At 69.1% G+C, this 112,024-nt stretch carries 105 protein-coding genes and 3 tRNA genes (2 of these 108 only partly in view); 48 read left to right on the top strand and 60 right to left on the bottom strand.

Annotated elements, in window-relative coordinates:
- A protein-coding gene (locus tag ACR3ZA_RS09230) for an ABC transporter permease subunit (protein ID WP_473661678.1) crosses the window boundary here: on the bottom strand, positions 1 to 1,362 show its 5' portion. It extends 255 nt beyond the left edge of the window; only the first 1,362 of its 1,617 coding nucleotides appear in the window; its start codon is at positions 1,360 to 1,362; its stop codon lies off the left edge, out of view.
- Positions 1,363 to 1,430: 68 nt separating this feature from the next.
- Positions 1,431 to 2,672: an extracellular solute-binding protein gene (locus tag ACR3ZA_RS09225; protein ID WP_473661677.1), complete on the bottom strand. Its 1,242-nt coding sequence runs from the start codon at positions 2,670 to 2,672 to the stop codon at positions 1,431 to 1,433.
- Between the two features lie 240 nt (positions 2,673 to 2,912).
- On the opposite strand from ACR3ZA_RS09225, the gene ACR3ZA_RS09220 reads away from it, so the two are divergent.
- The 6 genes from ACR3ZA_RS09220 (at position 2,913) to ACR3ZA_RS09195 (ending at position 8,974) form a co-directional block, all read left to right on the top strand.
- The gene (locus ACR3ZA_RS09220; protein ID WP_473661676.1) at positions 2,913 to 4,610 is read left to right on the top strand and encodes an alpha-amylase family glycosyl hydrolase; all 1,698 of its coding nucleotides are present in this window, start codon (positions 2,913 to 2,915) and stop codon (positions 4,608 to 4,610) included.
- A 65-nt stretch (positions 4,611 to 4,675) separates the two neighbouring features.
- Positions 4,676 to 5,686 (top strand): substrate-binding domain-containing protein, encoded by a 1,011-nt coding sequence (locus ACR3ZA_RS09215; RefSeq protein WP_473661675.1) that lies wholly within the window; start codon positions 4,676 to 4,678, stop codon positions 5,684 to 5,686.
- A 42-nt stretch (positions 5,687 to 5,728) separates the two neighbouring features.
- Positions 5,729 to 6,667, top strand: coding sequence for a metal ABC transporter solute-binding protein, Zn/Mn family (locus ACR3ZA_RS09210; protein WP_473661674.1), 939 nt, complete (start codon positions 5,729 to 5,731; stop codon positions 6,665 to 6,667).
- Positions 6,664 to 7,419: an ATP-binding cassette domain-containing protein gene (locus tag ACR3ZA_RS09205; protein ID WP_473661673.1), complete on the top strand. Its 756-nt coding sequence runs from the start codon at positions 6,664 to 6,666 to the stop codon at positions 7,417 to 7,419. Before ACR3ZA_RS09210 ends, ACR3ZA_RS09205 begins: the two co-directional genes overlap by 4 nt.
- On the top strand, positions 7,416 to 8,312 hold the full coding sequence (locus ACR3ZA_RS09200) for a metal ABC transporter permease (RefSeq protein WP_473661672.1): 897 nt from the start codon (positions 7,416 to 7,418) through the stop codon (positions 8,310 to 8,312). The genes ACR3ZA_RS09205 and ACR3ZA_RS09200 overlap by 4 nt, the downstream gene beginning before the upstream one ends.
- A complete protein-coding gene (locus ACR3ZA_RS09195; RefSeq protein ID WP_473661671.1) occupies positions 8,309 to 8,974 on the top strand; it encodes an iron dependent repressor, metal binding and dimerization domain protein in 666 nt (221 codons plus the stop codon). The genes ACR3ZA_RS09200 and ACR3ZA_RS09195 overlap by 4 nt, the downstream gene beginning before the upstream one ends.
- Position 8,975: 1 nt before the next feature.
- Here the strand turns inward: ACR3ZA_RS09195 and ACR3ZA_RS09190 are convergent, their stop codons facing one another.
- The 8 genes from ACR3ZA_RS09190 to ACR3ZA_RS09155 form a co-directional block, all read right to left on the bottom strand.
- Complete coding sequence (locus tag ACR3ZA_RS09190; protein ID WP_473661670.1) at positions 8,976 to 9,296, bottom strand: antibiotic biosynthesis monooxygenase; 321 nt, start codon at positions 9,294 to 9,296, stop codon at positions 8,976 to 8,978.
- 1 nt (position 9,297) lies between these two features.
- Positions 9,298 to 10,737, bottom strand: coding sequence for an arabinose isomerase (locus ACR3ZA_RS09185; RefSeq protein ID WP_473661669.1), 1,440 nt, complete (start codon positions 10,735 to 10,737; stop codon positions 9,298 to 9,300).
- Between the two features lie 110 nt (positions 10,738 to 10,847).
- Entirely contained in the window at positions 10,848 to 11,867 is a 1,020-nt protein-coding gene (locus ACR3ZA_RS09180; protein ID WP_473661668.1) for a substrate-binding domain-containing protein, read from the bottom strand.
- A 24-nt stretch (positions 11,868 to 11,891) separates the two neighbouring features.
- The gene (locus ACR3ZA_RS09175; RefSeq protein WP_473662302.1) at positions 11,892 to 12,248 is read right to left on the bottom strand and encodes an L-rhamnose mutarotase; all 357 of its coding nucleotides are present in this window, start codon (positions 12,246 to 12,248) and stop codon (positions 11,892 to 11,894) included.
- 60 nt (positions 12,249 to 12,308) lie between these two features.
- Complete coding sequence (locus ACR3ZA_RS09170; RefSeq protein ID WP_473661667.1) at positions 12,309 to 13,355, bottom strand: substrate-binding domain-containing protein; 1,047 nt, start codon at positions 13,353 to 13,355, stop codon at positions 12,309 to 12,311.
- A 47-nt stretch (positions 13,356 to 13,402) separates the two neighbouring features.
- Positions 13,403 to 14,449, bottom strand: a complete 1,047-nt coding sequence (locus ACR3ZA_RS09165) for an ABC transporter permease subunit (RefSeq protein ID WP_473661666.1) — start codon at positions 14,447 to 14,449, stop codon at positions 13,403 to 13,405.
- On the bottom strand, positions 14,446 to 15,477 hold the full coding sequence (locus tag ACR3ZA_RS09160) for an ABC transporter permease subunit (protein WP_473661665.1): 1,032 nt from the start codon (positions 15,475 to 15,477) through the stop codon (positions 14,446 to 14,448). The genes ACR3ZA_RS09165 and ACR3ZA_RS09160 overlap by 4 nt, the downstream gene beginning before the upstream one ends.
- Entirely contained in the window at positions 15,474 to 16,964 is a 1,491-nt protein-coding gene (locus ACR3ZA_RS09155) for a sugar ABC transporter ATP-binding protein (protein WP_486179532.1), read from the bottom strand. The genes ACR3ZA_RS09160 and ACR3ZA_RS09155 overlap by 4 nt, the downstream gene beginning before the upstream one ends.
- A gap of 294 nt (positions 16,965 to 17,258) precedes the next feature.
- Between ACR3ZA_RS09155 and ACR3ZA_RS09150 the strand changes: the two genes are divergently transcribed.
- Positions 17,259 to 18,296 carry a substrate-binding domain-containing protein gene (locus tag ACR3ZA_RS09150; protein ID WP_473661663.1) on the top strand — a complete coding sequence of 346 codons (1,038 nt, stop codon included), beginning with the start codon at positions 17,259 to 17,261 and terminating at the stop codon, positions 18,294 to 18,296.
- Between the two features lie 257 nt (positions 18,297 to 18,553).
- Positions 18,554 to 19,537: a substrate-binding domain-containing protein gene (locus ACR3ZA_RS09145; protein WP_473661662.1), complete on the top strand. Its 984-nt coding sequence runs from the start codon at positions 18,554 to 18,556 to the stop codon at positions 19,535 to 19,537.
- Here the strand turns inward: ACR3ZA_RS09145 and ACR3ZA_RS09140 are convergent.
- From ACR3ZA_RS09140 to ACR3ZA_RS09120, 5 genes are all read right to left on the bottom strand, one after another.
- Positions 19,528 to 21,906: an alpha-L-rhamnosidase-related protein gene (locus ACR3ZA_RS09140; RefSeq protein ID WP_473661661.1), complete on the bottom strand. Its 2,379-nt coding sequence runs from the start codon at positions 21,904 to 21,906 to the stop codon at positions 19,528 to 19,530. The genes ACR3ZA_RS09145 and ACR3ZA_RS09140 overlap by 10 nt on opposite strands.
- Before the next feature lie 10 nt (positions 21,907 to 21,916).
- Positions 21,917 to 23,410 (bottom strand): sulfatase-like hydrolase/transferase, encoded by a 1,494-nt coding sequence (locus tag ACR3ZA_RS09135; RefSeq protein WP_473661660.1) that lies wholly within the window; start codon positions 23,408 to 23,410, stop codon positions 21,917 to 21,919.
- A gap of 88 nt (positions 23,411 to 23,498) precedes the next feature.
- Complete coding sequence (locus ACR3ZA_RS09130) at positions 23,499 to 24,323, bottom strand: ABC transporter permease subunit (RefSeq protein ID WP_473661659.1); 825 nt, start codon at positions 24,321 to 24,323, stop codon at positions 23,499 to 23,501.
- Positions 24,320 to 25,264, bottom strand: coding sequence for an ABC transporter permease subunit (locus ACR3ZA_RS09125; protein ID WP_473661658.1), 945 nt, complete (start codon positions 25,262 to 25,264; stop codon positions 24,320 to 24,322). Before ACR3ZA_RS09125 ends, ACR3ZA_RS09130 begins: the two co-directional genes overlap by 4 nt.
- Before the next feature lie 4 nt (positions 25,265 to 25,268).
- Positions 25,269 to 26,450 (bottom strand): extracellular solute-binding protein, encoded by a 1,182-nt coding sequence (locus tag ACR3ZA_RS09120; RefSeq protein WP_473661657.1) that lies wholly within the window; start codon positions 26,448 to 26,450, stop codon positions 25,269 to 25,271.
- 244 nt (positions 26,451 to 26,694) lie between these two features.
- Here ACR3ZA_RS09120 and ACR3ZA_RS09115 point away from each other — a divergent pair, with 244 nt between their 5' ends.
- Both ACR3ZA_RS09115 and ACR3ZA_RS09110 read left to right on the top strand, forming a co-directional pair.
- A complete protein-coding gene (locus ACR3ZA_RS09115) occupies positions 26,695 to 27,690 on the top strand; it encodes a Gfo/Idh/MocA family oxidoreductase (protein ID WP_486179531.1) in 996 nt (331 codons plus the stop codon).
- A gap of 43 nt (positions 27,691 to 27,733) precedes the next feature.
- On the top strand, positions 27,734 to 29,239 hold the full coding sequence (locus ACR3ZA_RS09110) for a sulfatase family protein (RefSeq protein WP_486179530.1): 1,506 nt from the start codon (positions 27,734 to 27,736) through the stop codon (positions 29,237 to 29,239).
- Here ACR3ZA_RS09110 and ACR3ZA_RS09105 read toward each other — a convergent pair.
- Positions 29,228 to 29,581 carry a DUF2834 domain-containing protein gene (locus ACR3ZA_RS09105; RefSeq protein WP_473661655.1) on the bottom strand — a complete coding sequence of 118 codons (354 nt, stop codon included), beginning with the start codon at positions 29,579 to 29,581 and terminating at the stop codon, positions 29,228 to 29,230. The genes ACR3ZA_RS09110 and ACR3ZA_RS09105 overlap by 12 nt on opposite strands.
- Positions 29,582 to 29,632: 51 nt before the next feature.
- Between ACR3ZA_RS09105 and ACR3ZA_RS09100 the strand changes: the two genes are divergently transcribed.
- On the top strand, positions 29,633 to 30,265 hold the full coding sequence (locus tag ACR3ZA_RS09100; RefSeq protein WP_473661654.1) for a MerR family transcriptional regulator: 633 nt from the start codon (positions 29,633 to 29,635) through the stop codon (positions 30,263 to 30,265).
- Positions 30,262 to 31,236 carry a hypothetical protein gene (locus ACR3ZA_RS09095; protein WP_473661653.1) on the top strand — a complete coding sequence of 325 codons (975 nt, stop codon included), beginning with the start codon at positions 30,262 to 30,264 and terminating at the stop codon, positions 31,234 to 31,236. Before ACR3ZA_RS09100 ends, ACR3ZA_RS09095 begins: the two co-directional genes overlap by 4 nt.
- Here ACR3ZA_RS09095 and ACR3ZA_RS09090 read toward each other — a convergent pair.
- Positions 31,212 to 32,291, bottom strand: a complete 1,080-nt coding sequence (locus ACR3ZA_RS09090) for a DNA glycosylase AlkZ-like family protein (protein ID WP_473661652.1) — start codon at positions 32,289 to 32,291, stop codon at positions 31,212 to 31,214. The genes ACR3ZA_RS09095 and ACR3ZA_RS09090 overlap by 25 nt on opposite strands.
- Before the next feature lie 135 nt (positions 32,292 to 32,426).
- Here ACR3ZA_RS09090 and ACR3ZA_RS09085 point away from each other — a divergent pair, with 135 nt between their 5' ends.
- From ACR3ZA_RS09085 to ACR3ZA_RS09075, 3 genes are all read left to right on the top strand, one after another.
- Positions 32,427 to 33,737 carry an MFS transporter gene (locus ACR3ZA_RS09085; protein ID WP_473661651.1) on the top strand — a complete coding sequence of 437 codons (1,311 nt, stop codon included), beginning with the start codon at positions 32,427 to 32,429 and terminating at the stop codon, positions 33,735 to 33,737.
- Between the two features lie 203 nt (positions 33,738 to 33,940).
- Positions 33,941 to 34,387 (top strand): MarR family transcriptional regulator, encoded by a 447-nt coding sequence (locus ACR3ZA_RS09080; RefSeq protein WP_473661650.1) that lies wholly within the window; start codon positions 33,941 to 33,943, stop codon positions 34,385 to 34,387.
- Entirely contained in the window at positions 34,384 to 35,757 is a 1,374-nt protein-coding gene (locus ACR3ZA_RS09075; protein WP_473661649.1) for an FAD-binding domain-containing protein, read from the top strand. Before ACR3ZA_RS09080 ends, ACR3ZA_RS09075 begins: the two co-directional genes overlap by 4 nt.
- On the opposite strand, the gene ACR3ZA_RS09070 is transcribed toward ACR3ZA_RS09075, so the two are convergent.
- From ACR3ZA_RS09070 to ACR3ZA_RS09050, 5 genes are read right to left on the bottom strand one after another with little or no spacing between them, the layout of a single operon-like run.
- Positions 35,754 to 36,641, bottom strand: coding sequence for a PfkB family carbohydrate kinase (locus ACR3ZA_RS09070; RefSeq protein ID WP_473661648.1), 888 nt, complete (start codon positions 36,639 to 36,641; stop codon positions 35,754 to 35,756). The genes ACR3ZA_RS09075 and ACR3ZA_RS09070 overlap by 4 nt on opposite strands.
- Entirely contained in the window at positions 36,638 to 37,555 is a 918-nt protein-coding gene (locus ACR3ZA_RS09065; protein WP_473661647.1) for a pseudouridine-5'-phosphate glycosidase, read from the bottom strand. The genes ACR3ZA_RS09070 and ACR3ZA_RS09065 overlap by 4 nt, the downstream gene beginning before the upstream one ends.
- 46 nt (positions 37,556 to 37,601) lie before the next feature.
- Positions 37,602 to 39,278 carry an FAD-linked oxidase C-terminal domain-containing protein gene (locus tag ACR3ZA_RS09060; protein ID WP_473661646.1) on the bottom strand — a complete coding sequence of 559 codons (1,677 nt, stop codon included), beginning with the start codon at positions 39,276 to 39,278 and terminating at the stop codon, positions 37,602 to 37,604.
- Complete coding sequence (locus ACR3ZA_RS09055) at positions 39,275 to 39,982, bottom strand: 1-acyl-sn-glycerol-3-phosphate acyltransferase (protein ID WP_473661645.1); 708 nt, start codon at positions 39,980 to 39,982, stop codon at positions 39,275 to 39,277. Before ACR3ZA_RS09055 ends, ACR3ZA_RS09060 begins: the two co-directional genes overlap by 4 nt.
- A 38-nt stretch (positions 39,983 to 40,020) precedes the next feature.
- Entirely contained in the window at positions 40,021 to 40,800 is a 780-nt protein-coding gene (locus ACR3ZA_RS09050; RefSeq protein WP_473661644.1) for an SDR family NAD(P)-dependent oxidoreductase, read from the bottom strand.
- A gap of 77 nt (positions 40,801 to 40,877) precedes the next feature.
- On the opposite strand from ACR3ZA_RS09050, the gene ACR3ZA_RS09045 reads away from it, so the two are divergent.
- Genes ACR3ZA_RS09045 through ACR3ZA_RS09035 form a run of 3 tightly spaced genes read left to right on the top strand, consistent with a single transcriptional unit; the run spans position 40,878 to position 44,828 of the window.
- Positions 40,878 to 41,717, top strand: coding sequence for a hypothetical protein (locus tag ACR3ZA_RS09045; RefSeq protein ID WP_473661643.1), 840 nt, complete (start codon positions 40,878 to 40,880; stop codon positions 41,715 to 41,717).
- Positions 41,714 to 43,999, top strand: a complete 2,286-nt coding sequence (locus tag ACR3ZA_RS09040) for an SDR family oxidoreductase (protein ID WP_473661642.1) — start codon at positions 41,714 to 41,716, stop codon at positions 43,997 to 43,999. The genes ACR3ZA_RS09045 and ACR3ZA_RS09040 overlap by 4 nt, the downstream gene beginning before the upstream one ends.
- A gap of 1 nt (position 44,000) precedes the next feature.
- Positions 44,001 to 44,828 (top strand): ferritin-like domain-containing protein, encoded by an 828-nt coding sequence (locus ACR3ZA_RS09035; RefSeq protein ID WP_473661641.1) that lies wholly within the window; start codon positions 44,001 to 44,003, stop codon positions 44,826 to 44,828.
- Between the two features lie 19 nt (positions 44,829 to 44,847).
- On the opposite strand, the gene ACR3ZA_RS09030 is transcribed toward ACR3ZA_RS09035, so the two are convergent.
- Positions 44,848 to 45,792 carry an alcohol dehydrogenase catalytic domain-containing protein gene (locus ACR3ZA_RS09030; RefSeq protein ID WP_473661640.1) on the bottom strand — a complete coding sequence of 315 codons (945 nt, stop codon included), beginning with the start codon at positions 45,790 to 45,792 and terminating at the stop codon, positions 44,848 to 44,850.
- Between the two features lie 68 nt (positions 45,793 to 45,860).
- Complete coding sequence (locus tag ACR3ZA_RS09025; protein WP_473661639.1) at positions 45,861 to 46,589, bottom strand: peptidoglycan DD-metalloendopeptidase family protein; 729 nt, start codon at positions 46,587 to 46,589, stop codon at positions 45,861 to 45,863.
- A gap of 190 nt (positions 46,590 to 46,779) precedes the next feature.
- On the opposite strand from ACR3ZA_RS09025, the gene aroE reads away from it, so the two are divergent.
- On the top strand, positions 46,780 to 47,631 hold the full coding sequence (aroE, locus tag ACR3ZA_RS09020; protein ID WP_473661638.1) for a shikimate dehydrogenase: 852 nt from the start codon (positions 46,780 to 46,782) through the stop codon (positions 47,629 to 47,631).
- Here the strand turns inward: aroE and ACR3ZA_RS09015 are convergent.
- Complete coding sequence (locus tag ACR3ZA_RS09015; protein WP_473661637.1) at positions 47,628 to 48,284, bottom strand: hypothetical protein; 657 nt, start codon at positions 48,282 to 48,284, stop codon at positions 47,628 to 47,630. The genes aroE and ACR3ZA_RS09015 overlap by 4 nt on opposite strands.
- The gene (locus ACR3ZA_RS09010) at positions 48,281 to 48,877 is read right to left on the bottom strand and encodes a hypothetical protein (RefSeq protein ID WP_473661636.1); all 597 of its coding nucleotides are present in this window, start codon (positions 48,875 to 48,877) and stop codon (positions 48,281 to 48,283) included. The genes ACR3ZA_RS09015 and ACR3ZA_RS09010 overlap by 4 nt, the downstream gene beginning before the upstream one ends.
- A 225-nt stretch (positions 48,878 to 49,102) precedes the next feature.
- Between ACR3ZA_RS09010 and ACR3ZA_RS09005 the strand changes: the two genes are divergently transcribed.
- Positions 49,103 to 49,729 (top strand): hypothetical protein, encoded by a 627-nt coding sequence (locus tag ACR3ZA_RS09005; RefSeq protein ID WP_473661635.1) that lies wholly within the window; start codon positions 49,103 to 49,105, stop codon positions 49,727 to 49,729.
- A gap of 167 nt (positions 49,730 to 49,896) precedes the next feature.
- A complete protein-coding gene (locus ACR3ZA_RS09000; protein WP_486179529.1) occupies positions 49,897 to 52,665 on the top strand; it encodes a helix-turn-helix transcriptional regulator in 2,769 nt (922 codons plus the stop codon).
- Between the two features lie 28 nt (positions 52,666 to 52,693).
- Here ACR3ZA_RS09000 and ACR3ZA_RS08995 read toward each other — a convergent pair whose 3' ends face one another.
- From ACR3ZA_RS08995 to ACR3ZA_RS08965, 7 genes are all read right to left on the bottom strand, one after another.
- Entirely contained in the window at positions 52,694 to 53,455 is a 762-nt protein-coding gene (locus tag ACR3ZA_RS08995; protein WP_473661633.1) for a class II aldolase/adducin family protein, read from the bottom strand.
- A gap of 20 nt (positions 53,456 to 53,475) precedes the next feature.
- Positions 53,476 to 54,945, bottom strand: a complete 1,470-nt coding sequence (locus ACR3ZA_RS08990) for an FGGY-family carbohydrate kinase (protein WP_473661632.1) — start codon at positions 54,943 to 54,945, stop codon at positions 53,476 to 53,478.
- 54 nt (positions 54,946 to 54,999) lie between these two features.
- Positions 55,000 to 55,563, bottom strand: coding sequence for an RpiB/LacA/LacB family sugar-phosphate isomerase (locus ACR3ZA_RS08985; protein ID WP_473661631.1), 564 nt, complete (start codon positions 55,561 to 55,563; stop codon positions 55,000 to 55,002).
- Positions 55,560 to 56,603 (bottom strand): ABC transporter permease subunit, encoded by a 1,044-nt coding sequence (locus ACR3ZA_RS08980; RefSeq protein WP_473661630.1) that lies wholly within the window; start codon positions 56,601 to 56,603, stop codon positions 55,560 to 55,562. Before ACR3ZA_RS08980 ends, ACR3ZA_RS08985 begins: the two co-directional genes overlap by 4 nt.
- Before the next feature lie 11 nt (positions 56,604 to 56,614).
- Entirely contained in the window at positions 56,615 to 57,625 is a 1,011-nt protein-coding gene (locus tag ACR3ZA_RS08975) for an ABC transporter permease subunit (RefSeq protein WP_473661629.1), read from the bottom strand.
- Complete coding sequence (locus ACR3ZA_RS08970; protein WP_473661628.1) at positions 57,622 to 59,136, bottom strand: ATP-binding cassette domain-containing protein; 1,515 nt, start codon at positions 59,134 to 59,136, stop codon at positions 57,622 to 57,624. Before ACR3ZA_RS08970 ends, ACR3ZA_RS08975 begins: the two co-directional genes overlap by 4 nt.
- A gap of 95 nt (positions 59,137 to 59,231) precedes the next feature.
- On the bottom strand, positions 59,232 to 60,182 hold the full coding sequence (locus ACR3ZA_RS08965) for a substrate-binding domain-containing protein (RefSeq protein WP_473661627.1): 951 nt from the start codon (positions 60,180 to 60,182) through the stop codon (positions 59,232 to 59,234).
- Between the two features lie 463 nt (positions 60,183 to 60,645).
- Here ACR3ZA_RS08965 and ACR3ZA_RS08960 point away from each other — a divergent pair, with 463 nt between their 5' ends.
- Positions 60,646 to 61,830, top strand: coding sequence for a substrate-binding domain-containing protein (locus tag ACR3ZA_RS08960; RefSeq protein WP_473661626.1), 1,185 nt, complete (start codon positions 60,646 to 60,648; stop codon positions 61,828 to 61,830).
- A 70-nt stretch (positions 61,831 to 61,900) separates the two neighbouring features.
- Here ACR3ZA_RS08960 and ACR3ZA_RS08955 read toward each other — a convergent pair.
- Positions 61,901 to 61,973: transfer RNA gene (locus ACR3ZA_RS08955), tRNA-Arg, on the bottom strand.
- A gap of 93 nt (positions 61,974 to 62,066) precedes the next feature.
- On the opposite strand from ACR3ZA_RS08955, the gene ACR3ZA_RS08950 reads away from it, so the two are divergent.
- The 7 genes from ACR3ZA_RS08950 (at position 62,067) to ACR3ZA_RS08920 (ending at position 68,445) form a co-directional block, all read left to right on the top strand.
- Entirely contained in the window at positions 62,067 to 62,462 is a 396-nt protein-coding gene (locus tag ACR3ZA_RS08950) for an ACT domain-containing protein (protein ID WP_473661625.1), read from the top strand.
- A 640-nt stretch (positions 62,463 to 63,102) separates the two neighbouring features.
- On the top strand, positions 63,103 to 64,221 hold the full coding sequence (locus ACR3ZA_RS08945; RefSeq protein ID WP_473661624.1) for a glycerate kinase: 1,119 nt from the start codon (positions 63,103 to 63,105) through the stop codon (positions 64,219 to 64,221).
- Between the two features lie 331 nt (positions 64,222 to 64,552).
- Positions 64,553 to 65,254, top strand: coding sequence for a hypothetical protein (locus ACR3ZA_RS08940; protein ID WP_473661623.1), 702 nt, complete (start codon positions 64,553 to 64,555; stop codon positions 65,252 to 65,254).
- A gap of 113 nt (positions 65,255 to 65,367) precedes the next feature.
- Complete coding sequence (locus ACR3ZA_RS08935; protein ID WP_473661622.1) at positions 65,368 to 65,982, top strand: copper resistance protein CopC; 615 nt, start codon at positions 65,368 to 65,370, stop codon at positions 65,980 to 65,982.
- Positions 65,983 to 66,020: 38 nt separating this feature from the next.
- Complete coding sequence (locus ACR3ZA_RS08930; protein ID WP_473661621.1) at positions 66,021 to 66,548, top strand: copper chaperone PCu(A)C domain-containing protein; 528 nt, start codon at positions 66,021 to 66,023, stop codon at positions 66,546 to 66,548.
- Complete coding sequence (locus tag ACR3ZA_RS08925; RefSeq protein ID WP_473661620.1) at positions 66,548 to 67,777, top strand: Dyp-type peroxidase; 1,230 nt, start codon at positions 66,548 to 66,550, stop codon at positions 67,775 to 67,777. The genes ACR3ZA_RS08930 and ACR3ZA_RS08925 overlap by 1 nt, the downstream gene beginning before the upstream one ends.
- Before the next feature lie 68 nt (positions 67,778 to 67,845).
- Positions 67,846 to 68,445 carry a DUF2202 domain-containing protein gene (locus tag ACR3ZA_RS08920; protein ID WP_473661619.1) on the top strand — a complete coding sequence of 200 codons (600 nt, stop codon included), beginning with the start codon at positions 67,846 to 67,848 and terminating at the stop codon, positions 68,443 to 68,445.
- Here ACR3ZA_RS08920 and ACR3ZA_RS08915 read toward each other — a convergent pair.
- Positions 68,425 to 69,102: a TetR/AcrR family transcriptional regulator C-terminal domain-containing protein gene (locus tag ACR3ZA_RS08915; RefSeq protein WP_473661618.1), complete on the bottom strand. Its 678-nt coding sequence runs from the start codon at positions 69,100 to 69,102 to the stop codon at positions 68,425 to 68,427. The two genes, ACR3ZA_RS08920 and ACR3ZA_RS08915, sit on opposite strands and share 21 nt — an antisense overlap.
- Positions 69,103 to 69,231: 129 nt before the next feature.
- Between ACR3ZA_RS08915 and ACR3ZA_RS08910 the strand changes: the two genes are divergently transcribed.
- Together ACR3ZA_RS08910 and ACR3ZA_RS08905 are read left to right on the top strand one after the other, a co-directional pair.
- Complete coding sequence (locus ACR3ZA_RS08910) at positions 69,232 to 69,954, top strand: DUF4386 family protein (protein ID WP_473661617.1); 723 nt, start codon at positions 69,232 to 69,234, stop codon at positions 69,952 to 69,954.
- Between the two features lie 128 nt (positions 69,955 to 70,082).
- Positions 70,083 to 71,507, top strand: a complete 1,425-nt coding sequence (locus tag ACR3ZA_RS08905) for a serine hydrolase (protein ID WP_473661616.1) — start codon at positions 70,083 to 70,085, stop codon at positions 71,505 to 71,507.
- Here ACR3ZA_RS08905 and ACR3ZA_RS08900 read toward each other — a convergent pair whose 3' ends face one another.
- From ACR3ZA_RS08900 to serS, 6 genes are all read right to left on the bottom strand, one after another.
- Positions 71,508 to 72,320, bottom strand: a complete 813-nt coding sequence (locus tag ACR3ZA_RS08900; protein WP_473661615.1) for a shikimate 5-dehydrogenase — start codon at positions 72,318 to 72,320, stop codon at positions 71,508 to 71,510.
- A gap of 76 nt (positions 72,321 to 72,396) precedes the next feature.
- Positions 72,397 to 72,485 (bottom strand) — tRNA-Ser (locus ACR3ZA_RS08895).
- Between the two features lie 53 nt (positions 72,486 to 72,538).
- Complete coding sequence (locus ACR3ZA_RS08890) at positions 72,539 to 73,792, bottom strand: LCP family glycopolymer transferase (RefSeq protein ID WP_473661614.1); 1,254 nt, start codon at positions 73,790 to 73,792, stop codon at positions 72,539 to 72,541.
- A gap of 56 nt (positions 73,793 to 73,848) precedes the next feature.
- Positions 73,849 to 73,933 (bottom strand) — tRNA-Ser (locus tag ACR3ZA_RS08885).
- Between the two features lie 37 nt (positions 73,934 to 73,970).
- On the bottom strand, positions 73,971 to 74,780 hold the full coding sequence (locus ACR3ZA_RS08880; RefSeq protein ID WP_473661613.1) for an HAD-IIB family hydrolase: 810 nt from the start codon (positions 74,778 to 74,780) through the stop codon (positions 73,971 to 73,973).
- Positions 74,777 to 76,042, bottom strand: coding sequence for a serine--tRNA ligase (gene serS / locus ACR3ZA_RS08875; RefSeq protein ID WP_473661612.1), 1,266 nt, complete (start codon positions 76,040 to 76,042; stop codon positions 74,777 to 74,779). The genes ACR3ZA_RS08880 and serS overlap by 4 nt, the downstream gene beginning before the upstream one ends.
- A gap of 50 nt (positions 76,043 to 76,092) precedes the next feature.
- Here serS and ACR3ZA_RS08870 point away from each other — a divergent pair, with 50 nt between their 5' ends.
- On the top strand, positions 76,093 to 77,076 hold the full coding sequence (locus ACR3ZA_RS08870) for a diacylglycerol kinase family protein (RefSeq protein ID WP_473661611.1): 984 nt from the start codon (positions 76,093 to 76,095) through the stop codon (positions 77,074 to 77,076).
- Positions 77,077 to 77,102: 26 nt separating this feature from the next.
- Here the strand turns inward: ACR3ZA_RS08870 and ACR3ZA_RS08865 are convergent, their stop codons facing one another.
- Genes ACR3ZA_RS08865 through pheA form a run of 3 tightly spaced genes read right to left on the bottom strand, consistent with a single transcriptional unit; the run spans position 77,103 to position 78,894 of the window.
- Positions 77,103 to 77,426, bottom strand: a complete 324-nt coding sequence (locus ACR3ZA_RS08865) for a hypothetical protein (protein ID WP_473661610.1) — start codon at positions 77,424 to 77,426, stop codon at positions 77,103 to 77,105.
- Positions 77,419 to 77,943, bottom strand: a complete 525-nt coding sequence (locus ACR3ZA_RS08860; protein WP_473661609.1) for a hypothetical protein — start codon at positions 77,941 to 77,943, stop codon at positions 77,419 to 77,421. The genes ACR3ZA_RS08865 and ACR3ZA_RS08860 overlap by 8 nt, the downstream gene beginning before the upstream one ends.
- A 21-nt stretch (positions 77,944 to 77,964) precedes the next feature.
- The gene (pheA, locus tag ACR3ZA_RS08855; RefSeq protein WP_473661608.1) at positions 77,965 to 78,894 is read right to left on the bottom strand and encodes a prephenate dehydratase; all 930 of its coding nucleotides are present in this window, start codon (positions 78,892 to 78,894) and stop codon (positions 77,965 to 77,967) included.
- Positions 78,895 to 78,935: 41 nt separating this feature from the next.
- Between pheA and ACR3ZA_RS08850 the strand changes: the two genes are divergently transcribed.
- Entirely contained in the window at positions 78,936 to 79,256 is a 321-nt protein-coding gene (locus ACR3ZA_RS08850; protein ID WP_473661607.1) for a nuclear transport factor 2 family protein, read from the top strand.
- Here the strand turns inward: ACR3ZA_RS08850 and ACR3ZA_RS08845 are convergent.
- Positions 79,231 to 80,133: an SDR family NAD(P)-dependent oxidoreductase gene (locus tag ACR3ZA_RS08845; RefSeq protein ID WP_473661606.1), complete on the bottom strand. Its 903-nt coding sequence runs from the start codon at positions 80,131 to 80,133 to the stop codon at positions 79,231 to 79,233. The genes ACR3ZA_RS08850 and ACR3ZA_RS08845 overlap by 26 nt on opposite strands.
- 57 nt (positions 80,134 to 80,190) lie before the next feature.
- On the opposite strand from ACR3ZA_RS08845, the gene ACR3ZA_RS08840 reads away from it, so the two are divergent.
- Complete coding sequence (locus tag ACR3ZA_RS08840) at positions 80,191 to 80,652, top strand: MarR family transcriptional regulator (protein WP_473661605.1); 462 nt, start codon at positions 80,191 to 80,193, stop codon at positions 80,650 to 80,652.
- Between the two features lie 40 nt (positions 80,653 to 80,692).
- Complete coding sequence (gene pgm / locus ACR3ZA_RS08835; protein ID WP_473661604.1) at positions 80,693 to 82,315, top strand: phosphoglucomutase (alpha-D-glucose-1,6-bisphosphate-dependent); 1,623 nt, start codon at positions 80,693 to 80,695, stop codon at positions 82,313 to 82,315.
- A 5-nt stretch (positions 82,316 to 82,320) separates the two neighbouring features.
- Here the strand turns inward: pgm and ACR3ZA_RS08830 are convergent, their stop codons facing one another.
- Positions 82,321 to 83,145, bottom strand: a complete 825-nt coding sequence (locus tag ACR3ZA_RS08830) for a D-alanyl-D-alanine carboxypeptidase family protein (RefSeq protein WP_473661603.1) — start codon at positions 83,143 to 83,145, stop codon at positions 82,321 to 82,323.
- 209 nt (positions 83,146 to 83,354) lie between these two features.
- Between ACR3ZA_RS08830 and ACR3ZA_RS08825 the strand changes: the two genes are divergently transcribed.
- The 6 genes from ACR3ZA_RS08825 (at position 83,355) to ACR3ZA_RS08800 (ending at position 89,428) form a co-directional block, all read left to right on the top strand.
- A complete protein-coding gene (locus ACR3ZA_RS08825) occupies positions 83,355 to 84,608 on the top strand; it encodes an extracellular solute-binding protein (RefSeq protein ID WP_473661602.1) in 1,254 nt (417 codons plus the stop codon).
- An 86-nt stretch (positions 84,609 to 84,694) separates the two neighbouring features.
- Complete coding sequence (locus ACR3ZA_RS08820) at positions 84,695 to 85,696, top strand: ABC transporter permease subunit (RefSeq protein ID WP_473661601.1); 1,002 nt, start codon at positions 84,695 to 84,697, stop codon at positions 85,694 to 85,696.
- The gene (locus ACR3ZA_RS08815; protein ID WP_473661600.1) at positions 85,693 to 86,580 is read left to right on the top strand and encodes an ABC transporter permease subunit; all 888 of its coding nucleotides are present in this window, start codon (positions 85,693 to 85,695) and stop codon (positions 86,578 to 86,580) included. The genes ACR3ZA_RS08820 and ACR3ZA_RS08815 overlap by 4 nt, the downstream gene beginning before the upstream one ends.
- A gap of 43 nt (positions 86,581 to 86,623) precedes the next feature.
- Entirely contained in the window at positions 86,624 to 88,042 is a 1,419-nt protein-coding gene (locus ACR3ZA_RS08810; RefSeq protein ID WP_473661599.1) for a GH1 family beta-glucosidase, read from the top strand.
- A 25-nt stretch (positions 88,043 to 88,067) separates the two neighbouring features.
- Positions 88,068 to 89,093: a substrate-binding domain-containing protein gene (locus tag ACR3ZA_RS08805; protein ID WP_473661598.1), complete on the top strand. Its 1,026-nt coding sequence runs from the start codon at positions 88,068 to 88,070 to the stop codon at positions 89,091 to 89,093.
- 50 nt (positions 89,094 to 89,143) lie between these two features.
- Positions 89,144 to 89,428, top strand: coding sequence for an N-acetyltransferase (locus ACR3ZA_RS08800; RefSeq protein WP_473661597.1), 285 nt, complete (start codon positions 89,144 to 89,146; stop codon positions 89,426 to 89,428).
- Here ACR3ZA_RS08800 and ACR3ZA_RS08795 read toward each other — a convergent pair.
- From ACR3ZA_RS08795 to ACR3ZA_RS08780, 4 genes are read right to left on the bottom strand one after another with little or no spacing between them, the layout of a single operon-like run.
- On the bottom strand, positions 89,425 to 90,228 hold the full coding sequence (locus ACR3ZA_RS08795; protein ID WP_473661596.1) for a heme ABC transporter ATP-binding protein: 804 nt from the start codon (positions 90,226 to 90,228) through the stop codon (positions 89,425 to 89,427). The genes ACR3ZA_RS08800 and ACR3ZA_RS08795 overlap by 4 nt on opposite strands.
- Entirely contained in the window at positions 90,225 to 91,268 is a 1,044-nt protein-coding gene (locus tag ACR3ZA_RS08790; RefSeq protein WP_473661595.1) for an iron chelate uptake ABC transporter family permease subunit, read from the bottom strand. Before ACR3ZA_RS08790 ends, ACR3ZA_RS08795 begins: the two co-directional genes overlap by 4 nt.
- Positions 91,265 to 92,314 carry a lipoate-protein ligase LplAB gene (gene lplAB, locus ACR3ZA_RS08785; protein ID WP_473661594.1) on the bottom strand — a complete coding sequence of 350 codons (1,050 nt, stop codon included), beginning with the start codon at positions 92,312 to 92,314 and terminating at the stop codon, positions 91,265 to 91,267. Before lplAB ends, ACR3ZA_RS08790 begins: the two co-directional genes overlap by 4 nt.
- 35 nt (positions 92,315 to 92,349) lie before the next feature.
- Positions 92,350 to 93,216 (bottom strand): alpha/beta fold hydrolase, encoded by an 867-nt coding sequence (locus tag ACR3ZA_RS08780; protein ID WP_473661593.1) that lies wholly within the window; start codon positions 93,214 to 93,216, stop codon positions 92,350 to 92,352.
- A 75-nt stretch (positions 93,217 to 93,291) separates the two neighbouring features.
- Here ACR3ZA_RS08780 and ACR3ZA_RS08775 point away from each other — a divergent pair, with 75 nt between their 5' ends.
- Genes ACR3ZA_RS08775 through ACR3ZA_RS08765 form a run of 3 tightly spaced genes read left to right on the top strand, consistent with a single transcriptional unit; the run spans position 93,292 to position 96,258 of the window.
- Positions 93,292 to 93,726 carry a MarR family transcriptional regulator gene (locus ACR3ZA_RS08775; protein ID WP_473662301.1) on the top strand — a complete coding sequence of 145 codons (435 nt, stop codon included), beginning with the start codon at positions 93,292 to 93,294 and terminating at the stop codon, positions 93,724 to 93,726.
- Positions 93,723 to 95,042: an MFS transporter gene (locus ACR3ZA_RS08770; protein WP_473661592.1), complete on the top strand. Its 1,320-nt coding sequence runs from the start codon at positions 93,723 to 93,725 to the stop codon at positions 95,040 to 95,042. Before ACR3ZA_RS08775 ends, ACR3ZA_RS08770 begins: the two co-directional genes overlap by 4 nt.
- 34 nt (positions 95,043 to 95,076) lie before the next feature.
- The gene (locus tag ACR3ZA_RS08765) at positions 95,077 to 96,258 is read left to right on the top strand and encodes a GDSL-type esterase/lipase family protein (protein WP_473661591.1); all 1,182 of its coding nucleotides are present in this window, start codon (positions 95,077 to 95,079) and stop codon (positions 96,256 to 96,258) included.
- Here ACR3ZA_RS08765 and ACR3ZA_RS08760 read toward each other — a convergent pair.
- The 3 genes from ACR3ZA_RS08760 to ACR3ZA_RS08750 are packed head-to-tail and all read right to left on the bottom strand — an operon-like array spanning position 96,242 to position 99,728.
- Positions 96,242 to 97,087 (bottom strand): transglutaminase domain-containing protein, encoded by an 846-nt coding sequence (locus ACR3ZA_RS08760; protein ID WP_473661590.1) that lies wholly within the window; start codon positions 97,085 to 97,087, stop codon positions 96,242 to 96,244. The genes ACR3ZA_RS08765 and ACR3ZA_RS08760 overlap by 17 nt on opposite strands.
- Positions 97,084 to 98,013: an alpha-E domain-containing protein gene (locus ACR3ZA_RS08755; protein WP_473661589.1), complete on the bottom strand. Its 930-nt coding sequence runs from the start codon at positions 98,011 to 98,013 to the stop codon at positions 97,084 to 97,086. Before ACR3ZA_RS08755 ends, ACR3ZA_RS08760 begins: the two co-directional genes overlap by 4 nt.
- A complete protein-coding gene (locus tag ACR3ZA_RS08750; protein ID WP_473661588.1) occupies positions 98,007 to 99,728 on the bottom strand; it encodes a circularly permuted type 2 ATP-grasp protein in 1,722 nt (573 codons plus the stop codon). Before ACR3ZA_RS08750 ends, ACR3ZA_RS08755 begins: the two co-directional genes overlap by 7 nt.
- A gap of 165 nt (positions 99,729 to 99,893) precedes the next feature.
- Between ACR3ZA_RS08750 and ACR3ZA_RS08745 the strand changes: the two genes are divergently transcribed.
- Positions 99,894 to 100,364, top strand: coding sequence for a VOC family protein (locus tag ACR3ZA_RS08745; protein ID WP_473661587.1), 471 nt, complete (start codon positions 99,894 to 99,896; stop codon positions 100,362 to 100,364).
- Here ACR3ZA_RS08745 and ACR3ZA_RS08740 read toward each other — a convergent pair.
- Both ACR3ZA_RS08740 and ACR3ZA_RS08735 read right to left on the bottom strand, forming a co-directional pair.
- Entirely contained in the window at positions 100,361 to 101,401 is a 1,041-nt protein-coding gene (locus ACR3ZA_RS08740) for a substrate-binding domain-containing protein (RefSeq protein WP_473661586.1), read from the bottom strand. The genes ACR3ZA_RS08745 and ACR3ZA_RS08740 overlap by 4 nt on opposite strands.
- Positions 101,388 to 102,407 (bottom strand): substrate-binding domain-containing protein, encoded by a 1,020-nt coding sequence (locus ACR3ZA_RS08735; RefSeq protein WP_473661585.1) that lies wholly within the window; start codon positions 102,405 to 102,407, stop codon positions 101,388 to 101,390. The genes ACR3ZA_RS08740 and ACR3ZA_RS08735 overlap by 14 nt, the downstream gene beginning before the upstream one ends.
- 434 nt (positions 102,408 to 102,841) lie before the next feature.
- On the opposite strand from ACR3ZA_RS08735, the gene ACR3ZA_RS08730 reads away from it, so the two are divergent.
- The 3 genes from ACR3ZA_RS08730 (at position 102,842) to ACR3ZA_RS08720 (ending at position 106,024) form a co-directional block, all read left to right on the top strand.
- The gene (locus ACR3ZA_RS08730) at positions 102,842 to 104,137 is read left to right on the top strand and encodes an extracellular solute-binding protein (RefSeq protein ID WP_473661584.1); all 1,296 of its coding nucleotides are present in this window, start codon (positions 102,842 to 102,844) and stop codon (positions 104,135 to 104,137) included.
- A gap of 85 nt (positions 104,138 to 104,222) precedes the next feature.
- Positions 104,223 to 105,104: an ABC transporter permease subunit gene (locus tag ACR3ZA_RS08725; protein ID WP_473661583.1), complete on the top strand. Its 882-nt coding sequence runs from the start codon at positions 104,223 to 104,225 to the stop codon at positions 105,102 to 105,104.
- Between the two features lie 11 nt (positions 105,105 to 105,115).
- Positions 105,116 to 106,024: an ABC transporter permease subunit gene (locus tag ACR3ZA_RS08720; RefSeq protein ID WP_473661582.1), complete on the top strand. Its 909-nt coding sequence runs from the start codon at positions 105,116 to 105,118 to the stop codon at positions 106,022 to 106,024.
- 69 nt (positions 106,025 to 106,093) lie between these two features.
- Here the strand turns inward: ACR3ZA_RS08720 and ACR3ZA_RS08715 are convergent, their stop codons facing one another.
- From ACR3ZA_RS08715 to ACR3ZA_RS08695, 5 genes are all read right to left on the bottom strand, one after another.
- Positions 106,094 to 109,066: a glycoside hydrolase family 2 TIM barrel-domain containing protein gene (locus ACR3ZA_RS08715; protein WP_473661581.1), complete on the bottom strand. Its 2,973-nt coding sequence runs from the start codon at positions 109,064 to 109,066 to the stop codon at positions 106,094 to 106,096.
- Between the two features lie 28 nt (positions 109,067 to 109,094).
- The gene (locus tag ACR3ZA_RS08710) at positions 109,095 to 110,042 is read right to left on the bottom strand and encodes an aldo/keto reductase (protein WP_473661580.1); all 948 of its coding nucleotides are present in this window, start codon (positions 110,040 to 110,042) and stop codon (positions 109,095 to 109,097) included.
- Positions 110,043 to 110,112: 70 nt separating this feature from the next.
- Entirely contained in the window at positions 110,113 to 111,030 is a 918-nt protein-coding gene (locus ACR3ZA_RS08705; RefSeq protein WP_473661579.1) for an ABC transporter permease subunit, read from the bottom strand.
- 3 nt (positions 111,031 to 111,033) lie between these two features.
- Complete coding sequence (locus ACR3ZA_RS08700; protein ID WP_473661578.1) at positions 111,034 to 111,915, bottom strand: ABC transporter permease subunit; 882 nt, start codon at positions 111,913 to 111,915, stop codon at positions 111,034 to 111,036.
- Positions 111,916 to 112,009: 94 nt separating this feature from the next.
- Positions 112,010 to 112,024: the final stretch of an extracellular solute-binding protein gene (locus tag ACR3ZA_RS08695; RefSeq protein WP_473661577.1), read on the bottom strand. 1,302 nt of this gene lie beyond the right edge of the window; only the last 15 of its 1,317 coding nucleotides appear in the window; the start codon falls outside the window, past its right edge — the gene reads right to left on this strand; the stop codon is at positions 112,010 to 112,012.

The raw sequence follows: 112,024 nt of genomic DNA, 5'->3' as shown, positions 1-112,024 counted from the left end.
CGAGATCAGCAGCGGCGCCACCGAGACCAGCAGCAGCGGGAACTTGATCAGGCGGAACACGGCCCACGGACGCGCCCCGTCGACGCGAGCGGCCTCGGTGAGCTCTTCGGGGATCGACTGCAGGGCGCCCGTGCAGATCAGGAACATGTAGGGGAATCCGAGCCAGAGGTTCACGATCAGCACGCTCGCCTTGGCGAGCCAGGGGTCGGTGAGCCACGGGATGGCGGCCCCGCCGAAGACGACCTGGTTGACGAAGCCGAAGTCCTGATTGAGCAGACCCAGCCAGACCAGCCCGGAGAGGAACGAGGGGAAGGCGTAGGGAAGGATCAGGACGATGCGGTAGAACTTCCGGCCCCGCATCCGCGCCTCGTTGAAGACGATCGCGAGGAACAGTCCGAGCGCGAACGTCATGCCGACGGACAGCAGGGCGAACGCGAACGTCCAGGCGATGACACCGAGCAGCGGACCGCGAATGGACTCCTCGGTGAACGCGCGGGCGAAGTTGTCGAACCCGACGTCGATCTTCCAGCCCGGAGAGAGCTCTTTGCCCGCCTCGTTGGCGAACGCACCGTCGCCGCGATCCAGGTAGGTCTCGCCGGTGCGGGTGTCGATGATCGCGTCGGCGGCCTCGTCGTATTCGAGGGCGGAGGTGTAGAGGTACGCGGAGCTGCCGTCGGGCGTCCGCAGCGCCCCGTCGTTCGGATCGTCGGTGAGCGGCACCGAGAGGTCGGCGATCACCGACTGGTTCTGGATGAGCGATCCGAAGTCGAGGGTGGTGTAGCCGTCGAGCTCGATCGCCTTCCCCGTGCTGTCCAGGCGCGCGCCGGGGGCCTCCTCGAGCGGGCGGTCCTCGCCGCCGACGAACACCTCGCCGTCGGGAGTGGTGACGAGGAAGCTGAAGGTGCCGAACTGCTCGAGCACCGTCAGCCGGTAGGTGGGCGAGTCGGGGACGCGGGTGCGGGCGTTCGCGATGATCGACTCGATCGCGTCCTCTTTGGTGCTGTTGTGCCCGTCGCCGTAGTTGGTGAAGGCGATGTAGCCGCTGTAGACGACGACGAAGATCTGGAAGACGGCGAGGAACAGCAGCCCGGGGGCGAGGTACTTGGCGGGCAGCATGCCCGGCTTCAGGTAGATGACGTTGATGGCGAGCGTGACCGCGAAGGCGATCCCGAAGACCACCCACTCCTCTTTGAGCAGCAGCGTGAAGAGGGCGAACACCGCCAGCGAGTCGACGATCGCGAGCAGCGAGATCTTGATCAGAGTGCTGCGGACGCTGGGCGTTCCGTGGTGATGGATTCCCCGAGCCGGGGCGGCGGGCTGGGGTGCGAGCGGCGGGGTGGTGCCGGGAGTCGACGTCGTCATGGTTCTCCGAGGTGAGGCGGGAGGGGATGAGCGGCCCGGGGATGCACTCCCCGGGCCGCTCGAGAGGATCAGCCCTCGATCTTGGACTGGATGCTGGCGACCATCGCCTGCCACAGCTCGACCGGGTCGCCCTGGCCGTTGATGATCGCGACCTCGGTCGCTCCCCAGTCGGCCCAGACGGCGTCCATCGCGGGAACGTTCGGCATCGGCACGCCGTTGACGCCGACCGCGCCGAAGGCGGCGACATCCGCGTCACCCTGCGCGGCCTCGAAGGCGCTGATCAGCGCCGGGGCACGGCCGCCGACCTCGTAGAGCGCCGTCTGCACGGCCTCGGTGCCGACGTAGTTCACGAGGAACTCGTTGGCGGCCAGGGCGTTCTCGCTCTTCGAGCTGATGTAGAAGCCCTGCACGCCGACGAACGGCGTCGCCGTCTCGCCGCCCGCCGACGGGATCGCGTCGATCGAGTAGGCGATGCCGGCCTCGGCCGCGGCCGGGACGTTCCACGGACCGGTCAGGTAGAACGGCGACTTGCCCGCGTTGAACTCCTCCTTGGCGATGTCGCCGGAGATGTTCGTGTTCAGGATGCCCATCGAACCCCACTCGGCGAGCTTCTGCGCGAAGGCCTCACCACCGGCGCCTCCCAGCGCCAGCTTCGTCGGGTCGTAGGTGCCATCGGCGGTGATCTCGAAGACGGTCGCCCCGAAGGAGGCCTGCAGCGGGTACAGGTGGTACGGGTCGGCCGCGTTGGGGTCGAGTCCGACGAGGAACGGGTACTCCGCGTCACCCGCATCGACGGCCGCCTCGCCCATGGCGATCAGCTCGTCGAAGGTGGTCGGCGCCGTGGGGGCGAGGTCGGTGTTGCGCACGAGGGCGATGTTCTCGACCGAGTAGGGCAGACCGTAGTTCTGGCCCTCGTAGCTCATGGCGTTGATCGCGACCTGCTGGAACTCGCTCGCCTTGTCGCCGAGCTCGAGCGGCGCCACGACGCCGTTCTGCACGAGCTTGCCGAGCCAGTCGTGCGCGCCGACGATGATGTCGGGGCCTTCGCCGGTGGGCACCTGAGTGGTGAAGTCGTCGCGGATGTCACCGAAGTCCTTCTGAACCAGCGTGACCTCGACGCCGCGCTCCTCCTGGAACTGAGCGGCGCCGTCCTCGAGGACGGCGGCACGGTCCGCGTCGACCCACACGGTCAGCGTTCCGGAGTACTGCGGCGTCTCGGGTCCCGTGCTGCATCCGGCGAGCGCCAGAGCACTCGCGGCGGCGACGGCGACGCTGGCAAGAAGCGCGCGGGGAGTGGATTGCACCCTCATTGGTGTGACCTTTCCTGCTGCGGAGCGGCCCCCGTCGCGCGCCGGGTCGGGTGCTGTGCACTCGGTGCCGCGCGGAAGAGGCCGTTCTCTTGGTTGGGGCTCGCAGGTCTGCAAGCGTTTCCATTCTTAGCTGAAGATCTCGCGGATGCCAAGTACCTGCGCCTATTTTCTTGGGTTCGCGTGACTCACCGGGGTGTAAGCGCTTGCACAAACGGCCTCGCGCCACCTACTCTCAACCGCATGCTCACCGATCCATCGCGCAGCGCCGCGCCGAATTCTCTGGCCGGGTCCCCCACCGCCGAGCCCACCGAGTGGTGGCGCTCGGCCGTGATCTACCAGATCTACCCGCGTTCCTTCGCCGACGCGAACGGCGACGGGATCGGCGACCTGCGCGGCATCACCGACCGCCTGCCGGCCCTCGCAGATCTCGGCGTCGATGCGGTCTGGCTCTCGCCGTTCTTCGCCTCCCCGCAGCGCGATGCGGGCTATGACGTCGCCGACTACTGCGACGTCGATCCGATCTTCGGCACGCTGGCCGACGCCGACGCGCTCATCGCCCGCGCGCACGAGCTCGGCATCCGCGTCATCGTCGACATGGTGCCCAACCACACCTCGAGCGAGCACCGCTGGTTCCAGGCGGCACTCGCCGCCGCGCCGGGAAGTCCCGAGCGCGAGCGCTACCTGTTCCGCGAGGGCCGCGGGGTCGCCGGGGAGCTCCCCCCGAACAACTGGGAGTCCGTCTTCGGCGGGCCGGCGTGGACGCGCGTCGCCGACGGCTCCTGGTACCTGCACATCTTCGACGACTCGCAGCCCGACCTGAACTGGTCGAACCCCGAGGTGCGCGCCGACTTCCTCGACATCCTGCGCTTCTGGCTCGATCGCGGCGTCGACGGATTCCGGGTCGACGTCGCACACGGCATGATCAAGGCCGACGGCCTTCCCGACTACACCCCGCCGGAGGGGGCCGGCAGCATGGGCGGCGCCGGCGGCATCGACGCCGAGCCCGCTCCGCTGCCGCCGTACTGGGGGCAGGAGGGCGTGCACGAGATCTGGCGCGAGTGGCGTCGGGTGCTCGACTCGTATCCCGGCGAGCGGATCCTGGCCGCGGAGGCCTGGGTCGACCCGCTCAGCCGGATGGCGCAGTGGGTGCGCCCCGACGAGATGCACCAGGCCTTCAACTTCGCGTACCTCGAGACCGCGTGGGAGGCGGCGTCGCTCGCGCGGGTCATCGACGCCTCGCTCGAGGCGTTCGGCGCGGTCGGGGCTCCGAGCACCTGGGTGCTGAGCAATCACGACGTCGTGCGCCACGCGAGTCGACTCGCCATCGCGGGCGAGAACCCGCAGGGCCACGGCCTCGGGCCGCGATCGCCGCATCAGCCCGACCCCGTGCTCGGCCTGCGCCGCGCGCGGGCCGCGAGCCTGCTGATGCTCGCACTGCCCGGCAGCGCCTACCTCTACCAGGGCGAGGAGCTCGGCCTGCCGGAAGCGATCGACCTGCCCGACGAGGCACGGCAGGACCCGACCTGGTTCCGCACCGACGGCGAGCGCTACGGGCGCGACGGCTGCCGCGTGCCCCTGCCGTGGGATGCCGAGGCCCCGGCGTTCGGCTTCAACGACACGGGTGCGAGCTGGCTGCCGCAGCCGGGGTCGTGGCGGGGTCTCGCGCGCGAGGAACAGGCCGGAGTCGAGGGCAGCACGCTCGAGCTCTACCGCTCGGCCCTGGCCGCGCGCCGACGGCTCGATCTCGGTCGCCAGGCCCTGCAGTGGCTCGACGGATTCGGCGAGGACGTGCTCGCCTTCCGCGTCGGCGACGTCACCGTCGTTGCCAACCTCGGCGATACGGAGGTGCCGCTGCCGCCCGGGCAGGTGCTCGTCGCGAGCGCCGAGCTCCCCGCGGGCAGCGTGCCGACCGACGCCACCGTGTGGCTCCAGCAGTGACGAGACGCAGGCGACCGCGTCAGTAGGATCGGGACACACGAGGGCCAGCACCGGGAGGAGCGCGCATGCCCGGCATCGATGAAGTCGCCCGTCTCGCGGGCGTCTCTGCCGCGACCGTGTCGCGCGCCCTCAGCGGGCGCGGTTCGGTGTCCCCCGCGACCCGCGAACGCGTGGAGGCGGCGGCGACCGAACTGGGCTACGTCGTCTCGTCGAACGCCTCGAGTCTCGCCAGCGGCCGCACGCGCAATGTGGGCATCGTCATCCCGTTCCTCAACCGGTGGTTCTACACCGCCGTGCTGGAGGGAGCGCAGTCGGCGCTGCTCTCGCACGGCTACGACCTCACGCTCTACAACCTGCGCGGCGACGCCGAGCGCCGCAGCGTGTTCGAGCACTTCCTGCTGCGCAAGCGGGTCGATGCGGTCATCGCCGTGAGTCTCGAGCTGACCTCGGAGGAGGTCACGCGGCTGCTGAACCTCAAGAAGCCGCTCGTCGGCGTCGGCGGTCCCCTGCCCGGGATTCGCACGCTCAGCATCGATGACGTCGCGATCTCGCGGCTCGCGACCGAGCACCTGGTCTCTCTCGGCCATCGCGCGATCGCGCACATCGGGGGTGACGCGGAGTTCGAGATGGACTTCCATGTGCCGACCAATCGCCGCGTCGGCTACGAGCAGGCGCTCACGGCGGCGGGGATTCCGCTCGACCCGGCACGCTACGCCCCGAGTGATTTCAGCCTCGAGGGCGGGTATCACGCCGCGAAGCAGCTGCTCGGCGATCCGCGGACGCGGCCCACCGCGATCTTCGCCGCCTCGGACGAGATGGCGTTCGGAACGATCCTCGCGGCCCGCGACCTCGGCATGCGAGTGCCCGACGACCTCTCGGTCGTCGGCGTCGACAATCACGCCTACGCCGAGTTCTTCGGGCTCACGACGATCGCGCAGTTCCCTGAACTGCAGGGTCGCAGCGCCGTGGAGGTGCTCATGGATGAGCTGCAGCCCCACACCCGGACGATCGACACCCTCAACACGCCTCTGCCGTTCGAGCTCATGGTGCGGTCGACGACCGCTCGGCTCGCCTAGACCGAGCAGGCGATTTCGCACGACCTCATCTAGAGTTTCGGTATGCCGAAACTCTGGCGTCAGGGGCGACGCCGCACGACGTCCGTCGTTGCCGCGACCGGGCTCTCCCTCGCGCTCGGCCTGAGCGGCTGTGCCGCCGACAGCTCGACGCCTGACCCCGCGGACGACCGCCCGGTCGTGCTCACCACCTTCACCGTGCTCGCCGATCTGGCGCAGAACGTCGCGGGCGAGCATCTCCGCGTCGAGTCGATCACCAAGGTCGGCTCCGAGATCCACGGCTACGAGCCGACGCCGGGCGACCTGCGCACCGCCTCGACCGCCGACCTCATCCTCGACAACGGCCTGGGGCTCGAGGCCTGGTTCGCTCAGTTCATCGACCAGCTCGAGGTGCCGCACGTCGTGCTCGGCGACACCGTCACCCCCATCCCGATCGGCGACACCGGCGCCCCCAACCCGCACGCCTGGATGTCGACCACCGAGGCGGAAGGCTACGTCGCGACGATTGCGACCGCGTTCGCCGAGCTCGCCCCGAGCCACGCCGACGACTTCGCGCGCAACGCCGAGAGCTACACCGCCGAACTTCGCGCCCTGCACGACGAGCTGCTCGCGGCACTCGACGGACTGCCCGAGAACCACCGCGCGCTCGTCAGCTGCGAGGGCGCGTTCAGCTATCTGGCTCGGGATGCGGGCCTGACCGAGCAGTACCTCTGGCCGGTCAACGCCGAGCAGGAGGCGACGCCGCAGCAGATCGCGGCCGTCATCGACTTCGTCCGCGATAACGACGTGCCTGCGGTGTTCTGCGAGTCGACCGTCTCGGACCGCGCCATGCAGCAGGTGGTCGAGGCGACCGGTGCGACGTTCGGCGGCACACTCTACGTCGACTCGCTCTCGGAAGCGGACGGGCCGGTGCCCACCTACCTGGAGCTGCTGCGCCACGACGTCGACCTCATCATCGCCGGGCTGAGCGGAGCGGAGGCATGAGCCAGCCCGCCCTCGCCCCGGCGCTCGAGCTCCGCGATATCGCGGTGCACTACGGCGACCTGCTCGCGCTCGACGTCGCTGAGCTGCGCGTCGAACCCGGGCGCGTGTGCGGTCTGATCGGCATGAACGGCGCCGGCAAATCGACGCTGTTCAAGGTGGCGCTGGGAGCGGTGCGCGCCGACCGCGGCACCGTTCGGCTCGGCGGGCTTCCGCCCGAGCAGGCGCGCCGGCGCGGACTGGTCGCGTCGGTGCCGCAGTCCGACGACATCGACCCGCGTTTTCCCGTCACGGTCGGCGATGTCGTGATGATGGGCCGGTACGGGCGCCTCGGGCTCACCCGGCGTCCGCGCCAGGTCGACCGCGACGCGGTCGCGAGCGCCCTCGCCCGTGTCGAGCTCGGCGACCTCGCCGACCGCCCGATCGGCAGCCTCTCCGGCGGGCAGCGCAAGCGCACCTTCGTCGCCCGAGCGATCGCACAGGATGCCCAGATCCTGCTGCTCGACGAGCCGTTCGCCGGCGTCGACCGCCGCAGCGAGACCCTCATCGTGCGTCTGCTGCGCGAACTGGCCGACGACGGCCGCTCGGTCATCGTGTCAACGCACGATCTGCACGCGCTCCCCGCACTCGCCGACGAGGCGATCCTGCTGCTCGGCCGCGTGCTGCTGCACGCGCCGACGGACGAGGTGCTGCGGCCGGAGAACCTGGCGCGCGCATTCGGACTCGGCACCGAGCGCGAGGGCGGCGTCGCGTGAGCCCCCTCGACTGGATCCTCGAACCGCTCGGCTACGACTTCATGGTGCGGGCGCTCGTCACCACCTCGATCGCCGCGCTCGTCTGCGCCCTGCTGAGCTGCTGGCTGGTGCTGATCGGCTGGTCGCTCATGGGCGATGCCGTCTCGCACGCCGTGCTGCCCGGGGTCGTGCTCGCCTACGTCGTCGGCGCGCCGTTCGCTCTCGGCGCGGTCGTGTTCGGCGTGCTCGCGGTGGGGCTGATCGGCGTCGTGCGCGACCGCAGCCGCATCAAGGAGGACGCCGCCATCGGCATCGTCTTCACGACCCTGTTCGCGCTCGGTCTCGCGCTCATCTCGGTGACCCCGAGCCAGACCGATCTCGCGCACATCGTGTTCGGCAACGTGCTGGGGGTGAGCCAGAGCGAGCTCGCGCAGATCGCCGGTCTCGCCGCGATCGTGCTGATCGTCGTGCTGCTGAAGCGCCGCGACCTCACCCTGTTCGCCTTCGACCCCACTCATGCCTTCGCGATCGGGCTCTCTCCGCGCCTGCTCGGGGCGCTGCTGCTCGGCATGCTCGCCCTCACCGCCGTGGTCGCCCTGCAGGTCGTCGGCGTCGTGCTCGTGGTGGCGCTGCTGATCATCCCCGGGGCGACGGCGACGCTTCTGACCGACCGCTTCGGGCGGATGCTGCTGATCGCGCCCGCCCTGGCCGTCACGGCGAGCGTCGTCGGCATCTACCTGAGCTACTGGTGGGACGCCTCCCCCGGCGCGCTCGTCGTTCTCACCCAGGGGGCGCTGTTCACGATCGTGTTCCTGGCCAGCCCGCGCCACGGGGTCTTCGCGGCCCGCCTGGCGGCGGCACGTCGCGCACGACGCACCTCACGCCGCACGACCGACGCCTCGGAGGCACGATGACGGAGAACTCGACCCAGACCGAGAACTACCTCAAAGCGATCTGGAACGCGGCGGAGTGGAGCGCCGAACCGGTCACGGTGAGTGTGCTCGCCGCCCGGCTCGGGCTCGCCGCCTCCTCGGTCTCGGAGTCCGTCCGCAAGCTCACGGCGCGCGGCCTGGTCGCCCACGCCCCCTACGGTGCGATCACACTGAGCGCCGAGGGAGAGCGGATCGCCGTCGCGATGGTGCGCAAGCACCGCGTGATCGAGACCTTCCTGGTGGAGCAGCTGGGCTACGCCTGGGACGAGGTGCACGACGAGGCGGAGGTTCTCGAGCACGCCGTCTCGGATCGCTTCGTCGACGCCGTGGCGGCGCAGCTCGGCGACCCGGAGCGCGACCCGCACGGCGACCCGATTCCGCGACGCGACGGCACCCTGCCGGGCTTCGCCGGCATCCCGCTGCTCGCCGCCGAGGACGGCGCCGCGGTGCGCATCGCCCGGGTCTCGGATGCCGACCCGGAGCTGCTGCGCTATCTGGAGAACGCAGGCATCGTCCTCGATGCGCACCTGCGGGTCGCACGTCGCGAACCCGCCGCGGGCACGATCACCGTGCACCTGGGCGAGCTCGAGCTGTCGCTCGGGGAGCGTGCGGCCGAGGCGATCCTCGTGGTCGCGGCTCCCTAGGTCACTCGGGGATGGTGCCCTGAGCGGAAGTTCCGAGCGGAACGTTGTCGAGAAACCAGACGTCGTAGGGCTTTTCGAGCACGTCAGCGTTGAGTTCGTTGAGTCGCGCAAGCGGTTCGCCCGCGGCGTGAGCATCCAGGTCGGCGCGGGTCGTCCAGCGCTCCACCATGACCACCGTGTCCCCACCTTGTTCGAGATGCGCGGCATACAGTTCGCAGCCCGGCTCGGCGTGGACCCGCGGCGTGACCTCGCGGAAGTTCTCGATCAGTCGCCCGCCAAGCCCCGGCTTCGCCTTCAGCACGGCGACAACAACCAGACTCATGTCACACCTCCCGGTAGTCGACGCCGAGCAAGTTCGCCGCCGCACGGTAGTCTGCGCCGCGGTGCCCCACCGACAGCGACCAGTGGTGACCGACGCCGGTGGCGCTCCAGTCGTCGACCCACTCCCCCGGGTCTCGGCCGAAATCGACGCGACTGGTCGTGTTGCCGATCTCGAGCAAGGGGCCGGGAACGACAGTGCCCTCGGACACGATGAACGACAGGCTTCCGTCGCGATCCTGCCCCAGGCCCAGCAGCGTGACGGGGCCGTGCTGGACGTCGAACTCGACACTCACGCCCCATCCGCGCTTGCCGTGGTAGACGCCGAGGCCACGCAGCAGCGGGTCCCGGCTGGACACGGCGAGGTGGGCGGGGCCGTCATGTCCCATCTCAACGACTCCGTCGTCGAAGTTGAGCGCCTGGATCTCGCAGAACGACCCACCCGCACCGGCGACCTGGGTGATCAGCTGCGCCACCGAGGTCCGCAGCTCGTACTCACCGGACGCCGGGATCCCGCGCGCGGTCAGAAGGGATGCGCCGAGAATCATTCCGGCACCGAGGCGCTCGTGCTGCTCTCCGTCGAGGCCGCGGTGGTAATAGGCGAGTGAATCGAGATCGAAGTCCTCCACCAGGCGGTCGAGTCCGACCGAGACCTTGGCACCCCAGGCGAAGTCCTCGTCGACGACCGAGTCGTCCAGCGTGAAGATCTTCTTGGCGAGTTCCATCCTGTCGCTGACCTCGCGGTCGGAGACCTTGTCGACGCGAACCCGGAGGTCATCGAACTCGAGTACCTCGACATGGCTGCCGAAGGTCGCCGGAAGCAGCGTCAGATCGGTCGAGACGTCCAACATTCCGGGGTACAGGTGCCCCATCAGCCCGTGGCGCGCGTGGCGCAGCCGTCCGCGAATGTCGGCGGCTCGCACCCAACTGCTGATCCGGTCCCACGCCGAATCCTGACGAAGCCACCCCGAGACCGAGCGGAACGGAATCCCCGCTCGACGGAACACGTTGCCGATCTCGGGGATCGAGCACTGCCCGCAGTAGGCGAGCCACTCGCCGGTGCCGAACGTCGCGTGGTTCATCTTCGTCTCGGGCTGCAGATCGATCACCAGAACAGGTGTCTGCGCGCGTTGGGCGATCGGGAGCACCATCGAGCTCGTGAGGTACGTCGTGATGAACATGACGATGAGGTCGCAGTCCGCCTGGCGAAGCTTCTCGGCGGCGACGGCGGCCTCCTGCGCGTCGGAGACGAAGCCGACGTCGGTGACCTCACCGTCCATTTTTTCGAAGCGATCGACGACGTACGCCGTCGACTCTTCGAGTTGCGGTTTGAGCTGCGGGAACTGCGGCCAGTAGGCGCCGAGGCCACCTGCCACGAGGCCGATGCGCGTCTTTCGGCGTCGGGGAGGGGTGAGCAGTTCAGTGACATTGACGAGATCGGACATCGTTGTTCCTCGGTCGTGGGGGCAAGGCGACAGCAGCGCCTGGCAATTGAATCGATTAAATGAATGGTACCAACGCGATCGTGAGATCACCAGCCGCGCGCGGTGACGCCTCAGAATCCGGTGGAACCGCGGGGAATGAGGCTCGGCGCAAACACCGTTGACTGGTGCCGGTGGCCTTCCCCTTCGGCTAACTCGGCGAACAGCATGTCAACGGCGCGTGCACCCATTTCCTGCTTGGGCTGCCCCACTGTCGTGAGCTCGATCGCCTCGGCGGTGGACAGCGCAAGATCGCCGTAGCCGACCACCTGGACGTCATCAGGAACACGAAGCCCCTCGGCTCGAACACCGCGAATGACGCCGACGGCGAGCTGGTCGTTGGTGCAGAACACCTGCGTCGGCAGGCCGTCGCGCACGATGCGCCGTCCGGCGTCGATGCCGGCATCGACCGTCATCTCGGCCACATCGACTTCGACCAGTTCCGCTCCGTCGCACCCCTGCGACGTCAAGGCGGCGAGAGCGCCGGCTCGTCGATCCGCGCACTGCGGGATCTCGGTCGACCCGTTCACGATCGTGATGCCCCGCGTGCCGCGTCGGGACTCGAGGAGATGCTCGACCGCCAGCGCACCGCCACGCACATCGTCGACGGCGACCGAACAGCTGTCGTGTTCGTCGACATGTCGGTCGACGACGATGAGCCGCGTTCCGAGTGCCCGCAACCGCTCCAGCCGCGTGGCGTCAGCAGCCACGGGAACAACGATCGCCCCCGCCGCTCGGTGCTCCGCCAGCATGTCGACGTGCCGCCGCTCGCGCTCGGGGTCGTCGTGGCTGACGCACAGTGCGACGGCGTAACGGTCGCGGTCGGCGGCCTCGACGACCGCATCCACAATCGCCGCATAAAAGGGGTTCACGATGTCCGGAATCACCAGACCCAAGAGTCGGCTCGAACCCTGCCGAAGCGCCGCCGCCGCACGATTCGGCGCGAAATCCAGCTCGGCCATCGCGGCACGAACCCGATTGGTCGTGTTCTCCGACACGAGCTGCGGCCGGTTGATGACGTTCGACACCGTTGCGGCCGACACGCCCGCACGCCGCGCCACGGCAGCAAGGCCGAGTTCGCGCGGAGGGCTCATCCTCTCAGTCAAGCATGAGCCTGCTCAGAGCGCGGCCCACTGGTCCTCAAGGTTGAACACCTCGATGAGTCGCACGAAGCCGGTGTCCGGAGCAGCACCATCCAGCTCAAGGAAGAACTCGGCCATCTCAGCCTGCCAGCGCGCGTTGATCTCCGTTTCCGCCATCCCGCGCAGTGCAGCGTCGAGGTCTGGCGTCTCGAAATAGCCGATGAGCAGCCCGTCGGGGCGAACGAACAGGGAGTAGTTGTGCCAGCCGGTATCCATGAGCGCCTGAAGCATCTCAGGCCAGACCGCGGCATGCCGCTCCCGGTACTCGTCGAGTCGTGCCGGGTCGAGCTGGAGCTGAAAGCAGACACGTTGGTACGGGGTTGTCGTCACGATGCGCTCCGGGTTGCGGGAAGGAGGGCCGGCCACACGGCCGACCCCCCTGCCCAGTGGTGACTAGAACGAGATGTAGTCGTACTCGTCGATGTTCTCAGGCGTGAACTTGAGCAGGTCGCCGACGATGATGAGACCGTTCGGACCCACCGTGTACGTTCCGAGCTTGCCCGCGTCGAAGGTGTCACCCTCGGCGCCGGTGATCGTTCCGTCCAGCAGCGCCTTGCCCGCGTAGGCGGAGAGGTACCCCACGTCCGACGGGTCCCACAGCGCGAACGCCTGAACGGTGCCGTCCTCCAGGTACTCCTTCATCTGACCCGGAAGGCCAAGACCCACGAGCGCAACCTGACCCTTGTACTCCGAGGTCGAGAGGTAGCGCGCGGTCGCAGCGATGCCGACCGTCGTGGGCGAGATGATGCCCTTCAGGTTCGGGTACGACTGCAGCAGACCCTGGGCCTCCTGGAACGACTTGGTGTCATCGTCGTCGCCGTAGACGGTCGCGACGAGATCCCACTCGTAGTCCGGGTTCTCGGCAATCTGCTGCTCCATGGCCGCAATCCAGGAGTTCTGGTTCGGGGCCGCAGCAGTGGCCGACAGGATTGCGATCTCGCCGGTTCCGCCGATCTGGTCGTACAGCTGCTCGAGCTGGCCTGCCGCGACGCCCTCAACCGAGGTCTGGTTGATGAACAGGTCGCGGCACTCGACGGCCGAGTCGGAGTCGAAGGTGATGATCTTCGCCCCGCCCGCGCGCGCGTCTTCCAACACGGGGCATACGGCATCGGGGTCGTTGGGCGACACCGCGATGATCTCGGTGCCGTTCTGGACCTCGGTCTGGATGAACGGGATCTGGCTGTCGGCGCCCGCATCGAGCGGAGCCGCTTCGTTGTACGTGAAGCCGAGTTCCTCGGCCGCTTCCTTCGCTCCGGAGAGCTCCAGCGTGATGTACGGATTGTTGAGGTTCTTCGGGATGAAGGTGATCGAAGCGCCTTCGCTCGATCCCTCGCCGCCCGATTCCTCCGCCGTCGCGCAGCCCGTGACGGCGAGCGCAACCGCGGTTGCCGCGGCAGCTACCGCGACGAGACGTCGACGGTGATTGCGAATCAACTCCATTGTCATTCCTTTCGTGGGGGTGTGCCGGGTGCTCGGCACCGGTGTCCTCAGGCGTCGGTCGCCTGAGGAAGACGTCGTTGAATGCGGCGCACCTGCCGCCACTGCCGGTAGGTCGCAAACAGGCTCGGGCCGACCACCGAAAGGATCAACAGCGAGCCGGTGATGATCACCAGCGTCACGTCGGGGATGCGCTGCAGGCGCAGCGCGTAGTTGATCGTCGCGATCAGCAGCACGCCCGTGATCGCGCCGACGATCGTGCCGCGGCCGCCGAAGATCGAAATGCCGCCGAGCAGAACCGCTGCGATGACGGTCAGCTCCAGTCCCGACGCGCTATCGCTTCGGGCGCTGTAGTAGAGCGACCAATAGACCCCGACGAACGCACACACGAGTCCGCTCGCGACGTACAGCCAGAACTTCGACCAGCCAACCCGAATTCCGACGAAGGTCGCGGCCTCTTTGCTATAGCCGAGGGCGTACAGGCCGCGGCCGAACGGCGTGAAGTGCAGCACGGCAGCGAAGATGACCGCGATCACCAGCACGAGAAGAACCACGACCGGGATGCCGGTCTCGCCGAGTCTCGCGTTGATGAAGCCCGTGAACTCGGCGGGATGCTGCGTGCTCGACACCGAGTTGTCGCCGATCACGACGAGTGCAAGCCCTCGATACAGCGCCAGCGTTCCGATGGTGACGGCGAGCGACGGAAGCCCGACGAACGCGATGAGTGCGCCGTTGACCGCGCCCGCGAGCACACCGACGAGCACGGCAACCAGAACTGCGGGTACGTAGTCCCAACCCGCGAGGCTGAGAGCTCCGATCGTTCCGGTCGTGAGGCCGACAACGCTTGCAACGGAGAGATCGATCTCGCCCGTGATGATGATCAGTGTCATCGGCAGCGCAATCAGCAGCGCTGGCACGGCGTTCAGCAGCAGATAGCCGACCGTGACAGGTGACGCGAATCGCGGCAGAAGCACGCTCGCGAGCACGATCACGAGCACGAGCACGGCGACGAGCGCCCCATCCCGATTCAGAACGGTGCGGCCGAAGGCCGACTGTCGGACGTCGCGGCGCCCCCGAGGGGCGATCGTGGTGCTCATTCTGTGTCCTCGCTGATTCGAAGCTTGCGGGTCGCACGAAGGCTGGCGATTCGGTCAATCACGATCGCGGAGATGATGAGCGCGCCGACAACGGCCTGCTGCCAGAACTTGTCGACCCGGACGGCGGTGAGCGAGCTCGTGATCGTCGTGAGCAGCAGGGCGCCGATCGCGGCCCCGACAACGGTTCCCGACCCGCCGAAGATCGCCACGCCGCCGACGACCGCAGCCGCCACGACATCGAGTTCCAGTCCGGTGCCGGTCGTCGCGCCGACTGAACTGAAGCGCGAGGCGTAGAGCACCCCCGCCAGCCCCGCCAACAGCCCGTTCACGAGGAACGCCGTGAACACCCTGCGCCCGACCGGGATTCCGAACACACGCGCCGCGTCAGGGTCGGACCCGATCGCGTACAGGTCGCGCCCGGATCGCGTTCCGGCGAGCACGACCGCCAGAATGACGATGACCGCGATCGCAAGCAGCGTGATGATCGGGATACCGAGGAACGTATCCACGGAGAGGTTGCCGAAGGCGACCGGTCGGTCCCCGGAGAAATACTCCTTGCCCCCGGCCCACGCGTTGTTCACGCCCCGGTAGATATAGAGCGTTCCGAGCGTGATGACGAGCGCGGGAACTCGAACACTCGTGACGAGAAGGCCGTTGATCGCGCCGAGCGCAGCACCCATGAGCATCCCCGCAATGAACACCACCGGAATCGGGATGCCCGGGACGGTGGCGAACAGGGTCCCCGTGAAGAAGCCCGAGATGCCGAGGATCGAGCCCACCGAGAGGTCGACGTTTCGAGTGATCAGCACGAGCGCCTGGCCCGCCGCAAGGATCATCACGATCGTGGCGTTGAGCATCAGGTCCTTGACGCTCTGCGGCGTCAGGAATCGCGGGTTCGCCAAGAAGGTCACGAGAACGAGCGCGATGAGCGCAACGCTGACCGGCAGTTCGCGGAACTTGAAGATCGCGCCGATCGCGCGCATCGGGGCCGATTTCTTCGGCGCGTGGTTCAGGCTCGGGACGGTCATGCGCTGGCTCCCTCAGCGGTCGTGGCGGCGTGCATGACGCGCTCGGGGGTGGCTTCGGCGCGAGTCAATTCGCCCGTGACATGACCCTCGCGCATCACGATGACGCGGTCGCTCATCCCGAGGATCTCGGGCAGCTCGGAGGAGATCATCAAGATTGCGATCCCTCGCCCGGCGAGTTCCGTGATCAGGCGGTGCACCTCGGCTTTGGTGCCCACGTCAATGCCACGAGTGGGCTCATCGACGATGAGCAATCGCGGCTCGGTCGCGAGCCACTTGGCCAGCACGACCTTCTGCTGGTTCCCACCCGAAAGGGTCGATACCTCAATGTCGGGAGAGCCTGCCTTCACCTGAAGACGATCGGTCCATTCGCCGGCGATTCGCCGCTCGGTACGCGGGTTGATGAGGCCGAAACGGGCGAGCTGATTCCGCAACGTCAGCGCCGCGTTGCGCGAGACGGAGAGATCCATGACAAGACCTTGTTTGCGCCGATCCTCGGGCACGAAACCGATGCCGGCTGCGATCGCCGCCCGCGGGTCGCGGCGCGGCAGTTCGCGGCCTTCCACCGTCACGGTGCCGCTCTCGTAGGGATCAATGCCGAAGATGGCGCGCGCCACCTCAGTGCGTCCCGCTCCGACAAGACCCGCAAGTCCGACGATCTCCCCTGCCCGCACGGTCAGGTTCACGTTCTTGAACACGCCCGCCCGGCTCAGGCCGGACACCTCGAGCACCGGTTCGCCGATCTCGGCGTCAACTTTGGGAAAGAGCGCGGCGATGTCGCGCCCCACCATTTCGCGCACGATCTCGTCCACATTGGTGTCCTCGACGCGGTGCGTCTGGATGTAGCGGCCGTCGCGCATGACGGTGATCCGGTCGCACAGGTCGAACACTTCGTCGAATCGGTGCGAGATGAACATGATTCCGGCACCGCGGTCGCGCAACGATCGCGCAACCGCGAACAGCCGTTCCACCTCAACCCCGGAGAGGGCAGCGGTGGGCTCATCCATCACGAGCACGGAGGCGTCCAACGAAATCGCCTTGGCGATCTCAATGATCTGCTGGTCGGCGATCGACAGGCCCTCGGCGAGTCGATCGGGGTCGATCGGCACCCCGAGCTGGGAGAACAGCTCACGTGCCTGCTGACGCATCGACGACCGACTGATCAGGCCGAAACGGCCGCGCGGCTGCCGCCCGACGAAGATGTTCTCGGCAACGGTGAGGTCGGGAAAGAGCGTCGGCTCCTGGTAGATCACGGAGATCCCTGCGGCCTTGCTCTCGGCCACGTTGCGAAAGTTCACCGGCGCACCGGAGACGCGGAAGTCGCCCGCGTCAGGGTGGTAGAGACCGGCGAGGATCTTGACCAGCGTCGACTTGCCCGCTCCATTCTCGCCGACGAGCGCGTGGATCTCGCCGCGCTGCAGCTCGATGGTTCCATTCGCCAGCGCAACCACGGGGCCGAATGTCTTGCTCGCGCCGCGGAGGGCGAGCACCGGCGCGTCCGGGGAGGGCGTTGTCACAGCCGAACCTCATCTCGTCGTTGAGTCCGCCGAGTGGCGAATGAACTGAATCCTACATGAATCGATTCATGTGTGGAGGTGAACGTAACAGCCACTTCGCCTCTCGTCAACTCTGACGGCGCGCGCAGACGCGCCGAAAGCGGGGAAAAGCCTCGGAAATTCAGGGGTTCGTGCACCCGGAGATCGAGCCAGAGCGCGACCTGGGCGCAGATTCGTGGTTGAATCCATTCACGATCGAACCCGCCGATCACGCGCCAAGGAGGACGCATGACTGCCGTGAGCATCCGAGACGTGGCGCAGCGCGCCGGCGTCTCGGTGGGCACGGTGTCGAACGTCTTGAACCGTCCGGCCGAGGTCTCGGCCGAGTCCGTGGGCCGCGTCCAACGCGCGATCGACGAACTCGGCTACGTTCGGAACGACGCCGCCCGTCGCTTGCGCGCGGGCATCAGCTCCACGGTGGGGTTCGTCGTGCTCAACGGGCAGAACCCCTTCTTCAACGAAGTCGTTCGCGGCGCCGAAGACGAGGCGATGCAACGGGGCATCGCAATCCTCTTGGGCAACAGCGAGGAAGATCTCGTTCGGGAGAGCCTCTATCTCGACTTGTTCGAGGAGCAGCGTGTGCGCGGGGTCCTTGTCTCTCCGCATAGTGACATCAATCCGCGCCTGGAGCGACTGCGATCTCGCCGGATACCGACGGTGCTCGTCGACCGCTTCAGCGGCGACGGACGCTTCAGCTCGGTCTCGGTCGACAACGTCGCCGGGGGCCGCATCGCGACAGAGCACCTGATCGACAGCGGGCGCGAGCGGATCGCCTTCGTCGGCGGGCCTTTCGACATCCGGCAGGTCGCCGACCGTCTCGCCGGAGCGCGGGTGGCGGTCGAGGCGAGCAATCAACCCGTCGAACTCGAGGTCGTTGTCACCGCGAGCCTGACGGTCGACGAGGGAGTGCGCGCCGGCCAGCGGGTCCTCGAGCGTCCACGCTGGCAGCGGCCCGACGCCATCTTCGCCGCGAACGACCTCGTCGCTCTCGGCTTGCTCCAATCTCTCACGGTCGACGGGCGACTTCTGGTGCCCGGCGACATCGCACTCATCGGCTTCGATGACATCGCATTCGCACGCGCGGCCGCTGTCCCGCTCTCGTCGATGCGCCAGCCGAGTCGCATGATTGGGCAGACCGCGCTTCGAGTGCTGATCGAAGAGGCCGAGGATCCGACGTCGATTCCGCGCCAGACGGTGTTCCAACCCGAACTCGTCGTGCGCGCCTCCACGCAGAGCGCCACCGCGGCGACGGCGGCGCGTCGCTAGGCATCACATCACCTCGCGCCCGGCGGTCCCCTCGCGCAATCCACGGGTGTGAATCGGTTCACGTCGGGTGGCCCAGCATCACTCCTGCCGGCCTCGGATGCAGGCAACGGCGGCGCGGAACTCCGGGTCAGAATATTGATACGGTTCATGAGCGGACCTGGCGCCAAGCACCGCCGTGTCACGTCCGCGCTTTTCCCAAGGAGGCCAGCGTGGGTGCAGCTCGCGTTCACATTCGCCACGTTGCGCAACACGCGGGCGTGTCAATCGGAACCGTCTCGAACGTGCTGAACGGGCGCGAGAGCGTCTCGCCCGCACTCGTCAAAAAGGTGCAAGACGCGATGGCCGCGCTCGGCTACTTTCCGAACGAGAACGCCCGCGAGCTGGCCAGCGGCGCAAGCCGCACGGTCGCGCTCCTAGTTCTCAGCAGCTACAACGCGTTCTTCAACACCTTCGCCGACGCCGCCGAAGAAGAAGCCGACAGCCGCGGATTCTCACTCGTCCTCGCGGGCAGCGCTCAACGACCCGAGCGCGAGAACAAGTACATCGACGTGTTCGAGTCGCAACGCGTGCGCGGGCTCCTCCTCGCCCCCGTCGACGGCGTCACCGATCGCATTCGTGCGCTCCATCATCGCGGGACTCCCGTGGTGCTGCTGGGCGTGCCGAGCGCCGGATCCGAATTCTGCGGCGTCTACTCCGACTCCGAGATGGGCGGCTACCTCGCCGTGCGCCACCTGATCGCCCAGGGACGGCGCAACATCCTCGTCGTCGGCGGACCGCTGCACCAGGTCCGCGGCCGAGTCGACGGCGCCGCCCGGGCGGCGGCAGAGGCGAGTGATGCGCGGATGAACTACCTCTCGACGTCGAACCTCACCCTGGACGAAGGCAGGCTTCTCGCCCTGCGCATCCTCTCGATGGCACCCGAGGATCGCCCCGACGGGATCTTCGCCGCGAACGACTTCGTCGCCATCGGCATGATCCACCACCTGACCCAGGAGCGATCGATCCAGATTCCGCGCGACATCTCGATCGTCGGTCACGACGACATCTCCTTCGCGGCGTCGGCACTCATCCCGCTGACCACGATCCGACAGCCAATCGAGCAGATGGCCGCCGCCGCAGTCGACCTCTGCCTGGCCGAAGCCGAAGCCGGAATCGACCACGAGCACGAGGTCCGTGCGTTCTCGCCAGAACTGGTGATTCGGCACACGTCCCTGCCAGTCCCGGTCGGAAGCTACACGTAGTTCGCCCCACCCGCGACGCGGTCAAGGGTGAACTCGTGCGTGCCCGCCGACAGTCGTGACATCTCGCCACGGGCGCGGATCCGGACCTCGTCCGACAGCGTCACCGCGTATCGGAGTTCATCCTCGCCATCACGCTCCCACGCCACCTCCGCACCGCCGCCGCCAGGGAGGTGGACCAGTCCTGAGAGTCGGTCGAGGCCGAGATCGTTGACTCGCAGGTCGAGCACCGATCCGTCGTCGTCGAGCTCGGAGTGCAGGCCCAAGCCGTACCGCGACATCTGCCATGTCGGCGCGCCGCCCCAGTAGTGGCACTGGCTCCAGCGCTCATCGAAGACCTCCCACCAGGTGGTGGCGCCACGGTCGAGCATCCAGCCCCAGCCGGAGCGCCAGAGCTCGGCGACTTCGCCGCCATAGCCTGAGTCGAGCAGCACCGGGAACGAGTAGTTGGTGAAGTACGGCGTGACCGCGCCAGGGCGCACCTGGCTGGGATCACGAAGGCGCGGCGCCTCGCGGTTGAACGGAAACGCACCGCTCACATGCTGGAACAGGAAGTCCGCCGCCACCGACGGGTCGACGACCCCGCTGTGGGCACCCAGCGTCCATGAGTGGTAGCGGTTGGCGGGATCCGACATCCAGGTCCGAAGCAGCGCCGCCAGGCGCTCTTCCTGCGACGCATAGTCGGCGGCGACCTCCGGTTTGCCGATCAGCACCATCCAGCGACGCCAGCTGCGCACGGCCTGATGAACGTGCGCCAATGCGGCGAGATTCGGCTGACTCCGCGGGACTCCGTAGCCCCAGTCGACGAACGGCCACGGCAGCGTGTGTGCGCCGTCGGCGGCGACGCTGCGCACGAGCGCGTCCACGTTGGCCCGCGCCGACTCCTCGAGTTCGTGCAGCAGGCCGACATCGCCTTCGGCGCGCGCCACGTTGATGCATGCCGTCACCCATTGGGCGGCATACGTGCCGAGGTAGAGCACTTCACCCGGGCCGCACCCGGCGACCAAGCCATCTGCGCGAGCTCCCGCGGCCGAGTGCAGCAGGGCGCGGCGCACCAGGCGCACGTCTCCCCATCCGGTGGTGAGCAGGTGGAGCGCGCTCGAGACGACATCGCCGACCCACTCGCCGCGTTCGCGCACGGAGTCGATCAGGCTGTCCTCGGCGGTCGCCCGCAGCGTGTCCAGTCCGGTCATCCAGATCTGGTTCAGTCGAGCGTCATCCGATTCGAACCGGCCGGTGGGCGGGCCGAGCCGATCCCTCTCGATGAACTCCGCGCCCACGAGACGGGCGTTCTCGTCTCCGCGCACGCGGACCTCGAGGTAGCGCCCGCCGAGCGATTGGAGCGGCTCGATCGTCGAAGTGCCCTCGCCCACGGTGAAGTGCTGCAACATGCGGGTCGGGCCCGCGGAGAGCGCGACGACGGGCGACGGGCGACCCGCCGGCGTCAAGCGTTCGGCGAAGGCAACCGTCACCTCGGCGCGGCCGGCGGTCGCGAGCTCGAGCTTGACCGCGCCGATGCGGACGCGGCCGAGGTCGTAGCGGTACCAGCGTCCGTCGAGGTCGTCTTCCACGGGCGGGTCGTCATCGGCGAGCAGGAACTGCGTGCCGATGTCGTCGAACTCGTAGCCGACGTAGGTATCGCGATACCTGCCCTCGCCGGTCGGGCTGAGCACATGCGTCGTCCAGGGAATCAGCGCGATATCGGCAGGCGTGATCGGCCCAAGAGTCTGGGACAGATCCACAGCGGCGACGTCCGCCCACCCGGAGCGGTCCCCGTCCGTCCACCACTCCGTCGCGAACGGCTCGCCCTGCCACTCGACCCATCCCAGCAGCGGGCTCACGCGGAGGCCGGTTGCCGTGTACTCGTCGAGTTCACGACCCCTCCACTCGAGCGAGAGCAGCTCGCCCGCGGAGTCGCGCAGTTCGCACCAGACGAACGCGGGGACGGCCGCGGACATCCGGGTCGTCAGGCCCTCCGCGATGGCGTGAATGGAGAGGCGGTGGCGCCCCGCCTCCAGGAACACCGATTGGTGGTGGTACTCGGGGAGCGAGGGCGAGTAGCGGAGCGGGCCGTGCACGACCGTGTCGCCGTCGACTCGCAACCGAAAAACGCCCGCGGCCTGCACCAAGAGCTGGTACTCACCCGAGTTCTCGACCACCAGTTCCGTCACGAATCCCGCGTGCTGATCCTTCTCGCGCGCGTCAGCCAGCCAAAAGGCCCCCTCGAATCCGGGTCGAGTCGTGCGGCGGATCTGCCCCGCGGGGCGACCGTCGAGGCCGGAAACCCCGTGCGGTTCGATCTGAACGTCATCGACGAGGTCGTCGTCGTTGTTCGACAAGGCCACAACGGGCGCTCCTGCGTCGGTGCTCATGGAACTCATTTCAGTTTGCCCGGCGGACTGCCGGGTCGTCGAAGACGGGCGACGGAGCGGGCTGGCCGTGGCGGGGCCAGCGCGCAAAGGACTGAGCGATGTGGCCGACGAGCTCCGCCGACAGCTGCGCGCGCTCGGCCAGATACCCGGGGTCGTCGAAGAGGTTGTTCCACTCCGACGGGTCGGCGACCAGGTCGTAGAACTCGCCCTGGACTGCCGATTCGGCGGGATCGATGTAGAGGATGAGCTTCCGCGTCGCCGTTCGCCACATCCAGGCCGGGGCGGGTTCGTGCATCTCGGCGAACGACCCTCGTCGCGTGGCCTCCTCGAGCAGCGACTGTCCGGCGACGGCCTCGGGCACGTCTGCCCCAGCGGCCTGGCCCAGCGTCGGGTAGATGTCCACCAGCTCCGCCGGGCGATCGTCGCGGGTGCCCCGCTTGGCCGGGTCAATCGCCGAGCCCGAGACGACGAGCGGCACGCGAATGCTGCTGTCATAGAGGCAGTACTTCGAGAACTGGTAGTTGCGTTCCCCGAGGAGCTCCCCGTGGTCGCTCGCAAACACGATGATCGCGTTGTCGAGACGACCCCGACTCCGGAGCTTCGCGAGCGCCTTGCCGAATTGAGCATCCAGCCAGGTGCAGTTCGCCCAGTAGCGCAGCGTCGCCCATCGCCGCTCCTGCGGTTCGAGCTGCGTCCACGCCGCGCGCCAGCGCTCACTGCGCGCACCGAGAAATTCGGAGTGGGCGTCGCGCACCCGGATGTGATCGTCGCGTTCCGGACCCCACGGCGGCAGGACCAGATCTGGGATCTCGTCGATGTCGTACATCGCCTCGTACTCTGCCGCCGGGTTGTGCCCGGCGTGGGGCTTGACGAAGCTCAGGTAGAAGAACAGCGGATCCTCGGTGTCGAGCTCGGGGCCATCAAGCCACTCGAGTGCCCGCTCGGAGATCCACCCGTCAGGATGATTCCGCTCCGGAATTGACGAGGTCGCGCCGAGATAGCCGGCCGGCTCCTCTTCCCCGGCGCCGTAGCCCGCGGTCATGGCGAGGTACGCCGCGCGGCCCTCGGGGTCCTCGTCGTCCTGCCATCGCACGGCTCCAACCTCGTCGCCGAGGTCGCGCGTTCCCACCATCCGCACGTCGAAGCCGCGCGTCGACGGCGTGCTCGGCGTGTACCCCCAGTGCGTCTTGCCGAAGCCCGCGGTGAAGTAGCCCGCGGCGTTCAGCATCTGGGGCAGGAGCGCGAACGGCAGACGGTCGTCCCCCGGCGTCGCCGACTCATTCGATCGCACGCCGTTCTGCGAGGGATAGAGACCCGACATCAGCGAGTGCCGACTCGGAACGCACATCGGCGCCTGCGCCGTGGCATTCCCGAACAGGATGCCGTCGGCGATCAGGCGGTCGATCGTCGGCGTCTTCACGTGCGGGTTGTGCGCGCCCAGCGCGTCCCAGCGCTGCTGATCGGTCATCAGGAAGATGACGTTGGGGCGGCTGTGGGAAGACACGGTGGTCCTTTCGTTGGAACTGAGAGCGGCGCCGCCACCGCCTGCCCCGCCGTGACGGGCGGGGCAGGCGAGCAGCGCGGATGTCGACTTACTCGAGACCGCTGCCGACGATGCCTCGCGTGAACCAGCGCTGGAACGCGATGAACACGATGAGCACAGGGACCATGGCGATCGCTGCGGCCGCGAATCCGACCGACGGTGAGATGTTGCTGAACTCGCCCTGCGCCAGCGGCGCGAGCGCAAGCGTCAGCACCCGGGTGTCGGGGCCGGGGGCCGCGACGAGCGGCCAGATGTACATGTTCCACGCGGTGAGGAAGGTGACCACCGTGTACGCCGCGATCACCGGTCGCGCCAAGGGCAGCGCGATCGAGAAGAACACCCGAAACCAACTCGCTCCATCGAGCCGCGCAGCCTCGATCAGCCCCGCCGGGAACGTCGAGAAGAACTGCCGGAAGAGCAGCACCCCGAGCGATGCGTGCCCGACGACCGGCAAGATGAGACCGGCGAACGTTCCGACGATCCCCAGCTGCAGGGTGACGATGAACGTCGGGATCAGCGTCAGGTTGGCCGGCATGAAGATCGGGATGACGAACATCGCGAGCAGCGCGGTCGCTCCGCGAACCGGGATCTTCGCCAGCGCGAATGCCGCCGGGAGGCAGATGGCCAGCTGAAGCACGACGACCGACACCACGAAGATGAAGGTGTTGATGACCGTGCGCGGCGTCAGGTAGTGCCACGCGTCGCTGAAGTTCTCCCAGACGGGGTTGGAGGTGATCAGCTTCGGCGGATACTGCGAGATCTCCTGGAAAGACATCAGCGATCCCGACAGCAGGTAGAGCAGGGGGAACGCCGTGAGGAGTCCGAACACCACGATCGTCGTGTAACGACCGGCGCTGAAGGTTGCGGGCTTCATCGGGACCACCTCGATCCGAGCACACGACCGACGACCACGATGCCGACGACGAGTACGAGTTGAAGAATCGACAGGGCACCTGCGTAGCCCACGTCTTGGAAGTTGAAGGCACGTTCGTACGAATACAGACTGAGGCTGCGCGTCGCCCCGAGCGGTCCGCCGCCAGTCATGATCAGCGCAACATCGAGCGAGTTGGCAACGAAGTTGATGATCTGAAGAACGGCGACGACAAAGGTCGTGGGCATCACGTTCGGCCAAGTCATCGACCAGAGCACACGCCAGGGGCCGGCGCCATCCAGTGCGGCAGCGGCGTAGATGTCCTCGGGGACCCGCTGCAGACCCGCCAGGTACAGAATCACGACAATCGGCAACGCGAGCCAGATCATCATGACCACGAGCGCCGGCAGCGCGAGCGCCTCGCTGTTGAGGAAGTCCGGCGCCGTCAATCCGAAGACCCGGAACAGCGCCCCGATGGGACCCTGACGCGCGTCGTAGATGAACGACCACAGCACCGCCGAGACGGCGACCGAAAGCACGACCGGCACGAAGTACAGCACGCGCAGAGCGGGGATGCCCGGCATGTTCGAGTTGATGAGGACGGCGATCATGAAGCCGAGGAGCACCGTCGGGATGACCCCGAGCACGACGTATTGGAGGGTGACGAGGAGCGACTCCCACGCCTTCGCGTCGGCGAGCAGGGTGGCGTAGTTGTCGACGCCCACCCAGGTGGGGGTGTTGAAGAAGTTCCACTCCACGAAGCTCAATCCGATGCCCACGAGGGCGGGGACGAGCACGAAGGTGGCGAAGATGACGACCGCGGGAGCGAGCATGACCCACGCGGAGAACGTGTTGACGAAGCGCACCCGGGCGAACGTTGACCCCTGACGGGCCGCCGCACGCGGCGACCCGTCAGAGTGCTTGTCAAAGCGAAGCGAAGACATGCAGTTACTTCAGCAGCTCATTCAGGGAGTCCTGAGCGGCGGTGAACGCCGATTCGATGGACTCTCCGCGAAGCACGACCTTCTGAATCGCTTCCTGCAGCGCCGGAAGCACCTGAGGCGCGACGTCAGCCGGGTAGGGCTCCTGCAGGACGGCGGCCTCGATCGAGGTCTGGACCGCAGCGACGAAGTTCACCGGCACTGCGGGAACATCGTCCTGCCACGATCCGTTCTCGATGCCGTCGGCCGTCGCGGGGATCACGCCGTCGTTCTTGGCGACCTCGAAGCCGCCCTCCGTCGAGTAGAACCAGGCGAGGAACTCCCACGCCGCTTCCTTGTTGTCCGACTTCTCGCTGATCGACAGCGAGTAGGCGCCCCCGCCGGTCGTTCGTGCTCCGTCAACGAACGGCATCGGCAGAACGTCCCAGTCATCGTCCATCTGCTCGCGCAGCGCGGCAATGCGAGCGGTCGACACGACATCCATCGCGGCCTGTCCACTCGGGAAGAGGTTCTTCCCCGGGTCGTTCGACAGTGACGCGTACGGCACGCCGAAGCCGTCCTCGTACGGCTTCATCAGCGCCTCCCAGGCCGCCAGGCCCTCGGCGTTGGCGAAGGTGAACTCGTTCGCGCTGGCGTCGTACATCTTGCTGCCGTAAGCGCGGAGCACCGGGTCCCACTGGAAGGCAAAGCTGGCAATGCCCAGCGGCGTCACGATGCCGTACACGTCGCCGCCGGACGCGGTGTAGACCTGCTCGGCGATGTCGTACATCTCGTCGTACGTCCAATCGGCGTCCGGCATGGCGATTCCGTACTCGTCGAGGATCGAGGTGTTGATCACGGCGACCCCGCTATCGGCGCTCACGGGAATACCAGTGATGCGGTCGCCCCCATCGACGGCGAAGAGGTTCAAGAAGTTCGACGAGAAGTTCGAGCCGTCGAGTCCGCTTCGGGCTTCGTCCAGCCACGGCTTGAGATCGAAGAGCAGCCCGTTGGCGTCAAGGCTCTGGTTGAGCCCACCCGTGTTGAACACGATGTCGGGAACCGAGTTGCTGAGGTTTTCGGTCGCGAGCTGCTGGATGTAGTCCGCGGCGGCTTCAGGAACGGCCTGCACGGTGACATCGAACTCGGGGTGCTCGTTCTCGAAGACCGCGGCGTACTTTTCGAACTGCGGGACGAGCGATGCGTTCATGCCGATGCGGATCTCTCCGCCTGCTTCCGTGCCGCCGGCTTCGGAGGTTGCACTGCAGGAGACGAGTCCTGCGGCGAGCACTCCGGCTGTGACGACTGCCGCAAGGCGGCGAGGCGCTGTGAATTGTGTGACCACTTTGTCAACTTTCTGTGTTCGCGGATGAACCGTTTCACGGGACACTAGCAAAGGATCGGACGTGCCGCTACCGGCGGCCCCGGAGTGGTCCCGGAAGAAAGGAAACCTCATGCGACTCGGCATTGTCGGAACCGGACGGCTCGCCCTGACTTACTACCTCCCGTGGTTGTCACGCGTTGACGACCTCGAACTGGGATACCTGTCGCGCTCGCCCGACAAGAGTGAAGCCGCGCGAGCGCGATTCGGGGGAACAGCGCTCGCCTCCTGGGAGGAGCTCGGCGCTTTCCGACCGGACGTCGTTGTCAATCTCACCAACGACTCCCAGCACGCCGAGGTGCTCGACCATCTCATCGAGTTGAGGATCCCGCGCGTGCTCTCCGAAAAGCCGCTCGTCGCCGCGCGCGGCCAGCATTGGATCGATGACGCGGACTTCAACCGGGCGCTGGCGCTGGCTCGCACGGCGCGCGCCGCCGGCGTGGAGATCGCGATCGGATTCAACTTCCGCCAGTTCGAGTCCGTGCGCTCGACCCTCGGCGCGCTCTCACCGTCGGCGCCCACCGCTCCGCGAACCGTCGTCGTGAACACTCATTTCGCCTGCCTTTCCCACACGATCGACCTTGTTGGCATGGTCTGCGGCCCCATCGCGCGACTCAGCGCGGTCGCCGAGGGTGGACCCGCGGCGGCCGCCTTGTCCGCCACCCCTCCCTCCCGGGCGGTCTCGTTCTCTACGGAGTCCGGGATCGCCGGAACGCTGCTCTGCTCCGCCGACCGAACCTGGAACGATGAGCTCTTCTCGATCACCTTCCTTTCCGCGGCCGGGCGAGTGGAATGGCGAGATCTCGACGTCAGCACCGAGGTCTTCGATGCCTCGACCGGACGCCTGACCCAGACCCGACTGCCCTCCTCCGCCTCTCGCGAGACCGCCTTCGCGCAGTCGTTTGCGAGCAACCTGGCGGCCTATCTGAATGCCGTCCGCGCAGGTCAACCGGCAGACGTCGGGATCGACGCGGGCCTGCGTGAACTGCAGGTCCAAGCAGCGATCTCTCGGGCAATGGCGACCGGTCGATCGATCGATGTGCAGACCGAGTTTCCGCTCAGCTACTGACTCCGCGTTGCGGCAAGTCCCCTCCGCTGGCAAGATCAATCTCATGAACCGGTTCATCGATGAACGAAACCAGGCCACACGCGACCCCGATGCGGCGGCAACCTCTCCGAACCTGGTGTTCATCTTCTCGGACCAGCAGTCGCACGACATGCTCGGCGCGTATGGGCTGAGCGATGCCCAGACGCCTCGACTCGATGCGCTCGCGAGCGAAGGCCTGCTGTTCGAGCATGCGGTCTCGAACTCGCCCGTGTGCACGCCAGCGCGCAGCATGATGATCTCCGGCCAGCATCCGCTGTGGAACAACTGCTTCACCAACGACCGTCGCCTCGCGACCGACTTGGGCGACTCGTTCGCCGAGGTGACCGCCAAGGCCGGCTATCGCAACGGCTACGTCGGCAAGTGGCACCTGTTCGGAGGAGACCGGAAGCGCCCCGTCCCCGCCGGGCCGGATCGACACGGCTTCGACGACACGTTCCTCACCAACAACTGCGCGGTGAACTACGACCCCGACAACGCGTTCTACTGGGACGGCGACGAGAAGCGCCTGTTCGGGATGTGGGAGGTCGAGGGGCAGACCGGCCAAGCGGTTGACTTCGTCCGCCAACAGAGCCGCGATCAGCCCTTCACCCTCTTTGTGTCGTACCACGCACCGCACAACCACGACGGCGGAGACCCCGCCACCTATACCTCGTTCGATGCACCCGAGGAGTTCAAGGACCTCTACGACCCCGACGAGTTGACCCTTCGTCCGACAGTGCCGGTCAACGAACGAACGCGCCGGATGACCCAGGGCTACCTGGCGCTCTGCAGTGAGGTCGACACCAATGTCGGCCGCATTCTCGACACACTCGAGGAACAGGGCCTCATGGACAACACGATCATCGTGTTCACGAGCGACCACGGTGAAACCTTCGGCGCGTTCAACAACCATTGGCACAAGTCAAGCCCCGAGGACGTCTCGGCGCGCGTGCCGCTCATCATTCGACTGCCCGGAGGACGCATCAGTCCTCGCCGTTCCGAGCTCATCGTCGGCACGATCGATCTGATGCCGACACTGCTGGGACTCATGGGGCTCGAGCCCCCGTCGCATGTGCACGGCAAGAACTTGGCCGGCGCGATTCTCGAAGAGGACGATGACGCCGTCGAGTCCGCCCCGCTGTTCTATTTCACGACACCGTGGCGCGGCGTCTACACCCGCGAGTGGACCTACTCCACGGAGAACATCGATCGTCGCGATGGCGAGCAGAAGCACGTCGAGTCAGACGTCGGCCGCACGGTCTTGCTCCGACGGATGGACACCCTCTTCAACCGTCGTGAGGATCCACACCACCTCGACAACCTCTTCGGCCACACCTCGCTTCCCGGCCGACCGGGGACCGAGGAGATCCAAGCAGCTCTCGACGCCAAGATGCACGAGTGGTTGGACTACTTCGAGGATCCGTTCCCCGACCAGAACGAGTTGTGGACGTTCGTCGACGATGCCGAGACGCCGCCCATTCAGCGCATGCGCGAGGCGCGATCGAGGCCCCGCGGCCCGCTACCGCGATAGCGCGCGACGTCGCAGCGCGAGCTCCCGCAGCCCGAGATAGAGCGGGAAGGTGAAGGCGATCGCGATCGCGAAGCTCAGCACCACGAGCACCCAGATCCAGCGCGCCCAGCCGAGTCGGATTCCGTCGACGACCATGAAGATGCTGGCCGCCGAGGCCACCACGATCAGGTCGACGGCGGCCGAGGAGCTGGCGTCGTTGGCGAACCAGGAGCCGAGGTAGTCGGCGCTGTCCCCGGCAGCGAAGAAGCGGAGGTTGAAGTACCAGGTTCCGACGAGGCCGAATGCGGCGAGCGCGAACCAGACGAGCGCGAGACCGAGGCGGGTGCGGGAGCTGCGAGTCATGTCGCCACTCTAGGGGTTGATAGTCATACTGTCGATAGTTAGGCTATCGACATGCGGATCTCCGAGCTCAGTCAGCGCAGCGGCGTCTCCACGGCGTCGATCAAGTACTACACGCGCGAAGGACTGCTGCCCGCGGGCGAGCGCACCGGCTACAACCAGACCGACTACAGCGAACAGCACCTCGCGCGCCTCCGTCTGCTGCGTGCCCTGATCGAAGCCGGCGGGCTCACGATCGCGCACGCCCGCACCGTGCTCGCCGCGATCGACGACGACAGCCTGCCGGTCTACGACACTCTCGGCATCGCGCAGGGCGCCATTGCCGGCGCCGACAGCCCCGCCTCCCCCGAATCCCGCGCCCGGCTGCTCGAGCTCGCGGCGGCGCGCGGCTGGCGCGTTCACCCGGACAACCCCGGAGTCGACCTTGCTGCGGGCATCCTCGATCGCTACGCCGAACTCGGGCGCGACGACCTCGCGGCGGCACTGCCGGGCTACCTCGACGCGGCCGAGTCCATCGCCGCGGCCGACCTCAGCGTGACGCCGATGTCGGGCGACCGGGCCAAGACCGCCGAGACCGTCGTCGTCGGCACCGTGCTCGGCGACACGCTCGTGGCCGGGCTTCGCCGCATGGCCCAGCAGCACCTCTCCTCCACCGCGCTCGATTCGAACGGAGACACCCACGCATGAACACCGACACCGCGTCGCGGATCACCCGACTGGAACTCCCGCGCCCCGTGCGCTGGCATCGCCCGCTGCTCGCCCTCGCCGCCCTCATGGCGGCGCTCGCGGTCGCATCCGGGGTGCTGGCGATCGTCGACCCGCGCGAGATCCTCGGGCAGAACGCCTGGTTCAAGCCGCTCAAGTTCGCGATCTCGATCGCGGTCTTCTCGCTCACGCTCGCCTGGCTCATCGGTCTCGTGCAGCGTCGGCGCCGCCTGGCGGGGGCCGCGGGCACGATCGCGGTCGTCGGACTGCTCGCCGAGATCGTGATCATCGTGGGCGCCGCCGCCCTCGGCTCGACGAGCCATTTCAACGTCTCGACCCCGCTCACCGCGGCGCTGTGGTCGGTGATGGCCGTGTCGATCGTCGTGGTCTGGGTCATGACCCTGCTCGTCGGTCTCGGCATCATCGCGAGCCCGGGGCCGGACCGCGCGCGCAACCTCGCGGTGCGCGCGGGCGTCGCGCTCGGCATCGTCGGGATGGGTCTCGCGTTCTTCATGACGAGCCCCAACGCCGAGCAGCTCAGCGACTTCCAGGGAGTCGCCGGGGCGCACGCGGTCGGCGTCGCCGACGGCGGCCCCGGGCTGCCCTTCCTCGGCTGGAGCACCGAGGGCGGCGACCTGCGCGTTCCGCACTTCATCGGAATGCACGCGATGCAGGCGATCCCGCTCGTCCTGCTCGGGCTCGAACTTCTCTCCGCTCGGGTCCGCGTGCTGCGCGACGAGCGAATCCGCTTCCGGCTCATCGCCGTCTCCGCCGCGACCTACGCCGCGACGACGGTCCTGCTGACCTGGCAGGCGCTCGCCGGGCAGTCGGTCATCGCCCCGTCCGGGCCGGTGCTCGTCGCCGGCATCGCGGTCGCGATCGGCGCGGTCGTCGCGGCGGCGGCCATCCTGGCGCGAGGAGCCCGCGCTCAGGGTCGATCGAGCTCCAGCTGAAGCCACGCGGCGAGGTCCTCAAGCTCGGCGACGACCGCGTCACGCGCGTCGGTATCGAACGGCGCGTCCTCATGGATCGCGTGGACTCGCAGCACGCCCGCCGTGCGATCGGCCGTCGCGTCGACCTTGCCGATCAGGCGATCGCCGTGCAGGATCGGCAGCGCGAAGTAGCCCCAGCGCCGGGCGCGTGCCGGCTTGTACATCTCCAAGGCGTACTCGAACTCGAAGAGCTGCTCCATCCGTGAGCGGTCACTGATCAGCCCGTCGAAGGGGGAGAGCAGCGCGGTGCGGCCGTGGAAGTCGCGGCCCAGGTGCGCGGGATCGACGCGCCACTCCCCCGCGAGCCCGACGATCTCGGCCGGTTCACCGGCGGTTGCCAGCTCGATCCGACCGACCGGCGAGTCGCGCACGCTGGCCCGCGTGATGCCCTGCGCGCGCAGCCGACGCGCGTCGCGCAGGCGCTGCGCGTCGTCGGCACTGAGGTCCTGTTCGAGGGGCGGGTGGATGCGAGCCGCGAGATCCCAGAGCCTCGCCCGCTTGCGGGTGCCCGCCACCGCGACCTCGCCTGTTGCTTCGAGGATCTCGAGCATCTTCGTGACGTTCTTCGCGTTGCTCCAGCCGGTGGAGGCCCAGTCGACGGCACTCGTGTCGTCGATCTCGGCCGCGACCAGCGGGCCCTCCTCGGCGAGACGCTTCAGCACGTCGTGGCGGAAGCGCGCGTTCGCTCGCAGCCACTCGCGCGCGCTGTCTGACCGTGGCGCCTCGGACATCACGGGACGGAAGTGATCGAGGTCGGCCGCGGGCCGGAGCATCCCCTGCAGCTCCAGCACCGAGCGCTCCTCTTCCAGCGCGATGCGAAGCTCGAGGGGGTCGTAGCGTCGGCCGAGCCGCGTCCACAGGACCAGGTCGGCACTCGGTGCGATCCGGTCGGTTCGGTCGACCGGGAGCACGCCGAGGGAGTCGAGGGCCTCGTGCAGGCCGCCGGGCCTCGGCAGCGCCAGGCGCTGAGCACGAACCGCGATTCGACGCGCCTCGGAGCGACTCAGGCGATGCATGAGCCGAGCCTATGCGGGGCCGAGGGTCCGCCGTTGTTAAACAAGGAATCCTCTGATAGCGGCAGACACGGGGCGCGGCAGTGTGTACATTTCCTCTGCGGTCATCGAGATCGCCTCGATGCACGAAGGATGGCCATGGCGTCACCCGATCTTCACGTCTCCACCCCCGCAACCCGGCCGTGGAAGCGCAATGTCGCCCTGTTCCTCACGGGACAGACGATCTCTCTGTTCGGCTCTCTCGTCGTGCAGTTCGCGGTCATGTGGTACGTCACGTTCGAGACCCGCTCGGGTCTGGCCGTGGCTCTCTACGCCATCGCCGCCTTCGCTCCGCAGGGCGTGATCGCCATCTTCGGCGGTGTGCTCGCCGACCGGATCAACCGCCGAGTTCTCGTCATGGTCTCCGACGCGACGATCGCTCTGACCACGCTCGCCCTCGCCCTGCTGATGCTGAGCGGCGTCACCGAGCTCTGGATCATCCTGCTCGCCGTCGCGGTGCGCTCGGTCGGGGCCGGGGTGCAGACACCGGCCGTCTCGGCGATGATCCCGCAGGTGACGCCCGCCGAGCACCTCATGCGCGTCAACGGGATCTTCCACACCATGCAGTCCTCGATGACGCTGTTGGCGCCCGTCGCCGCGGGCGTCGTGTTCGGGGTCTTCGGGATCGTGCCGGTCTTCTTCATCGACGTCGTCTCGGCGGCGATCGGGATCCTCCTGCTCTCCTTCGTCGCCGTTCCGACTCTCCAGGCGATCGCGGAGAAGACCACGACCTACCGCGCCGACCTCATCGAAGGCGCGCTGTACGTCGCCACGCACCGCGTCGTGCGCTGGCTGCTGACCGTGTTCGCCATCATCTTCCTGCTCACCATCGCCCCGTCGTACGTGACGCCGCTGATGGTCGCCCGGAGCTTCGGCTCCGAAGTCTGGATGGTCACCGTGCTCGAGGCCGCCTTCAGCGTGGGCATGATGCTCGGCGGGGTCGTGGTGTCGACGCTGCTGGCCAGGTCGAGTCGCATCGCCCTGATCCTGTTCTCGACCTTCGGCTTCGGCCTGACGACGATCGCGCTCGGCTTCAGCACCGACCTGATCGGGTTCTACGCCCTGATCTTCCTGTTCGGCCTGCTGGTGCCGCCGCTCACGGCGCCCTTCATGACCCTGATGCAGGAGAGCGTGCGGCCGGAGATGCACGGGCGCGTCTTCAGCTACGTCAGCATCGTGATGGCGCTCGCGACCCCGATCGGCATGGCTGTGTTCGGCCCGCTCGCCGATGTCTGGCGCGTGGAGACCTTGCTCGTGGTCGCCGGGATCGCCTGCATCGTCGTCATGCTGATCGCGATCTCGGTGCCCTCGGGGCGGGCCGCCATCGCGGCGGCGCGCGCTGCGGATGCGGAGCGCGCCGCCGCACGACGCGCCGCCGCCGCACTCACAGAAAACCCGAAGCAAAAATAACGAACAGGTAACTAGACAGCGTTATCTTTCCGTTATATCTTTCAAGAGCGTTAGTTGTTTGCTGTGGCAGCTACCGCGGAATGTGATTGCAGGACACTCTTGGTGCAAGGGAGAGGGTCGGTCGCGTGCCTCTGCGACCGACCCTCAATCTGTTAACACGGCGCCCGCCATCGAGGGCCGCAGCGGATGCCTAGAGTAGGTCCATGACCGACCGCACACGGGCCGTGGATGCCTGGGAGTCGCTCTACCGCGCGCAGGTCTCGCTCCTGCGCCGGCTGCTCTCGGTCTTCCCCGACGACCTGTCGTTCAACGAGTACGACGTGCTCTTCAACCTCTACCGGCAGCCCGAACACGCCGCCCGAATCCGCGATCTCACGAAGCACCTGCTGCTCACCCAGCCGAGCGTGAGCCGCCTGATCGACCGCATCGAGGCCCGAGGACTGGTGACCCGCTCTCGCGACCCGCGCGACGCCCGCGGCACCGTGATCACTCTGAGCGAGCTCGGCCTCGAGCTGTTCCGGCGCGTCGGAGCCCAGCACAGCACCGCGATCGCCCGCGAGATGTCGGTGCTCAGTGCGGAGGAGATCGAGGAGCTGCTGCGCTTGACGCGCAAGCTTCGCGGGGCCGACCCGACGGCGCGCATCGAATGACCGCCCCCGTTCTGGTCTGGCTTCGCGACGACCTGCGCGTGGCCGACAACCCCGCCCTGACCGCGGCGGTCGACCGGGGCGGTCCCGTTGTCGTCGTCGTGGTCCACGACGACGTCAGCCCCGAGCTCCGGCCGCTCGGCGGTGCCGCGCGCTGGTGGTGGCACGGCAGCCTGACCGCGCTCGGCGAGCGACTGGACGAGCTCGGCGCGACGCTCGTCCTCCGGCGCGGCGCCGCCGAGACGGTGATCCCCGACCTGGTCGCCGAGCTCGGCGCCACCGCCGTCGTGTGGAACCGTCGCTACACGCCCGCGCGGGCGATCGACGCACGGCTGCGCACTCGACTCACCGCCGACGGCATCGAGGTGCACAGCTTCGCCGCCGCCCTGCTGGTCGAACCCGGCCAGGTGCTGACCGGGGCCGGCCAGCCGTATCGCGTCTTCACCCCGTTCTGGCGCGCCGCCAGCTCACTCGACTTCCGCGCGCCGCTTCCGGCGCCCGCACGCATCCGCGGCCTCGCCGTCGACGGGGACCGGCTGGAGGACTGGGACCTGCTGCCCACCAGACCCGACTGGGCGGCGGGGCTCCGCGCGACCTGGACCCCCGGCGAGGCCGCCGCGCTCGACCGGCTCGACGAGTTCGCCACCGGCGCCCTCGCCGACTACCACCGGCGCGACGAGCCCGCCGTCGACGCGACCTCACGGCTGAGCCCCCGCCTCCGCTTCGGCGAGCTCAGCCCCGCCCAGGTCTGGGCGCGCGTGCACGCCCCCGACCTCAGCCCGGCCGCACGGCGCAACGTGGCGAAGTTCGGCAGCGAGCTCGGCTGGCGAGAGTTCAACGCTCAGCTGCTGTTCCACGACCCCGAGCTCGGCACCGAGAACCACAAGCCCGAGTTCGACGCGTTCCCGTGGAGCGCCGCCGACCCGGCCGAGCTCGCCGCCTGGCAGCAGGGCCGCACCGGCATCCCGATCGTCGACGCGGGGATGCGCGAGCTCTGGCACACCGGCGTCATGCACAATCGCGTCCGCATGATCGTCGCGAGCTTTCTCATCAAGAACCTGCTCATCGACTGGCGCGTCGGCGAGGCGTGGTTCTGGGACACGCTCGTCGACGCCGACGAGGCGAGCAACCCCGGCAACTGGCAGTGGGTGGCCGGCAGCGGCTCGGATGCCGCCCCCTACTTCCGCGTCTTCAACCCCGTCACGCAGGCGAAGCGCTTCGACCCCGACGAGAGCTACCTGCGGCGCTGGGTTCCCGAACTGGGCACGCCCGACTACCCCGAGCCGATCGTCGACCTCGCCGAGTCGCGAGTGCGCGCGCTCGACGCCTACCAGCACATGCGCGCCAGCGCGACGCGCGGCGCCGCCGATTAGATCGCGGGGCGCCCGCCGACGACCATGATCGCGCGCGCGGCCGCCTGCGCCCCCGCCTGCCCCGCGAGGTCGAGCGACCCCGTCGCGACCCAGGTCTCCAGGAAGCCCGCCGCGTAGGCGTCTCCCGCCCCGGTCGGGTCGATCAGCCGCACCGTCGGCGCGGGAACCAGGATCGGCTTCTCGCCGCGCGTGGCGATGAGCGCCCCCTGCGAGCCTAGCGTCACCACGACGACCGGGAAGTGCGTCAGGAGCTTCTTCGCGATCCCCTCCGCGTCGTCGCGTCCGGTGAGCAGCTTGCCCTCGGCGAGGTTGGGGAAGAACACGGTCGCGCCGTCGATCGCCGCGAGGAACCGCTCGACGCCGAATTCGAGAATGTAGCCGGCCGCGCCCGGGTTGACCGAGACGGGCACGCCGAGCGCGGTCGCCCGGTCGATCAGGTCGCGCGCACCCGCGTCGCCGTAGCCGTCGACGATGCTGTAGCCGCTGAGGTGCAGCATGGCCGCCCCGTCGAGGATCTCGTCGGTCACGAGGCTGGAGCTGATGGCCGAGTTCGCGCCGCGCTCGGTGAGCATCGTGCGGTGCTCGCCCTCGACGACGATCACGATCGTGCCGGTCGCGAATCCGGGTTCGACCTTCAGGTGCGGAGTCACACCCTGATCGCGGAGCGCGTTCAGGTGCCACTCGAGCGATTCACCCCCGACGCAGCCGACGAAGTCGACGTCAGCGCCGAGCGCGCCGAGCCAGGCCGCCGTGTTCGCCGCCGAGCCGCCGGGCCGCGTGCGCACCGAGGCCGTGGTGTCGGCATCCACCTGAATGGTGCCGCGCGGCACCACGACGATGTCGTTGATGACGTCGCCGATGACGACGAAGCGCGGGCCGCTCACGCCGTGCCGCCGAGCGCACTCCAGGCTCGCGCGATGTCGGCGGCGACGCGCACGTTGTTGCGCGCCAGATCGAGGTTCACCTCGAGGCTGCGACCCTGGGAGGCGTCGACGATGAAGCCGAGCAGGAACGGCGTGACCGCCTTGCCGCGCACCCCCGCCAGCTCGGCGGCGGCGAACGCCTCGGCGAGCACGCGATCGTGCTCGGCCGGATCCCACTGCTGCTCGGCGGGAATGGGGTTCGCCACGACGATGCCCTGGCGCTGCCCGAGCTCGTCGCGAGCGCGCATGACGCGCGCGACCTCCTCCGCGCTGTCGACGCTCCAGTCCAGATCGATGCCGGATTCGCGCAGCCAGAAGGCCGGGAACGCGCGCGTCCCGAATCCGATCACCGGCACGCTCAGGGTCTCGAGACGCTCCAGCGTCGCCGCGATGTCCAGCACGCTCTTGACCCCCGCGCTCACCACGGAGATCGGCACCTCGCCGAGAGTGGCGAGGTCGGCCGACTCGTCGAACGTCTCGGCAGCGCCGCGGTGCACACCGCCGAGCCCGCCGGTCGCGAACACCCGGATGCCGGCCTGCGCCGCGAGCCGCGCCGTCGCCGCGACCGTGGTCGCACCGGATGCCCCGCGCGCCGCCAGGATCGGAAGGTCGCGCACGCTGGCCTTCGCGAGGTCGTCTTCGGCGATCCGACGCACCCCGTCGGCGTCGAGGCCGACGCGGGGGACGCCGTCGATCACCGCGATCGTGGCCGGAGTCACCCCGCGGTCGCGGAGCATCTCCTCAAACTCGACCGCCGCCGCGTGGTTGCGCGGGCGCGGCAGACCGTGAGAGATGATCGTCGACTCGAGCGCGACGACCGGCTGACCATCGGCGAGCGCCGACGCCACTTCAGGGGAGAGTTCGTAGGAAGCCATTCGTTCTACCGTATCCCGGGCTCTGGACGCGCCCGTCGAGCAATGATCAGCTCCCCGTGACGACCTTGCGCGGGTTGAAGTTCGACCCCGGGTCGGTGGCGGCGAACAGCCCGCTCATCACCTTGACGCCCTCGGTCGAAATGTCCTGCTCCAGCCACGGAGCGTGCTCGACGCCGACGCCGTGGTGGTGCGAGATCGTCGCCCCGTGATCGACGAACGACTGCTGGATCGCGTTCTTGACGACGTTGTACTCGGCGATCGGGTCGTCCTGGAAGACGAACGCGAACGTGAAGTACAGGCAGGCCCCCGAGTGATACGAGTGCGACAGGTGCGACATGATCCAGCCCTTGACGCCGATCTCGGCGTAGGCCGCGTTCGCCGCGGCGTAGGCCGCGTCGTGCACCTCGTTCAGGCGCGACCACGGCGCCGCTGTCTCCGAGACATCGCCCGCCGCGCCCCGATCGAGCAAGAAATCGCGCAGGTACGGAGTGTCGAACTTCTTCTGGTCGTAGAGCACACCCGGGCCCGAGCCGACGCCCATGCCGCCGTGCTTCTTGACGATCGCGTCGACGATCTTCTTCTGGCGCTTGGCGTGCGCGGTGCCGCCCTCGTAGCCGATGAAGCTCAGGCAGATGTCGTCGAGGTTCCAGCCCTTGCTCTTCATCAGCGTGGGCAGCACCGTGCCGGAGAGGAACTTGCTGACGCCCGTGCTCTTCTTGCTCGTCGCGAGCGAGAAGCCGGTCTCGTTGGAGTCGGAGACGCGGGTGATCGACGGGGTCGCATCCGACTCGCTGATCTCCTGCATCGCGGCGATGCCGGCGTTCCAGTTCGGGAAGAAGTAGGCGAACACGTCGCGCTTCTCGGGGATGCGGTGCACCTGCACCGTGACCTCCGTGATGACGCCGAGGCGCCCCTCGGAGCCGAGGATCATCTCGCGCACGCTGGGCCCGCTCGAGGTCGAGGGCAGCGGGCGCAGCACGAGCACGCCGCCGGGTCGCACGACGCGCATGCCGCGCGCGATGTCGGCGATGTCGCCGTACTTGTCCGACTGCATTCCGCTGGAGCGGGTGGCCACCCAGCCGCCGAGCGTGGAGTGGGTGAACGAGTCGGGGAAGTGCCCGATCGTCCAGCCGCGCTCGGCGAGCTGCGCCTCCAGGTCCGGGCCCTGCGCCCCCGCCTGAATGCGCGCGAGCCCCGAATCGGCGTCGACGTCGAGCACCTGGTTCAGTCGCCCGAGGTCGAGCGAGATGATGACGCGCTTCTCCTTCGGGTAGGGCTCCAGGCTGCCGGCGATATTGCTGCCGCCGCCGAACGGGATGATGACGGCGTCGGCCGCCACCGCCGCATCCACGATGCGCTGAACCTCGGACTCGTCGGCCGGGTAGACCACGACATCGGGAGCGCGCAGGATCATGTTGCCGCGGATGCGCACCAGGTCGCGCAGGCTCTTGCCGTAGGTGTGCACGACGCGCACCATGTCGTCCTTCGTGGCGTGGTCGGCACCGACGATCGCGGCAAGCTCTTTCACGAAGGCCGCGGTCGCCTTCGAGCGCGGCACCTTCAGCTCGCTGAAGTCCGGCTCCACGGCGGGAGTGGCGGCGTGAAGATCGAGACCGACCGCGTTCAGCACGAAGGGAGCGAAGTTGGGCTTGTCCTCGTGGTGGAATCCGACGCCCTCGCGCCCCCAGCCCCACCACTTCATGTGCTTGACGACGTCGGTCACTCGGTTTCTCCTTCAGGGCGGGACGGGGCGGGGAGGATGCGGGGGGCGTGCTCGTCGTGCAGGCGCACGATCTCGTCGCGCACCCGGGTCATGAACTCGGCGGGGGTCTCGTCATCGCCGACCGTCATCGGCGCCCCGAAGGCGACGACGACCGGCAGTCGGCCGGGCTTGGGCCAGCTGGAGCCGCGCGGATGCGCGACGCTCGCCCCGACGATCGCCACCGGAACGCACGGCGAGCGGGTGGCGGAGGCCAGCGAGGCGGCGCCGGGCTTGAAGCTGCCGATGCGGCCGTCGCGCGAGCGCGTGCCTTCGGGGAACACGAGCAGCGGCACCCCGCGCTCGAGCAGGGTTCGCGCGCTCACGCTGCGCGAGTTCGTGCCGGTGCGGTCGACGGGGAAGGCGTTGAAGAACAGCGCCGTGAGCCCGCGGCGCCACCACACATCGAAGAAGTAGTCGGCCGCCGCCCCCGCGGCGAGGTAGCGCGCCAGCTTCCGCGGAAGGGCGCCCATGATGAGCGGCGCATCCAGATGGCTGGAGTGGTTCGCGACGACGACGAAGGACTTCTGGAGCCCCTTCAGCTTCTCCGTGCCGACGACGGTCACCGAGACCACCGACCAGGCGACGGGCTTCAGAATGCCGCGCTGGGCGACGAAACGGGCGGCGGCCTGGAAGCGCGAGGTGAAACGGTCGCGCGTGGCGATCATCGTCGAACCTCCCTCACGAGCGGGCGTCTCGCTCGGAATCACACGCTCACAGTATCGCGACGGCTGGACGAAATTCGGCGCGAAATCGCGCGAACGGCCGACTTGGGAAGGTGCCGGGCAAACCAGATGAGCGCCTTGTAGCGAACACTCGGTATGGAGATCACGCGCCCGCGCGCCACGTCACGCAGCGCCGCCCGGACCAGAGGCCCGGCATCGAGCCAGAGCGCATCCGGGATGCTCGACTTGTTGATGCCTCCGCGGTCATGGAACTCGGTGTGCACCCAGCCCGGGCACAGCGCCGTGACCGTGACGCCGCTGCCGTGAAGCTCGTTGGCCAGGCCTTCGGTGTAGCTCGTCACCCACGCCTTGATCGCCGAGTAGCTGCCCATCGTGACGAAGCCTGCGGTGCTCGACACGTTCACGATCGCCCCGCGTCCGCGCGCTCGCATGCCGCGCGCGGCCGCTGCCGAGAGCACCAGCACGGCGCGCCCCATCACCTCGAAAGCGAGATCGTGCCGGGCAGGGTCTCCGTCGACCAGGCTCGCGTGCACGCTGAATCCGGCGTTGTTGACGAGCGTGTCGATCGGTCGCGACATGTCCTCGAGCCGGGCGACCACCTTCGCGAGGTCGGCGCGATCGCCCAGGTCGGCGGGGAGCACCTCGACCTCACGGCCGAGCCCGCGCAGCTCGGTCGCCATCTCCTCGAGACGCTCGACGTCGCGCGCGACGAGCACAAGGTCGTCGCCCCGCCGGGCGAGCTGGCGCGCGAACTCCGCTCCGATGCCCGAGGTTCCGCCGGTGACCAACGCAATCGTCATGCCCCTTACGATACGGTGCTAGTGAGCGCCGTACCCTGCACGGGCAGCTCCGCCCCCGCCAGGAAGGGTTCCTCACGATGACTCCGCCTCCCGCCCGGCCCGAGGGCTCTGCCCTCTCGTCCGACGTCGACGGAACGGGGTCGTTCGACGTCCGCGAGTTCGCGCGCACCGCCCAGGGCGGCCACCGCGGGGACCCCGCGCTCACCGCTCTCCAGGGCACGACGATTCCCTCCGACGCGATCCGGCTGATGCGTGTGCTCCGTGATCTCGAGCGCACCACGCTGGACCGGATGCGCAACCTGCTGGTCACCGCGACGCACAAGGACGCGCGGGTCACCGCCTTTCTCACCACCTGGGCCTTCGAGAAGTTCTGGGTCGCCGACGCGCTCGATGCGGCGCTCGAGGCCGCAGGCGCTGAGCCCGAGATCGCAGCCTCCGCACGGCCCCGCCGCCGCTTCGCCGAGCGGGCCGAGCGCCGAGGACCGGTCGCGCGCGCCATCATCGCCAACTTCCACGGCCCGCTGATCGTGGCCGCCCACGTCACGACCGGGCTCGTCGACGAGTGGATCGCCCAGGCCGCCTACCGGCGCCTCGCCGCCCTCGCCGACCCGCTCGCGCCGTTCTCCCGTCGCATCCTCGAGATCAAGGACCGTCACATCCGCTTCCTCGCCGAAGAGGCCCACCGCCGCCTCACCGCCTCCGACCGAGCCCGCCGCCTGACCCAGAAGGTCATCCGCCAATCGGCCTGGCCGATCGGCTCCGTGACACGGCCCGCCCGCGACCGCACGTTCTTCGAGCGCACCGTGTTCGGCGACGACCTCGGCCGCCGCGAGGCCGCCACCATCTCCGCCGCCCTCGGCGACCTGCCGGGCCTCGCCACCGTCGCCTCGACCGTCGCGGCAAGGCTCGTCCCGTGAGCCCCGCGCGCGCCAAGACCGACCTCGGGTCGGCTCACGTCTTCGTCACCGGGGCGACCGGCTTCGTCGGCCAGGCGGTCGTGGAGCGGCTGCTCTCCAGCCACCCCGAGACGACGATCTCGATCCTGGTGCGCACCAAGGGCTCGGCCACCGGAGCCGACCGGCTGCGCACCCTCATGCGGAAGCCCGTGTTCGCCGCCTGGCGGAAGAAGGTGGGTGCTGAGGAGGCCGACCGGATCGTCGCCGAGCGGGTGCGGGTCATCGAGGGCGGGCTCGGCTCCGTGCCGGAGCTTCCCGCGGACCTGGATGTCGTCATCCATTCGGCGTCGACGGTCAGCTTCGATCCGCCGATCGATCAGGCCTTCGCCACCAACGTCGGAGGGGCGATCAACCTCTACCAGGCGCTGCTCGACAGCGGCTCGAACCCGCACGTCGTGCACGTCTCCACCTGCTACGTCGGCGGGATCCGCAAGGGCATCGTGCCGGAGGCCCGGCTCGAGCACGAGGTCGACTGGCGAGCCGAGTTCGATGCCGCCCGCAGCGCGCGTGAGCGCGTCGAACTACTGTCGCGCCAGCCCGAGGCCCTCCGCGAATTCATGGCGACCGCACGCGCCGAGCACGGCAAGGAGGGGCCGCAGGCCGTCGCCGCGGCGAGCGAAGAGGCCCGCATCGCGTGGGTGACCGAGCATCTCGTCGACGCCGGTCGCACCCGTGCCGAGAGCCTCGGCTGGACGGACGTCTACACGTTCACCAAGGCCTTCGCCGAACGCGCCGCGGAAGAGATGTGGGCCGGCGCCGGCCACCGGCTGTCGGTCGTGCGCCCGGCGATCATCGAGAGCGCCGCGCAGCACCCGTTCCCCGGCTGGATCGACGGCTTCAAGGTGGCCGACCCGCTGATCATGGCCTACGGCCGCGGCATGCTCCCCGAGTTCCCCGGCCTGCCCGACACGGTGCTCGACCTGATCCCCGTCGACCACGTCGTCAACGCGATCCTCGCCGTCGCCGCCAACCCGCCGAAGGCCGAGCCCGAGTACTACCAGGTGGCCTCCGGCAACAGCAATCCGCTGCCGTTCCACCGCATGTTCGAGAACGTGCGCGAGTACTTCACGGCCAACCCGATGCCGGCCCCCGGCGGCGGCAAGATCGAGGTGCCCAACTGGGGCTTCCCCGGCAGCCGCGCCGTCGAGCGCGCCCTGCACGCGAAGGAGCGCCAGGCGGCGCGCGCCGAGCGCTGGCTGAAGCGCCGTCGGCCAAGCCCGCGCACCCGCGAGCAGTTCGCCGAGCTGCAGTCGCGCAAAAGCGAACTCGAGACCCTGCGCTACTTCTCGCAGCTCTACCGCGCCTATGTGCAGTCGGAGATCATCTTCGACGACGCCAACACGCGCGCCCTGCACGCGGCGCTGCCGGCGAAGGCGAAGAAGAGCGCCGGCTTCGACATCACGGCGATCAACTGGGAGGACTACCTCCAGACGGTCCACATCCCCGCGATCACGACCCTGACCCGCGCGTTCGCCGCGCGGCCCGAGGGTCGCGCGCCGTCGACGAAGAAGAAGGCGCTGCCCGAGCGCAGCGACGTCGTCGCCGTGTTCGACCTTGAGGGCACCATCGTCGACAGCAACATCGTGCAGCAGTACCTCTGGGTGCGCAGCGCCGGAATGCGCAAGGCGGCCTGGCCGGGCGAGGTGGCCAACATCCTCGCGAACCTGCCGCGCTACCTGCGTGCCGAGCGCCGCGACCGGGGCGAGTTCATCCGCACCTTCCTGCGCCGCTACGAAGGCATGCCCGCCGCACGGCTGGAGAAGGTCGTCGCGGGCGGCTACAGCGACACCCTGCTGCGCCACACCAGCCCGGCCGCGATCGAGCGGATCAAGGAGCACCGCGAGGCGGGCCACCGCACCGTGCTCGTGACCGGCTCGATCGGCACCCTCGTCGCTCCGCTTTCGGCTCTGTTCGATGAGGTGATCGCCGGCACCATGCACGAGCGCGACGGTGTGCTCACCGGCTACCTCGCCGCCCCGCCGCTCGTCGATGAGGCGCGCGCCGCCTGGCTGAAGCAGTACGCGAAGCAGCATGGCCTCGACTTGGCGGGCTCGTACGGCTACGGCGACAGCCACGCCGACCTGGTCTGGCTCGACCTGCTCGGGCATCCGGTCGCCGTCAACCCCGACACCCCGCTCGCGCGCGAGGCGCAGCGTCGGCGCTGGGGCATCGAGCACTGGAAGCGCAGCGCGCGTTCACCCAAGCGTGCTGTGCTGGACTACCGACCCAGCGAGGAGAGCTGACATGGCCTTCGATATCGACCGCTACACCGCCAACTCGAAGCCGGTCGCCTGGGGCGACCTCGACCTGGATTCCTTCGACGACAACCCGCTGCCGCCGGAGAGCCTGCGCACGCTCCGCTACATGTGCGATGTGGAATATCACACGGTCTGCTACCTGCGCGATCTGCTCACCACGCCCTCGCACAACGAGCCCGAGGTGGGCGCGTTCATGACGATGTGGAACCGCGAGGAGTTCTGGCACGGCGAGGCGCTCGCCGCCGTGCTCGCCAAGCACGACATCGTCGTCGACTTCGACGAGCTGGCCGCCACCCGCATCAAGCTGGGCTGGAAGGACCGCCTCGACCCGATCAAGCAGTCGCTGCTCGGCGGACTCGTCGGCAACGACTTCGTCGCCGTGCACATGTCCTGGGGCGCCGCCAACGAGTGGAGCGCCAACTCCGCGTACCTGCGGATGGCGAAGCTGGAGAAGCATCCGGTGCTCGCCGAGCTGCTGAAGCGGATCGCGGCGCAGGAGACCAAGCACGTCGCCTTCTACGCCTCGCAGGCCCGTGAGCGTCTGGCGAAGAGCAAGAAGGCGCAGATCATCACGCGCTTCGCGCTCAGCCGGTTCTGGGCCCCGGTCGGCTCGGGCATCTCGACCGATGAGGAGGTCACCCACGTGATGGGGCACCTCTTCCGCGGCACCGAGGGCCGCAAGCTGGTGCGCGACGTCGACTCGCACATCGCCAAGCTCCCCGGCATGGAGGGGCTGACGATCGTCGAGACGGCGCTGGATGCGCGCGGCATCGCCGCCGACGGGCCGTCGACGCCGGTCGCCGTCGCCGCCTAGTCCCCGCGCCGCACGCCCGCTACGGCAGGATGATGATCTTGCCGGCGGCGTGACGGGTCGCACTCAGCTCGAGCGCCTCGCGACCCTGGCCGAGGGGGAACGTGGCTCCCACGACGACCTCGAGCTTCCCCGCGCCCGCCAGCTCGACGAGTGGCAGCCGGGCGTCGTTGCGCAGCTGAGTTCCCGGGTCGGCGCCCGGCCCGCCGCCGAGCATCAGGATGCCCGTCTCGGCACCCTTCGCCCAGCCGTTGATGGTGGCGATGCGCTGCCGGTCGGCGACGAGTTCCACCGAGACATCGATCGCCTCATCGGTGCCGACCGTGTCGAGCGCGACGGTGGGACCCTCCGGCCAGATCGCGCGCACCCGATCGGCCAGCCCCTCGCCGTAGGCGACCGGCGTCGCGCCGAAGCGCTCGAGCAGGGCGTGGTTGCGCGGGCTCGCCGTGCCGACGACCTCGGCGCCGCGCTCACGGGCCAGCTGGAGGACGGCGACGCCGACGGCGCCGGAGGCGCCGTGCACCAGCACGCGATCCCCCGCGGTCACCCCGGTGGCCTCCAGCAGATGCCAGGCGGTCGTTCCGGTGAGAAGCAGCCCGGCCGCCTGCTCCCAGTCGAGCGAGGCGGGCTTGGGCACCAGCTTGGAGGCGGGAACGACGAGGTCGCTCGCGAAGGCGCCGTTCACGCCGGTGGCGAGCACCTCATCCCCGACTTCGATCGGACCCGCCGGACCAGCGGCGCCCGGGGTGGCGGCGGTGACGACCCCCGACATCTCGAAGCCCAGCCGGATCGGACGCGCGTCGCTGCGACCGAACTCCCCCGCCAGCTTCTTCAGGTCGGCGGGGTTGACGCCGGCCGCCCGCACCGAGACGAGCACGTCGCCCGGGCCGGGACCTTCCAGGTCGGCATCGATGACATCAAGCTGGTCCAGGTCGCCGTAGTCACGGCCGATGAGCATGTGGGGCATGCCCCATTGTCTCGCGTCGCGGACCTCCGCGCCGAACAGACCTTTCTGCCCGGTCTGAGCGTTCGGGCTCAGCGCCCGGTCTTCTCGGCGAGCCAGGGCAGCGGGTTGATCGCCACCCCGTCGATGCGGATCTCCAGATGCAGGTGGGGAGCGGTGACGGCTCCCGTCGCGCCGACCAGTCCGATGAAGTCGCCGACGGCGACCGTGTCACCGGGCGAGAGCGGCGAGGAGCCGGTCTGCATGTGCGCGTAGAGGCTCGTCACCGACTGGCCATCAATCGTGTGGTCGATGAAGAGGTGGGTGCCGTAGCCCCAGCCCTCCTGATAGCTCGAGACGACGCCGTCAGCGATCGCGTAGATCGGCGTGCCGGCGCCCGGAAGCAGGTCGATGCCGCGGTGCATCGTCGAGCAGCCGCTGCACGGGGCCGCGCGCGGGCCGAAGCCGTCGGTCATTGGCACCGCGTAGGGGAACGGCCAGCGAACGGCTCCGGTGCCGGTGCCGCCGACCGAGCCGCCGTAGACGTTGCCGTAGCGGGCCTGCAGCAGTTCGGCGTAGGTGGTGACCTCGTAGTCGCTGCGCTCGATCGCGGCGACCTCGGCCGCCTCCGAGACCTCGAGCTTCTGCACCTCGGCGGTCTCCGCCACGGGGATCGCCTCGAACGACTGCGTCGCCGAGACGGGGGCGATTCCGGGGAGGGCGAAGGTCAGGGTGAAGAGACCGAGCACACCCAGAATTCCGGTCGACGACAGCACCCGGCGGACGCGGGCGCGCTGAGTCGGAACGGAACGAGTAGCCATAGTGAGTAGTAGACCTCGCCACGTGCGAGGTCCGTCGATGATTATCCACCCCGAACCTGCGAATCCTGGGGATTCGCCCAGTGGGCGGCTCGGGCGAGCACTCCGCGGCCCGCGTCGCAGACCCACGCGAACTCCGCCAGACTGGTGGCGAGTTCTCCGACACCGCCGTCCGAAACGAGGCCCGCCGCTCATGTCCACAGGTTTCCGCCACGAACTCGTCGGAGTCTTCGGCTCCCCGGTCGATGAGAACCCGTCGGGCCTCATGCTTGAGGCCGCGTTCGCCGCGACCGGCCTCCCCTGGCGATACCAGCTCCTGGCGGTCACGGCCGCGAACCTCGCCCCCGCGCTCGCGGGCGCGCAGGCGATGGGCTTCCGCGGGCTCAACCTCACCGTGCCGCACAAGGTCGCCGTGATCCCGCTGCTGGATGAGCTCACCCCCGAGGCGACGCACATCGGCGCCGTGAACACGCTGCGCTTCGAGGGCGGGCGCATCATCGGCGACAACACCGACGGGCGCGGCTTCGTGCGCTGCCTGCGCGACGACGAGTCGGTCGACCCGAGCGGGATGCGCGTCGTCGTGCTCGGCGCGGGCGGGGCGGCGCGCGCCGTCGCCGTCGAACTCGCCCTCGCCGGCGTCGAGCACGTCACGATCGTCAACCGCACTCCCGCGAACGCCGACTCCGTGGCCGAGGCGGTTCGGGCGACCGGGGTCGCAGGCGCCTCGGCGCTGCCCTGGGATGCGGAGGCGGCGATTCCGACGGGAACCGACCTCGTCGTGCAGGCCACCACCCAGGGCCTGTACCCGAGCACCGCGATGCCCGCGGTCGCCCTCGACTCGATCGGCGACGACATGATCGTCGCCGACGTCATCCCCAACCCCGCCGAAACCCGCTTCCTCGCCGAGGCCGCCGCCCGCGGGGCGACCACAATCAACGGCCACGGGATGCTCGTCTACCAGGGCGCGATCGCGTTCGAGGCGTGGACCGGACGCGAGGCCCCGATCGAGGCCATGCGTGAAGCGCTCACCCGCGAGTTCGGCTAGCAGCCGCCCTCGCAGGTGATCCCCATCGACACCTGGGTCTGCGCGTCGTCGGCACCCGGTGAGATGATCATGATTACGACCCTCCCCTCGGCGCCGTACACGGTCAGCTCGCCACCTTCGGCCGCGAGCTGGCCGGCCGCATCGTCGAGGTCGCCCCCGAGAGTCCCGCTGACGACGTCACCGAGCGATCCGCCCATCTGGGAGGCGAGAAGCCCTGTCATCAGGGTGGCGAGGCCGCCCAGCTCATCCCCGTCCGCGATTTCTTCCATGTTCTGCCGCGGGACGTCGTCCGGCGTGCCGGCAACCATCCACCCGGTGACGCAGACCTCCCCCTCACCGCTCACCATGCGCTGGGCGAAGATGACGTCTCCCTGCGGCGCCGCGACCCACTCGGGGGCGCAGCTGTCACCGCCCGCGCCGAGGTCGATCGCGAACTCCTCGCCGTTCTCGCTGCCTTCGATGGAGATTCCGCCGTCGTTGAACTCGATGTCGATGTCCCCGCCTTCCGAGTTGACGGCGTCTTCGATCGCGCTCTCGAGCAGGCCGCCGATGTCGGGGGCGCACCCGGTGAGGGCTCCGACTCCCAGGACCGCAGCGGCTGCGGCAGCCCAGACGCGCCGTGTGCGGCGCTTCAACCCGTGTGTTGTCATCATCGGCACTCCACTTCGAATTCGACCTCGATCTCGCGGGCGGTTCCCACGGCCGTGGTCGCGACCATCAACTGCGTTCCGCGCACCGTCGCGCCCTCGGCGACCAGCGTCACCTCCGGCGTCTCCTTGTTGACGACGTTGGCGAACGTGTCGCCGGCGATCCAGCCGCCGGCGGCGAAGACATGCACCCCACCCGGGTCGTCGGCGGCGAGGCCGGCAAGCGGCAGATCCAGGACCAGCTCGGGGTTGTCGCCCTCTCCCGAGAACGGCATGCCGTCGACCTCCGCAAGGTGCAGCTCCACCTCGAGCATCCCGTTCGACCGCTGCACGCAGCGGCCTCCGTCGGCGGTGCCGTCGCCGACGAAACGCATCGGCGCCCCGTCGAGCACCAGGTGGGCCTCGCTCGCACCCGTGTACTCGATCCGCTCGCCGACCTCCGCGCTCGCCGGCGATTCCTCGCTCGCCACATCGGCGCCGTCCTGCGTCGCGGTCGGCGCCTCGGCGTTCGACGCCGGCGCACACCCGGTCAAGATCGCCAGCACCCCGGCCGCGGCCAGCATGCCTCCGATTCGGCCTCGAAGGTGTCGTGTCGTCATGCGGCGGTGCTCCCCTATCCGTGCGGTTGCCTCCGAGCAAAGCCGAGAAGGTCGCCCCCGAGATATCAGCAATTGCCTTAGTCGGCGCCGTCGTGGTCGGGGAGGCTAAGCGAATTCACTATGGCCTCGCCGCGACGCGGGCGATTTGGATGGAGATCGCGGCGTCCGGAGCACAGGACCGCCGCGATGCGGAGATCCCTCCGTCCGCCGATCCGAGGAGCCCCGATGAGCGCCACCACGACCGCCCCGAGTCAACACACTGTGCGCGGCATCGCATGGTCGAGCTCCGCACTCCTGATCGCGGGCCTCCTGGCGGGATGCGCGGCACCGGCTGACAGCCCGCAGCCGAGCGACGAGACGGTCGCCGACGCGGAGCAGTCCGACACCGATTCCGCGCCTGCCGCTGCCGGTTCGGAGGGCGCCGCCACGCTGCAGCTCGACGGCGTGACCTACCAATTCGTCGATGTGCCCGACGACGGGTTCGGGAGCCTCTGCCGGGTCCTCGGCGCCTCTCTTCAGGCGGGGCTTCTTCCGGTGGACGACTCGGGCGCCCCGGTGTCCGGCGCGATCCTGACCGTCAACCTGCTCGACCCCGAACGCATGGACGACCCGGCACTGTACAACGAGCCCGCGGTGCGGTTCACGACAGCCGAGGGCGACGTGTGGGTCGCGGGCGGAGACGCCGAGTTGGAGGGGATCGATCCGAGCGGACTCCCCGTGGAGCTGACCGCCGACACGGAGAGCCGGACCGCGAGCGGGTCGCTCACCTTGGGTCTCGTCGACCCGTCATCGTTCGGTGCGATCCAGCGCTCAGCCGACGCCGAGCTCTCGATCGAGTGCTTCACGCCCTGACCCGTCCCTCCCCGCGCAGCGGCGCCTTCAGTAAGGTCGAACGCAACGGACCTTGCGTGTGATGGGCGCGCCCTCGCCGCGACATCCCCAAGGGCGCACCCGAGGGGACCGAGAAGATGCTCAAGCGGAGGACGTCATTCGTCGGCCGTGAGCCCGAAATGGCTGCCTTGAGCGATTCGCTCGACACCGCCGAGACCGGCGAAGGCGCGCTCGTCATCGTGACCGGCGAAGCAGGCATCGGGAAGTCGACCCTCGTCGCCGAGTTCGCGCGGCGTGCGGCGCACCGAGGCCATCGCGCGCTCATCGGGCATTGCCCGCCGATCGACGGCGTCGCGTTGGACGGTCTTGCTCACGCCTTCGAGCACCTGACGGACGCCGAGATCGATCGGATCGGCCGCGAAACGCTCGACCAACTCGGACCGCTGCGTCCGCGGAGGCTCCGGTGGGATCTCCCCGACGCCGCACCGACACCGGGTGCCGGTCGGGTCGAGATGATCCGCGCGGCCGAACAGGTGCTCCGCGCGTGTGCCGCGGAGTCGCCCGTCGTCCTGGTCGTCGAAGACATGCACTGGGCCGATGAGTCGACCGTCGACGTGGTGGACGCGCTCGCTCGCCGGCTTCGCGACGCCGCCGTCACGATCGTGGCGACCATCCGCATCCCCAGCCTCGTTGCCGGCGATGACGACAGCTCCCGCCTTCTCGAGCTCGCCCGAATCCCCGGCGCCCAGGTGTGTGAGCTTCCCGGGCTCTCGGCACGCGATCTCGCCGACGTCGTCCGCGGTCTGCTGCGCCACACGCCCTCGCGCGAGCTCATCGACGAGGTGAGCGCTCGCTCGCTCGGCAACCCGCTGTACGCGCGTGAGCTCGCCAAGTCGATCGATCGTGGCGACGGGGGAACCTCCCGTCAGCTCCGCGATCTGTTCGAAGCCACCCTCGATGCGCTCCCGGAACCGACGCGGGCGCTCGTCCGGCTGTGCGCCTTCGCCGGATCGCCGGTGAAACCCGAGCTGCTCGCCGACGTCTCCGCCTGCCCGGTCGAGGAGTTGACGGAACTCCTCGAGCCGGCGCGCGCCGTCGACGTCGTCGTGTGGGCGGCCGACACGCAGACCTTCGATGTGCGGCACCCGCTGCTCACCGACGTGATCGTCGAGACCGCCCCCGTCATCGAATCGCACAACGCACACGCCGCGATCGCGCAGGCGCTGGAACGCAACCCCTCGCTCGCGGGTCGGTCTCCGGCGGCCACGATCGCCCACCACTGGTCGCGGTCGGGGGACCTCGACAACGCCGTGCGCGCATCACTCGCGGCAGCGGCGGAGGCCTCGGCCGCGGGCGCCCACGCGGCGACGCTGAAGCACCTGGAGCGAGCGATCGCCCTCTGGCCGCGTGCTGCCGAGCCCGAGGCTCTTCTCGGGGTGAATCTCGGCACGCTGCTGTGCCGGGCGGCGTTCCCCGCAGAGCTGAGCGGGCGCAATCGGCACGCCGTCGCCCTGGTGCGACGGGCCGTGGATGTGGACGACGCCTCGGATGCCGAACTCGGCGATCGCCACCTCCTGCTGGCCGAACTGCTGAGACGCGGCTACCACTCGGCGTTCGACGCGGAGCAGGCGCTTGAGCGGGCCCGTCACCTGATCGGCGACGCGCCGCCGCCCCTGGAGGCGCGGATTCTTCTGGCCGAGTCCTGGCACTGGGACACCGATCCCGCCGGCGCGTGGGAACACGGTCGCCGCGCGATCACGATCGCGGAGGAGTTGGGCAGTCCGCCCCTGCTGAGCCAGGCCCTGGTGCAGGCCGGATGCGCACTCGCGATGCTCGGCGCGGTCGACGACGGCACCGAGTTGGCGCTGCGCGGACGGTCGGTCGCCGACGAAGCAGGCTTCCGCATCGGATCGCTCACCTCGCACCTGCCGATCTCCGCGATGCTGACCCACGTCGGCCGCCCGCACGACGCCGCCGAGGAGGCGCTTGCCGGGCTCGCCCGAACGCAGGACACCGGAGACGAGGTCGTCTTCCGCGACGCGCTTCCCGGATTCGCCCTCAGCGCGCTGTTCGCGGCGGGCCGGTGGGATGAGGCGCGCGACATGATCGTCGAGTCGAGCGGTGACGGACGATACTCGGCGATCCTTCCCCTGAGTCACGCCCAGCTGAGTGCGCTCTCGGGGCGCTGGGATGACGCGGCGGCCGCCCTCGACGCGGCGGCCGAACTCGGCGCCGCCCACGACCCCGCCCACGCGATCGCGGCGGCCTGGCTCGCTCTGCTGCGCGGCGATCTCGCGACCGCGGAGCGCACGGCCACGCAGGCCCTCACGCGGCGCGGTCGCCTCACCGCCGCCGCCACCAATGAGCTGGTCTACCTCGCCGTCGCCGGTCTGGCTGGCGCGACCAGACGCGGGTCCGCGGCGAGCGCCGCGAGGGCGCTCGATCTCCTGCGCTCCGATCACGCCGGCGTCGCCGCACTCACGCCGTGGGCGCTCAGCGCGCGCGCCGAGGCCGCCGCGCCCGACGCGCGCGCGGAGCTGTGGCGCGAGGCCTCAGAGTCGTGGCGGTCGTATGTCGGCGGGCACCACATGCGGATCATCTCCGCCTGCCGTCTTGCCGATGCGCTCGGCGCGACCAGCGAGGCCCACGCCCTGCTCGATGCCGCGCTCGCCCAGTCGCAGGCGCTCGACTCGCCGCCGCTGGAGCAACTGACCCGCGCGACCGCGCTGCGCACATCGGCGCCGCTCGCCGCCACGGGCGCCGCGACGGGCGCGCGTCTCACTCCGCGAGAGCGCGAGGTCCTCGCACTGCTCGGAACGGGCCGAAGCAACCGACTGATCGGTCAGCGGCTGGGGATGAGCGAGAAGACGGCCTCGGTGCACGTCTCGAACCTGCTTCGCAAGCTCGGCGTGACATCCCGCACCGAAGCTGCGGTGATCGCCGCCCGCGGAATCTGAATCGCTGGCGCCGAAGCGCCGCGCGCGCCTAGCTCTCGGCGAGCGCCTGGCGGCGCAGCAGCTCGTCCGGGCGGGTGTCGATGCGCGCGACCTCGACGGGGTCCATGTAGGTGGGGCCTGACGCGGCCAGCGAGCCCAGGATCACGGTCGCGACCTTGACGGCCATCTGCGTGATCTGCACCACCTCGGCGGCCGAGGATCCGAGGGCGAACATGCCGTGGTTCTGAAGGTAGATCGCACGCGGCACGGAGCGCTCGGCCAGCAGCTGCCGGGCGACCTGCGCGAGCTTCAGGCCCGGGTCGACGTACGGGATCAGCAGCGGGGCGGTGCCGAGCACCACGATCTGGTCGGGGAACAGGGAGCCGTCGACCAGGCTCGCGGCGTGCGGGGAGCACAGCAGCGAGTTGACCGCCGTCGGGTGCGTGTGGCCGACCGCGGTGACCCCGGGCAGGTCCAGGCACACCGCGTGCAACAGCGACTCGACGGAGGGCCGACGGCCTCCCGGGGCCGTCTCGGCGACGGAGGAGAAGTAAGCGCTCACCTCAGCGTCGCCCGCGGTCGGCGAGTCAATCAGCTCGAGCATCGTCGGCAGCGAGACCTCGACGAAGTCGTCGGCGACGGCTCGGCTCATCCAGGCTCCGCTCGCCTTCACCAGGAAGTTGTCGGGACCGCTCCGCAGCGAGGAGTTGCCTTCGGCCAGGATCGTCCAGTCGCGATCCGGTCGGCCCAGCTCGTGCGACAGGTCGACGAGCTCAGCGCGAAGAGTCTCGGGCGAGGAGTGTGCGGTCACGGCGGGGTCTCCTTGAGTGGTCAGGCGGGAAGCCGAGTGGGGGCGTAGTGCTGCACCTCGGCGAGCGAGCGCTCGGCGGCGGCGTAGGCGGCGGCGATATCGGTCACCGCGCCGGCGGCGACTAGCTGGACGGCGAGGTTTCCGAGCGCGGACGCCTCGGCCGGCCCGGCCGTCACCGGCAGGCCCGCCAGCTCGGCGGTTCGGCGGCACAGCGCCGCATTGCGCGAGCCGCCCCCGACGATCCGGATCGAGGTGATCGGCCGTCCGCTGAGCGCGGCGCACGCGGCCACCGAGTCGGCGTACGCGGCGGCGAGGCTCTCGACGATCGAGGCGACGACCGCCAGGCGGGTCTCGGGTGCGGGCGATCCGGCTTCGCGGCAGAGTTCGGCGATGACCGCGGCGGGGTCATCGGTCGACAGCAGTCGCGGATCGGCCACGTCGAAACGCGAGGCGGGAGCCTGTTCGGCCGCCGCCCGCGTCACGAGGTCGACGACATCGATCGGGGCGCCGTCGCGCTCCGACCAGACGCGGGCGCATCCGCTGAGGATCAGCATTCCCGGCAGGTTGCGCACCAGCAGGGTCGAGCCTCCGACGCCGAGCTCATTGGTGAACCCCGCTTCGCTCGCCTCGGGTGAGCGAAGCGGCTTCTCCAGCGTCACCCCGACCAGCGACCAGCTGCCGCTCGAGACCAGCAGCTCTCCAGAGCCGGGAACGGCGAAGGCGAGGGCCGAGGCCGTGTCGTGCTGGGCGACGTGGAACACGGGCACCGGCTCGGTCGAGCCGATCCGCTCGGTGATCTCGGCGGTGGTCGCCCCGGCGCGCGTGCCGGTGGCGGCGAGCTCCGGGAAGCGGAAGTCGTCGAGCCCCCAGGCGCCCCGCAGCTCCATCGACCAGGCGCGCGACTCGGGATCGAGCAGCTGCGTCGTCGATGCGATCGTGTACTCCGCTTCCTGCACCCCGGTCAGCAGATACACCCACAGATCCGAGGTGAGCAGCACCGTCGGACCGGGCTGGGCGAGCCCGTTCCGAGCATCCGTGCGCAGCTGATAGGCCGTGTTGATGTGCTGGGTGAGCACCCCGGTGATCTCGTAGGCGCGCGACGGGGCAACGTGCTCGGCTGCGCGCTCGGGCTCCGCCGGATCGGCGCCCAGGTAGTTCTTCACCCGTCCGGTGAATCCGTGCTCCGGGTCGATGAGCCCGTAGTCGACGCCCCAGCTGTCGATGCCGATGCCCTGCAAGCGCTCGCCCCGCTCGGCGAGCAGCTCGACCGCGCGCCGCAGCCCGACGATCGTCTCGTCGAAGAGCGTCTCGACGTCCCACTCGAGGCTGCCGTCGCGGTCGATCGGTCCGTTGCGGAAGCGGTGCACCTCGGTCATGTCGAGCGCGCCGTCGCGGTAGGCGCCGAGCACCACGCGGCCGCTGCTCGCCCCGAGGTCGACCGCGGCGAAGGCGCGCGGCCCCTCGGAGGCAGGCAGGAAGGAGCTCGTCATGATCGGTCGTGGCTTTCGCTCGGTGCGTGGGGTGTCCGCGTCAGCCGACGCGACTCAGTAGGCGAGTCCGCGCGGCTCCGGGCCGAGCGGAGCCGTCGACGGGTCGTCGACCTGGAAGCCGTTGGCCTTGTAGCGCTCGTAGTCGAAGCTCTCGCACTCCTCGTAGCCGACGCGGTGGTAGGTGTCGAAGTCCTCCCAGTTCTCGTAGCCCTCGCCGAAGGAGTGCTCGAGGAACGCATCCGCCATCGCCATGCCGAGGCGCGGGGCCGTGTAGAACGCGCCCATCGCCAGCACGTTGCAGTTGTTGGCGGTGCTCGCCCGCTCGGCCGCCTGCACGCTCTCCGCCACCGCGGCGTGCACGTGGGGCACCTTGCTGGCGGCGACGTGGATGCCCATGCCGCTGCCGCAGAAGGCCAGCGCCTTCTCGAAGTTGCCTTCAGCGATCTCGGCGCCGATGCGGAAGCCGACGCGGTGGTACATCGGCACGTCGTCGATCGACGGGGTGAGGTCGGTGACGGTCCAGCCTCGCTCTTCGAGATGACTCTTGACGGCTTCCTTCAGCGGGAAGCCCGCGAAGTCGGCACCGACGACGACCTGCTTGTCCTGGACGGTCTTCATGATCCCTCTCCCTTTCTCGTGAAGAACCGGGCGAAATTGCCTGGCTTGTACCACTGGTTCAACGCGATCACGAGCAGCAGGACACCGCCGTAGATCAGCGGGCGGTAGAAGTTGCTGATGTCGGGGAAGGTGTTGAGCAGCGACGACAGCACCTGCAGCACGACCACGGCGAGCACCGTTCCGGCGAGGCGCCCGGATCCGCCGTTCGGGTTCACGCCGCCGAGCACGACGATGAGCACCGCGAGCAGCGTGTAGGTCGAGCCGTAGTCGGCCTTCGCCGAGTTGTAGTTCGCGAGCATCACGAGCCCGGCCACCGCGGAGAAGATGCCCGAGAGCATGTAGGTGCGCACGGTCAGGCTGACGGTGTTGAGCCCGCTGAACTCGGCGGCCGTGGGGTTGGTGCCCAGCATGTACAGCTTCGTGCCGAAGGCGGTGCGGCTCATCAGAAACCAGATCACGACCACGACGAGGGCGAACATCACCAGCTGCATCGGCACGACGCCGCCGAGCTTCGCCGCGAACACCTCGCTGTACTGACTCGGCAGGCCGCTGATCGGCTTGCCCTGCGTGATGATCACCGCGATGCCGGTGAAGAGCTCGAACGTTCCCAGGGTCACCAGGATCGCCGGGATCTTGATCTTGGCGACCAGGAACCCGTTGAACATGCCGGCCAAGGCCCCCGCGACCAGCGAGAACGCCACCGCCGCGAGAATCGCCGGGAAGGCCTGGCTCGGGTCGGACCCGGCCGGGGCGATCGACAGCATGATCACCGCGGCGCCGATGCCCGTCATGTTGGCGATCGCGACGACCGAGAGGTCGATGCCGCCGATGATCATGGTGAGCATAACGCCGAGCGCCATCAGCCCGAACTCGGGGAACTGGACCGCCATCGACTGCCAGGTGGAGAGCCGGACGAAGCTGGGCGTGCGCACAGCGGCGAAGAAGATGAGCAGCAGGGCGAGGATCACCGCGAGGCGCGTGACCTGCGGATCCTTGGCGAGCGCGCGCATCCGGACCGATGCGGTGCTGAATACGGACATGTCGTGATTCCTTAGACCGTGACGATCGAACGCTTGCGCGAACGGCTGAGTTGGATGGCCGAGATTCCCGTGCCGACGATGATGAGGACACCGAGCGAGAAGCGCTGCCAGAAGGTGGGGATGCCGACCAGAATCATGCTGTTCTGCACGATCACGATCAGCAGCGTGCCGAGCACGACACCGGTCAGGGAGCCGGTTCCGCCGGTGATGGCGGTGCCTCCGAGCACGACGGCGGCGATCACCAGCAGCTCGATGCCGAGCAGGTTCGTCGGGTGCATCTGGCCCATCATGCTGGTGCGGACCAGGGCGGCGAGGGCCGCGATGACGCCGACCAGCACGTACAGCCAGAACTTGACGCGCTTGACCTTGAACCCGGCGCGCTCGGCGGCGCTCTCGTCGCCTCCGATCGCGTAGATCGCACGGCCGAAGGTCGTGAACTTCATGAGGAAGAACACCACAGCGAGCACGCCGGCGAACAGCAGGAACGACACCGGCATCGTCGAGGTGAGACCGGAATCCGGGTTGGTCGCGATGAACAGGGCGCCCGTGCCGAACTCCTTCATCGCGATCGGGATGTTCGGGATCTGCACCGAGTTCAGCGCCCCCTGCATCACCCCCGAGAAGACGCTCGCGGTTCCGAGCGTGATGATCAGCGCGGGGATGGCGATCCGTGAGGTCAGCAGACCGTTGAAGGCTCCCAGCACGCCGCCGAACAGGATGGCGAGCAGGAACGGCAGCCACAGCGCCCCCTCGTAGCCCGCGTCCACCAGGATGCGGGTCGTCGCGTACACCGCGAGCGAGGACAGCGCCGGGAACGAGACGTCGATGCCGCCGGACACCAGCACCATGAAGGCCCCGATTCCGAACAGCCCGGGCACGACCATCGCGTTGGCGATGTCGACCAGGTTGTTGGCGGTGAAGAACTGACCGCTTCGCGCCTGAATCACCACACTCAACGCCACGATCACGAGAAAGACGTAGAACTCGTTCGATCTCGTCAGCTTGTGGACGATCGCTTTCATCGCTGTACTCCTGCTTCTTCGGACTCGTCGTGAGCCATCAGCGCGGCCAATTCGGATTCGGATGTCTCTTCCGGGTCGAGGTCGGCGACGATGCGTCCGTCGTTCATGACGAGCACTCGGCTGCAGTTCTCGATGACCTCGGAAAGGTCGTCCGAGATGACGATCACGGCCATGCCCTTGCGGGCGAGGTCCTGCAGAATCGCGTGGATGTCGCTCTTGGATCCGATGTCGACGCCGACCGTCGGACCGTTCAGGATCAGCACCTCGGGCTGGGTGGCGAGCCACTTCGCCAGCACGACGCGCTGCTGGTTTCCGCCCGAGAGGGTGTTCACCGCGTTCTCGGGGTCGGGGGTGGCGATCTTCAGCTCGTCGACCCAGCGCTGGGCCTCGGTGCGGGTCTTCTGCCGGTCGAGAAGGCCGAGCGGGGTCACCATGTTGTCGATCTCGGAGATGATCGCGTTCGCCCCGATCGACCGCTCGAGGAAGAGGCCTTCGGTGAGCCGGTCCTCCGGCACGTAGCCGATGCCGTGCGAGATCGCTGAGCGGATGCCCTTGAGCACGACCGGCTTCTCCTTGAGCAGGATCTGGCCGCGGTCGACCTTGAGCGCGCCGAACAGCGACAGGGCGAGCTCGGTGCGACCGGAGCCCAGTCGCCCGGTGATGCCGAGGATCTCACCGCGGTGCAGCGAGAAATTCACGTCGGCGAAGGCACCGTCAGCGCCCAGATCACGCGCCTCCAGGATGGGGGGGCCCGGGTCGGCGGGAGCGGCGAAGTGGGCGGGCTCGAACTCGCGACCCGTCATGTAATAGGAGAAGGAGGCGCGATCCAGCTCGTCGGGCCGCTTCGTGGCGACGCTGCGGCCGTTGCGGATGATCGTGAACTTCTCGCTGATCTCGAAGACCTCTTCGAGCTTGTGGCTCACGAACAGGGTCGAGATGCCGCGTTCCTTCAGATCGAGGATGATGCGGAACAGCGCGTCGACCTCGCGGGTGGTGAGAGCCGTCGTCGGCTCGTCCATGATGATGAGCTTCGCGTCGCTCATGAGCGCTCGTGAGATCGCGACGAGCTGCTTCTCGGCGATGGAGAGCCGGCCGACCTTCTCATCGAGGTCGATGTTGAAATCGATCTTGGCGACCGCCTCTTCGGCGATGCGGCGCATCCGGCGCCAGTTGATGAGCTTGCGGTGGGCCGCGAGTTCGCTGGTGAGGGCGAGGTTCTCGAGAACCGACAGATTGGGGAAGACCGAGAAGTCCTGGTAGATGACCTGCACACCGGCGTTGATCGCCGCCATGGGGGTGAGGCGCTTGTGCGGAGTCCCGTCAATCTCGATGGTTCCGCCGTCGGGGGCGTGAACGCCGGAGATCACCTTGATGAGGGTGGACTTTCCGCTGCCGTTCTCACCGGCGAGGCAGTGGATCTCTCCACGACCGATGGTGAGGCTGACGTCGTCGAGGGCGTGAACGCCGGCGAACGACTTGCTCACGTTGCGTACCGCGAGGAGCTCAGTCATCAACGGAACCTTTCTGAGGGGTGAAGACATGGTTCGACCGGGGTGGGGCGGCGGGTGCGTCGCCCCACCCCGGTCGTCACATCAGGAACGAGTGATCAGAAGCCGAAGCTGTCGACGTTGTCCTTGTTGATGACGACCCAGCCGGCGCCCTCGAGCACCTTGGGGTTGACCGACGAGAACTGCATCGACTCGTAGCCGGCGACACCGAGGTCGAGTCCGTCGACGATCTCTTCGCCGTCGAGGATCTTCGCGGCGAGCGAGGCCAGCGCGTAGCCCGCGTCGGCCGGGTCCCACAGCGTGAGCGACTGGACGAGGCCCTTCTCGAGGATCTCCTTGTTCGCGGCCGGCAGGCCGGTTCCGCTGACGAAGACCTTGCCGGTCAGACCGAGCTCCTCGATCGCACGCGCGACACCGGGGGCGTCGAACGACGAGGTGCCGACGATTCCCTTGAGGTCGGGGTACTTCTTGAACAGCTCCTTGGCGGTCTGGTACGCGACCTCGCCGTCATCCTGCGACTCGACGCGGGGCTCCGCCTCGAGCAGCGTCATGTTCGGGTATGCCTCGGCCTGGTGCGCCACGGCGCCGTCAGCCCACTCGTTGTGCGACGCGTTGGTCACGTGACCGACCATCGTCGTGTACAGGCCCTCTTCGCCCATGGCCTCGGCGAGGTTGTCCATGATGAATGCGCCGTAGTCGGTGTTGTTGAACGCCTCGATGTCGTACATCGTGTTCTCCTGCGTCGCACCCTCGTGCGTCACGACCACGATGCCGGCGTCGAGCGCCTCCTTGAGCACGGGCTCCAGGGCGCCCGGGTCGACCGGGATGACGCCGATCGCGTCGACACCCTGCGCGATCAGGTCACGGATGACCTGCGCCTGCATGGTCGCGTCGGTCTCCGACGGTCCCTTCTGGTAGACGTCGAGGCCCGAGTCGGCAGCGAACGCCTTGACGCCCTCTTCCATGCGGACGAACCAGGGGTTCGTGGAGTCCTTGGGCACGATCACGATCGTGTGCTCGCCCTCGGCGGACGTGCTGTCATCCGTCACGCAAGCCGACAGGCTGAGACCAACCGCGAGGCTGAGCCCGACCGCAATGGCCTTAAAGCGTCGTTGCTTCATTCGTTTCTCCTTGTTTATTGGGGATGTGACATTTCGGCGTGGTCGCTGAACACCCGACTAGGTGCGTCGTCGAACGTCGACCACCCGCCGCGCGGCATGACCGAATGCGCGCGTGAAGCGCCGCGCCCCCGGGAGTCCGATCGGCGGTTCCTCGCCACGAGACACGCAAGGTGGGAGTCTCGCAACGGACGACCAGTCGTCACGTTCGCGTGACGAGGCGAGCAGCTGTGCTCGATCATCCCGGCCCCCTGACGTCGTTGGCGTGTCCGTTTTGTGGTCCATAATTGAACCGGTCCAAAAGTTAGCACCCGTCCAGTCGAAACACAACACGACTCCTCCGCCGGTTGCTGAGCGGACCTTATGATGTTCCCGAACAACGAGGTGATGGGCATTGGGTCGCAACAAGATCGACGCTGACGACGCCGTGGCGCGCCGTGCGAGCGGCGATTCGGCCCGCGGCGCCTCGGTGCGCCCGGAACTCCAGTCCGTCGCCTCCGCCTCGGTGGCGTCGGCGGTCATCGCCGCCGAGGACGCACGTCGCGCCCGGGCCACTCCCCAGATCCGCGATGTCGCCGCGCTCGCCGGGGTCTCCGTCGGCACCGTCTCGAACGTGATCAACCATCCGGAGCGCGTGACCACGCGCACTCGGACCCTCGTTGAGAACGCGATCGCCGAGCTGCGCTTCATTCCGAACCAGCAGGCCCGCGTGATCGCCGGACTCTCGAGCGACGTCATCGGGCTCGTCGTGCTCGACACCGCAAGCCCGTTCTACATGGGCGCCTCACGCGCGGTCGAGCATGCGGTCCGAGAGGCGGGCCACGTGGTCATGCTCTGCAACTCGGAGAGCGACGTGGAGCGCGAGCAGGAGCTGCTGACGATGCTCGCGGCGCAGCGGGTGCGCGGCGTGCTGCTGACGCCCGCCGACCAGGCCGATGAGAACGGCATCATCAACATCGAGGCGCCCAACGGCCTCCCGGTGGTCTACCTCGACTACGAGGGCGGCCCCGACGAGTGCTCGGTGTCGGTCGACAACGTGCTCGGCGCCCGCCTCGCGGTGGAGCACCTGCTCCGACAAGGACACGACCGGATCGCCTTCGTCGGTGGGCCCCCCGGACTTCGCCAATTCACGCAGCGCTCCAAGGGCGTCGTCGACGCGATCGTCGGGGCCGGCCTGGATCCCGAAACAGCACTCGTCGAGGTGAGCGCCTCGGGTCTCGGCGTCCCCGAAGGAGAACGAGCCGTCGAGCTTCTCCTCGCGGGCGACCTGCCGGGCGCCATCTTCTGCGGAAACGACATGCTCGCCTTCGGCGTCTACCGCGGCCTGTCGCGCTCGGGCATCCGTGTTCCCGAGGACGTCGTCCTGATCGGCTATGACGACATCGACTTCGCCCAGGACTGGGTGGTGCCGATCAGCACCGTCCGCCAGCCGATCGGCGAGCTCGGCTCGCTCGCGGCGCAACTGCTGCTCGAGCACGCGGTCGGCGGCGAGGCGCACGTGCACCGGCAGATCGTGCTCACGCCGGAGCTCGTGCTGCGCGCATCCAGCGACCGGCGCGCGCGCGAGACGAGCAGCTGACCCGCGCAGAAACGAAAGAACCCCGGTCTCCGCTGACGCGGCGACCGGGGTTTCACTGTCTCAACCAGTGTGCGCCCGGAGGGATTCGAACCCCCAACCTTCTGATCCGTAGTCAGATGCTCTATCCGTTGAGCTACGGGCGCATGTTGACGCGGTGGTCAACCGGACGATCATAACAGCGCAATCGGCGCCCGAGAAATCGAGCCGTCGTCGACCGCCAGCCGTAGGCTCGGTGCGTGGCTGGCATCCGTGATCTGAACGAGCTTCTGCGGTCGATGTCGCCCGTGCGGCGACCCGGAGAGTTCGTCTTCGTCGCCGCGACCGACGATCTCGAGCGCGATCAGATCGAGGCTCTCGTCCGTGAGCCGGAGGGAGTGTGCGCCGTCGTGTCGCGCGAGGTCGCCGACGCGGCCGGCCTCGACTACGACTTCGTTGCGGCGTGGATCACGCTCGAGGTGAACTCCGCGCTCGACGCCGTCGGACTGACGGCGGCGTTCTCCGCCGCCCTCGCCGAGGTCGGCGTGAGCTGCAACGTCATCGCCGGGCTGCATCACGACCATGTGCTCGTGGGCATCGATGACGCCGCGACCGCGCTCAGCGCGCTGCGCGAGCTGGCCCGACGCGACTCCTGACACAACAAAGCGCGGCAGCCGGGGAGCTGCCGCGCTTCGTCGAATCGGGGTGTGAGGTGCGTCGCAGTGATGCGGGTTAGGGCCCGAAGGCCCGGTCACCACGACGTGGGAAAGCTCACAAGGGGCGCCGTGTCTGAGAGTTCAGAGGGGTCAGGCGCGGCGTGCACCGGGGCCGGGGCGGACAGCGGCGGCGATGAAGCACGCAGCGGCGAGCAACGCGGTGACGGCGAGTGCGGCGGCGGGAGCGAGTTCAAGCATGATGTGTCCTAATCGGTTCGGGGTGATGAAGGTCCGGGGTTTGGGGGACCTGTTTTGTCCCCCGCACATAGACTAAGCAGTCGTCCTCCACAATGCCGACACCCGTTCGGGGGGTATTGCCTCCCCACTCCGGGGGGCAAATGTGCCCCGAATGGCCCCTGAGGGCCGTTTTCGGGCCCAGAATCGCTCCTTTTGTACCCCGATTAGTCGGCATCTCGATGAACATCGGGAGCCGAATCGCCCCCGCAGTGCCCCCACTCCGACCGTGACACCTTGTACCCCGATACAGGGCCGGGGCGTTTCGGGGTACAAGAATCCGTGCATTCGCGCTGCCTTGAGGCGACTCCGGCCTCGCCGCCCGCGGCCGCTAGAGTCGGACATCGTGCGCGTCATTGTTGCCCCCGACTCCCTCAAGGGAACCGTCTCGGCACGGGATGCCGCCCGCGCGATCGCCGAGGGCTGGCGCGAGGTGCGGCCCGGCGACACCGTGCTGCTGAAGCCGATGGCCGACGGCGGCGAGGGCACCCTGGACGCGGTGGAGACCTCGCACCCGGAAGCGGTCCGGCACGAGGCCGTCGTGCGCGGCCCGCAGTCGCGCGAGGTGCGCGCCGAGTGGCTCATGCTCGGCGACGGAACCGCCGTCGTCGAGATGGCGCAGAGCAGCGGCCTGCCGCTGGTCGACGAGCTCGACCCGATGGGCGCGCACACCGTCGGGGCCGGCGAGCTGATCGCTGCCGCTCTCGATGCGGGCGCGAGTCGCATCGTCGTCGGACTCGGCGGCTCGGCCAGCACCGACGGTGGAACCGGAGCGCTGACGGCACTCGGCGCCCGGTTCCTCAACGCGGCCGGCGAACCGATCGAACTCGGCGGCGGCGGACTCGGAGCCCTCGACCGCATCGAACTCGACGACCTGCGCCCCGCCCCGGCTGGCGGCATCGTCTGCCTGAGCGACGTGACCGCACCCCTGCTCGGCGCCCACGGGGCCGCGGCCGTCTTCGGGCCGCAGAAGGGCGCCACCGCGGCGCAGGTACGCGAGCTCGACCGCGGGCTGGGGCGGCTCGCGGCGCTGCTCGGCGACAGCGGCAACGAGCCCGGGGACGGAGCCGCCGGAGGCACGAGCTTCGGACTTCGAGCCGTGTGGGGGGCGCAGCTGCGGCCCGGCGCCGACCAACTCGCCGCCCTCACCGGCCTGACGGATGACCTGTCGGCGGGCGACATCCTGATCACCGGCGAGGGTCGTTTCGACCGCACCTCGCTTCAGGGCAAGGTCGTCGGACACCTGCTTGAGCTGGCACAGTCCCGCGGCGCCACCGTGTGCATCGTCGCCGGGCAGGCGGAGGACCCGCGGTCGAACCCCGACCCGCGAGGCCTCGTGACGCTCACCGAGCTCGCCGGCGGAAGCGCGAACGCGATCGCCGAGCCGGCGCGCTGGTTGCGCGCCGCCGGAGCGGAGCTTGCCGCGCGCGAACCGTGGCGGCCGGGTCGATCCGAGTCGCTCTAGCGACCGAAGAGCCGCCCGAAGAATCCGCTCGGGGCCTCGTTCTGGTGCCCTTCGCAGCGCTGCGACTTCGGCACACCGCGCATGACCTGATTGACATGCTGCCCGCAGCCCGACCAGGTGGTCTTTCCGCACTTGCGACAGGTGACGGCTTGGCACATCGGTGTTCTCCTTCTCTTCCCGACAGCACGCCGGGGGTTCGTGGATGCGCCGCGGCGGTGTCGCTGCGGCAACGAGGTGCTCACACTATACCCCCTGGGGTATAGTCGAACCTCCACGTTCTCCGCCCGCTGCGCACCTCGGCGCCGCGCTGGCGGCTCGTAGAATGAGAGTGATGAGTTCGCGTCCCGCCTCGGCCGCGCGAGGCCGCAGCTCCGCCTCGGCGCGGACCGCCGCTGCGCCCGCCTCACGCCAGGCTCGCACGGCGAAGGCGCTGCTCGTCGCCGTCTCGTCGACGCTCGTCGCCCTCATCTCGCATGTGCTGGCGGGCGGATCCGTCCCCGGCCTCGTCGGCATCCTCGTTCCCGTCACGCTCTCGGTGCTGGTCTGCCTGCCGCTCTCGGGTCGCGCGCTGTCGCTGCCGCGTCTCGGGCTGTCCGTGCTGGCCAGCCAGTTCCTGTTCCACTGGCTCTTCGTGCTCGGGGCCAGCGGCTCCACCATCGTCGTCACCGACACCGGGGGCGTCCACGCGGGCCACAGCTCCTCGACCATCACAACGCTCGCCAGCGCCGGCGCACACGCCGGTCACGGCGACGGCTGGATGTGGCTCGGGCACGGGGTCGCCGCGGTCGCCACGATCGCACTGATCCGGCGCGGCGAGACCGCCCTCGCCGGATTGCGACGCCTCGCCCTGCTCCTGGCCGCGCTGCTCGCGCGCGCGGTTGCCCCCCGTCTCGCGCACGCCGCCGCCATGCCGGCCCGCGTCGCGCGACTCGCCGCCGCGGGCGGCGCCGAGGGCGGGCTCGCCCGCGCCGCGCTGACGGCATCGGTCTCGCGCCGAGGCCCCCCGCGCCGGATCGCGCTCGCACTCTTCTAACGCCCCGAGGAGCACTCGCGTGCCCTCGGGACCGTGCCGCCGACTCGGCGGCCCCGACGTCGCACTCGTTTCGGCTGGGCTCGGCCCTGCCGCGCTCCCGCATTGGATGCCCCATGTCAGCACCCGCCCTCGGGCGACTCCGCATCGCACTGGCCGCACTCGCGGTCGCCGCGGTGTCGTGGAGCCTGCTCGGCGTCACCGACGCCGCGCAGGCACACGATCAGCTCCTCGAATCGACCCCCGCCGAGGGTGAAGCCCTCGACGCTCCACCCGACGAGGTCTCGCTGCGCTTCGCGGACGAGCTCCTCGACGTCGGCGGGGCCATCCTCGTCGTCGATGCGGCGGAGCAGTCCTGGACACAGGGCGACCTCGCCTACGACGGCGCCACGGTGAGCATCGCGCTGGCCAGCGGCATGCCCGACGGCCGGTACGAGATCCGCTGGCAGGTGGTGTCCCAGGACGGGCACCCGATCAGCGGGATCGTGCCGTTCACGGTGGGCGAGGTCGCGGACGAGCCGACTCCGACGGAGTCCGCGACCGCGGCGGCCGAGGCCGCCGCGGGGCGAGACGACGGCGACGTCACCCCGGCCGGGGGCATCGATGCTCCGCGGCTGATCCTCGTCGGCCTCGTCGGCGCCGCCATCGCTCTCGCGGGTTTCGCTCTCGCGCTGAGCTCGCAGCGACGAGGCGGCACCTCACCCGGCACGACCGAGCGCGGCTCGGCGTGACCACGCACCTCTTCTCAACGACAGCAAGGAACAACACCATGAACACGACACCCACCCGACGCCCGGCGGCCCTGCTCGCTCTTGCCGCGGCAGCCGCACTCGTCCTCGCCGGATGCGCCCCCACCGCCGACGCGGAGCCCGCCACGGTCACAACGACGACCGCCGCCGAGAACGTGAGCGTCGCGAACGCCTGGGTCAAGGCCGCCGACGAGGGCATGTCGGCCGCGTTCGGCGAGCTGACCAACACCGGCGACACCGAGGTGACCATCCTCGCGTCGACGAGCGCGGCCGCGACGATGATGGAGCTGCACGAGACCGTCGACGACGGCAGCGGCTCGATGTCCATGCAGGAGAAGGAGGGCGGCTTCGTCGTGCCCGCCGGCGGCACGCTCGTGCTCGAGCCGGGCGGCAACCACCTGATGCTGATGGGGCTGACCGCCCCGCTCGTCGCGGGCGACGAGATCGAGATCACGCTCAGCTTCTCGGACGGCTCCGAGTTCACGTTCGTCGCTCCCGCCAAGGACTTCTCCGGCGCGAACGAGACCTACGTGGGCGAGGAGGACTAGTGCCCTCCGCCCGGAGTGCCGATTCCGGGCGCGGGGTGAACCGTCGGCAGCTCCTCCTCGGAGGGGCTGCCGCCGGGCTCGGCGCCGCGGCCGCGATCGGCGCCGAGCTCGCACTCTCGTCCGCGAGCGCGACCTCGTCCCCGGCGACGGAGGTTCCCGAGACGACGGGCTCCGAGACGATCGCCTTCTACGGACCCCATCAGGCGGGTGTCGCGATCGTCCCGCAGGCGCACAGCGCGTTCCTCGGCCTCGACCTCGAGCCCGATGTCGACCGCGACGGCCTGCGGCGCCTGATGCGCATCCTGACCGACGACGCGGCGCGCCTGACGCAGGGCGAATCCGCTCTCGCCGACTCGGAGCCCGAACTGGCTCTCGCCCCGGCGCGCCTCACCGTCACGTTCGGCTTCGGCCCGGGCTTCGTCGCGCGCACGGGCGCGGCCGCTCCCGGCTGGCTCGCCCCGCTTCCCGCATTCTCGGTCGACCAGCTCGACGCGGCGTGGAGCGGCGGCGACCTTCTGCTGGAGGTCGCCGCCGATGACCCGATCACCGTCGCGCACGCGGTCCGCATGCTGCTGAAGGATGCGCGGCGCTTCGCCGCGGTGCGCTGGCGCCAGGACGGCTTCCGCCGCGCCCGCGGCACCGAGAAGTCGGGCACGACGATGCGCAACCTGTTCGGCCAGGTCGATGGAACCGTCAACCCGGTGCCGGGAACGAGCGACTTCGACTCGGTGGTCTGGTCGACCGGCGGGTGGATCGAGGGCGGCACGAGTCTCGTGGTGCGCCGCATCCGAATGACGCTGGACACCTGGGATGAGCTGGACCGCTCCGGTCGCGAGCAGTCGGTCGGACGCACGCTGTCGAACGGGGCCCCGCTCACCGGCGTCGACGAGACCGACGAGCCCGACTTCGATGCGACCGGTGCCGCGGGGTTCCCGGTCATCCCGTCGTTCGCCCACATCCGCCGCGCGCGCGGCGACGGCAGCGAGCGAATCTTCCGTCGCGGCTACAACTACGACCTGCCTCCCGGCGGGGACGGCAGTGTGTCGGATTCGGGCCTTATCTTCGCCTCATACCAGGCCGACCCCACGACCCAGTTCGTGCCGATCCAGCGTCGCCTCGACGAGCTCGACCTGCTCAACCAGTGGACGATTCCGATCGGATCGGCCGTCTTCGCGATTCCGCCCGGCTGCGAAAGCGGGGGGTTCATCGGGGAGGGAATCCTGGCCTGATCCTCCGAACTGGCCGAGCATTGCGGCGCCGCCCTTGCCGATACCCTCTGGGGTATTAGGCTCGAGACATGGCACCCACGCGCACCCTCATCGTCGCCGCCGTTCTCGGCGTGCTCGCCTTGGGAAGCGCCGCCACGGCCGTCATCGTGCTCAACTCACCGGCGACCGACCAGTCAGCGTCGAACCCTGCGGCACCGACGGGCTCCGACGAAGCGACGACCGCCGATGAGACTCCTGCCTCGGCATCCCCCGAGACATCAGCGACGCTCCGCTACCTGATCGAAGAGGAAAAGCTCGCGCACGACGTCTACACCACGATGCACGAGACCTGGGGGGCGAGCATCTTCGCCAACATTCTCGAGAGCGAGACGACTCACCAGAGCATCCTCGTGCCGGTGCTCGATGCGCGCGGCATCGCCGACCCGCGGTCCGACGAGCTCGGCGTGCTCACCGACCCCGACCTCCAGTCGCTCTACGACGAGCTCGTCGCCCGCGGGACGACGAGCCTCGACGAGGCGATCCAGGTCGGGATCCTGATCGAGACGAAGGACATCGCCGACCTCACTGACGCCATCGCGGCGGAAGACGACGCGGCGACGATCAGCGCCTACGAGCGACTGCTCGCCGGGTCAGAGCAGCACCTCGCGTCATTCGAGCGCCAGCGCTGATCCCGCGCGCTCGACACCGTCGAGCACGAACCCGAGGCCGGCCTCGAACGAGTCGCCGAAGCTGTAGCCCGGCTGCATGACGTGCTCGGCCGTGAACCGCGTCAGCGCCGGATACTGCTCAGGCGACAGCGGTGCGATGATCTGCTCGCTCGCCTCCGTGAGATCGCCGTCGTTCTCCCCGAACGGCAGCGCCGCCTCCTGCAGCGCGAAGCCGTAGACGAAGGCATCGACGACCGCGAGCCCGTGCGCGACGATCGGCAGCGGGAAGCCGGTGCCCAACCAGGTCGCGAGCATCGCCTCGTGATGCTCGAGGATGTCGTGGCCCGGGGTGCGGCGCGACTCCATGATCGGGATCGCCCACGGGTGCCGGCGCAGCGCCGACCGCAGCGAGCGGGCACGACTCGCGACCGCCTCCTTCCACGGCGCCTCCGGATCGGGCCGCTCGACCTCGTCGAAGACGCGACCGACCATGCCGTCGACGATGTCGTCCTTGTTCGAGACGTAGTGGTAGAGGCTCATCGGGCGCACCCCAAGGTGCTCGGCGAGCCGCCGGATCGTGAGCGGCTCCAGCCCGGTCTCGTCGGCGAGCTCGACCGCCCCGTCGATGATCCGGTCGCGGTCGAGCGACGTGCGCGACCGGCTCTTCGTCTGTGCCATCGCACTCTCCTTCACGTCGGGCTTGACTCATCGTACTAAGTATCGCTACGGTTCTGCATATCGTCGTACTAAGTACGATCACGAGCCATCTCAACCGCTGTCCATCAACGAACCGAAGGAGAACCACCCATGTCCGCACTCACCGACACCACCCGGCGCACCGCGGCGCGCGTCGCCGCCGCCGGCTATGTCGCCCTCTTCGTCCTCGCGATTTTCGCCAACTTCGTCGTCAAGCAGGGGATGATCGATCCCACCGACGCCGAGGCCACGGTCGCCGCCATCCGCGAGCAGGAAGGCCTGTTCCGCGTCGGCCTCGCCGCGTTCGCCGTCGTGTTCCTGCTCGACATCCCCGTCGCGTGGGGCCTCTACGTGCTCTTCGCCCCGGGCGGCCGCGCACGGTCGCTGCTCGTCGCGTGGTTCCGCCTGGCATACACGGTGTTCCTCGGCGTCGCCGCCGTGTTCATGTTCCTCGGCCTCGAGATCGCGCTCGGCGCGACCAGCCTCGGCGCGGACGTCGCACTGCTCATGTTCGCCGCGTTCGACTTCGCGTGGTTCATCGGCCTGCTCGCCTTCGGCGTGCACCTGATGACGCTCGGCGCCCTCATCGTCCGCTCGCGCATCGCCCCCCGCCTCATCGGCATCATCCTCGCCGTCGCCGGAGCCACCTACGCGATCGACACCCTCGCGCACATCCTGTTGACCGACTACGCCGCCGTCGCCGATCTGATGCTCGCGATCGTCGCGACCTCGTCGATCGTCGCCGAGCTGACGTTCACCGTGTGGCTGCTGCGTGCCAGCCGCCGCTCGAGCGCCGTCACCCGCGACGAGAGCCCGGTGCTGACCGCCGCCTAGCGGGCCACCCGGCGCGGTGGCCTCGCATCCCACGATGCGGGGCCACCGCCCCCTCCCCGACGATCGATCCCGTTCCGCTACGGTCGAATGAAGCTCGATTTCGGCGCACATCCTCAAGGAGAAGCACGATGATCCGCCCCCTGCTGACCACGGTCGTGATCGGGCTCAGCGCGGCACTGCCCGCCGGCGCGCTGGATGACGCCATCAACGAGGTCATCGACCGCGAACTGGCGGCCTCCGGCGTGCCCGGCGTCTCCTACGCGGTCGTCGTCGACGGCGAGCTCGGCGCCGCCGGCGCCCGCGGCGTCGCCCACCTCGGCGAGGACACCCCCGTGACCGCGGACACCCCGTTTCTGACCGGCTCGATCTCGAAGAGCTTCACGGCGCTCGCGGTGATGCAGCTCGTCGAAGCCGGCGACGTCGAGCTCGATGCCGAGATCTCGACATACCTCGACGGCTTCTCCGGCAAGCCGGCCGGAGCGATCACCATCCGACAGCTGCTCAGCCACACGAGCGGCTTCTCCACCCTGCAGGGCAACGCCTCGCACACGGACGCCCGCGGCGATGCCGACGAACTCGAGCGCCTCGTGGACGAGCTCGCCGACGAGACCCCGGCCCATGAACCGGGGACGCGCTGGGAGTACTCGAACACCAACTACCAGATCCTCGGTCGCCTGGTCGAGGTGGTCAGCGGCCGCGAGTTCCAGGCCTACGTGACCGAGCACATCCTCGAGCCGATCGGCATGAGCAGCAGCTTCGTCGCCGACGGCGAGACCCACGACGCCATGGCGACCGGCCACCGGTCGTGGTTCGGCACCAAGCTGCCGCTGCCCGACACCGCGACCGATCGGGCGACGGCGCCACAGGGCGGGATCGTCGCCAGCGCGAACGACCTGGCGCGCTACCTGCAAACCATGATGAACGGGCAGGATGACGTGCTGAGCGCCGACGGGAAGGCGCAGATGATGCAGCCGGCGAGCGCCGCATCCCCGTTCTACGGCTTCGGCTGGTTCCTCGACTCCTCCGACGGCACCGTCTCGCACTCCGGGGCGAGCCCCGGCTTCGAGACGCTCGCGACGATGATCCCCGCCGAGAACCGCGCGGTCGTCGTGCTGGCCAACGGCGGCAGCGGTCTCGGCTTCGGCGACACCTTCCCGCTGCGCAGCGGCATCACCGCGGCGGCGCTCGGCCTCGAGGACGCGAACGCCGGCCCCGACTGGGGCGCGCGGGCGCTCTTCATCGGGATGACGCTGCTGCCAGTCTTCTACCTCGCGAGCATCGGCTGGGCGTGGCGGCACCGGGCTGCGATCCGCGCCAAGCGCACCGCGGGATTCGCGGGCCTGTTCAGCCTGTGGTTCCCGTTGCTCACGACCGGAGTCGCCGCCTGGGTGATCCTCGGCCTCGTCCCGAGCCTCATCGGATCGCCGTTCGCGACGATCAACCACTTCCAGCCGGACGTCGGCCTGGTGTTCATCGCCGCCGCGGTGACCGGGGTGCTCTGGGCGGTGCTGCGGCTCGGGGTGGCGTATGCCCGCGCACCTCGGCACCCCTGATCAGGCTCGAGAGAACTCCGAGGCTCGCTCAATCTGCTCCGCGGTCAGCGTGACACCGGTGTAGCGGAAGAACTGCGCGGCGGCCTGCAGCGCGATCACCTCGGCGCCTGAGATCACCGGCTTGCCCGCCTCACGCGCGGCGCGGACGAGAGGCGTCTCCGCCGGGAACGCGACGACATCGATCACGGTGCTCGCCGCGAGAATGTGAGCGCGGCTGAAGGCGAGGTCGTCCTCGTTCGGACCCGACATCCCGAGAGGCGTGACGTTGACGATCACGGCGTGGCCGGGGTCCGGGTCGGTGACCTGGGCGCGGTATCCGTAGCTCGATGCGAGCGACTGGCCCGCGTCGGCGTTTCGCGCGACCACGGTCAGGTCGTCGAAGCCCGCGCCGCGGAACGCCGCCACGACGGCCTTCGCCATGCCGCCCGCTCCCCTCACGAGCACCGGCTGCCCCGGCTCCAGCCGGTGCCGTGCGATCAGCTCCGCCACCGCCTCGTAGTCGGTGTTCGATGCCGTGAGCACGCCGTCATCGTTCACGATCGTGTTGACCGACTCGATCGCGGCCGCCGACTCCTCCACCACATCGACGAGCGGCAGCACGGCCTCCTTGAACGGCATCGAAACGGAGCAGCCGCGGATGCCCAGGCCCCGAACCCCGGCAATCGCCGCCGCGATGTCGGTCGTCGTGAACGCCTTGTAGATGAAGTTCAGTCCGAGCTCGTCGTACAGGAAGTTGTGGAACCGCGTGCCGATGTTCGACGGCCGCGCGGCCAGCGAGATGCAGAGCGACATGTCTTTGTTGAGGATGGGCATCGCACCATTCTCTCGACACGAATCGCTCTCAGCGATTCGCGCGACGCAGAAACGCTGACGCGTGGAGATTCACTTGCGGAGACGGCGGGATTTGAACCCGCGGACCCCCAGAGGGGTCTCCACCTTAGCAGGGTGGTGCACTCGACCGGACTATGCGACGTCTCCCGGTATTGCCTTCGCCATCATAGCCGCCGCAGGCGGCGATCACGAACGCGCGATCAGTTGGCGACGGCGCAGGTGTACTGGTCGGCGCTCTGCCCCTTGACGCCCGACACCGTGACGGGTTCGGTCGTCGGGGTGGCGGTGGCCGATTCCGTCGGCTCCGCCGTCGGGGTCGCGGTCGCCGTCGGCGCGTTCGGGTCGAGCGTCGACCCGTTGTGGTTGCTGTCGAGCGAGTTGTCGTCGAGCGCGATCGGGGTATCCGCCTGGAGCGCCGCGAACAGCGCGTCGGCCTGAGCCTGCAGCGGCGCCACCTTGCCGGCGTAGTACGACGGTGTCGTCACCCCGGTCGTGCTCGGGTACTGCACCATCACGATGTTCTCGAGCGGGATGTCCTTCAGCACCAGGGCGATCGAGGCCAGGATGTCGACGCGGCCGAAGTTCTGCGACAGCGTCATGTTCTGCGTCGCCGCCTTCGCCAGGCTGTAGACCGTTCCGGCGTCGCCCAGCGTGTCCTCGCTCTTCAGCTTGCGCACGAGCGAGGAGAGGAACACCTGCTGCGAGCTGATTCGCCCGAGGTCGCTGCCGTCGCCGACGCCGTGGCGCGAGCGCAGGAACTGCAGCGCCTCCTTGCCCTTCAGCGTGTAGGTGCCCGCCTCCGGGAAGTCGAGGCCGACGTAGCTGTCCTTGAAGGCGCCGTCGATGCAGACGTCGACGCCGCCGACCGCGTTCGACATCGCGATCACGCCGACGAAGGTGATGAGTCCAGCGAACTGGATCTCGAGCCCGGTGAGGTTCTCAACCGTGTCGACCGTGCAGCTGAGTCCGCCGTAGAAGAGCGTCGTGTTCATGGCGGTCGCCGTGGCCGGTCCGCCGTTCTCGCACGCGGGCAGCGGAACCATGAGGTCGCGCGGGATGCTGACCAGGGTCGCGCTCTGGTGGTCCTCGGAGACGTGCAGGAGCATCGTCACGTCGTTGAGCGTCGAGCTCTCGTAGCCGCCGATCGCGGCGTTCTCGCCCTCACGGCTGTCGCTGCCGACGATCAGGATGTTGAAGCCGCCCTCGTAGGGACCGACGCTCGGCGGGAGGGCGACGGCGTCGAAGCCGATCGCCTCGGTGTCGATGTCACCGGCCGTCTGCCAGACGGCGATGCCGGCGACCGCGGATCCCGACACCAGGAGCACCGTGAGCGCGCCGCCGATCAGACCGAGAACTGCCTTCCAGGCCCGGGCGCGCTTCTGACGTCCGTGGCGCGCCACGGTCGGACGCACGCGGGCGGATGCCTTCACGCGTTCCAGCTTCTTGTCGCTCACGAGACCTCACTTGACGTCGGACAGTATTCACAGGGGTGCCCCAGCATCCCCAGCGGCGGAGGGCGTGGGATTCGAACCCACGAGACATTTCTGCCCACCAGTTTTCAAGACTGGCTCCATCGGCCGCTCGGACAGCCCTCCCGTAAATCGATCGTGAGTCTAACCGACCGCAACCAGGTCAATCCTGGAAGTGGAGTGCGAGCGCGGCGGCCGCGCCGTCTTCGAGATCCGTGCTGGTGGTGTCGTTGGCGACCGCAAGCACCTCCGGCGGGGCCTGGCCCATGGCGATGCCGAGACCCTCCGCGCTCGCCCAGGCGAGCATGTCGATGTCGTTGCGGCCGTCGCCGATCGCGGCGACCCGGCTGCGCGGCACCTCGAGCAGCTGGCGCACGCGCTCCAGCGCGGTCGACTTGTTGACGCCGTCGGGCGCGATGTCGAGCCACGAGGTCCAGCCGACGTTGTAGCTGACCTTGTGCAGACCCATGCGGTCCACGATGTCGAGGAAGTCCTCCGTCGCGTGATCGGGCGCGAGCACGACGACACGCGTGGCCGGAGCGCCGAGCAGATCGTCGAACTCGACCTGCCGACTCGTCGTGGCGAGCGCGCCCTCCGGGAACGTGCCGGTGTAGCGGAAGACGCCGTCGACGTCCTCGACGGCGAAGCTCGCATCCGAGAGGTGACCGTGGATCGTGGTGAGCACATCCGTCGGGTCGAAGGTCTCGGTGAGGAAGCGCGCGTAGGAATCCGGTTCGCTCTCGTCCCGCTCGAGCACGATCGCGCCGTTGGCGCACACGACGTACCGCGGGGTCAGCCCCAGGCGCTCGAGCACGGGGAGCGTCATCGAGACCGAGCGGCCGGTCGCGAGCGTGACCTCGTGCCCCAGGTCGCGCACGCGGGTGACCTCGTCGATCACGCTGCGCCCCATGGCGCCGTCCTCACGCAGGACGGTGCCGTCGATGTCGAGCGCCACCAGCCAGGCAGAGGTCACGCGAGCGGCTCCAGAACGTCGAGTCCGCCGAGGAAGGGGCGCAGCGGTTCGGGCACCGCGACCGAGCCGTCGGCGCGCTGGTGCGTCTCAAGCAGCGCCACGATCCAGCGCGTCGTCGCCAGGGTGCCGTTGAGGGTCGCCACCGGCGCCGTCTTGCCGCTCTCCGTGCGGTAGCGGGTGTCGAGTCGACGGGCCTGGAACGTCGTGCAATTCGAGGTGCTCGTCAGCTCGCGGTACGCGTCCTGCGTCGGCACCCAGGCCTCGACGTCGAACTTGCGCGCGGCGCTCGAGCCGAGGTCGCCGGCCGCGGTGTCGATCACCCGGTAGCTGAGCCCGAGGCTCTGCAGCATGCCCTCCTGCAGGGCGAGCAGCCGCTCGTGCTCGGTCTCCGCCTCGGCCGGATCGATGTAGCTGAACATCTCGAGCTTCTGGAACTGGTGGACGCGGATGATGCCGCGGGTGTCCTTGCCGCCCGATCCGGCCTCGCGGCGGTAGCAGGTCGACCATCCGGCGTAGCGGAGCGGTCCGCCCGAGATGTCGAGGATCTCGTCCTTGTGATACCCGGCGAGCGCAACCTCGCTCGTGCCCGTCAGGTAGAGCTCGTCGCGCTCCAGGTAGTAGATCTCGTCGGAGTGGGCGCCGAGGAACCCGGTGCCCGCCATGATGTCGGGGCGCACCAGCGTCGGCGTGATGAGGGGCGTGAAGCCGGCCTCGAGCGCGCGGTCGAGCGCCAGGTTCATGAGCGCCAGCTCGAGTCGCGCGCCGACGCCCTTCAGGAAGTAGAAGCGCGAGCCGCTGACCTTGGCCCCGCGTTCCATGTCGATCGCGCCGAGCAGCTCGCCGAGGGCGAGGTGGTCGCGCGGCTCGAAGTCGAAGTTGGGCTTCTCGCCGACCTCGCGCAGGGTGACGAAGTCGTCCTCTCCCCCGGCCGGCACGCCTTCGATGACGATGTTCGGGATGCTTCCGGCGATGCGAGCGAACGCGTCCTCCGCCTCGCTCGCCGCCTGCTGCAGCGCCTTCACCCGCGCCGCGAGCTCCTGCGCCTGCGCGACCAGCGCGGGCTTCTCCGCCTTCGGGGCGGCCGCGACGGTCTTGCCGAAGGCGTTCTGCTCGGCCCGCGCGGTCTCGAACTCGGTGATCGCGGTGCGGCGGGCGAGGTCGGCGGCGATCGCGTCGTCGACGAGAGAGACCGACTCGCCTCGCGCCTCCTGCGAGGTGCGGACAGTCTCCGGGTTTTCGCGCAGCAGCAGAGGGTCGATCACCCCACCATCCTATTCAGCGGTTTGGAAGCGAGGATGGCTAAGGTGTCGCCATGACGGCCCCGACCCCCGGCAGGCACCCGCGCGCCGCCATCATCGTCAATCCCGCCAAGGCGAGCGTCTCGAAGCTGCGCAGCGCGGTCGCTCGCGCGGAAGTCAACGGCGGCTGGGCCGAGAGCCTGTGGCTCGAGACCACGGCTGACGACATCGGCCACGCGCAGACGCGCGAGGCGCTGGACGCCGGAGTCGAGCTGGTCGTCGCCGCGGGCGGCGATGGCACCGTGCGGGCCGTCGCCGAATCGCTGAGCGGTTCGGGGGTGTCGTTCGCGATCATCCCCTCCGGCACCGGCAACCTGTTCGCTCGCAACGTCGACCTGAACTCGCTCAGCGTCGACGAGGCCGTGCGGGTCGCCTTCGCGGGCGTCGACCGCCCGATCGATCTGGGCATGATCGAGTTCGAGCGTGCCGACGGCGAGCGCCGCAAGCACGGCTTCCTCGTGATGGCGGGCCTCGGCATCGACGCGCAGATGGTGGCCAACACGAACCCCGAGCTGAAGAAGCGGGTCGGCTGGTTGGCCTACGTCGACGCGATCGCGCGATCGCTGCGCGACCCTCGTCGCATCCGGCTGCGCGCGCAGCTCGACGACCGTCCACCGCGGGCGACCACGGTGCACAGCCTGCTGATCGGCAACTGCGGCATGCTGCCCGGGCACATCACGCTACTGCCAGACGCGAAGCTCGACGACGGCCGCTTCGACGTCGTCACGCTGCGCCCCTCCGGCTTCTTCGGCTGGATGCGCGTTTGGGTGGCGCTCGTCTGGGAGAACGGCGTCCTGCGGCGCAGCACCGTGGGCCGCAAGATGATGGGTCGCGACCGGCGGGTGCGTGTGCTGCGCTACCTGCAGGGCGAGAACCTGAAGGTGCGGCTGGAGCGCCCCGACCAGATGGAGATCGACGGCGACTCGATCGGCGATGTGATCGCCTTCCGCGCCTGGGTCGAACCGGGCGCTCTGACACTGCGCCTCGCCGCCGACTAGCCGCCGCGGAGTGCGCGGGGCGGGAGCTAGCCGTCGCGGCCGGTCGCGCGGGCGGATCCCCGGGCGTCGCGCCAGGCGCGCGCCACGAGCAGCGCCGTGACGGCGGCGATCCCCCCGACGAACAGCGGGGCGAACAGTTCGGCGAGTCGAAACGACAGGTCATACAGCCGGTTGATCTCTTCGAAGTACGCCTCCTGATCGGCGAAGCCGCTCGACCACGGGACGTTCAGAACGTCGACGAGCACCCGCGCCCTCCACGCGCCGAAGAGCGCGATCCCGGCCCCGGCCAGGCACACCGCGCCGAGCGCGGCGAGAGCGACTCGCCGACGCGCATCACCCACCTCACTCATCACGAGCGTGCCCGGGTGCCGTGAACAGCCAGCCGACGACCGCGATGATTCCGCCGAGCAGCAGCGGCGACACCGCGTAGCCGCGCGCCAGCATCAAGAGCGTCTCCCACTCGGTCGGCGAACCGTCGTACACGGTCGGCGTCATGAGCCCGCTGATGACGAGAGCCGCCGCGGACAGGATGAGCACGATGGCGAGCACGAGCAGCATCACGCGGGGCCTCGGTGCGGGCGATCGGGTCGAATCGACGACTGCCTCGTCGTCCTGGTCGCGCTCGTCGTCCTGGCCGCGCTCGACGTCCGCGGCGACGGCGGCGGCCAGCGGCGGCGGCGAGTCGGCAGTCTCAGGCGAGGGATCCGGGCCCGAGCTGGGTGCGGCATCGTCGGAGACGGTCGGCGCGTCGGCGACGACGCGGATCGGCTGCTCGGGAACGCCCGCGGGAGGGCTCGAGGCGCCGTGGACCTCCGGGTCGTAGCCGCGCTGGAAGCGCGGATCGAAGCGCGGGTCGACGTCGGCCATGCGGTCCTCCAGCGTGAGCGGCTACTCGGGCTCGCCCGAGAGGATCCCGCGCAGCCAGTCGCGGGCTTCGATGAAGACCTCGTCGTCGTAGCGGCCATCGACCGTCACATGCTGCTGGTCGGCGCGGGGATACGAGCCAAGGAAGATCACGTTGGGGCTGAAGCGCTTGAGGCCGAGCAGCGCGTCGGCGACGCGCTCGTCGTGCACGTGCCCGTCGAGGTCGACGACGAAGCGGTAGCGCCCCATGCTGTCGCCGATCGGGCGCGACTCGAGCAGGCTCAGGTTGACCCCCCGCGTCGCGAACTGCTCGAGCATCTCGACGAGGCCCCCCGGCTGGTCGGTGGGGAGCTCGACGATGACGCTGGTCTTGTCGGCCCCGGTGCGCTCCGGGATGGCGCGGCTCGCGCTGACCAGCACGAACCGCGTGACGGCATTCGGGTTGTCGCCGATCTTCTCGGCCAGCACCTCGACCGGGTACTCGCGGTCGATTCCGGGCGGGGCGATCGCCGCATCCGCGAGACCCGGATCGCCAAGCCCCGCTGCCGCCGCCACGTTCGAGCTCGCGGGGAAGTGCTCGTGCTCGGGCAGCTCGCGATCGAGCCACAGGTGGCACTGCGCGTAGGCCACCGGATGCGCGGCGACGATCTTGACATCGGCGAGCGCCGTGCCGGGCCGGGCGACGAGCACGAAGTCGACCGGCACGAGGTATTCGCCGACGATGCGAAGGCCCGGCACGTTGGCGAGCGCGTCCTGGGTGGCGCTGACGCCGCCTTCCACGCTGTTCTCGATCGCGATCATCGCGGCGACGCTGCGGCCCGAGGTCACATCGTCGAGCGCCTCGCCGACGTTGTTGACGCTGCGCCAGACGTGGCCCTGGGCGGCGTCGACCTGGTTGAGCGCGGCCCACGTGAAGGTGCCCGCCGGGCCGAGATAGCTGTAGGTGTCCGGCATGCTGTGAGCCTAGCGGCCACCCGCTCGGGCAGGATGGAGGCATGAGCAAGCTGCCCGCCCCCGTGCAACGCCTGATCGACGCGACGAACGCCGGCGATTCGGCGGCCTTCGTCGCCGCCTTCGCCCCCGACGCCGTGCTGATCGACTGGGGCAAGGAGTTCGCGGGCGCCGAGGCCATCGCGGAGTGGAACGAGTCCGACAACATCGGCCGCGACTCCCGCTTCCGTGTCGTGGGCGTCGAGCGCGATGGCGAGGCTCACCTGGTGCGGATCGCCGTCAGCGGCAAGGGCTTCAACGGCGAGAGCTTCTTCCGCTTCACCGTCGCCGATGAGCTGATCAGTCGTCTCGAGATCGCCCCGTAGGCTCACCGACGCCCGCCCACGCCCACGTCGGGTTGCCGATCGCCTCGGCCGTGACGCTCCAGAGCCGCTCGCGCTGGGCCGCATCGCGAGCGGAGCGCGGCAGGGCGACGACCCGACGTCGCTCGTCCACGTAGACGTCGGCACCGCGCGGACGACGCGGTGCGCCGGTGCTGAGCTCGGCGTACACGTCGGCCAGTGCCTCGGCCGGCATCGCGAGGCGGTTCTTCGGGGCGTAGAGGGCGCGATAGATCGGCGGCTGCTCGGCGAGCCGGTCGGCATCGAGCCGGACCGCGGGGACGCGCAGGCAGGAGACGTCGACCTGGTCGCCTGCTCGTTCTGCGAGGGTGACGGCCGCCATCACCTGAGCGAGCTTGGAGTGATAGTAGGCCTTGGTCGGGGTGAACCAGCTGCCGTCGGTGAGCGCATCGAAGCGAATCGCCAGGCCCGGCATCGTGACGAGCCCTTTGCTGGCGACGAAGACCACACGGGGACTCGGCGCGGCGGCGAGAGCGCCGCTCACCCGCGCCGTGAACTCGGTCGGACCGAGGTGGTTGGTGGCCCAGAACAGCTCCTGGCCCGTCTCCGTGAATCGCGCCTCCCGGGCCGACAGGTCGAACACCGCGGCGTTGTTGATGAGCACATCGAGCGGTCCGTCGGCGACGACCGTCTCGGCCGCGCCGGCGATGCTGGGCGGGGATGCGAGGTCGAGCTCGACCAGCCGCACCCGCGCTCGCGCCTCGGGCGGCAACGTGGCGATGGCGAGTTCGCCGCGCTCCCGAGAGCGGCTCAGCGCGATGACGTCGGCTCCGGACTCGGCGAATCTCCGGACGGCGCGCAGACCGATCCCTGAGTTGGCGCCCGTGATCGCGACCCGCATGTCGCTCCTTTCGTTCGGCTTGTTCCGAACTATCCGAACAAAGCATACACTGGAGAGGTGACCCCACAGGAGCAGCTGGCCGAGGACTTCGCGCAGCACTACGTGCGCCTCGGGATGACGACGACCGCGGCACGCGTGCTCGGGCATCTGCTCGTCGAGCCGACCGGACGCGCCGACGCGCCGAGCCTCGCCGCGGCGCTCGGCGTCGCCAAGAGCTCGATGAGCGTCGCCCTCGCCACCCTGGAGAGCCTCGGGCTCGTCGTCCGCTCGCGCCCGCCACGCGAGCGTCGCGACAGCTATGCGCTCGGAGACGACGCGTTCGAGAAGGCCTTCGCCAGCAAGCTGCCCGCGCTCAGCTCGTTCGCCGCGCTGGCCGACCGCGGGCTCGAGCTGGCCGAGCCCGGCTCCTCGTCGGCGCAGCGCCTTGAGCGGATGCGCGCGTTCTACGCGTTCATGCTGCGCGAGTTCCCGAAGCTGCTCGACCAATGGCAGCGCGAGAGCGCCGACGGGCAGGCCTAGCCGCCTCGTCACCGCTTGACCCAGGTGGGAGACTGGAGGCATGTCCTCCCGCGCCGGCACCCCCGCCCAGCCGTCCGATCTGATCGACGTTCGCGAACTGATCGACGCGTACTTCCACCGCGTCCCCGATCTCTCCGACCCGGCGCAGCGCGTCGTGTTCGGCACGAGCGGCCATCGCGGCTCGAGCCTCGACGGCGCGTTCACCGAGACCCACATCGCCGCGACCACGCAGGCGATCGTCGAGTACCGCGCCGCCCACGGCATCACCGGCCCGGTCTTCGTCGGGCGCGACACCCACGGGCTCTCCCGACCGGCCGAGACGACGGCGCTCGAGGTGCTCGAGGCGAACGGCGTGACGGCGCTCGTCGACGAGTTCGATGACTTCGTGCCGACCCCCGCGCTGAGCCGCGCGATCATCGCCTACAACCGCGCGCACGCGGGCGGCCCGCAGGCCGACGGCATCGTCATCACCCCGTCGCACAACCCGCCGCGCGACGGCGGCTTCAAGTACAACCCGCCGCACGGCGGCCCCGCCGACTCCGATGCGACCGGCTGGATCGCGGCCCGCGCCAACGAGCTGATCGAGGGCGGGATGCGCGAAGTCAAGCGCTCCGAGCCGAGCGCCGTGGAGACCTACGACTACCGCGGCGAGTACGTCGCCGACCTCGCCAACGCGATCGACCTCGACGCGATCCGGGGCTCTGGTCTGCACCTCGGCGCCGACCCGCTGGGCGGCGCGAGCGTGCACTACTGGCAGCTGATCGCCGAGAAGTTCGGGCTCGACCTGACGGTCGTGAACCCGGAGGTCGATCCGACCTGGTCGTTCATGACGCTCGACTGGGACGAGAAGATCCGGATGGATCCCTCCTCCGCCTCGGCGATGGCGAGCGTCGTGGCCAAGCGCGGCGAGTTCGACCTGCTGACCGGCAACGACGCCGACGCCGACCGGCACGGCATCGTCACGCCTGACGGCGGACTGATGAACCCGAACCACTTCCTCGCGGTGGCGATCCAGTACCTGTTCACGCACCGCGACGGCTGGAGCCCGAATGCGGCGATCGGCAAGACCCTCGTGTCGAGCTCCATGATCGACCGGGTGGCCGCGTCCCTGGGGCGCCGGCTGTGGGAGGTGCCGGTCGGCTTCAAGTGGTTCGTGCCGGGTCTCATCGACGGCTCGGTCGGCTTCGGCGGCGAGGAGAGCGCGGGCGCGAGCTTCCTCGCGCTCGACGGCACGGCGTGGACGACCGACAAGGACGGCATCCTGCTGGCGCTGGCGGCGGCGGAGATCCGTGCGGTCACCGGCAAGTCGCCCAGCGAGCTCTACGCCGAACTCACCGCCGAGTTCGGCGACCCCGCCTACGCGCGCGTGGATGCGGCGGCGAGCAAGGAGCAGAAGGCGCGGCTCGGCAAGCTCTCGGGCGCCGACATCACGGCGGACACCCTCGCGGGCGATCCGATCACGGCGCGCCTCTCGGAGGCGCCCGGCAACGGCGCGGCGATCGGCGGCGTCAAGGTCGAGACCGAGCACGCCTGGTTCGCCGCGCGCCCGTCGGGCACGGAGGACGTCTACAAGATCTACGCCGAGTCGTTCCGCGGCCCGGAGCACCTCGCCGAGGTGCAGGCCGCGGCCAAGGACATCGTCGACACCGCTCTGGGGGGTTAGCCCGCTCAGTTGTAGGCGGGGGCGGCCGGCAGGCCGAAGAACTCTTCCAGAGTCTGGATGCCGGTCTCGTGCATCTCGGTCGAGAGCTCGAGGCCGACGTAGCGGTAGTGCCAGGGCTCGAACTGGTACCCGGTGATGTCGGTGAGCCCGTCCGGGTAGCGCAGGATGAATCCGTACTCCCACGCGTTCTCGGCCAGCCAGGACCCCTGCGGGGTGTCGGCGAAGCAGGCCTGCAGAGAGCAGGTGCGCGGGATCGCGTCGATGTCGATGACCAGTCCGGTCTGGTGCTCGCTGTAGCCGGGGCGCGCGGTGAGCAGGTCGTTGCCGCCGTACACCTGCTGCTGCGCCGCGTAGCTGCGGTAGGTGCTGAGCGCCTGCATCTGGTAGCCGGTCTCTGACTCGAAGTCGGCGAACATCCGGACCACGGCGTCGGAGGCGACCTCCTGAAGCTGCGCATAGTTGACGTACGGAACCGGCACCGGCACGAGGCCCGAGGGCTCGAAGCTCGCCGGGTCGAATGGGCGCAGCTTGTTGACGACGACCCACAGGCTGTTCGGGTCATCGATCGAATAGAGCGACATGTTGAAGCGCGCGCGCGGCTCGAACGCGTCGTTGGTCGCGGGCTGCTCGACAGCTCCGGACACGATCAGCTCCTCCTCCGGCACGGCGCCGAGATTCGGGATGCCGACGACGGCGATCGCGACTCCGAGCGCCGCCACGGCGAGCACCGCAACGCCGCCGATCACGAGCGCGATGCGTCGTCGCGCGCGACGACCGCGACCTCGCTCAGCGGAGCGCATCTCGGCACGTCGGGTCGGCAGTTCGCTCACCGGCTCAGCATACGACGCCGCCGCCGCGGCGCGGCCGAGGGCCCGCTGACCAGGGGTTTCGAGGGACGGCGGCGAAACGTGTTGACAGCGCGGGCGACGGGGGCTAGCTTGGGCCTCGGCTTCATGGGAGCGCTCCCACGACCACCACGCTTGTCGCGTGGGAGCGCTCTCATAGGCCGCACCTATTCCACGCACACAAAGGAGTGACCGTGAGTTTCTCACGACGCAAAGTTGCTGCCGCCGTCGCCGGCGCCGCCACATTCGCCCTCGTAGTTTCCGGATGCGCTGCGAGCGGAGGAGAGTCCACCGACGACGTCACGCTGACTCTCGCGACGTTCAACGACTTCGGCTACACGGACGAGCTTCTCGCCCAGTTCACCGAAGAGACCGGCATCGCCGTCGTCCACAACAAGGCCGCCACCTCGAACGACGCGCGCGCCAACTACTTCCAGAAGCTCGGCAAGTCGGGCCTCGCGGACGTTGAGGCCGTCGAGATCGACTGGTTCACGGAGGCGATGCAGTACGCCGACCTCCTCGCGCCGGTTCCGACCGACCTCCAGGGCCGCTGGCTCGACTGGAAGGAAGCCTCGGCGACCGACTCGGAGGGCAACCTCATCGCCTACGGCACCGACATCGGCCCGCAGGGCATCTGCTACCGCGCCGACCTGTTCGAGGCCGCCGGCCTGCCGACCGACCGCACCGAGGTCGCCGCGCTGTTCGACGGCGACTGGGACAACTTCTTCTCGATCGGCGCGGACTACACCGCGGCGACCGGCAAGCCGTTCATCGACTCGGCGAACTCGGTGCTCCAGGGCATGGTGAACCAGCTCGACATCGCGTACGAGGAGACCGACGGCACGATCGTCGCCACCGAGAACGCCGACATCGCCGCCGCGTACGACGCGGTCGTCGAGAAGGCCGTGCCGATCTCGGCCTACGCCGGTCAGTGGAGCGAGGACTGGTTCGCGTCGCTGTCCAGCGGCGAGTTCGCGACCATGCTGTGCCCGGGCTGGATGCTCGGCGTCATCTCGGGCAACGCGCCCGACGTGGCCGGCTGGGACATCGCCGACGCCTTCCCCGGCGGCGGCGGCAACTGGGGCGGCTCGTACCTGACCGTTCCGGCCAACGGTGCCAACGTCGAGGCTGCCCAGCAGCTCGCCGCCTGGCTGACCTCGCCCGAGGTGCAGATGCAGGCCTTCGCCAACGCGGGAACCTTCCCGAGCCAGGTCGAGGCGCTCGCGAGCGATGAGCTGGCCGCGGCGACGAACGAGTACTTCAACGACGCCCCCACCGGTGAGATCCTCACCTCGCGCGCCGAGGCCATCACGGTCGCGACGTTCAAGGGCCCGCAGTACTTCCAGTTCCACGACGCTCTGCAGAACGCCGTGACCCGCGTCTTCGATGGTCTCGAGGACAAGGACACCAGCTGGAACACCTGGGTGACTGAGGTCTCGGCCTTCTAAGGCCGCATCCTCTCGGTGCGGGCCGCGCGCCCCGCGGCCCGCACCGATTCCCTCCCCTGACCAAGACGCAACCGGAAAGTCGCACCATGAGCGCCGCGCCCACGAAGAACCCCCCGGGAGTTCGAGTCCTCTCGTTCTCGAACAAGCTGAGCCGCTGGGATCTGAAGATCTCGCCGTACCTCTACATCTCGCCGTTCTTCATCATGTTCGCGATCGTCGGGCTCTTCCCGATCGCCTACACCGCCGTCATCTCGTTCATGGACTGGGACCTCGTCCGCAACAGCGGTGAGTTCATCGGCTTCGACCAGTACATCTGGATCCTGCAGCAGCCGCACTTCTGGACGGCACTGCGCAACACCTTCAGCATCTTCCTGCTGTCGACCGTGCCGCAGCTGATCCTCGCGGTCTTCATCGCGGCGATGCTCGACCGCAACATCCGCGCCAAGACCTTCTGGCGCATGGGCGTTCTGCTCCCCTTCGTCGTCGCCCCCGTCGCCGTCGGCCTCATCTTCAACGTCGTGTTCGCCGACAACTTCGGCCTGGTCAACGGCATGCTCGCCGACCTCGGCATCGACGGAATCCCGTGGCACAAGGACCCGTTCTGGAGCCACATCGCCATCGCGACGATGGTCAACTACCGCTGGACCGGCTACAACACGCTGATCCTGCTGGCGGCCATGCAGGCCGTGAACCGCGAGTACTACGAGGCCGCCACCGTCGACGGCGCCGGCCGCTTCCGCCAGTTCACGAGCATCACGCTGCCCTCGCTCAAGCCGACCCTGATCTTCGTGATCATCACCTCGACCATCGGCGGACTGCAGATCTTCGACGAGCCGCGCGTCTTCGACCAGTTCGGTCGCGGCGGCGCCGGCCAGCAGTGGCTGACCATCACGCTCTACCTCTACGACATCGGTTGGGGCCAGTGGAACTTCGGTCGCGCGGCAGCGCTGGCCTGGATCCTGTTCATCATCATCCTGCTGATCGGGCTCATCAACCTGCTGATCACGCGCACGCTCGTCCGCGACGAGGGCAGTCGCGGCGGCGAGAAGCCGCGCCGCCTCACGAAGAAGAAGGAGGTCGCGCGATGAGCACGACCACGCTGACCCCCGACACGACCGAGGCGCGCGCGCCGCGTCGCCGCACCACTCACATCCGCGGCAACCGTCCCGGCTTCTGGACCTACACGACGTTGATCGTCGTCTTCATCAGCGCCGCCTTCCCCCTCTACTGGTCGTTCGTGATCGGCTCCGGGGATGCCTCGTCGCTGCGTGAGCGCCCCTGGTGGCCGGGCGGCAACTTCCTCGACAATGCGCTCGCCGTGATGTCGAACGAGGCCGTGAACTTCTGGCCGGCGCTCTGGAACTCGATCTACTCGTCGTTCCTGATCGCGATGGCGGTCGTGACCACCTCGACCCTTGCCGGCTGGGCCTTCGCCAAGCTGAAGTTCCACGGCGGCCCCGCGCTGCTCGCCTTCGTCGTCGCCACCATGGCGGTGCCGCAGCAGCTCGGCGTCGTGCCGCTCTACATCCTGTTCTCGGAGCTCGGCTGGACCGGTCAGATCGGCGCGATCATCGTGCCCGCGCTGACGAGCGCCTTCGGCGTGTTCTGGATGACGCAGTACCTGCGTCAGGCGGTGCCGGACGAGCTCATCGAGGCGGCCCGCGTCGACGGCGCCTCGATGATCCGCACGTTCTGGACGGTCGGCGTCGTCGCCGCGCGTCCCGCCGCGGCGATGCTGTTCCTCTTCACCTTCGTCGGAGCGTGGAACAACTTCTTCTGGCCGTTCATCGTGCTGGACCGCCAGAACCCGACCCTTCCGGTGGCGCTCTCGCTCCTGCAGTCGAACTACTTCGTCGACTACTCGATCGTGCTCGCCGGCGTCGTGCTCGCCACGATTCCGCTGCTGCTGCTGTTCATCTTCGCGGGCAAGCAGCTGGTGAGCGGCATCATGGCCGGCGCCGTCAAGGGCTAGACGCCCACAGCCAACGTCCATTCAACGAGAGAACTCTGTCTACATGTCCTCCACCACCACCCCTCGCGCGTTCCCGAAGGACTTCCTGTTCGGTGCCGCCACGGCCGCCTACCAGATCGAGGGCGCGGCCCACGAAGACGGGCGCACCGACTCGATCTGGGATGCCTTCGCGCGGGTGCCCGGGGCTGTCGTCGGGATGGACAACGGCGACGTGGCGTGCGATCACTATCACCGCTACCGCGACGACGTCGCCCTGATGAGCGAGCTCGGGCTGCAGACCTACCGGTTCTCGACCTCGTGGTCGCGCGTCTGCCCCGATGGGGGTGCGGTGAACCCGGCGGGCATCGACTTCTACTCTCGCCTCGTCGACGAGCTCCTCGGCGCGGGCATCCACCCCTGGCTGACGCTCTACCACTGGGACATGCCGCAGGCGCTGGAGGAGCAGGGCGGCTGGCCCGCTCGCGACACCGCGTCGCGCTTCCTCGACTACGCGATGGCCGTGCACGACGCTCTCGGCGACCGCGTGACCTCGTGGACGACCCTCAACGAGCCGTGGTGCTCGTCGTTCCTCAGCTACATCGGCGGCGAGCACGCCCCGGGCCGCCAGGACCCGGCCGCGGGTCTCGCGGCGGGTCACCACCTGCTGCTCGGTCACGGCATGGTCGTGAAGGAGCTGCGCGCCCGCGACCCGAAGCTGAGCCTCGGGATCACGCTCAACCTGACCGTCGCCGACGCGGCGGACCCGAGCGACGCCGGCGACCGCGATGCCGCCCGTCGCATCGATGGACAGTTCAACCGCTTCTTCCTCGACCCGATCTTCCGCGGCGAGTATCCCGCCGACGTGCTCGACGATGTCGCGGGTCTCGGCTTCGAGAACGTCGTGCAGCCGGGTGACCTCGAGGTGATCTCGAGCCCGATCGACATGCTGGGCGTGAACTACTACCACGGCGAGCTCGTCGGCGCCCGGCCCGCGAACGGCGACACGATGCCGACGGCAGCCCCCTCCGAGCGCCCCAAGCGCTCCCCGTTCCCCGCCGCCGAGGGCGTGCACTGGCACCAGCGCGACCTGCCGACCACGGCGATGGGCTGGGAGGTGCAGCCGGAGGGACTCACGCGGCTGCTCGCCCGCATCCACGAGGAGTACGCCGCTCCGGCCGGCGTCGCTCTCGCCGTGACCGAGAACGGCGCCGCCTACGACGACGTCGTGGCGGCCGACGGCCAGGTGCACGACGCCGACCGCGTCGCCTTCCTCGAGGCGCACCTCTCGGCGGTGCTCGACGCGATCGAGGGCGGCGTGCCGGTGCACGGCTACTTCTACTGGTCGCTCATGGACAACTACGAGTGGGCCTGGGGCTACGACAAGCGCTTCGGCATCGTGCGGGTCGACTACGACACGCTCGAGCGCACCCCGAAGGACAGCGCGCGGCGCTACCAGGACATCATCGCTGCCCGGGCCCTCTGACAGGCGACTCACTAGACTCTCGCCCATGACGCGCGAAACACTGGTCCCGCGCGTCGCGCCGACCCTCGAAGCAGTCGCCGCGGCGGCGGGAGTCTCGCGCTCCACCGTCTCGCGCGTGGTCAACGGGTCGAGCCAGGTGAGCCCCGAGGTGCTGGCCGCGGTGAACAGCGCGATCGAGCGCCTCAACTACGTACCCAATCGGGCGGCGAGGTCGCTCGCGAACCGGCAGACCATGGCGATCGCGCTCGTCGTTCCCGAAGACACCCAGCGCTTCTTCGGCGATCCGTTCTTCTCCGAGGTCATGCTCGGCATCACCGGCGTGCTCGAAGACAGCGACTACGTGCTCAACCTGCAGCTCGCCAAGCCCTCCGATCCCTCGGAGAAGGCGATGCGCTACCTGCTCGGCAACAACGTCGACGGGGCGATCGTCGTCTCGCACCACTCCGGCGATGAGTTCTTCACGACGCTGGATGCGACCATCCCGGTTGTCTTCGGCGGACGCCCGTTCCAGCCCGAGCAGCACCCGAGCAGCTACGTCGACGTCGACAACGCCGAGGGGGCCGCCCTCGCGACCCGGCACCTGATCGGACTCGGTCGGCGCAAGATCGCCTCGATCTCCGGTCCCGCCGACATGCAGGCCGCCCTCGATCGCCAGCACGGCTGGCACGACGCGCTCACCGCGGAAGGACTCGACGCCTCGCTCACCGCCTCCGGCGACTTCACGATGGCCGGCGGCGCTCAGGCGATGCGCGACCTGCTCGCGCGCGAACCCGAGCTCGACGGCGTGTTCGCCGCGAGCGACCTGATGGCCAGCGGCGCGATCCCAGTGCTGCGACGCGCGGGCAAGCGAATCCCCGAGGATGTCGCCATCGTCGGCTTCGACGACAGCCCGGCCGCACTGAACGGCGAGATCGCGCTGACCACGGTGCACCAGCCCTCCCGGCTGATGGGCGCCGAGATGGCCCGCATGCTGCTCGCGCGGCTGCGCGGCGAAGGCGTCGAGCGCTCCCGCGTCATGCCGACCCACCTGGTGATCCGCGACAGCGCCTAGCGGCGCGACGCGCGCCAGCGTGTCGGCGCCGCATTTGCCAGAATCTTCGGATGAACGATCTGGTTCGGAACGACACCGACCGCAGCCGCTATCTTCTGATGCGCGGCGACCGTGAGTTCGGCAAGAGCCTCTACGAGTTCGACGGCGCGACCATCCGCTTCACGCACACGGTGATCGACCCCGACCTCGAGGAGCGCGGCCTCGGCTCGCGTCTCGTGCGCGAGGCCCTCGACGACGTGCGCGCGACCAGCACCGCGCGCGTCATTGCCGATTGCCCCTTCGTGGCGCGCTTCATCGCCCAGCACCCGGAGTACCGGGATCTGACGACGCGCTAGCTCGTCGGCTCGATCCCTCCGCCCGAACGCCGCGGCACGACGAGGACGCGGCCGTCGAGGTGGACGACGTCGACCGGGAGCTCGTAGACCTCCGACAGCAGGTCGGCACGCATGACCTCCGCGGGCAGACCGATCGCCTCCAGACGACCGGCGCGCAGCAGGGCGACGCGGTCAGCCGCAGCCGCGGCCAGCGAGAGGTCGTGCAGCACGATCACGACCGCGCGCCCGGCAGCGGCCAGCCCGCGCGCGATGCGCAGCACGTCCTCCTGGTGGCGCAGATCGAGCGCGGCCGTCGGCTCGTCGAGGAACACGATCGGCGTGTCCTGGGCGAGCACCCGCGCGAGCGAGACCCGGGCGCGCTCGCCGCCCGAGAGCTCGGTGAAGCGTCGATCCAGCAGCCGGCTGATGTCGGCGCGCGCGACCGCCGAGATGATGGCGCCCTCGTCGCGCTCGAAGTCGGGGGTGCGCGCCCAGGGGCTGCGCCCCATCTCGACGACCTCGCGGACCCGGAACGGGAAGCTCAGCGCGTTCTCCTGCGTGAGGACCGCCCGGCGGCGCGCGAGCTCGACCGCCGAGAAGCCGGCGATGTCGCGCTCGCCCAGCCGGACCCGCCCGCGACTCGCGCTGCGCTCGCCGCTGAGCACCGAGAGCAGACTCGACTTGCCGGCGCCGTTCGGGCCGACGAGCGACAGCACCTCCCCGGCGCGCACGTCGAGCGACACGTCGTCGAGCACGATGCGGCCGTCGAGGGTGAGCCCGACCGCCTCGGCACTGAGCATTGCCGCCCCGTTGATCGTCATGCCCAGCCCCCCGAACGGCGGCGCTGCCGCCAGAGCAGGAAGAAGAAGAACGGCCCGCCGACGAGCGAGGTCAGCATGCCGATCGGGAGCTCGGCACCGGAGACGATCGTGCGGGCGAGCAGGTCGGCGAGCACCAGCAGCACCGCGCCGCCCAGGGCGCTCAAGGGGATGAGCGCGCGGTGCCCGGGCCCGACGAGCATCCGCACCAGGTGCGGCACGACCAGCCCCACGAACGCGATAATGCCGACGAAGGCGACCCCGGCGGCGGTCAGCACCGCGACGATCACGATCGAGCCGATCCGCAGTCGCTCGACGTCGATGCCCAGGTGGCGCGCATTGCGCTCCCCGAGCGCGAGCAGGTCGAAGCGTCGCGACAGCATCGCCGAGGCGACCACCCCGAGCACCGTGACGACGACCACCAGCCCGGTCTCGCTCCAGAGCGAGCCGGAGAGTGATCCCAGCTGCCAGAACACGATCTGCTCGCGGCTGGCGGCATCCGCCGCGAAGATGAGGAAGGCCAGGCCCGCGCCCGCGAAGGCGTTGACCGCGATGCCGGTGAGCAGCAGCGTCACCACCTCGGCGCGACCATTGGCGCGCGCCACGAAGTAGACCAGCAGGGTCGCCAGCAGACCGCCGACGAAGGCCAGCAGTGCGACCGCCCACTCGCCCCAGGCATCCGCGCCCAGCACGATGCCGGCCGCGGCGCCGAGCGCCGCTCCGGCCGAGACACCGACGACGCCCGGCTCGGCCAGCGGGTTGCCGAAGATCGCCTGCATCACGGCGCCGGCGGTCGCCAGCGCGGCCCCCACGGCCATCGCCATCACCAGCCGCGGAAAGCGCACCACCCAGAGCGTCGACTCGATGAGCGGATCCTCCGGCGCCCACGCGTTCTCCACCCCGATTCCGTGCAGCAGCGCCCCGAACACCTCGCCGGCGCTCACCGGAAGCTGGCCGAGCAGTGCCGAGGCCAGCATGCCCGCCAGCAGGACGAGCGCGAAACCGCCGGCGGTGAGAGGAACGCGCAGTCGCCGGGTGCTCACGGGACCCGGTACAGCCACTCGTCGGTGCCGAACTTCTCGGCGACGAGCTGCTCGGCCCGTGCGTACTCCTCGGGGGTGATCTCGCCCGGCGTGAGGCCGTGCAGCTCACCGAAGGTGCCGATCATCCGCTCGATGATCTCGCCGCGGCTGAGCCCGGTCTGGCTGCGCAGCGGGTCGACGCGCTTCGCGGCGCTCTTGGTGCCCTTGTCGCTGAGCTTCTCGCGGCCGATGCGCAGCACCTGCGTCATCTGCTCGCCGTCCATGTCGTAGGCCATCGTGACGTGGTGCAGCACCCCGCCGTTGCCGAGGCGCTTCTGTGCGGCCCCGCCGATCTTGCCGCTGGGGCTCGCGATGTCGTTGAGAGGCTGATAGGTCGCGTCGACGCCGATGCTCTGCAGGGCGAGCACCGCCCACTCGTCCAGGAAGGCGTAGCTGTCGGCGAAGGTCATGCCCTGCACCAGCTCACCCGGCGCGTACAGCGAGTAGGTGACGATCGAGTCGGCGGCCATGAGCATCGCACCCCCGCCGCTGATGCGCCGCACGACGCGGAAGCCGTGCCGCTCGGCCGCCTCCGGATCGACCTCGTTCTTCACCGACTGGAAGCTGCCGATCACGACGGCGGGCTCGTTCCACTCCCAGATGCGCAGCGTCGGCTTGCGGCGCCCCTCGCCGACCTCCTCGGTGAGCACCTGGTCAAGCGCGAGGTGGGTGAGCGGCGGGAGCGGCCCGGGATGCACCAGCTGCCACTCGTAGTCCGACCAGCCGGTCGCCTGATGCAGTGCACGCCTCGTCGCCGTCGCGATCGAGTCGGGACTGAAGCCGACGAGCACCGCGTCGGCGGGCAGCGAGCGCTGGATGTGGGCGGCGAGCGCGCGCGCATCCGTCGTGGTCTCGACCCCGCGCATGGCGTCGTTGATCACCTGGAGCGCTTCGTCCGGCTCGAGGAAGAAGTCGCCCGAGAGCCGGAAATCGGTGATCACCCCGTCGGCAGTCTCGAGGTCGACAACGACGAGCTTGCCGCCGGGCACCTTGAATTCGCCGTGCATCCGCCGCCTTTCGTGTGAGGCAAGCCTAACGAGGCTCAGCCTCCGACGTGCGCGTCGAGCCAGGCGATGAGGTCGGCGATCACCTCGTCGCGGTTCACCTCGTTGTACACCTCGTGCCGCGCACCCGCGTAGATCTTGAGGGTCACGTCGCTCAGCCCGCCCTTCTCGCGGTAGGCGCGGGCGAGCTTGGTGACGCTCTCCGGGTTGCCGAGCGAGTCCTCTTCACCGTTGAGGATCAGCATCGGCAGGTCTTTGGCGAGCTTCGACGGGGTGCCGAGCAGCTTGAGCCCGTCGAGCAGTCCGTAGAGTTCGGCCGCTTTCGCCTCGAAGGTGAGCGGATCGGCGGCGAAGGCGTCGACGATCGCCCGGTCGCGGCTCAGCCACTCGGCGGTCGTCGGGCCGAGATGGGCGTGCCGCTTGTTGAGGTCGCCCGAGTTCATGTGCCGCAGCGTGCGGTAGGCGGTGCCGCTGAACACGACGGCGTCGTAGTCGGCGGCGTGCGACTGCAGGATGCGCTGGCCGAACAGCGATCCGAGGCTGTGACCGAGATACACCAGCGGAAGGCCCGGCTCACGGTCGCGGATGAGCGCGGTGAACTCCTGGACGACGTCGATCGTCGCACCGAGGCCCCCCGGACCCGGCTTGCCGAAGCGGTCCGGCTCGTCGGCCCACTGCTCGAGACCCGTCTGCCCGTGGCCGCGATGATCGTTCGCATAGACGGTGTAGCCGGCGGCGGCGAGCGCCTGCGCGAACCCCTCGTAGCGGGCCGCGTACTCGCCGAGACCGTGCACGAGCTGCACGACTGCCTTCGGCTGCGCCGCACGCCAGCGGTAGTAGTGGATCCGCACCCCGTGTGCATCAGCGAAACTGTCGTCCTCCCGGACGATCGTGCTCTTCGACATCCCGCCTCCTCGCGTCGGCTCAGTCTAGGACGCTGCCAGCGTTAGCAAGGTTAATGAACTAGGCTAATGATCGTGATGAGTTCCCGAGACGACCGAGCGCGAGACGAAACCGAGCAGCTGCGCATGGTCGTGCAGAAGCTGGCCCGGCGCATCCGCCACAATCGCAGCGACGAATCGCTCTCCGACTCGCACATGGTCGTGCTGTTCCAGCTGGAGCGCCACGGCGTGCTCGCCCCCGTCGACCTCGCCGCCGCCGAGCGCGTCTCGCCGCCGTCGATCAACCGCACCCTCAACGCGCTGGAGGAGCGCGGGCTCGTCGAGCGCCGCCCCTCCGAGACGGATGCGCGACGCGTCGACGTGCACCTCACCCCCGCCGGACACGAGCTCATCCTCGCCACCCGACGCCTGCGCACCGAATGGTTCAACACCCACTTCGCCACCCTCGCCGACGACGAGCAGCGGGCCCTGCGCGCCGCCCTGCCCGCGCTGCAGCGCCTGGCCGAGTCATGAGCGCGATGTTCCGCTCCTTCGCGGCGCGCAACTACCGCATCTGGTTCGCTGGCGCGATCGTCTCCAATGTCGGCACCTGGATGCAGCGCATCGCCCAGGACTGGCTCGTGCTCACCCAGCTCACGAACGACGACGCCACCGCGGTCGGCATCACGATGGCGCTGCAGTTCGGACCCGCGGTGCTGCTGCTGCCGCTCACCGGCACCGTCGCCGACCGGATCGACCGCCGCCGACTTCTGCTGGTCACCCAGCTCAGCATGGCCGCGCTCGGCCTCGGCCTCGGCGTGGTCACCCTGAGCGGCCACGTCACCCTCCCGATGGTCTACGCCTTCGCCGGGGCGCTCGGTGTTGCCGCCGCCTTCGACGCCCCCGCGCGCCAGGCCTTCGTCGGCGAGCTCGTCCCCGACCGACTGCTCTCCAACGCCGTCGCCCTCAACTCCGCCGCCTTCAACGGCGCGCGCCTCGTCGGCCCGGCCATCGCCGGCGTGCTCGTCGCCGGGATCGGCGAAGGATGGGTGTTCATCCTCAACGCGGCGAGCTTCCTCGCGGTGTGCGTCTCGCTGTCGGTGCTGCGGCCGAGCGAATTCGTGCCCTTCACCCGCTCCTCCGGTCGCGGCGGCGGGTCGCGCGCGGCGCTGCGCTACGTGCGCGCCCGCCCCGATCTGCTGCTCGTCTTCGGCATGATCGCGATCCTCGGCACGCTCGGCTTCAACTTCCCGATCTTCACCGCCACCATGTCGCGTCTCGAGTTCGGGGCGGGCGCGGAGGTGTTCGGCATCCTCGGCTCGGTGGTCGCGATCGGCTCGGTGAGCGGCGCGCTTCTGGCCGCGCGTCGCGACCGGCCGCGCCTGCGCACCCTCGCGATCGCGAGCGCCGCCTTCGGCGCCAGCCTCGGGCTCGGCGCGATCTCACCCAACGTCTGGGTCTACGGGGTGACGCTCGTGTTCGTCGGGTTCTCGGCCCTCAGCATGATGGCCTCGGCGAATGCCTACGTGCAGACCACCACCACGCCGTCGATGCGCGGACGGGTGATGGCCCTGTACCTGGCGATCTTCATGGGCGGCACCCCGATCGGCGGGCCGCTGCTCGGCTGGGTCGCCGACGCCTTCGGCCCGCGCTGGGCACTCGGCATCGGGGCGGCCGCCGGATTCGCCGCCGCCGGGCTCGCCCTCGCCTGGTACGCGCGGCACTACCAGGTGCGCCTCCAGGTCGACCGCGCCCGCCGCTGGCCGTGGCGACTGCGGGCGACGCGGGGTCTGGATCGCGAGACCGCGACGCACGAGATCGCGATCGTCGAAGCGACCACGCAGCGGTGAGCTGGCCGACCCGCGACTGCGGTTGAATGGATTCATGACTCGACCGGACAACGACGTCGACCTGATCGCGCGAGCGCTCGACGGCCATCTCGACACCGAGCGCGTGCGCGACGGGATCCGCCCGCTGCGCCTGCCGCACGACCAGCTCCGGTACGCCCCCGCGCCGCTGGCACTCATGGCGCGATTCAGCTCAGGCGTGCGGCTTCGACTGCGCACCGACGCCGACCGCCTCGAACTCGAAACGAGCATCGAGAGGCTCGCTCGGCCGGGCGAGCGGCCGCCCGCCGAGTTCGCCGCGATCGACGGCGCGACCACCACGCGGGTGCAGGTGCGCGACACCGGACTGATCCATGCCCTGCCCGGCATGCAATTCGAGCACGGACCCGACGTGCGCTCGCACCTCGCGTTCCCGCTCGACGCGGTCGCTGAGCCTCGCGACGTCGAGCTCTGGCTGCCGCACAACGCCGGCGTCATCCTCCACCGCATCCGGGCCACGCGCCGGGGTTCAGCGACGACGGTCGAGGCCTCGGCACCGAGCGGGCGAGCGCGCTGGCTTCACCACGGCAGCTCGATCAGCCACGGCGTGGCCGCCTCGACGCCCCGGCATGTCTGGCCCATCCGCGCCGCGGCCGAACTGGGCATCGACGTCACCAACCTCGGATTCAGCGGCAACGCGATGCTCGACCCGATGACCGCCCGCGGCATCGCGGCCGCCGACGCCGACGTGATCACCGTCAAGCTCGGAATCAACATCGTGGGCGCCGACGCCATGCGCGAGCGCACCTTCGCGCCCGCCGTGCACGGCTTCCTCGACCTGATCCGCGACGGGCACCCCGACACCCCGCTCGTGGTCATCACCTCCATCGGCTGCGCGCTCGTCGAGCACAGCCCCGGCCCCTTCGAACGCGACGAGGCCGACCGCCTGCACAGCGGAACGCGCGCCGTGCGCCCCGACGACGGCACGCTGACCCTGGCGGCCTCGCGCAGAGCCCTGGCCGAGGTCGTCGATGCGCGACGCCGCGACGACCCGGCCCTCTTCCTGCTCGACGGCCTGTCACTCCTGCGCGCCGACGAAGAGCATCACCTTCCGGACCGGCTGCACCCCGACAACGAGGGCAACGCCCTGATGGCCGCGAGGTTCGCCTCCCAGGCCCGCGACGCCTCCCGAGACCTCGGGGCGGCGTTCGCGCGCGCCCTGGCTACGCCTCGCGCGTGATCTCGACGGTGACGAACAGCGTCGAGCCGTAGGGGCCCGCGTAGACGCCGCGCAGCGGGGCGACATCGATATAGTCCCGGCCGTGTCCGACGCGCACGTGGCGGTCGCCGATGTCGATCAGGTTGGTCGGGTCGAAGCCGCGCCACGAGCCGCAGAACCACTCCAGCCAGGCGTGCGACTCGCCGGCGACCGTCTGGCCGATCGGCGCATCCGGAACCGGGTGCAGATAGCCGCTGACATAGCGGGCCGGGATGCCGACCGCGCGCAGGGCGCCGATCGTCAGGTGCGTGATGTCCTGGCAGACGCCCTTGCCGTGCTCCCAGGCCTCCACCGCCGTGGTGTGCACGCCGGTCACGCCGGGCATGTACTCGATCCGCTCACCCACCGCGCGGGCGATCGCGAGCGCCGCATCGCACGGCGTCTCCGCCTCGGCGACCAGCTGCCTCGCGATCTCGACCAGCTCCGCCGGCGGACGGGTGCGGCCGGTCTGCGTGAGCTGCTCGACGCACTCGGTGCGCGTCTCGATCTCGTCGGCGAGCGCCAGCCACTCCAGGCGGCGGTCGTCGTGGTCGCGCGGGCGCACCTCCACCAGGCTCGTCGCGGTCAGGCTCAACTCGCGGTGCGGCGTCAGCACCTCGAAGCTCGAGACGCGGGTGCCCCAGTAGTCGACGTAGGAGTGGTGGGCCGAGATCGGCAGGATCTCCAGGTGCGAGTAGAGCACCAGTTGGCCGTCGGCACTGGCCGGAAGCATCCGCGCCTCGTTGTACGACGCGGTGACCTCACCGCCGTAGCTGAAGCCCGTCGAGTGGCGGATCCGGAGGCGGTTCACGAGTTCTCTCCCACCCAGCTTGGGGCGACATTCGTCGGGAAGTAGCGCTGCCGGATGGCCTCGCTCGCGGCGCTCGTCGCATCCTGAACGCTGTCCATGTGGTGCGGCAGATCCTCGATGATGTCGACGATCGGACGGTACTCGAGGCCGCTGCGGATCTGGCCGAGCAGGCGCAGCGCCTGGTCGCTCACGCCGACGCGGTCGGTGCGCGGCTCGATGTCGCGCAGGCACTGCTCGGCGCGCGTGACGGCGAACAGGATGCTGCGCGGGAAGAGCCGATCCAGCAGCAGGAACTCGGCGGCGTTGCGCGCGCTCGGCATGCCGCGGTAGGTGCGCAGGTACGCCTCGTAGGCGCCGACGCTGCGCAGGATGGTCGTCCAGCTGGGGCCGGAGGCCTCGGTCAGGCTGCGGGTGGCGAGCAGGCGCGCGGTCATGTCGGCGCGCTCCATGCTGCGGCCGAGGGTGAAGAACAGCCACGCCTCGTCGCGGCTCGAGGAGGACTCGATGATGCCGACGGCGAGGGCGGCGCGCTCGCGCACCCAGGAGAAGAAGTCCGAGACCTTGTCGCTGGCGACGCGGCGCGGCATGCGGGCGCTCGTGGTATTGAGCACCTCCCATAGCTCGGTGGAGACGACCTCGCGGGCGCGGCGCGCGTTCTCGCGGGCGGCGCTCAGCGAGTAGGCGATCGACGCGGGCTGGTGGCGGTCGACGGCGAGGATCGCGAGCACGTCGGCGCGGGTGACCTCACGGTCGGGCTCGACCTCGGTGCCCATCACGCTCAGCAGCGAGCGGCAGGCGATGTCTTCCTCGATCCACGGGTCCTCGAGCAGCAGCTGCAGGTGCACGTCGAGGATGCGCGCGGTGCCGTCGCTGCGCTCCACGTACCGCCCGATCCAGAACAGGCTCTCCGCGATCCGACTCAGCATGCGCCCCCCCTTTCTTCGGCGGGGATGCATCCCGCGCCCAAGGGAGTGACGCGCGCGGCACTCGGTTGCGTCGGGGATGCATCCCGAGCGACCTGTTGCTGTTGCTGTTGCTGTTGGTCGTGGTGGGGGGCGTCGGCGGGATTGTGGTCTTGGAGGTGCGTGTCGGCGCTGATGATCGGGATCGAGGTCGTGATCGCGGCCTGCTCGGCGACGAGGCCCTGGATGTCGTGCCCCGGCGGCCGGAACGGACCGTGACCGACGACCCAGGTGTCCTTCGAGCCGCCACCCTGCGAGCTGTTGACGACGAGCTGCCCCTCGGGCAGCGCGACGCGGGTCAGGCCGCCCGGAAGCACCCACACGTCGTTGCCGTCGTTGACGGCGAACGGGCGCAGGTCGGCGTGACGCGGGCGCATCCCGTCCTCGACGAGAGTCGGAATGGTCGACAGCTGCACGACCGGCTGCGCGATCCAGCCGCGCGGGTCGGCGATGAGCCGCTCGCGCAGCTCCTCGAGCTCCTGCTTGGAGGCATCCGGCCCGACGACGAGCCCCTTGCCGCCGGAGCCCGCGACCGGCTTCACGACCAGCTCATCGAGTCGGTCGAGCACCTCTTCGAGCGCGCCCGGATCCTCGAGCCGCCAGGTGTCGACGTTCTTGAGGATCGGCTCTTCGCCGAGGTAGTAGCGGATCAGGTCGGGAACGTAGGTGTAGACGAGCTTGTCGTCCGCGACGCCGTTGCCGACCGCGTTCGCGATGGTGACATTGCCGAGACGCGCCGCGAGCAGCAGGCCCGGCGAGCCGAGCATCGAGTCGGCCCGGAACTGCAGCGGGTCGAGGAACTCGTCGTCGACCCGGCGGTAGATGACGTCGACACGCGTCGGCCCCGCCGTGGTGCGCATGAACACGCGCCCGCCGGAGCAGAACAGGTCGCGGCCTTCGACGAGCTCGACCCCCATCAACCGGGCGAGCAGCGTGTGCTCGAAGTAGGCGGAGTTGTACACACCGGGGGTCAGCACGACGATCGTCGGGTCGTCGACCCCTTCGGGGGCGGATGCGCGCAGCGCCTGCAGCAGCTTCTGCGGGTAGTCGCCCACCGGCCGCACCCGCATCGAGACGAACAGCTCGGGCAGGGTCTGCGCCATGACGCGACGGTTGGAGATGACGTAGCTCACGCCGCTCGGCACCCGCACGTTGTCTTCGAGGACGCGCCATCCGCCGTTCTCGTCGCGAATCAGGTCGATGCCCGAGACCTGGATGCGCACGTTGTTGGCGGCGACGATTCCCGCGGCCTCGCGGTGGAAGTGCTCGCTGGAGCTGATCAGCCGCGCCGGGATGATGCCGTCGCGGATGGCACGCTGGTCGCCGTACACGTCGGCGAGGAAAGCTTCGAGCGCGCGCACGCGTTGACCGACGCCCGTCTCGACCTCGGCCCATTCGCTCTGGTCGATCACGCGCGGTACCGCGTCGAGCGGGAACGGCCGCTCCTCGCCCGCGAAGTCGAAGGTGACGCCTTGCGCCAGATAGGAGTCCGCGAGCGCGTCGGCCCGCCCCTTGAGCTCTTCGGTGGTCATCTGCGCGAGCGCGGCGTGGATATCCCGATAGGCGGGGCGCGCCGATTCGGGGAGCGGACGCGAGATATCGGAGAACATCTCGTCCCACGCGGTCGCGCGGCGCCGCCCCGTCGCCGTAGCGCCGTACCCGTCGAACAGGTCACCCATAGCGCGAGCCTACGCGAGGTGTGTTGCGGAGGTGTTTCCGCCGGGTGCGCCCCGGCGACCGCCGCGCGGCGCTCGACGTGCCGCCTCGCCGACCGACAGTCGTTGACGCGCGGATCGGATCGCGATACCGTCGCCCATCTCGAAACGTTTCAAAGAGGAGACGCCGTGTCCGCTTTCTTTCCCCCGGGGCTGCACCATGCCGCGATCGCGACGACCGACTGGGACGCGTCGATCGAGTTCTACCGAGCCGGCCTCGGCTTCGAGCTGATCTTCGGATGGCGCGGCAACCCGGCACTCGGACAGCCCGACCGCTGCGGCTACCTCCGCGGCCCGCAGGGCGGCTACCTCGAGCTGTTCGAGATGACCGACGCGGGGGTCGGAGCCGAGCAGACGATCCCGCCGGCGCGCGGCTCGTGGGGACACGTCTGCATCACGACCGACGATGTCGACGCCGCATTCGCCTCCGCGGTGACGGCCGGCGCCCGTGTCGTCGTCGCCCCCAAGGACGCGGTGCTCAGGTCGGTCACCGGCCACGACGACATGTCGGCGCGGTTCTGCTACATCGATGGCCCGAACGGCGAGCGCATCGAACTGCTCACCGGGATCCCGGTCCCGCCGCCCGCGTCGGGCAGCTAGGCACCCCCGACGGGTCGGGTCGAGGCCCGAACGACGAGCTCCGGCTGGAAGATGATGCGCTGCGTCGTCCCGCCCGGGTTGTTGACCTCGTCGAGCAGGAGTCGCACGGCGGCCTCGCCGAGCTCTTGACGCGGCTGGCGCACCGAGCTCAGCGGCACGACGGTCGCGCTGGCGAAGTCGATGTCATCGAACCCGATCAGCGCAATGTCGTCGGGGACGCTCGCCGCTCCCGTCATGACGAGCGCCTGCAGCAGTCCTACCGCCACCAGGTCGTTCGCCGCGAAGACCGCATCCGGTCGCTCGCTCGCCGGCCTCGCCGCGATCGCCTCACCGGCGCTTCGGCCGTCGAGCACGGAGAGCCCCCGGGTCTCGATGACTTCCAACGAGACTCCCGGATGCGCGGCGAGCGCGTCACGGGCCCCGCGCAGGCGATCCGCGACCTGCTGGATCCCGAGCGGACCGCCGACGAATGCGACGCGTCGTCGACCCGTCTCGACGAGGTGCTCGCCGGCGAGTCGGCCGCCCGCCGCGTCGTCGACGGAGACGGAGCTGACGCTGCCGTCGGCGCTCTCACGGTCCACCAGCACGACGGGGGTTCCTCGGGACCGCAGCCGTCGCAGCCGGTCGGCGACGTCGCCGACCGGCGAGATGAGCACGCCCTGCACTCGCTGGGTCTCGAACAGGTCGAGGTAGCTGGCCTCCCGGTCGAGGTCCTCATCGGAGTTGCCGAGGATGACCGAGACGCCGGACTCGGCGGCAGCGTCTTCCGCGCCTCTCGCAACGTCGGTGAAGAACGGGTTCCGCACGTCGAGCACGATCAGTCCGATCGAGCTGCTCCGGCCGACGCGCAACTGACGCGCCGCTTCGTTGCGAACGTAGCCGAGCTCTTCGATCGCTGTGTTGACGCGTTCCGCAACCGCGGTCGACACCTTCTCCGGGTGGTTGAGCACGTTCGAGACGGTGCCGACCGAGACGCCGGCGCGCGTGGCGACGTCACGGACGCTGGCAACCGCTGCCGACGGTTCAGGACGGGTCATGCATCCGCTCCCCGGTGGTCGAGGTTCGAGGAATCAGCGTCGGCGGAAGCACGACGTGACGGTGCTCACCCGGACCGTCGAACTCGCCGGCCAGGAGGTCAACGGCGGCGATGCCGAAGTCGCGCGGCTGACGCACAGAGCTCAGCGGAATGATCGAGGACTCGGCGAACTCGATGTCGTCGTACCCGATGATGGCGATGTCGTCGGGGATGCGCACTCCCGCGGCGACGAGGACCTGCATCATGCCGAGCGCCAGGAGGTCGTTGACCGCGAACACCCCATCGGGGCGCAGCTCGGGGCGGCGCTCCAGGATCTCTCGGGCGATCGCGCGCCCGCCGACGACGGTGCGGTCGACGACGTTGATCATCTCGAGCGTGGCATCGCCGTGCGCGCGCACCGCCTCGCTCGCGCCTTGAAGCCGGTCTCCGACCTGCCGGATCCCGAGCGGACCGCCGACGAACGCGATCCGACGGCGACCGAGGTCGAGCAGGTGCCCCGTGGCGAGCTGGCCCCCCAGCACATCGTCGAGCGAGATCGAGGGCTGGTCGGGTGAGACCGCCGCCTGCCCGACGAGCACGCTCGGCATGCCCCGCTGCCGCATGCGCAGCAGCCGCTCTTCGATGGAGAAGTGGGACGCGACCAGCAGGCCCCGCAGGCGGTGCTGCTCGAACTGCTCCAGATAGGCGTCTTCGCGGCTCCGGTCGCGATGCGAGTTCGCGATGAAGACGGAGAGGCCGAGCTCGGCGGCGTGCAGTTCCACGCTTTCGGCGATGAGGGCCCAGATGGGGTTGCTGACGTCGGGAGCGATGTAGGCGATCGCCGTGCTGTGCCCGAGCCGCAGCTGCCGACCGACCTGGTTGGGAACGAAGCCCAGCTCTTCGATGGCACGACGGATGCGCGCGGCCTTCTCTTCGGAGACCTTGCCGGGGTGATTCAGGTAGTGCGACACGGTTCCCACGGCAACACCCGAGTGCGCCGCGACGTCGCGGATTCCCACCCGAGCCACGTGGCCTCCTCGCGCCTGTCTCCCCGCGGTCGTCCGCCGCGATGAGGTCGACTGTACCGCGCGGCCCCGCGCGGCCGGAACGTTTCAACGCCGAAAGCCGTCGAACAGCACCTCGCCCCGCTCGCCCGGCCGTCGGCCGGGACACCGTCGGGAGAGGGTGTTCCGGCGACGTGCGCGGCCGGCGCGCAGCAGGATCGATCGGGACACTGATCAGGATATTTTGTTGTCGCTTCGCACATTTGCGGTCGCAAGATGACAAGACCCCAGGTTGTGACGTTTCAAGTCTGCTGCCTGCCGCGGCCTCGGCGCGCCCGGCGCGCGCTCGCTCTGATCACGTGATTGTTGCGCTGATCGTGTTGACATCACCCACCGGCGCAATTAGCATCCCCAATTGAAACGTCTCAACCGAGGCGGCCACCATTCAAGGAGGAATTGTGATCACAGCACCCCGCCGCCCCTCGCGTGCGGTCCTCGGTGCCATCGCCCTCGCGAGCGCATCTGCGTTCGTGCTCGCCGGCTGCGCCGGCGGCGGCGCCACCGAGCCCACGGCCCTCGAGTTCACGAAGAACGCCGAGAACACCACCACCGAACCCATCCTTCGCGCACTCGCCGACAACGAGTGCTCCGCAGCCAACGAAGCCCTGCCCCTCGAGATCAACTCGATCCCTCAGGCAGAGCTCGACCCGCAGATGCAGCTCCTGGCGAGCCAGGGCGGCCTTCCGCCGATGTTCTCCGCCGGAGGCAACCCGGCGGAAGGCGCGAAGCTCTGGGAGGCCGGGGTCATCCTCGACCTCGACGAGGCGCTGACCGAGCTCGGTGTGCGCGACAAGATCGCGCCCGGAGCGGTCTCCACCATCGAGAAGCTGTACGGCGGCGCCTTCAACTTCCTGCCGTTCCAGTACAACATCGAGGGCATCTTCTACAACAAGGCTCTCTTCGCAGAGAACGGCTGGGAGGTGCCGACCACCTGGGGCGAGCTCACCTCGCTCGCCGCCGAGGTCGACGCCGCCGGCTACACGCCGTTCGCCGCCTCCGGCGAACAGGGCTGGCCGCTGACCCGACTCATCTCGGGCTATCTGTTCCGTTCGCTGGGAAGCGACGCGCTGCAGAAGGTCGCTGACGGCGAGGCCAAGCTCACCGATCCCGAGTACGTGGCCGCCGCCCAGGCGATCGCCGATCTCGGTGCCGCCGGCTACTTCGGCGACAACGTCACCTCGCTCGACTACGACGCAGCGACGAACGAGTTCCTGTCGGGCAACGCCGCGATGATCTACATGGGCAGCTGGCTGCTCGGCAACATCAACGGCGACAGCAACGCGATCGGCGCGGACAACGTCGGCTTCATGAAGTTCCCGGCCGTCGAAGGCGGCGCCGGAAGCATCGATGAGTACCCGGCCAACGTCGGCCTTCCGGCCACCTTCGGGTCGAAGACCTACACCCCGAAGGTCGCCGACTGGCTCGGCTGCATCGCCGAGAACTACGGCAACGAGGCGCTGAAGCAGGGCCAGATCACCGGATTCATCGCCGACGAGCCCGTCGACCTCCCCGCGATCTCGCAGACGATCGCCGACGAGATCGCCGGAAGCAGCTCGAGCGTCCTCTGGTTCGAGGCGCTGTTCCCGGCCAAGGCAGGTTCGATCTCGCCGCAGAACGCGGCGCTGCTCGTGACCGGCCAGATCACGGCCGAGGAGTTCATGACGATCGTCCAAGACGCGATCGACAACCCGTAATACCGTCGGCCCCGCTACGGTCGACACCACGTGACCGTAGCGGGGCCGTGCCACGTCCGCCCCCGCTCGCCCGAAAGGCCCGCCGATGAAGTCCGTCCTCGGAGATCGCAAGACGATCCTGATCCTGCTCGGCCCCGCGCTGCTCATCTACACGCTCGTCATGCTGGTGCCGGTCGCCTGGTCGTTCGGTCTCACCCTGTTCAAGGGCAATGTGCTGCAGGGCTTCGAGTTCGCCGGACTCGTCAACTACGGTCGCCTGTTCTCAGACCCGTACATCGCCGAGGCGTTCTGGTTCACGATGAAGTACGCCGTCCTGGTGACCGTCGGCCAGGTCGCGCTCGGCTACGGGCTCGCACTCATCTATCAGTTCATCCTGCGGCGCTCCTCCGTGATCGTGCGCACTCTCGTCTTCTTCCCGGTCGTCCTGCCCACCGTGGCGATCGGCATCCTGTACCAGAAGCTGTTCCAGTCGGCGCCGGTCGACGGGCTGGTCAACGAGCTGCTGGTGAACGTCGGTCTCGCCGGCGTCGACTGGCTCGGCGCGGGCGACACCGCGTTCATCGTCATCGTGATCATGGACATCTGGCGCTCCGTCGGCTTCTACGGGGTGCTCGTCTACTCGGGGCTTCTCGACATCCCGGACGAGATCATCGAGTCCGCGCGCATCGACGGCGCTCGCGGCTTCGGCCTGTTCCGTCACATCGTGCTCCCGATGTCGCTGCCCATCGTGTTCGCCTCGGCGATCTTCAGCATCAACGGCACGATCAAGGTCTTCGACTCGGTGTTCGCACTCACCGCGGGCGGCCCCGGCACGACCACGACGCCGCTCACGATGTACATGTACCGCACCGCCTTCCAGTACAGCGATTACGGCTACGGCTCCACGATCGCCCTGCTGCTGACGATCATGTCGCTGCTTGTCACCCTCGCCATCTTCCGTTCGTCGCGCCGCGACAACACCGTCTGAGAGGAACTGACGTGACCACTCTCGAGACCGTCGCCATCTCCACCCGACAGGCCCCGCGCCTGCACCACCGTCGCGGGCCGCTCGGGCAGCTCATTCGAGGGCTCCGCCGGATCCCCGCACTGCTCACCATCGCGTTCCTCGTGGTCATCACCGGATACCCGCTGTTCTGGATGTTCATCAACTCGCTGAAGACGAACAGCGAGTTCCTCAACAACCCCTCGTACGCGCTCCCGGAGTTCTGGGCGTGGGAGAACTACGCGCGCGCGTGGGAGGTCGCCAACCTGTCGACCACGATCCTCAACTCGGCGGTCGCGACCTTCCCGTCGCTGCTGCTGATCGTGCTCCTGGGCACCGCCGCGGGCTTCGCCCTCGAGGTCATGGTGTGGAAGGGCCGCAACAGCGTGCTGCTGCTCATCCTGGGCGGGATCATGATCCCCGGCCAGATGATCGTGCTCCCGCTGTTCATCTCGTTCTTCAACATCGGGATCAGCGGGTCGCTGCTGCCGTTGATCATCATCTACACCGCGACCGGCCTGCCGCTGACGGTCTTCATGATGGCCACCTACTTCCGCGCACTCCCCCGCGAGGTCTTCGAGGCGGCGACCATCGACGGCGCGAGCATGCTTCGAGCGTTCTTCTCGGTCGGCTTCCCCATGGTGCGCAACGCGGTGTTCACCGTCGCGATCGTTCAGTTCTTCCTCATCTGGAACGACCTGCTGATCGCCTTGATCTTCGCGGGCCAGCGCCGCCTCAACACGATCCAGGTCGGGTTGCTGAACTTCTCCGGCGAGTACGGGGCGATCGACTACGGCCCGCTGTTCGCAGCGATCTGCACGACCGTCATCGGAATCCTGGTGATCTACCTGTTCTTGAACCAGCGGATCATGAAGGGCCTCGCGGCCGGCGCCGTGAAGGGCTGATCGAACGGCCCGAACGATGTGACGGGGGCTCGCTGCCGACAGGCCGCGAGCCCCCGTTCTCTTTCGCCGTCAGGGACGGAAGATCAGGCTCCACGCGGTCGGCACGCGCTCGATCCGATACTGCTCGGGCAGCGCCGGGCCGCACGATGCGGATCCGATCCCCTGCTGCGCGTGATCGAGGTTCAGCCAGACGCGACCCGAGTCGCGCAGTTCGTGGGGTCGCCGCGCGCGCACCAGCTCCTCCGTGGTCCAGCGCCGCAGCGTGAAGTCGAAGAACGGCGCCCCCTCGACACGGAACGCCGGCAGCCCCTCGCCGGTCACCTCGAGCGTGCGGGTCTCGACATGGTTGCCGTTCTCCTGCGGCACGGGATACGGCGTCTGCAGCTCGTCGATCTCGCGGTCGAACAGCCCGACCCTCGCCGCCGCGCGCGAGTCGACGTACGACTCCCCCGGGCCGAGCCCCCACCACCGGGCGCGCGCGTAGCCGCCCGGCAGTCCGAACCGCAGTCCGAGCCGCGGCAGCACGATGTCGCGCTGTCGGAACGGGGTGTTCGTCCACGCTCCCTCGAAGCGCGCCTCGACGCCCAGGGTCACGGCCCCCGACTCGTCGGCGGTCCAGCGGAACGTCGTCGCGACGCCGTGTCCGTGGGCCGCCGGACCGCTGCGGCCGAGAACGACGACGGAGTCGGCATCGCAGCGCACGTCCTCTGTGCGGTGCTGCATGCGGTCGAGCCCGACGGCCTGCCAGATGGCGGCAAGGTCGTTGTTGCCGCCCTGCCCCCGATCGTTCTCGGTCGGGGCGCGGAAGACGTCGAGCACCGGACCGTCGACGGCGATTCCCGCGAACTCGGTCAGGCGTCCCGATCGCGCATCGAAGCGGGCGGCGCCGAGGCGGATGTCGCCCGCGGTCGACGACGGTTTCGGCGCGACCACGGCGGGGGTCGGGTCGGGCGTCGATGCGCTCGAGCGCAGCGGCGCCGGGGTCTCGGCCTGACCCCAGGCCACCACATGACCGCGCGGCGCCCAGCTCGATGCCTCGGCGAGGCGCGCTTCGACCGTGAGCCACGTGTCGCTCTCCGCCTCGGCGATGAGCACGGCCGCCGCGGCCGGCATCGCACAGGCAACCTCGGCGCCCGCCGCGCACGGCGGCACGTCCAGCGCGCCCATGGCGACCTCGACCCCACGGCGTTCGAGACGCCAGACGAAGCTCAGGTGGCCGAGGTCGATCACGTCGTACTCGTTGCCGACCACGATCCGGTCGTCGACACGAATCCGCACCGGTTCGAGCACCTTCGCAAGCTCTCGCGCCCCGGGCGACGGGGTGCGGTCGGGGAAGAGCAGCCCGTCCAGGCAGAACCGGCCGCCGTTCGGGCGATACGGCACGTCGGCCCCGTGCATCATGAACTCGGCGCCATCGGCGGCGCGGTGGCGGAACCCGTGGTCGATCCACTCCCAGACGAAACCACCGCAGAAGCGCTCGGAGGAGCGCAGGATGCGGTGGTAGTCGTGGAGCGATCCGGGCCCGTTGCCCATCGCGTGGGCGTACTCGCAGAGCAGGAAGGGCAGGGTCCTGCGGCGCGCATCCTCCGCGTCGGTGACGCCGTCGGGCCGCTCCTCGTCGCGGCGCCCGATGGCCTCCAGGCGCTCGAGCGACGGGTACATGAGCGAGTAGAAGTCGGAGTTGCGGTAGCTGGGGTCGCGCTCGTAGAAGACGGGACGCGAGCGGTCGGTGCGCCGGATCCACTCTTCGAGAGCGTTGAAGTTCTCGCCGGTCCAGCTCTCGTTCGCCATCGACCAGATGATGACGCTCGGTCGGTTCTTGTCGCGCTCGACCATGCGCTGCACCCGGTCGAGCATCGCCTCGCGCCACTCCGGCACGGCCGGCGGATTGCCCTCCCAGCCGGTGTAGATGAAGCCGTGCGTCTCGAGGTCGCACTCCTCGACCACCCACAGCCCGTACTCGTCGCACAGCCGCAGGAACTCCGGATGCGGCGGATAGTGGCTCGTGCGCACCGCGTTGATGTTGTGCTGCTTCATGAGCTCGATGTCGCGGATCATGGTCGCGCGATCGAGCGCGCGCCCGACGTCCGGGTCGTGCTCGTGACGATTGACGCCGCGGAAGAAGACCCGCTGCCCGTTGACGGTCAGCACGCCGTCGACGATCGCGACGGTGCGGAATCCGACGGCGAGGTCGATCGTCTCTCCCGCGGCCACGAGCTCCCCGCGATAGAGACGCGGCGACTCCGCGCTCCACGGCTCGACGGCAACGGCGGCGGTCTCGCCCGCGGCGACGTCGATGCCGAGCTCGGGAATGCGCACGCGCGCCGGAACATCGGCGTCGACGCGCAGCGTGCCGAGCCCGGTGGCGTGGTCGTAGTCCGCGTGCACCGTGTGGTCCTCGACGGAGCCATCGAGCCGCTCGAGCAGCTCGACGTCGCGAAAGATGCCGGGCAGCCACCACATGTCCTGGTCTTCGAGGTAGGTCCCGCTCGACCAGCGGTGCACGCGCACCGCGAGCACGTTCCGGCCCGGGCGCACCGGCGCATCGAACTCGAACGGCAGTCGGCTGCCCGTGGAGAAGCCCAGCTCGGCACCGTTCAGCCAGACCTTCGCGCACGAGTCGACGCCCTGGAATCTCAGGACGGCCGCGCCGACCCAGTCGCTCGGCAGGGTGAACTCGAGTCGGTAGTCTCCGGTCGGATTCTCGGTCGGCACGCGCGGCGGATCGAGGGGGATCGGCAGCGCCGTGTTCGTGTACAGCGGCCCCTCGGGGGTGCCGCGAAGCGACCGCGGGCCATCGGAACCGGGAGGGGTGACCTCTTCGAGGACCCAGTGGCTCGGCACCGTGATCGTGTCCCACGCCGAGTCGTCGAAGTCGTCAGAGAGAAAGGCCTCCCCGGCCCCGTCGGCGGTCGGCGACAGTCGGAACCGCCAGGTGCCGTTGAGGCTCAGGCGGCGCGCCGTTGAGACGGCGTCCGCGCGCGGCCGGCGACGGCCGGCACCCGGGGACGTGGATTCCCAGTAGTTCACAATCTTCTCCACTCGGTTCGGATGGGACAGCAGCGTCGCGTCAATCGGTGACGGGCGACGGGGCGGCGCCGAGCGCCTCGATCGCCGGCCACAGCTCGTTCGGCATGCGCTGGCGCCGCAGCCGCTCCAGGTCGTCGATTCGCGCGGCGCTGGAGACCCCGACGACCGTCGAGTCGATGAGCGGCGACGACAGCGAGAAGTGCAGCGCCGCCGCGGGCAGCGTGACGTCGTGCTCGCGACAGACCTGCTCGACGCGACGCACCCAGTCGAGCAGCTCCGCCGAGCTCGGCGCGTAGCTGTAGCTCCCGCCTGCGGCGGCTCCCGTCGCCAGCAGCCGCCCGCCGAACGGCGCGGCGTTGAACACGCCCGTGCCGCGCGAGCGCGCGTTCTCCAGCAGGGGCCGCGCGCTCTGGTCGACGAGCGTGAAGCGGTTGTGCGTCAGCACGACGTCGAAGAGACCGGTGTCGACGTAGCGCGACACCACGTCGAGCCGTCCCGCGGCGATCCCGATCGCGTCCACCAGTCCGCGCGTCTTGAGTTCGAGCATGCCGTCGATCGCTCCACCGGGCGCGCTCGCCTCGGCGAAGTCGACCGTGTACGGATCGTGCAGATGAAGAACCTCCACCCGCTCGACGCCGAGACGGGTACAGCTCTCCTCGAATGACCGCAGGACTCGGTCGCGGTCGAACACGCCGGTCGCCAGGTCACGATCGGTCTTCGTGACGATGGCGCGGGGCGCCTGGAGGGGAGCCGCCTCCGCGGCGAGCCCGAGCACGGTCTCGCTGCGCCCCTCCGCGTAGGCGTTCGAGGTGTCGATGAGGGCGTACGGCCCGCGCCGCATCGCCACTGCCAGATCGATCGCGCGCGCCTCATCCGCGCTGCCGGGCAGCGCATCCCGGCCGAGCGCCGAGGTCCCGAGCGTGATCGGACTGCACTGCAGCGGAGTGCCGGGAAGCGCGCGCACTGCGACCGGAGTCGTCGGCGTCACCGCTCCTCCCCCACCCGAGCCGGACCGCCGCGCGGGATCGCCAGCGGCCCGGACGCCGTCCGAGCTGCCATCAGCCCTTGAGCGCTCCGCCGGCGAGCCCCTTCATGATCTTCTGATTGAGCGCGACGAACAGAATCAGCAGCCCGAACACGTTGAGGCAGATGCCCGCGAACAGCGGGCCGTAGTTCACCTGGCCGTACTCGCCGCTGAAGTTCAGCAGCCCCGCCTGGATCGGTCGCAGATCGGAGTTGGTGGTGAAGGTCAAGGCGATCAGCAGGTCGTTCCAGATCGAGAGGAACGTCACCAGGCCGATCGTGAACAGCGAGTTGCGCACCATCGGCAGCCCGATCGCGAAGAACGCCCGCAGCATGCTCGCTCCGTCGATCACGGCGGCTTCGAAGATCTCACGCGGCACCGCGCGGAAGTAGGCGGCCATCATGAACACCGTCAACGGCATCCCGAGACCGGTGTAGGTGAGGATCATCGGCAGGTAGGTGCCGCTGATGCCGAGCTGGAAGTACGTGATGAACAGCGGCACGAGGATCATCTGGCCGGGGATCATGATGCCGGAGACGAAGAGCAGCAGCGTGAGGCTGCGTCCCTTCCAGACCATCACTTCGATCGCGAACGCCGCGCCGACCCCGAACAGCAGCACCATGGCCAGCGACGGGGTGGTCACGATGACCGAGTTCAGGAAGTTCTGTGCCAGGTTTCCCGTGGTCCAGGCGTCGATGTAGTTCTGGAAGTTGAAGGACTCCGGCAGCGCGAACGTCGACTCCTGGATGAACTCGCGCTGCGTCTTGAACGAGCTGAGGAACAGCCAGATGATCGGGTAGAGCCCGACGGTCAGCAGTGTGAGAATGCCGATCCACGCCGGGATGGAGCGGAAGAACCTGCGGATGCTCGGCAGGCGCCGGCGCCGGCGCGTCGGGGAGGTGCGGGGCTCGACGTCGACCCGGCGAACGGGGGGAGAGATGAGAGTGGTCATGGTTCAGGCCTTCGTCCGGTCTTTGCGCGCGGATCCGAAGATCACGAGGGTGACCGCGAGTGAGATGAGCGTGAGCAGGAGCGCGAGCGTCGACCCGTAGCCGTAGTCCTGGAAGGCGAACGTGGTCTTGTACATGTAGAGCGTGAGCGGCTGCGTCGAGGTGCCCGGACCGCCAGCGGTCAGCGCGTAGATCGAGTCGAAGACCTTGACGGTGACGTTGAAACTGAAGATCAGCGTCGACAGCAGCACGGGCGCCGAGAGCGGCAGGATGATGTTGCGCACGAGACGGAAGCCGCTCGCGCCGTCGATCCGCGCCGACTCGATCACGTCCTCCGGGATGTCGAGCAGTCCGGCGTAGAGCAGGATCGCGTAGAAGCCCATCGAGCCCCACAGCTCCATGACCACGATGACGATGAAGGCGCTGTCCGCCTGTCCGAGCCAGTCGATCGACGGCATGCCGAGCGAGTTGAGGATCGCGTTGACCGGTCCGGTCTGCGGCGCGACCTCGAAGAAGCGCTTGAAGAGCAGCGCGATCGCCACGGTCGGAAGCACGGTCGGGAAGAAGATGATCGCGCGAATGAAGGCCGATGACTTGCGAAGCACGAAGACGTAGAACAGCGCCAGCGAGTAGCCGAGCAGGATCTGCCCGGTCGTCACGACGAGCGCGTACTTCGCACTCACCCAGAGCGAGGACTGCAGCTCGGGGTCGTTGAAGAGGTGGATGAAGTTGTCGAATCCCACGAACTCGAAGCCGCGAAGGTCGCCTTCGAAGAACGACAGTCCGAACGACCAGAGCACCGGGACGAGCTTGATGAGGGTGTAGAACAGCAGCGCCGGAATGAGAAGAAGCGCGATGGTCTTCTTGTCGGCGAGAACGGATTTCATATTCGCGAGACCTGACTGGGTTGCGGGGCCGGATGATCCGCGGTCTCGGGTGGTGGGGCCGACAACGGCGCCCACCACCCGAGACCGACGGGGATTACATCTCTGCTTC

The organism is Herbiconiux sp. J20-20, from assembly GCF_057365085.1.
The sequence above is the reverse complement of the archived record's forward strand: the minus strand, read 5'-3'. Positions and strand labels throughout refer to the sequence as shown.

What these genes read in the sequence shown, in the direction of transcription:
- ACR3ZA_RS09225 (WP_473661677.1), bottom strand. Translation starts at nt 2,672, where the DNA reads ATGAGGGTGCAATCCACTCCCCGCGCGCTTCTTGCCAGCGTCGCCGTC.
- ACR3ZA_RS09220 (WP_473661676.1), top strand. Translation starts at nt 2,913, where the DNA reads ATGCTCACCGATCCATCGCGCAGCGCCGCGCCGAATTCTCTGGCCGGG.
- ACR3ZA_RS09215 (WP_473661675.1), top strand. Translation starts at nt 4,676, where the DNA reads ATGCCCGGCATCGATGAAGTCGCCCGTCTCGCGGGCGTCTCTGCCGCG.
- ACR3ZA_RS09210 (WP_473661674.1), top strand. Translation starts at nt 5,729, where the DNA reads ATGCCGAAACTCTGGCGTCAGGGGCGACGCCGCACGACGTCCGTCGTT.
- ACR3ZA_RS09205 (WP_473661673.1), top strand. Translation starts at nt 6,664, where the DNA reads ATGAGCCAGCCCGCCCTCGCCCCGGCGCTCGAGCTCCGCGATATCGCG.
- ACR3ZA_RS09195 (WP_473661671.1), top strand. Translation starts at nt 8,309, where the DNA reads ATGACGGAGAACTCGACCCAGACCGAGAACTACCTCAAAGCGATCTGG.
- ACR3ZA_RS09190 (WP_473661670.1), bottom strand. Translation starts at nt 9,296, where the DNA reads ATGAGTCTGGTTGTTGTCGCCGTGCTGAAGGCGAAGCCGGGGCTTGGC.
- ACR3ZA_RS09185 (WP_473661669.1), bottom strand. Translation starts at nt 10,737, where the DNA reads ATGTCCGATCTCGTCAATGTCACTGAACTGCTCACCCCTCCCCGACGC.
- ACR3ZA_RS09180 (WP_473661668.1), bottom strand. Translation starts at nt 11,867, where the DNA reads ATGAGCCCTCCGCGCGAACTCGGCCTTGCTGCCGTGGCGCGGCGTGCG.
- ACR3ZA_RS09170 (WP_473661667.1), bottom strand. Translation starts at nt 13,355, where the DNA reads ATGGAGTTGATTCGCAATCACCGTCGACGTCTCGTCGCGGTAGCTGCC.
- ACR3ZA_RS09165 (WP_473661666.1), bottom strand. Translation starts at nt 14,449, where the DNA reads ATGAGCACCACGATCGCCCCTCGGGGGCGCCGCGACGTCCGACAGTCG.
- ACR3ZA_RS09160 (WP_473661665.1), bottom strand. Translation starts at nt 15,477, where the DNA reads ATGACCGTCCCGAGCCTGAACCACGCGCCGAAGAAATCGGCCCCGATG.
- ACR3ZA_RS09150 (WP_473661663.1), top strand. Translation starts at nt 17,259, where the DNA reads ATGACTGCCGTGAGCATCCGAGACGTGGCGCAGCGCGCCGGCGTCTCG.
- ACR3ZA_RS09140 (WP_473661661.1), bottom strand. Translation starts at nt 21,906, where the DNA reads ATGAGCACCGACGCAGGAGCGCCCGTTGTGGCCTTGTCGAACAACGAC.
- ACR3ZA_RS09130 (WP_473661659.1), bottom strand. Translation starts at nt 24,323, where the DNA reads ATGAAGCCCGCAACCTTCAGCGCCGGTCGTTACACGACGATCGTGGTG.
- ACR3ZA_RS09125 (WP_473661658.1), bottom strand. Translation starts at nt 25,264, where the DNA reads ATGTCTTCGCTTCGCTTTGACAAGCACTCTGACGGGTCGCCGCGTGCG.
- ACR3ZA_RS09120 (WP_473661657.1), bottom strand. Translation starts at nt 26,450, where the DNA reads ATGAACGCATCGCTCGTCCCGCAGTTCGAAAAGTACGCCGCGGTCTTC.
- ACR3ZA_RS09115 (WP_486179531.1), top strand. Translation starts at nt 26,695, where the DNA reads ATGCGACTCGGCATTGTCGGAACCGGACGGCTCGCCCTGACTTACTAC.
- ACR3ZA_RS09110 (WP_486179530.1), top strand. Translation starts at nt 27,734, where the DNA reads ATGAACCGGTTCATCGATGAACGAAACCAGGCCACACGCGACCCCGAT.
- ACR3ZA_RS09105 (WP_473661655.1), bottom strand. Translation starts at nt 29,581, where the DNA reads ATGACTCGCAGCTCCCGCACCCGCCTCGGTCTCGCGCTCGTCTGGTTC.
- ACR3ZA_RS09100 (WP_473661654.1), top strand. Translation starts at nt 29,633, where the DNA reads ATGCGGATCTCCGAGCTCAGTCAGCGCAGCGGCGTCTCCACGGCGTCG.
- ACR3ZA_RS09095 (WP_473661653.1), top strand. Translation starts at nt 30,262, where the DNA reads ATGAACACCGACACCGCGTCGCGGATCACCCGACTGGAACTCCCGCGC.
- ACR3ZA_RS09090 (WP_473661652.1), bottom strand. Translation starts at nt 32,291, where the DNA reads ATGCATCGCCTGAGTCGCTCCGAGGCGCGTCGAATCGCGGTTCGTGCT.
- ACR3ZA_RS09085 (WP_473661651.1), top strand. Translation starts at nt 32,427, where the DNA reads ATGGCGTCACCCGATCTTCACGTCTCCACCCCCGCAACCCGGCCGTGG.
- ACR3ZA_RS09080 (WP_473661650.1), top strand. Translation starts at nt 33,941, where the DNA reads ATGACCGACCGCACACGGGCCGTGGATGCCTGGGAGTCGCTCTACCGC.
- ACR3ZA_RS09075 (WP_473661649.1), top strand. Translation starts at nt 34,384, where the DNA reads ATGACCGCCCCCGTTCTGGTCTGGCTTCGCGACGACCTGCGCGTGGCC.
- ACR3ZA_RS09065 (WP_473661647.1), bottom strand. Translation starts at nt 37,555, where the DNA reads ATGGCTTCCTACGAACTCTCCCCTGAAGTGGCGTCGGCGCTCGCCGAT.
- ACR3ZA_RS09055 (WP_473661645.1), bottom strand. Translation starts at nt 39,982, where the DNA reads ATGATCGCCACGCGCGACCGTTTCACCTCGCGCTTCCAGGCCGCCGCC.
- ACR3ZA_RS09050 (WP_473661644.1), bottom strand. Translation starts at nt 40,800, where the DNA reads ATGACGATTGCGTTGGTCACCGGCGGAACCTCGGGCATCGGAGCGGAG.
- ACR3ZA_RS09045 (WP_473661643.1), top strand. Translation starts at nt 40,878, where the DNA reads ATGACTCCGCCTCCCGCCCGGCCCGAGGGCTCTGCCCTCTCGTCCGAC.
- ACR3ZA_RS09035 (WP_473661641.1), top strand. Translation starts at nt 44,001, where the DNA reads ATGGCCTTCGATATCGACCGCTACACCGCCAACTCGAAGCCGGTCGCC.
- ACR3ZA_RS09030 (WP_473661640.1), bottom strand. Translation starts at nt 45,792, where the DNA reads ATGCCCCACATGCTCATCGGCCGTGACTACGGCGACCTGGACCAGCTT.
- ACR3ZA_RS09025 (WP_473661639.1), bottom strand. Translation starts at nt 46,589, where the DNA reads ATGGCTACTCGTTCCGTTCCGACTCAGCGCGCCCGCGTCCGCCGGGTG.
- aroE (WP_473661638.1), top strand. Translation starts at nt 46,780, where the DNA reads ATGTCCACAGGTTTCCGCCACGAACTCGTCGGAGTCTTCGGCTCCCCG.
- ACR3ZA_RS09015 (WP_473661637.1), bottom strand. Translation starts at nt 48,284, where the DNA reads ATGATGACAACACACGGGTTGAAGCGCCGCACACGGCGCGTCTGGGCT.
- ACR3ZA_RS09010 (WP_473661636.1), bottom strand. Translation starts at nt 48,877, where the DNA reads ATGACGACACGACACCTTCGAGGCCGAATCGGAGGCATGCTGGCCGCG.
- ACR3ZA_RS09005 (WP_473661635.1), top strand. Translation starts at nt 49,103, where the DNA reads ATGAGCGCCACCACGACCGCCCCGAGTCAACACACTGTGCGCGGCATC.
- ACR3ZA_RS08990 (WP_473661632.1), bottom strand. Translation starts at nt 54,945, where the DNA reads ATGACGAGCTCCTTCCTGCCTGCCTCCGAGGGGCCGCGCGCCTTCGCC.
- ACR3ZA_RS08985 (WP_473661631.1), bottom strand. Translation starts at nt 55,563, where the DNA reads ATGAAGACCGTCCAGGACAAGCAGGTCGTCGTCGGTGCCGACTTCGCG.
- ACR3ZA_RS08980 (WP_473661630.1), bottom strand. Translation starts at nt 56,603, where the DNA reads ATGTCCGTATTCAGCACCGCATCGGTCCGGATGCGCGCGCTCGCCAAG.
- ACR3ZA_RS08975 (WP_473661629.1), bottom strand. Translation starts at nt 57,625, where the DNA reads ATGAAAGCGATCGTCCACAAGCTGACGAGATCGAACGAGTTCTACGTC.
- ACR3ZA_RS08970 (WP_473661628.1), bottom strand. Translation starts at nt 59,136, where the DNA reads ATGACTGAGCTCCTCGCGGTACGCAACGTGAGCAAGTCGTTCGCCGGC.
- ACR3ZA_RS08940 (WP_473661623.1), top strand. Translation starts at nt 64,553, where the DNA reads ATGAGTTCGCGTCCCGCCTCGGCCGCGCGAGGCCGCAGCTCCGCCTCG.
- ACR3ZA_RS08935 (WP_473661622.1), top strand. Translation starts at nt 65,368, where the DNA reads ATGTCAGCACCCGCCCTCGGGCGACTCCGCATCGCACTGGCCGCACTC.
- ACR3ZA_RS08930 (WP_473661621.1), top strand. Translation starts at nt 66,021, where the DNA reads ATGAACACGACACCCACCCGACGCCCGGCGGCCCTGCTCGCTCTTGCC.
- ACR3ZA_RS08920 (WP_473661619.1), top strand. Translation starts at nt 67,846, where the DNA reads ATGGCACCCACGCGCACCCTCATCGTCGCCGCCGTTCTCGGCGTGCTC.
- ACR3ZA_RS08915 (WP_473661618.1), bottom strand. Translation starts at nt 69,102, where the DNA reads ATGGCACAGACGAAGAGCCGGTCGCGCACGTCGCTCGACCGCGACCGG.
- ACR3ZA_RS08910 (WP_473661617.1), top strand. Translation starts at nt 69,232, where the DNA reads ATGTCCGCACTCACCGACACCACCCGGCGCACCGCGGCGCGCGTCGCC.
- ACR3ZA_RS08905 (WP_473661616.1), top strand. Translation starts at nt 70,083, where the DNA reads ATGATCCGCCCCCTGCTGACCACGGTCGTGATCGGGCTCAGCGCGGCA.
- ACR3ZA_RS08900 (WP_473661615.1), bottom strand. Translation starts at nt 72,320, where the DNA reads ATGCCCATCCTCAACAAAGACATGTCGCTCTGCATCTCGCTGGCCGCG.
- ACR3ZA_RS08870 (WP_473661611.1), top strand. Translation starts at nt 76,093, where the DNA reads ATGACGGCCCCGACCCCCGGCAGGCACCCGCGCGCCGCCATCATCGTC.
- ACR3ZA_RS08865 (WP_473661610.1), bottom strand. Translation starts at nt 77,426, where the DNA reads ATGAGTGAGGTGGGTGATGCGCGTCGGCGAGTCGCTCTCGCCGCGCTC.
- ACR3ZA_RS08860 (WP_473661609.1), bottom strand. Translation starts at nt 77,943, where the DNA reads ATGGCCGACGTCGACCCGCGCTTCGATCCGCGCTTCCAGCGCGGCTAC.
- pheA (WP_473661608.1), bottom strand. Translation starts at nt 78,894, where the DNA reads ATGCCGGACACCTACAGCTATCTCGGCCCGGCGGGCACCTTCACGTGG.
- ACR3ZA_RS08850 (WP_473661607.1), top strand. Translation starts at nt 78,936, where the DNA reads ATGAGCAAGCTGCCCGCCCCCGTGCAACGCCTGATCGACGCGACGAAC.
- ACR3ZA_RS08845 (WP_473661606.1), bottom strand. Translation starts at nt 80,133, where the DNA reads ATGCGGGTCGCGATCACGGGCGCCAACTCAGGGATCGGTCTGCGCGCC.
- pgm (WP_473661604.1), top strand. Translation starts at nt 80,693, where the DNA reads ATGTCCTCCCGCGCCGGCACCCCCGCCCAGCCGTCCGATCTGATCGAC.
- ACR3ZA_RS08820 (WP_473661601.1), top strand. Translation starts at nt 84,695, where the DNA reads ATGAGCGCCGCGCCCACGAAGAACCCCCCGGGAGTTCGAGTCCTCTCG.
- ACR3ZA_RS08815 (WP_473661600.1), top strand. Translation starts at nt 85,693, where the DNA reads ATGAGCACGACCACGCTGACCCCCGACACGACCGAGGCGCGCGCGCCG.
- ACR3ZA_RS08810 (WP_473661599.1), top strand. Translation starts at nt 86,624, where the DNA reads ATGTCCTCCACCACCACCCCTCGCGCGTTCCCGAAGGACTTCCTGTTC.
- ACR3ZA_RS08805 (WP_473661598.1), top strand. Translation starts at nt 88,068, where the DNA reads ATGACGCGCGAAACACTGGTCCCGCGCGTCGCGCCGACCCTCGAAGCA.
- ACR3ZA_RS08800 (WP_473661597.1), top strand. Translation starts at nt 89,144, where the DNA reads ATGAACGATCTGGTTCGGAACGACACCGACCGCAGCCGCTATCTTCTG.
- ACR3ZA_RS08795 (WP_473661596.1), bottom strand. Translation starts at nt 90,228, where the DNA reads ATGACGATCAACGGGGCGGCAATGCTCAGTGCCGAGGCGGTCGGGCTC.
- lplAB (WP_473661594.1), bottom strand. Translation starts at nt 92,314, where the DNA reads ATGCACGGCGAATTCAAGGTGCCCGGCGGCAAGCTCGTCGTTGTCGAC.
- ACR3ZA_RS08780 (WP_473661593.1), bottom strand. Translation starts at nt 93,216, where the DNA reads ATGTCGAAGAGCACGATCGTCCGGGAGGACGACAGTTTCGCTGATGCA.
- ACR3ZA_RS08775 (WP_473662301.1), top strand. Translation starts at nt 93,292, where the DNA reads ATGAGTTCCCGAGACGACCGAGCGCGAGACGAAACCGAGCAGCTGCGC.
- ACR3ZA_RS08770 (WP_473661592.1), top strand. Translation starts at nt 93,723, where the DNA reads ATGAGCGCGATGTTCCGCTCCTTCGCGGCGCGCAACTACCGCATCTGG.
- ACR3ZA_RS08765 (WP_473661591.1), top strand. Translation starts at nt 95,077, where the DNA reads ATGACTCGACCGGACAACGACGTCGACCTGATCGCGCGAGCGCTCGAC.
- ACR3ZA_RS08755 (WP_473661589.1), bottom strand. Translation starts at nt 98,013, where the DNA reads ATGCTGAGTCGGATCGCGGAGAGCCTGTTCTGGATCGGGCGGTACGTG.
- ACR3ZA_RS08750 (WP_473661588.1), bottom strand. Translation starts at nt 99,728, where the DNA reads ATGGGTGACCTGTTCGACGGGTACGGCGCTACGGCGACGGGGCGGCGC.
- ACR3ZA_RS08740 (WP_473661586.1), bottom strand. Translation starts at nt 101,401, where the DNA reads ATGACCCGTCCTGAACCGTCGGCAGCGGTTGCCAGCGTCCGTGACGTC.
- ACR3ZA_RS08725 (WP_473661583.1), top strand. Translation starts at nt 104,223, where the DNA reads ATGAAGTCCGTCCTCGGAGATCGCAAGACGATCCTGATCCTGCTCGGC.
- ACR3ZA_RS08705 (WP_473661579.1), bottom strand. Translation starts at nt 111,030, where the DNA reads ATGACCACTCTCATCTCTCCCCCCGTTCGCCGGGTCGACGTCGAGCCC.
- ACR3ZA_RS08700 (WP_473661578.1), bottom strand. Translation starts at nt 111,915, where the DNA reads ATGAAATCCGTTCTCGCCGACAAGAAGACCATCGCGCTTCTTCTCATT.